Source organism: Gordonia sp. NPDC003950, assembly GCF_053605205.1.
Genome location: NZ_JBSGIT010000026.1, coordinates 1 through 82,048 on the forward strand (window position 1 = coordinate 1; position 82,048 = coordinate 82,048).

The window sequence follows — 82,048 nt, forward strand, 5'->3', positions numbered from 1 at the left end:
GCCCACGCGACTGTCTACGACGAGGAAACTGCCTGGCCCCCAACGACCCAAACCGCTGCCGCTTGACAGAGATACCGCATGGGATGTCTGAGTTCTACTTGTGTCGTTCGTCACCGAGGAGTGAGCGTGTTCCCTGGAGTCTTTGCTGCCCGTACCCCCGAAAAGCCCGCCGTGATCCGCGCGTCCACCGGCGAGCAACTCACCTACGCCGAGCTCGACGAGGACTCCACCCGACTGGCCAATCACCTCGAGACCCTCGGGCTGAGGCCCGGCGACTGCGTCGCCATGATCTCCGAGAACGATCTGCACATGTTTGTGGCCTATTGGGCCGCGCTCCGCAGCGGGCTCTACATCACCGCCATCAACCATCATCTGACCGCGGAGGAGACGAACTACATCCTCACCGACTCCAACGCCCAGGTGCTGTTCGCCGGCGCCTCGGTGGCCGCCGCCGTCGAGAAGAGCGGCGACATCTCCGCTCTCGCCGTGCCGGGCCACCGCATTGCGTGGGGCGGCGACATCGCGGGCTTCGAGTCCTACGACGCCGTCCTCGCGAGCGCCTCCGCGCAACCGCGCACCGATCAACCGCGCGGCACCGACATGCTCTACTCCTCGGGTACGACCGGACGCCCCAAGGGAATTCAGACTCCGCTGCCCCAGGGCCAGGTCAACGAGATCCCGGACGCCTACACCGCGATCTTCGCCCCGATGTACGGATTCGACGAGAACTCGGTGTACCTCTCCCCCGCTCCGCTGTATCACGCTGCGCCACTGCGGTACTGCGGTGTGACCAACTCGGTCGGCGGCACCGTGGTCTTCCTGGACCGGTTCGACCCCGAGGACGCCCTCGCGGCGATCGAGAAGTACGGCGCCACCCACAGCCAGTGGGTGCCGACGATGTTCATCCGAATGCTCAAGTTGCCGAGCGAGGTTCGCGATCGTTACGACGTCTCCAGCATGAAGCTCGCCGTCCACGCCGCCGCCCCGTGTCCGGTCGAGGTCAAGCAGGCGATGATCGCGTGGTGGGGCCCGGTCATCCACGAGTACTACGCCTCGACCGAGGCCGCCGGTGCGACGTTCATCGGCCCGCAGGAGGCCCTCGATCACCCCGGTTCGGTGGGTAAACCGCTCCTCGGGGTCGTCCACATCTGCGACGAGGACGGCAACGAACTCCCCGTCGGCGAAGTCGGGCTGGTGTACTTCGAGCGCGAGGAGGTGGCCTTCGAGTATCACAACGACCCGGCCAAGACCGCCGAGGCCCGCCACCCGGCACACGAATTGTGGTCCACCACCGGCGATGTGGGATACGTCGACGACGAGGGCTACCTCTATCTGACCGATCGCAAGGCGTTCATGATCATCTCCGGCGGCGTCAACATCTACCCGCAGGAGGCCGAGAACGTCTTGGTGAATCATCCCGCGGTGTTCGATGTGGGTGTCATCGGTGTCCCCGACGCCGATCTCGGTGAGGTCGCCAAGGCCTGCGTGCAGTTGGCCCCGGTGTACACGCCGTCCGACGAACTCGCCGCCGAACTGCTCGAGTTCACCGGGTCACGCATCGCCACCTACAAGGTTCCGCGGTCGGTCGACTTCGTCGACGAACTCCCCCGCACACCCACCGGAAAGCTGGTCAAGGGCATTCTGCGCAAGTCCTACTGGCCCTCGACGGTGTAGGCCGCCGGTGTAGCCCACGATCACGAGCCCATAACATTCCTGCGCGACGCTAACGATCTCCCCGGCCCGACGGATATTCCCCTTGTCGGGATCACACAGTCGGGACCACACAGTCGGGACCACACGATCCACTCCGGGTCGGGGAGATCGCGAGTCCGCGCCATGCGCACACTCACCGAATACCGTCGCACGCAGCCGCGTGGCGGACGTCCAACTCACCATCGAAACCGCTGCCACACAGGCCATCCCATCCGAATCGCGATGGCCCTGACCGCCACGATCGGCTGTTCGCTGATCGCCGGCGTCGGCCCGGCTGCCGCCGAGCCGGTCAATACCACCACCACGCCGGCCCCGGACTCATCCACACCGGCCGATCCGTCGACGCAGCCCAGCCCGTCCACGCACCCCAACCCCACCACATCGCCCGGCCCACCGGTCACGTCGTCGTCCGAATCGAGCCCGAGTCCGCTGCGCCGTGCTCTGATCACCGCCGTCCTCGACGGCGCCCATGACACCGTCGCCGGGGTGACCGTCCGCATCGCGGCACCGTCGCCGTACGTCTACGAGCTTCCTGCCACCATCGACTCGCCGACCGACTCGATCCCCGTTCGGGTACTCACCGTTCCCGCCGGACTCACCCTCGTCGGTCCATCGGACTTCACCATCGGCCTCACGCCCGGCGAAACCGTCACCTACACGGTGCATCTCACCACTGCATCGACATCGCCGGGATCCCCTGGCGGAACCGTACCCGGCCGTGATCCCGCGGGCCGCGTGCCGCTGACCTCCATCCCGTCGGGTCCGATCACGCGGTCGTGACGTCGGCCGCGTGAATGACATTGTCCGCCCATTTCCTATGCACGGCTAACGACCGGACCGGGTCGCGCGACACACCCCATGCCGGCACCGGCACTCCGCATTCCAATCCGCATTCGAACCAGGGTCGGGGAGACCTCGGGAATCATCATGAGCCGAAAGCACTTCCGCGTCATCCGCACCGCTGCACTCCCATCGGTGGCGCTCGTCGTGGCCACCATGACAGCGGGCATCGCCGCGGCCGACGACACCACGACCACCACCCCACCGCCGATCGCGTCCACCACCACACAGACCACACCGCCGTCACCGGCAACCACACCACCGGCAACCACACCACCATCCACCACCGGCAGCGATCCCGCTCCCCCGTCGACACCCGCGTCGACCAGCGTTTCGGTTCCGCCGTCGGCACCATCGACCAGCAGTCCTACTTCGACGCCGCCGGAGGGCCAGGGAACGCTGAACCTCACCACCCGCGACACCGCCGGCAACCCGGTCCCCGGGGTGGTGATCGACTTCGCCGGACCGGAAGGCAGCCAACCGATTCCGCTTCCGGCGTCGATCAACAATTACCCGGGGTCGTACGGCATCACCGTCACCGACGTTCCGGCCGGCTATCGGCTCCTGGGCTCTGGCGGGTTCTCGGTGGACATCGTCGCCGGGCAGACGGTGAGCCATGAGTTCACCTTCACCCGCACCGACGGCGGACAGAACTTCGGCTGGCTTCAGGTCACCAAACGCGATCGGATCGACGGCCACACGTTGCCCGGCGCGCAGTTCGCCGTGGCGACCTGCGACGGGCAGGGCCTCGGCGTGATCACCACCGACGCCGAGGGCATCGCGTCGAAACGGGTTCGCGGCGGTTGCTACACCGCACGCGAAATCGCAGCTCCGGTAGGGTATCTCAACGACGGATTGACCTACACCTTCGACGTGCTCGGCGGCCAGACCGCCGATCAGTCGATCTACAACACCCGCGCGGGGCATGTCAGCTCACGCAATCCCGCAGGCCGAGTGCCACTCTCGTCGATCCCGTCAGGACCGGTGAACCAGCCGTGACGACCATCGTGAGCACGGCGAACCCTACGCGCGGCCCGCTGCACCGGATGGCTCTCCTCCTGGTCTGCCTCGCCGCGGCGATCCTGACCGGCTGCGCGACCACCGGCACACCGTCATCCGAACCCGGCAGTTCCACGGTGGCACAGTCGGATCTGCGTCCGCCGGTCAGTGCGCGAACGGGCGATCCGGGCGCCCCGACCTCGGTGACCGCGGGTGGTCAGACCGCCCCCACCGAATCCGTGGCCACCGACACCTCCGGCGCATTGCTGCCGCCCCAGGATGTCGGCCACCTCGGCTGGTGGGTGGACTCGGCGCTACCCGGTTCGGGAACGGGCACGGTGGTGATCACCGGGCACGTCGACGACGTCAACCAGGGACGGGGATTCGCCGCCCGATTCGGTTCACTGACACCGGGATCCGAGGTCACCCTGCACACTGCCGGCGGCGAGACGGTCCGGTACCGGGTCCGGGATGTCCAGACCGCCGACAAGGAGAACGGTTTCCCCGCAGCACAACTCAACCGGCTCGACGGACCGGAGACCCTGGCACTGGTGACCTGCGGCGGACCGTTCGTCGGTCCACCACTCGGATATCGGGACAACATCATCGCCTGGGCGGTCCGCTCCTAGACCGCCGACCGCATGCGCAATCGCGTTGACAGCGCCCACCCACCCACTGACTGTGCTCGCCTACCCGTTGGTCGAGCCCGACGAGGCGCCAGCCGAGGAGGTGTCGAGACCTCCGCAGGTTGCGCTGGGAAGACACAGAGCGCCGTCAACGCGAAAGCGAGCGCTGCCAACGCGAAAGCAAGCGCTGTCAACGCAATTCAGAGCGCTGTCAACGCGAAAGTGAGCGCTGTCAACGGATTTCAGAGCGCTGTCAGCGTGGTTCAGGGCGCTGTCGACGCAGCGAAAGAGAGTGGTGCTCAGGCCAACTCGATGAGTTCCTGATACTCGTCACTCCAGTGGTCCTCGGTGCCGTCGGGCAGCAGGATCACCCGCTGCGGCTCCAGGGCCGCCGCCGCACCGGGATCGTGGGTCACCAGGACGACCGCGCCGGTGTAGCTGCGCAGTGCCTCGAGGACCTGCTCGCGCGAGATCGGATCCAGGTTGTTGGTCGGCTCGTCGAGGAGCAGCACGTTGGCCGCCGAGGACACCAGACCGGCCAGGGTCAGGCGCGTCTTCTCGCCGCCGGACAGCGTGCCCGCGGGCTGGTCGAGTTGGGCGCCGGAGAACATGAACGCGCCCAGCAACCCGCGGAGATCCTGCTCCCCCGCATCCGGCGCGGCGTGCCGGATGTTCTCCCACACCGATGCGGCGTCGTCGAGGGTGTCGTGCTCCTGGGCGAAGTAGCCGATCTTGAGTCCGTAGCCGGGTTCGATGGAGCCGATATCGGGGGCCTCGGCGCCGGCCAGCAGCTTGAGCAACGTCGTCTTTCCCGCACCGTTGAGACCCAGGACGACGACGCGGCTGCCCTTGTCGATGGCCAGGTCGACACCGGTGAAGATCTCCAGCGAGCCGTAGTTCTTCGTCAGGCCGGAGGCCATCAGCGGGGTCTTTCCGCACGCGGCCGGTTCGGGGAATCGGATGTGTGCGGTCCGGTCGGCCACCCGCTCCTCGTCGAGCGCGTCGAGCATCCGGTCGGCCCGCTTGAGCATGTTCTGCGCCGCGGTGGCCTTGGTGGCCTTGGCGCCCAGTTTGGCCGCCTGCGTGCGCAACGCCGAGGCCTTCTTCTCCGCGTTGGCGCGCTCACGCTTACGGCGCTGTTCGTCGGTGGCGCGGGCGTCGAGGTACCGCTTCCAGCCCATGTTGTAGATGTCGGCCTCGCCACGCACCGCGTCGAGGAACCACACGCGGTTCACCACATCGGCGAGCAGATCCACATCGTGACTGATCACGATGAGCCCACCCTCGTGGTTCTGCAGGAACCCACGCAGCCAGGTGATGGAATCCGCGTCGAGGTGGTTGGTGGGCTCGTCGAGCAGCAACGTGGTCTGCGACTTGCCGGCACCGTCGGAGGCGGCGAACAGGATGCGGGCCAACTCGATTCGACGACGCTGTCCACCCGACAGTGTCCTCAGCGGCTGACCGAGGACGCGATCGGGCAGGCCGAGGCTGTGACAGATGCGCGCCGCCTCGGATTCGGCGACGTAGCCGCCGAGCGCCGAGAACCGCTCCTCGAGTTGCCCGTACTTGGTCACCGCACGATCGCGGACCCGCTCGTCGGCGGTCTCGGCCATGAGTGCCTGCTGCTTCTCCATCTGCCGCAGGATGGCGTCGAGGCCGCGCGCCGACAGCACCCGGTCCTTGGCGAGCACCTCCAGGTCGCCCTCCTTCGGGTCCTGCGGAAGGTAGCCGATCTCGCCGCTGCGGACCACGGTGCCGGCGTACGGTTCGGTCTCTCCGGCCAGGATCCGCAGTGAGGTGGTCTTGCCTGCTCCGTTCCGACCGACCAGGCCGATGCGATCGCCCGGCTGGATACGTAGCGCGGAACCGGGCGCCGACAGCAGGGTCCGAGCGCCCGCACGGACTTCGAGGTCGGTCGCGGTGATCACGACGATCGAGTCTATCGACTTCACCGACGGCGACCGAATCGGCGAAAGGCGGCGACGGTCACCGCACTCGATTGGGTAGAGCCACTAAGGGTCCACTACAGTAGCTTAGGCTCACCTTATTGTGGGTCGTTATTGCCTGGCCCCCGACCCGATGCGCCCGACCGATGGAGATACGCGGTGACCACACCCCACCAGCTGGCACTCACCGATGCCGGTGCGATCAGTCTCGGGGTGATCATCTGTTGCTATACCACCGAACGCCGGGATCAGCTGGGCGCCGCGATCGACGCCGCGGCGGCTCAGCTCGGCGCGAATGACCGCCTCATCGTGGTCGCCGACCACAACGATGAGTTGCTCGGCTGGGTGAAGAGCCGGGTCCACGACGGGAACCGTCGCGTCGACGTCGTTCCCAACGCGCACGGCCGCGGACTGTCCGGCGCCCGGAACACCGGCCTCGACTGTTCGGACGAGGATGCTCTCGTCTTCCTGGACGACGATGCGGTGCTCGCCACCGATGGTCTGGCGGCGGTGCGTCGCGCATTCGGTGATCCGTCCGTCGTCGCCGTCGGCGGAGCGGTCACACCGCGGTGGCCCGCCGGCACCGCACCCCGCTGGTTCCCCGACGAGTTCGGTTGGGTCGTCGGCTGCGACTACCGCGGCATCGCCGAGGACGGCGCCGACATCCGCAATCCCATCGGCGCCGCCATGGCGGTGCGGCGGTCGGCCCTGCGCGAGATCGGTGGTTTCGCCACCGAGCTCGGCCGCGTCGGCGACCTCCCGGCGGGCTGTGAGGAAACACTCATGGGAATCGAGGTGCATCGCGCGTTCCCCCGGGGGCGTGTGGTCCGCGACGTCGGCTTCGGCGTCGCCCACAGCGTGTCGACCGATCGCGAATCCGCCCGCTACTTCCTGCGACGGTGCCTCAACGAGGGAAAGTCCAAGGCGGTCCTGTCGAGGATGGCCGGTTCCGGCGACGCCCTGTCCGCCGAGACCTCCTACGTGCTGCGGACCATCACCTCCGGCGCGCTGCGCTACCTCTCCCACCTTCTGCGCGGCGACGCGGCCGCGGCCGCCCGCCTGGCGATGATGATCATCGGGGTCGCGGTCACCGCCGCCGGCACCGCGTGGGGCACCGGTGCCGGTGCGCGACAGCGCGCCGGCACCGACTCCCGGCTCGTGCCGGCGCGGTCGCGGCGTCGCCGGGCGTCCTCGATCGGACCCGACGATCTGGTGACCGTGGTGATCCCCACCATCGGCCGCGACCTGTTGATCGATGCCGTGGATGCCGCTCTGGCACAAGACCATCCGAACATCGAGGTGATCGTGGTGGACAATCGCCCGGGCTATGGGCGGGTCCCGGTCATCCTCGCGGATCGGACGATCGGCGTCTGCGCATCGTCAATGAAACGTTTCCCCGCATCTCCGCGGCCCGCAACGCCGGAATCCACGCGGCCCGCGGTCGCGTCGTCGCATTCACCGACGACGACGCCAGACCCGCGGCGGACTGGGTGTCGACCATCGTCAGGGCGTTCACCGACGATACGACCGGATCGGTGGGGGCGGTCACCGGACGCGTGGTGGGGATCGATACTCCCACCGAACTCCAGGAACTGTTCGAGGATGCCAAGGTCTTCGACAAGGGCTCCGACGCGACGATCTGGGCCCTGACACCCGACCCGGAGCATGTGGCCGCCGGTGTCGCCGGGTCGCACAACTTCTTCTTCCCCTACACCGCCGGACAACTCGGCAGCGGCAACAATCTCGCCCTCGACGTCGAGATCCTGGACGAAACCGGCATTTTCGACGAACGATTGGGCACCGGCACCCCGTCCAACGGCGGCGAGGACCTTGACCTCATGCGCGAGATCATCTTGTCCGGATGGGCCATCGCGTACCGGCCGGATGCGGTGGTGACCCACTATCACCGCGACAACATGGACGATCTGCGGACCCAGGCGTACGGATACGGCACCGGCATGTCGGCGTCGGTGACCAAACTGCTGTTCTCCCGCCACGCCGTCGCCGTGGCCAAGCGGATCCCGGCCGGACTCTGGGCACTGCTCGTTCCCGGGTCGGAGAACACCTCGGCGTTCTCGCGCGCCCAATGGCCTGCCGAACTGCGCAACCTGGAACTGCGGGGCTATCTCGCCGGGCCACTGCTGTTCGGACGCGGGCACCTGCGCTGCCGTGGCCGTCGGCAGCAGGTCACCGGGCCACGGAGGGATCGCTCGTCGTGACACTCACACTCCACCGCTCCTCCTCTAGGCACACCACACCGGATGCACCCATCGCCTACGGATTTCCGCCCGGTGGGTCGCTTGTCGTCGGTGGGGTGCTGGCCGCAACGCTTCTCGTGCTCGACCTGCTGGACGGACTCGGTGCCGACCCACTTCCCACCGCCGTCCGCGCGCTGCTGGTGTTCGCCGGCATCCTCACCCTTCCGGGCATCCCGATCGTCGTGGCACTGCGGATCCCCGGGCGGGCGCTGTCGGGCATCCTGATCCCCGCCATCTCGCTGTCGGTGACCGTCCTGCTGACCCAGACCACGATCGTCGCCGACTGGTGGAGTCCCGTACGCACACAGGCGATCCTGGCCGCCGGTTCGCTCGCCGCGTGCATCTGGGCCCGTCGCACCCTGCCCACCCACACCCGCACGGGATCATTCGGTTTCGACCGATCCCACTGGACCCGGCGACGCGCGATCGCACTCGCCACGCTCGCCGCGTCGCTGGGATGTTTCGGGCTGGCCGTCGCCGATCTCGATGTCGCCGACACCGGCCGCTTCGGGGTCATCTCCGCCCTCGACCCCGTCTACTTCCTCGGACTCGGACTGCTGGCCGCGGTCATCGTGGCGGCATTGCTGTCCCGGCGACTCGACACACTCGTCCTCGGCGCCGTCACCGTCGTGACAGCGGCCTACAACTCGATGTTGGTGGGTGGCGCCACCGGCGAGACGTCGATTCCCACCTCGTTCGTCCATCGCGGCTTCATCGACGTCCTGGCCGCCAGTCACCATCTCCCCGACCAGATCGACGCCCGTTTCAGCTGGGCCGGATTCTTCGCGATGTCGGCGCACGTGAAGGTCGTCGGCGGGATCGATGACCTGACGCCGGTGTTGCTGTGGGCGCCGTTCGTCGCCGGGGTCGTCGTGTCGTTCGGCATCTACGCGATCGCGATCGCCATCACCGGACGTGCCCGGCTGGCCTGGGTGTCGGTACTGCTCTACCACGGGTTCAACTGGTACCAGCAGGATTACTACTCGCCGCAGTCCATGGCGATCATCGGATACACGGCCATCCTCGGAACTCTGCTGTGGCAGTTGCGCACCGCGCCGTTGCCGGGACTCGAGGGTGGGCGGATCGCGCGGATCATCAACGGATTCCGCCGAACTCCCGGTCGGGTGCCGGGCTTCGGTCCGGGCCGCACGGTGGGCATCGAAGTGGTCCTCGTCGTGATCATCGCCGGCAACACCGTGTCTCACCAGATGACGCCCATGCTCACAGTGCTGGCGCTGGCGGCCTTCGCCGCGACCGGGACCACCCGCTACCGCACCCTGTGGCTCGCGGCCGGACTGATCTTCGCCGCCTGGTTCTCCTACGGCGCCACCGACTTCTGGCTCGGGCATCTGCAGGGCCTGGTCGACGAGGTGGGCAAGGTGGGGCAGTCCGTCGAGGCCGGCGTCGGCGATCGTCTCAGCGGCGATCCGACGTACACCCGCATGCAGTACCTGCGCATGCTCGCCTCCGGTGGCTTCGCCGCCGTCGGATTGATCGGCTGGCTGATCTGGCGGTCGAAGAAGGCCTGGTCCGTCGGCGGGTCGCTCTGCGCCGCGCCCTTCGTGCTCGTCGCGTTGCAGAGTTATGGCGGCGAGATGATCATCCGCTGCTTCCTGCTCGCGTCCCCGGTGCTGGCACCGTTCGCTGCGCTGGCGCTGGCCGCGGGCGGCGCCGGACTGCGGCGACGGCTACGCGCTACCCACTTCCGATATCTCGGATACGCCCTGCTGTGGGCACTGGTGATGATCCTGGCGCTGCTGGAGACCACCAACCGCGGCCTGAACACGGCGTTCGAGGCGACCGCCCGCGACGAGGTCACCGTGACCGATGAGTTCATCGCCTCCGTCCCACCGGACGCCACGGTGATGAGTTTCAGCTACGCACCGCAGAGCACCGGCGTGCGGCGCATCCTCGACCCACACGGGCCGCGGTTCTCCTTCATCGACTCCTTCCCATGCCTCGACAACGTCGCGCAGTGCGCCCGCGAGCGATGGCCGGACTACATCTACGTGACCAATCAGGGATTGAAAATGCTCGAACTGCAATACGGCCAGTCACCCGACGCGCTCCGGGACGCCATCGACGGGCTGATACGGACCGGCGAGTATCGTCTCGTCGTCCGCACCGAGAATGTCGAGATCCTGCGCGCCGGAACACCTCTGGAGGGCCAGTGAGCATCACCGTCGTTCTGCTCGTGATCAGCGCGGTACTGCTGGTGCTGGGTGCGGCGCTGCGAGAGGTCGAGGTGGGCTCCGACGGCGCCTCCCGCCGGGGCGCGCCGGCCCACCGACTCACCCTGGTCACCGCCGGATGCGTCATCGTGGCGGCGTGTCTGACCTTGCAGCGGTTGGCGGAAATGGCACTGTGAGGCGCCATGGACACCGCCGAACACGTTGTCTGGCCATGGTCATCGGCATCATCACGTCGGCGATGATCAGCAATGGATGCACCGTCGGCGACGGCGACGGTCTCCACAATGCCGCCCAGACGACGTGTCTGAGCGACCGCGGCCCGGACGGATCGGGTACCACCCCCGAGACCGGCGATCGGGCCCTGTGGAAACGAACCTTCCTCGACACATTCGACCGGTGCGACCTCGGCGACCAGTGGGGCACCTACTCCGGCAGTCCCGGGGGCAATCCGGTGGGTCAGTGGGATGTCTCGATGGTGTCGGTCGACGACGGCGTGATGCGCCTGTCGGGCAAGAAGACCCCCTCCGGATGGGTCACCGGCGGCGTCTCGAACTACCCGGTCACCCAGACCTACGGACGCTGGGAGATCCGCATGCGCGCGACGCCGAGCGCGGATCTGTCCTACCACATGCTGTTGTGGCCCAAATCCGACGAGTGGCCACCGGAGATCGACTTCGCCGAAAGCATCGCCTCACGGCGAGACGCGATCTCGGCGTTCGTGCATTGGAAAGACGACGGGGAGAACCACAAGGCACAGGCGGATGCCACCGGCGACTTCGCCGACTGGCACGTCGTCGGTGTCGAATGGCTACCCGGCCTGATCCGATACCTCCTCGACGGCAAGGTATGGGCCGAGGTCCGCTCGGCCGAGATGGTACCGACGGTTCCCATGTGGTTGGGCATGCAGGTGGAGGCCGGCGCATGTGAACGGCGCGCCGACTGGGGAATGACACCGTGCGCCGCCGGTGACCCGCGTCCGGTCACCGCCGAGGTCGACATCGACTGGGTGGCGGTCTACGCACCGGTCGATGACGTGGCTGCGTTCACCCGCGCCGGATACCTCCAGCCGACCCCGGGAGCAATCCAACTCCACGACAAGTGATCTCGAGACCCCAACGTGCGGCGGCCTGCGATCGAACGAACCCAATCAGGCCGCGATGCGCTCCGGAGTCGACGACGCGACGACGGGACGCAGCGGGGCGCGTCCCCATACCGCACGCGCCACCGGAATGATCACCAGTGCCGCCGCAGTGCCCTCGGCCAGGATCATCGCCCAAGGCGATCCGGCTGTCGAGGATCGCCGACCCGACCACGCTGCGGTCCCAGATCGTGCCGATGGACCATTCGATCACCCTCGGTCCCCTCGGACCCGTCCAGCACACCGAACGCATGGTGCGCCTGCTGTCGGATTCCGGTTGCAACGCTGTGGTGTTGCACCGAGGCCGGGTGGGACAGGTTTCCCCGGCCGCCTTCGCCTCCATGGGTCTGATCGTGCACCTGTCCGCCAGCACCTCCTTGGGACCGGATCAGGACGCCAAAGTCCTTGTCGGCGGCGTCGATTCGGCACTGCGCAGCGGAGCCGACGCGGTCAGCGTGCATGTCAACATCGGCTCCGGGACCGAGAGTGGCCAACTCGAGGACTTCGCGGCGGTCTCCCGGGAATGCGAGACGCTCGGCGTTCCCCTGCTCGCGATGATGTACGCGCGCGGCCCGGCGATTCCCAACCGGCCCACGACGGCAACGTTGGCGCACCTCGCCGCCATCGCCACCGACCTCGGCGCGGACATGATCAAGCTGGACTACGCCGAGTCGGCCGAGGCCATGCGCGCGGTCGTCGACTCCACCCCGGTACCGATCTACGTCGCAGGCGGCGCGACGCGCGATGACGACGACGCCATCGCATTCGGCGCGCAGGTGCTCGAGAGCGGGGTCGCTGGCCTGAGCTTCGGCCGCAACATCTTCGGGGCGGAGAACCCCTACCGGGTGGCCAACACTCTCGCCGATCTGGTTCATCGGCGCAGCGTCGGTGTCTCGACCCTCGAATCCGCCTGATCACCAGGGCAATTCCACCCGGCCATTCGCCCCGACAGCCCACATCATCGGCAGAACAGGAACACCCATGTCTTCGACCACCTCCAACGAGATCGTCGTCACCGACCAGATCATCCCGGAATCCGGCGTCACGCACGAGCGCTCCACCTCCCACTTCGGGTGGGTGGACGTCCGCGGTCTCACGGACTCAGTCCGGGACGCGGTCATCGCCGCCGCCCTGAACTACGGGCTGGACGGCATCATCTCCGACGACCCGGCCGTACTCCGCGACCTGCCCCCCACCGTTCGTCGAATCCTGTTCTCCGACACCACCGGCGCAGTGGACTCCGATGAGACCGACTCGTCCGACGTCGATCTGGTGCTCGTCAATGACGCGAACTCGCCCGACCATGCCCCGACCGCGGTCCACGTGGTCGTCTCCGATGCCCCCACCTTGTCGCGGGCCTGCGACCTGGTTCGCTACACCCCCTGGACCGTCCTCACCTTGACCGACCCGACCAAGATCCCGCTCGAGATCGTGATCGCGGCGGCGGAGAACTCCGGTGGTAAGACGGTGACCGTCGTCAATGACATCACCGATGCCGAGATCGTGAAGCTGGTGCTCGAGCACGGCTCGGACGGACTGCTACTCGCCCCTCGGCACGCCGACGACGTCGTCGCGCTGGCCGCCATCCTGACCCCGCCGGCCGACCGCGTGCAGTTGTCCCATCTGACGGTCACCGGCGTCGAGCACATCGGCATGGGTGAGCGTGCCTGGATCGACACCTGCTCGCTTCTCGAGCTCGACGAGGGATGCCTGATCGGCTCCTTCGCCAGCGGAATGTTTCTGTCCTGCAGTGAAACCCATCCGCTGCCGTACATGCCGACGCGTCCGTTCCGGTGGAACGCCGGGGCCGTCCACTCCTACGTGCTCACCCCCGACAACCGCACCCGCTACGTCAGCGAACTACGTGCGGGCCAGCCGATCCTCGCGGTTCGATCGGACGGCACGGCGCGCGAGGTGCGCATCGGCCGGGTCAAGATCGAACGCAGGCCGCTGATCTCGATCACCGCGACGAGCCCCGACGGCAAGGTCATCAACGTCATCGCGCAGGACGACTGGCACGTCCGGTTGCTCGGCCCCGGTGGCAGCGTCAACAACGTCACCGAACTCCGGGCCGGGGACGTGCTTCTGGGTTACGTGCCGACCGAGGCCCGCCACGTCGGTTTGCCGATCACCGAATTCTGTGACGAGCGCTGACACAGTCGGGCAACGGTTCGCCGAAGTCTGCTCGGCGCAACCGGATTCGGTCGCGCTGCAGATCGACGACCGGCGCTGGAGCTACCGCGAGCTCGCGGACGAACTGAGCGCACGCATCGCCGAACTCGACCGCACCGAGCCCGACGTCGCACGTCCGGTGGCGGTGGTGGTCGACGGTTCGGCCACCACCGTGGCGGCGATGCTGGCGGTCCTGATGTCGCCGCGTCCGCTCATTCCGATCGACGCCGCCTCACCCGTATCGCGGACCGCCGGCATCGTGGCGGAGGTCGGCGCCCTACTGCATCCCGACTCCGCGGTTACCGATCAGGCCGTCCCCGATCACACCGAAGCCGGTGATCGGACCGCAACGACGCGGCGCCCATCACCACGGCGCGCACCACTGGACGGCTGTGCGATCCTGGCGTTCACCTCGGGCTCTACGGGAACGCCCAAGGCGGTTCGCCAGGGTCACGACCTGTGGCTGCATCAGGCACGTGATCTGTCCGGCCAACTCGGCATCACCTCCGGAACGGTGGTGGCGCAAGCCCTTCCACCGGGGTTCGGCGGCGGCCTGGACATCATCGTCACCAGCCTGCTCAACGGCGCGCAACTGGTGCTGGCCGACCCGCGACTGGACGGCACCACCGAGCTGGTGGCCACGCTGAGCGCCTGCGCCCCGGAGTCGTTGCAGCTGACCCCGGCGCTGCTGCGGGCCCTCATGGCGACCCCCGGCTGCGCAGCTGCGCTGGCGTCGGTGCAGGTGGTGGCCACCTGCGGCGAGGCCATCGACGCCGCCGACGTCGCCCGGTTGCGGTCGCTGGCCCCGTCGGCAACCTTCGTCAACCGCTCCGGCTCCTCGGAAACGGGCAACCTCGCGTTCAACGCCTTCCCACCGCACCGACCGCTTCCGACCGGTCTGGTACCGGCCGGAAAGGTCGCTTCCGGCAAGCACATTCGAGTCCTCGGAGACGACGGGTCCACGGTCCCGCCGGGAACCACCGGGATCATCGAGGTGACCTCGCCCTATCTGGCGCAGGGCTACCTCGTCGGTGGCGAGATCATCGACTTCCCGGTCATCGAGACGGTCGACGGCAGTGGCGCCCGACGGCATCTCGTCGGCGACGCCGGCCACCTCCTCGGCGATCAGCTGCACCTGACCGGCCGCGTCGACGACACCGTCAAGATCCGCGGATACCGCGTCGACGTCGGCGAGGTCGCTGCGGCGGCGCGCGCGCTGCCCGACGTCGGGGACGCGGCGGTCGTGGTGCGTGAGATCGCCGGCCGGCCCGCCCTGGTGGCCTACCTATCTCCCCCGCCCGGGGCCCGACCACCGGCGATTGCCGCAGTGCGGCAAGGGTTGTCGAAAGCCCTGCCGAGCTGGATGGTGCCCGCGCACACCGTCCTGCTCGCGGAACTACCGCGCACCGAACGCGGCAAGATCGACCGCATGGCGCTGCCCGACCCGGCCGTGCGCGCCGGTCACGCCCCGCCGGCCACCACCACCGAACGCCTGCTCGCACCGATCTGGTCCGACCTGCTCGCCGTCGCCGACATCGGTCGCGACGACGACTTCGTCGCGCTCGGCGGTGACTCGCTGACCGTGCTCACCCTCCTCGATCGGGTCGACGACGCCTTCGGCGTGCGCCTGCCCGTCTCGGTGCCGGTCGTCGCCTCGACCCTTCGCGGGTTGGCCCGCGAGATCGACTCCGCCTCACCGACCACCGCGGCCACTGAGGTGATCATGCTGCCGGGTTCACCCTCAACGCATGACACCGGCTCGGTGACAACGGTCTTCGCCTTTGCCGGGGCAGGTGAATCGGCGCTGGCCTTCGCACCGCTGGCGCGTCGGCTACCCGGTGTCCGGATGATCGGACTGCACGCCCACGGTCTCGAATCCCGCGGGCTACCCGACTGGACCATCCGCCGCGCCGCCCGGCGCTGCGTCGGCCACATCCGGGCGGCCGCTCCCCACGGCCCGTACCGGTTCGTCGGTCATTCCCTCGGCGGGGTCATCGCGATGGAAGCGGCGAACATCCTCGTCGCCGACGGCGAACGGGTCGAGCACATCGTCTGCCTCGACACCATCGTGACCGGTCCCCTGCAGCGACGCACCGCGCTGGAACTCGACTCGACCGTCGACGCCCCGGATGAGGGTGATCGGGACTGCCGGGACGGCGAAGGCCGTGATCGCGACACCGCTGATCGGCAGGGTCTGCCCGATACTCCCGACACCCCGACCGGCACGGCCGTGTGGCGCACCCGGTTGGCCCTGATGACGGCCGGATGGTGGCCCCGACCCACCGAGGAGCAGTGGTCGCTGTTCCACGAACTCGGTCGGCGTTCGGCGCTGCTGCACCGACTGCGGCCCTGGCACGGGCCGGTCACCGTGGTGCTCGCCGAGGACAACCCCGACCCCATCCACTGGTGGGATGCGCTTGCCCCCGAACACGTCGGCCTCCATCGGGTCACCGGCGACCACAACGGCATTCTCCGGGCCCCGCATGTCGACCGGGTGGCCGGTATCGTCGCCGACTCCGTCACCGGAGCCAGGGTATGACGGCGCGGTACGCGGTCCATGTGATGGCCCATCATCACCCGCATCTCTTCGCCGATCTGGTGGTCTCCCTGCGGCATCCCGACATCGCATCTATGCCCACATCGACCGGGCCGTGGACGAGCGTCCGTTCCGCGCAGCCCTCGACGCCGACGACGCCGTATGTTTCGTCCGGGGTCCGGACCGGGTGCGGGTGCGGTGGGGTGCCCCGAGTGTCGTCACCGCGACGCTCACCCTGCTCGACACCTCGGCCGCCACGGGGCGGCGATACCACCGCCACTCCCTGCTCTCGGGAACGGATCTCCTGCTGCGTCCACTCCCCGACCTGTTGGACACGTGGGCCGACGACACGGAGTACATCCGGGTGGACTGTGAGGTGGACGGCGGCTCCGCACCCGGGCGTCACAGTTCCACCATCACCCGATACCACTTCGCCGATCACCCAGCCCTGCACCGGGTCTCCGGACGCATTCGGCGGCGTCCGATCGATCGGCGTCTGTTCCGCGGATCCAATTGGTGGTCGCTGACCGACGCCGCGGTCGCCGCCATCCGCACGACGTTGGCGCGCGACCCGGGATGGCGCCGAGACCTGCGGTTCTCGCTGTGCTCGGATGAGATCCTCTTTCATTCGATCCTGATGGCCTCGCCGTTCGCCGATGCCATGAACCAGAACTACGCGGGGTGCATCCACCCCGACTATCGAATCCTGTCCGAGGAGTGCGTGCACTCCGATCAAACGATCCACGGTCAGCACTTCATCGACTGGAGTGATCCCGACGGGATCTCACCGCCGGAACTCGATGCCGACGCGCTCCGGCGGGCTCTGGCCGGCCCGGCGCTCTTCGCGCGCAAGGTCGGCCCCGAGTGGACCTGGCGTGGCGGAGCGCTCCCCACGCCGACCGCCGCGCCGGTGGACGAGATCGCCCCGACCACCACCCGGCCGTCGCAGGTTCGGCAATGATCGGGCGAGCGGCGAGTCGGGATCGACTGACCGTCAACGCCTCGGCGCTGATGGTCGGTTCACTCGGCACCGGGGTGCTCGGGCTGGTCTATTGGATTGTCGCCGAACACTTCTTTCCCACCGCAGAGGTCGGGCGCGCCTCGGCGGTGATCAGTTCGGCCACCGTCCTCTCGTCGCTGGCGTGTCTGTCCCTCGGCGGTGCGTATCAGCGATTCCTGCCCGTCGCCGGTAACCGGTCACTGCGCTACATCGTCGGCGGATATCTCCTCACCACCGCGATGTCGGTCGTCCTGGGAATCGGATTTCTGCTCATCGGACTCGGTGACAAGATCCTCCACACCGCTGGGGAGCGCATCGGCTTCGTCGGGATGGTGGTGGCCTTCGCGCTGTACGCACTGACCGACCCGATCCTGACCGGGCTGCGCCGGGCTCCCGAGGTGGCGATCAAGAACATCACCCTCTCGGTGCTCAAGATCGCCCCGGTCGTCGCATTGGCGGGCATTCCGTCGGCCTTCGCGATCGCCGGGTCCTGGGCGGTACTGGCCGCGGTCGTCACCGCCGTGTTCGTCTTCCATTGTGTCCGTGTGGCATTGCGCCGCACCGACAGCGGTGCCGGACTCCCGACCGGGCGTGAGTTGATGTCGTTTCAGGGGGCGTTCTTCGCGCTGATGCTGGTGTCGTCGGTCACCCCGCTGGCATTACCCCTGGTGGTGGTCTCCCGGGCCGGCACCACCGAGAACGCCTACTTCAATCTCGCGTGGACGATGTGCTCGGCGGCCGGGATGCTGCGCGCCTCGGTCGGGTCGGCGTTCGTCGTCGAGGCATCGCAACCCGGCGCGGACCGGGGCAGGCTCCTGCGGCATCTGGGCAAGATGCTCGGCCTGATCACCGGCGTGGTGGCCGTCGGGCTGGCGGTCGGCGGTCCGGTGATCCTCTGGATCGCCGGACCGGACTACCTGCGCGCCGCGGGCCCCCTGATGGTGGTGATGGCGGTCGAATCGGTCGTCGAAACCGTTGTGGTGACGTATTTCCTGATCGCTCAGCTCCAGCGCCGAATGGCCCTGATGGTGTTCAGCCAGATCATCATGGTGACCATCACCGTGGGCGGCGCATACCTGCTGATCGGTCCGATGGGTCTGGTCGGTGTCGCCGTCGCGTCCCTGGCCGCGGCCACGATCACGTTGCTGATCGTCGGACGGCCGATGTATGTCGGGGTCCGCCAGATGCTGGACGAGCGGCGCGACGTCGTCGCCGCCGACGTCGCGCCCACCGGTTCCTGACGCTCTACGACGCCGTCCCGGCGCGTCGCGCCGCCAGGGTGGCCTCCACGACGCGCCGCCCGCAGAATGTCACGGTCTCGCGACTCGGGCGCCGCGCCACACACCGGACCGCGGCACGCGTGCTCACCCCGAACGTTCGGAGTACCCCGGTGGATTCGGGCCAGAGCAGATCCCGGATGACGTGCTCGGGCACCGGTCGCGCGCCGGTGCGTTCGGCGTGGGCGAGAGCGATCCGCAGATGCGCCGCGCGCTGCTCGGCACCGTGACGAGTGCTCACCTGGGAGGGATGGATCCGATACAGGTATCCGATCATCGGCACATTCCCGATCGGTCCGTGGGACGACAGTCGTGCGTAGAACTCGTAGTCCTCGGCATGGGTGAAGTCGGCATCAAAGCGCATCCCTTCGCGTTCGACGACGTCGCGGCGCATCATCACCGAAGCGCCGCACAGACATCCGGCCAGCAGCAGCCGGTCGCGGCACGCACGATCGGTTCGCGGCATCCGCACCTGGACCGACATCGCGTCGAACAGTTCATAGTCGGTGCCGCACGCGATCCCGTCGGGATGGGCGGCAAACCACTGCAGCTGGGCGCGCAATCGGCCCGGCGGGCAGATGTCGTCGGCGTCCATCCGTGCGATGTAGTCGCCGGTGGCCTCGGACATCCCACGGTTGAGCGCGGCCACCAGGCCCGCATTGGGTTGCGAGATCACCCGGATCCGGGGGTCGGTGAGGGTGGCCAGCTCGGCCATCCCGGCATCGGTGGAGCCGTCGTCGATCACCAGCAGTTCCAGATCGTCGACGCCCTGCGACAGGATCGATTCCGCCGCCTCGACGATGTATCCGGCCGCGTTGAAGGCCGGCATCAGCACGGTTACCAGCGGCGCCCGGCCACCATCGGCGTTCACCATCGGGTCACCGCCACCTCAGCACCGCCGAATACAGTCCGGGGACAAGCTTCACCAGGACCGCAAAGATCATCTCGCGGAGGTATTTTCCGGCCCACAGGGTCGGCAGGTCACCCAGTGAGATGTCGTCGCGGACCCGGGTCAGCGCGGTCCGATACAGATCGGAGCGATGGCCCGACGCATGCGCGGAACGCATCGCGACATGGCTCACCGATGTGAGCACCTCGCGATACCGGAAGCCGACGAAGTCCCGCCACCACCCCGCATCGCGGGTGGTGGCGCAGATCAGTTGGCGGACATCGTCTTCGACGACAAAGAGATCGAGCGTCGAAGGACTCAAGGCGGTCGACAGGGAACCCTCGCGGTAGAGGTAGCGGTACAACGGCTCCGCCACGAGGGCCACACGTTCCACCGACAGGGACAATCGGACGCTGGTGGCGAAGTCCTCATACGCTTGATCCTGTGCCCACGGTCGCTCACCGAGAATCTCGCGGCGGAAGAGTTTGGTACAGGCGTACGCCTTCGCCCGCCCGCACAGGATCTCCCGGGCATACTGCTCGCCGGTGAGGACCGCCTCGGGCGGTGACGCCTCGTCGATCTGGAGTACCACACCGTTCTCGTCGACTCGACGCGTCCTCGTCACGCCGATCTGCGCGTCGTGTGTGGTCATCGCGGCCACGATCCGGGCGACGAAATCGGCGTCGGCCTCGTCGTCGCTGTCGAGAAACCAGACGAGATCGGTCTGGACCGCCGCCAGTCCGGTGTTGCGGGCCCGTCCCAACCCCCCGTTGCGTGATTGCCGGATCAGGCGGTACTCACGTCCGGCGTCGTCGAGTGTCTGCCGGGCGACGGGAACGGAATCGTCGTCGCCGCAGTCGTCGACGATGACGATCTGGTCGACGGGATAGGTCTGTGCCAGTACCGATTCGATGCAACCCTGGACATAGGGAGCACTCCGGTAGACCGGAATGATGACACCGACGCTCGGCTTCACGCGGCACACCCCTCCTTCCCGGTCCTGGCGATTAAGGATCGCCTAAGCACATTCACATGCCGCGGGCGGGATTGCGGGAAACACCTCGTGCACACGCCGCCGCGGCCGCACGTAGGGTGACACTGTGACCGACACCACTGCGACGACCGACACCACCGCGCGTGCGAACACCGCATTCCCCGCTCCTGACCTCACCGGTCGTTCGGCCCTCGTGACTGGTGCGAGCCGTGGCATCGGCCTGGCCATCGCCACCGAACTCGCCCGCCGCGGCGCCGTCGTTGTCATCACCGGCCGCAAACCCGACCCGCTCGCCGAGGCCGCCGCGGCGATCCACGCCGGGGTACCCGATGCCACGGTCACCGATGTACCCGGCAACACCGGCGACGCCGACCACCGCACTGCCGCGGTCGCGGCCGCCGTCGCCCAGGGCGGCATCCACATCCTGATCAACAACACCGGGATCGCCCCGACCGCGGGCCCCCTGATGGATGCCGACCTCGACGCGGTGCGCAAGACCTTCGACACCAATGTCGTCGCCGCACTCGGTTTCATCCAGGAGGCATACCGGGCCGGGATGGCCGAGACCGGTGGCACCGTCGTCAACGTCGTGTCGGTCGCGGGACTTCGGTCCACCGGCGTGATCGCCGCATATGGCGCGTCGAAGGCCGCGCTGATCCGCCTTACCGAAGAGCTGGCGTGGGAACTGGGCCCGGCCGGGATCAGGGTCAACGCGATCGCCCCGGCGATCGTGCGCACCAAGTTCGCCGATGTCCTGATCAGTGGCGACAACGGGGCCAAGGCGATCGCCGGTTACCCCACCGGTCGCCTCGGCGAGCCCGAGGACATCGCCCGCGCGGCGGCGTTCCTCGTCGGCGACGAATCATCGTGGATAACCGGGGAGACCCTCCGGGTGGACGGCGGCCTGATGTCCACCGGTTCGATGTGAGCGCGCCGGCCCCGTCGTCGACGTCATCGGCCCGATGAGCAGCACATCCGTAATCGTCGTGGGCGCGGGCCCGTCGGGCCGTGCCCTGAGCCACCGGCTCCTGCACCACGGGGTCGCGGTGACTCTGATCGATCCGGCGCCGCACCGGCGCTGGACGCCCACCTATGCCGCCTGGACCGACGAGCTGCCCACCTGGGTTGGCGGTGACATGGTCGCGGCCCGCGTCGACTCGGTGTCGGTTTATGCGTATCGGCGGCGAGACATCGCCCGCGGCTACACCGTCTTCGACACGCAGCGACTACAAAACGGACTCTCCATCGACGATGCACACGTGGTCGACGCGAAAGCCGTGGAGGTACAGACTCATTCGGTGATCACCGACGACGGCGAGTCGATCACCGCCGACCACGTGATCGACTGCCGCGGCACCTCGGCCCGTCACCTGCCGCGCCAGACCGCCTACGGTGTGATCGTCGGAGACGACGACGCGCGCCGCGTGCTCGACGGATCGCCGGCCATCCTGATGGATTGGCGCGCACCGGAACACACCGCGCCGTGGCAGCACGGTGGACCGTCGCCCTCGTTTCTCTACGCCGTGCCACTCGGTGCGGACACGGTCCTGCTCGAGGAGACCTGCCTGGTGGGCCGGCCCGCACTCAGGATTCGTGAGCTGCGCGACCGTCTTGCCCGTCGTCTCGCGGCCTATGGCCTCGCCGACGCCCGCCTCCGCGGCTCGGAGACGGTGGCGTTCCCCATGCTGCCCGACACCCGAACACCCTGGGAGACAACTCCGTTGACCTTCGGTGCGGCCGGCGGGCTGCTCAACCCGATCAGCGGGTACGGGGTGGCCACCGCGTTGCGCTGTGCCGATCTGCTGGCGCGCGGAATCCGCGACGGGGATGATCCCACCGAACTGCTGTGGCCCTTCTCGGCGCGCCAGGTGTGGCGACTGCGATTGCGCGGTCTCGGGGTGCTACTCGGCCTCGATCCCGCACAAACCGTCACCTTCTTCGCCGCGTTTCTCGCACTGCCGGTGAGCGCACAACGCAGCTACCTCAGTGAGCGCACCGATCTGGCCGGCGCGCTGGCAGCGATGCGATCGGTCTTCGCCGCACTCGACCACCGCACCCGACTCCGGTTGATGCGTGAGGTCACACGCCCCGGGCTCGGTTGATCACTCCCGTGAGAGCGCCGTCAATGTGTGGCCAAGCGCTGTCAACGTGAGGCGGGCGCTGCGCACGGGCCTGGCGGTCAGAGGCGGGTGTCCACCGGCTCGGATTCGAGGGCCAGCACACCGAAGACGCATTCATGCACCTGCCACAGCGGGGCACCCTCGACGTGACGCGCCAGTGCCTCCCTGCCCAACCGGTGCTCACGCGCGGCCATCGACCTCTTGTGCCGCAGGTCGCGGGATCGCAGGCGGCCAAGATCGTCGAGGTAGCCGGGGCCGTAGATGATGCGCAGGTAGCCCGGCACACGGTCGGATCGGCCACCGGATTGAACACCGTCGCCACGCCCTGGCTGGTCTCGAACCGCTGGACCCGGTCGGGATGCTTGTGCAGCAGGAAACCCAGATTGGTGGCGGGCGTCGTCGGGTCATCCGAGCGTGCCTCGATGGTCATGAACACACCGCAACGATAGCGATGCAGGCAAGCCATTTCGGGTTCCGAACCACGTGCCGACTATCGGTTTTGCGTGGTTTGCGCTGGTCACGCAAACCGAGGCCGAGTTGGGCGGACTTCGGGATAATGTTAGCCTTCCCTAACGTGCGGCCTCGATGTGTGTGAGGCCGAGTCACGTTGCACTCCCGGAAGGCATCACATGAAGGTCTGCGTCGTCGGCGCCGGTCCCTGCGGACTGACCACCATCAAGCAACTTCTCGACGAGGGCCACGAGGTGGTCTGCTTCGACAAGAATCCCTCCCCCGGCGGCATCTGGCTGCGCGAGGGTGACGACGGCTCCACGATGAAGGCCTATGACAGCCTGATGCTGACCATCTCCATGAAGCTGATGGCCTACTCCGATTTCCCCTTCCAGGGTGGTCGCGTCTTCTATTCGCGCCGTGAGTATTTCGAGTACTTGCAGGAATACGCGACGACCTTCGGCCTACACGACCACATCCGGTTCGGTCACGAGGTCACCGATATCGTGCGCAAACCGTCGTCGTGGACGGTGACCGTGCAGCACAACGGCGTCGAGACGATCGAGGACTTCGACGCCGTGGCGGTGTGCTCGGGGCCGTTCAAGACCCCGCATCGCGACATCCCCGGTCTGGAGAACTTCACCGGCGAGATCGTCCACTCCGCCGAATACCGCGACAACGAACGGTTCCGCGGCAAGAAGGTCCTGGTGGTGGGGATGGCCGAATCCGGTGCCGACATCGTGCGAGAGGTCGGCGACGTCGCCGACGAGTGCACTCTCGCGATCCGGTCCTACACCTATCTGCTGCCACGCATCTTCAACGGCACCCGGACCACCGACAACGGCACGGTCCGCTCGCACCATCACGAAATGCTGGACCGCTCTTCGCATTACCCGTTCGCCCTGGACACGATCTGGGGCCGCAGCCCGATCGCCAAGGCGGTGTTCGGGGTGGTGTCGGTGGTCCTCGGTGTCCTCACCACCGCACTCGGCGCGGCCCGGGTCTACCGCGACAGGCTGATCCCGTCGATGCGCGCCGCGCAGCCGGAACTGAACCCGATGCGCGAGGCCGTCGATCCGCCCAAACTCGACATCGGCACCGAGCACAACGACGCCAACTTCGAGATGATCCGCACCTGGAATCGCCGCTCACACCCGAACGACAGTTGGGCGCAACGTGGGATCTTCTGCAAGAACGTCAGTTTCACCCCGCATCTGGTCAGTGGTCGCATCACCCTGAACGACGCCGGCATCTCCTCCTCCGACGGCAACACCGTCACTTTCGGTGACTCCACCGTGGGCGAGTACGACACCATCGTGTTGTGCACCGGCTTCACCAAGGAGGAGTTGTCAATCGGCGACCTGCAGGTCAAGGACGCCAACGTGCGCAACCTGTACAAGCACTTCCTGCATCCCGAACATCAGGGAACCGCCGCATTCATCGGTTTCGTCCGTCCGTTCTCCGGCGGCATCCCGATCTGCGCGGAGATGCAGGCCCGGTACTTCGCCCGCGTGCTGAGCGGAAAGCTCACTCCCCCAGCCGATCTCGACGAACGCATCGGCCGTGAGAAGGAATGGGAGGAGCACTGGACCGAGTTGAGTCCCCGCCACACCGAGGCCATCCCGTCGCAGGTCCTCTACCTCGACGCGCTCGCACGCGAGATCGGCTGCCTGGTACCGATGAGCATGATGCTGCGCAACCCGAAACTGTTCATCCAGTTGTGGTTCGGCTCGTTCAACCAGGCCTGCTATCGCATCGTCGGACCGCATAACCGCGGCCGGGCGGCACTCGACGACCTGTACTCCGAGATCGTCGACAACCGACGCGAGATGGCCTTCCGCATGTCGACGTTGCGGTTCCTGCCGACCGATGTGCATCCCGAACACATGATGTAGCAACGGTTCTCGCGGGGCAGTTGTCACACCGGGCGGGCGGGACGTGCGCTCAGCGCAGTTCGCGCCACCGGGCCACCATGTCGTCGACGTCGATGGTCCGCGCGACGATGTGCGACGCCGGCCCCAGGCTCGGACGTAACCGATCCTGTTTCACCCGCTTGTTGTAGTCGTCGAGGATCGCCCGCACCGCCTGCTCGTCGGAGATGCCGCGCAACGACTCCGGGAATGTGTCGGCTTCTTTGCGCAGTTGCAGAGTCGGCGGTAGCAGGGCGGTGGAGTCGAGTTCCTCGTCGCGGATCTTCTGCTTGGCCCACCAGTCGGGATCGTCGAGTCCGGACAGGTTCAGCGGCTTGCCCATGCCGGGGAGATTGTCGAAGTCGCCGCGTTCGGTGGCCTCGCGGATCGTCTTCTCCACGCGATCCTCGTGCCGCTGCGGTTTCCACCGGCGGACACGACGGAAGTGCCCCTCCGGTGGATCGGTCCTTTCGGTCACGCCTCAGACGGTGAAACCGAGGGCACGCAGTTGCTCGCGGCCGTCGTCGGTGATCTTGTCCGGGCCCCACGGCGGCAACCAGACCCAGTTGATCTCCATGTCGGTGCACAACCCGCTGCTGACCAGGGCCGACCGCGACTGATCCTCGATCACGTCGGTCAATGGGCACGCCGCCGACGTCAACGTCATGTCGATCTTGGCGACCGCGTCGTCGGTGATCTCGATGTCATAGACCAGACCCAGATCGACGACGTTGATCCCCAACTCGGGATCGACGACATCGCGCATCGCTTCTTCGACGTCCTCCAGCAGCGGCAGCGACGTGCTCACCGGCGCTGGTACCGCAGTGGTCGGGACCTCGGTGCTCGGCGCCTCGGTGGTTGTGGTGCCGGTGTCTGTGGCATCGATTGCCGTCTGATCAGTCTCGTTGCTCATGCGAGTTCCGCTCGTTGTGTCTCAATGGATTCCACCGACTGGGCCAGTGCGTCCTTGAACGCCAGCCAGCCGAGCAGCGCGCATTTGACGCGCGCCGGATACTTGCTCACACCGGCGAAGGCGATGCCGTCACCGATCACGTCCTCGTCGCCCTCGTCCTTACCGCGTGAGGTCATCATGGCGTTGAAGGATGCGATGGCGGCCAGCGCGTCGTCGAGGCTGCGACCCACGATCTGGTCGTAGAGCACCGATGTCGACGCCTGCGAGATCGAACATCCCTGTCCGTCGTAGGAGACGTCGGCGATCGTCTCGCCGTCGTCGCTCAGCGCCACCCTCAGGGTCACCTCGTCACCGCACGTCGGGTTCACGTGATGGACCTCGGCGCGGAACGGTTCCCGCAGTCCGCGACCGTGCGGATGCTTGTAGTGATCGAGGATGACGTCCTGGTACATCTGCTCCATCCGCATCAGCCGGCCACCCCGAAGAACTTCTGCGCCGTGCGGATGGCGTCGGCGAGGACGTCCACCTCGTCGAGGGTGTTGTAGGCGGCAAACGATGCGCGTGCCGTCGCTGCGATTCCGAAGCGACGATGCAGGGGCCAGGCGCAGTGATGGCCGACCCGGATGGCCACACCTTCGTCATCGAGAATCTGCCCGAGATCGTGGGCGTGGATGCCGTTGACGACGAAGGACACGGCTCCGCCCCGGTTCTCGGTGGTGGTGGGACCGATGATGCGCAGTCCGTCGATCTCACCCAAACGTGTCAACACCCGGTCGACCAGCGAGTGCTCGTGGGCGGCAACGGCATTCATCCCCAACAGCGACAGGTAGTCGACGGCGGCACCGAGCCCGACGACCTGCGAGGTCATCGGCACACCGGCCTCGAACCGCTGCGGCGGTGCCGCATACGTCGAGACCTCCATGGTGACGGTCTCGATCATCGATCCGCCGGTGATGAAGGGCGGCAAGGCATTCAGCAGTGCGCTCTTGCCGTAGAGGACCCCCACCCCGGATGGCCCGAACATCTTATGCCCGGAGAATGCGGCGAAATCGACGTCGAGCGCCGCGAAGTCGACCGGCATGTGCGGCACCGACTGGCAGGCGTCGAGCACCACCAGCGCGCCGACCTTGCGAGCACGGCTCACCAGTTCGTCGACGTCGGCAACGGCACCGGTCACATTCGACTGGTGCGTGAACGACACCACCTTCACCGTCTCGTCGAGCACCAGGGAGTCGAGATCGATGCGGCCGTCATCGGTCACGCCGTACCAGCGCAGGGTCGCACCGGTGCGCCGGCACAACTCCTGCCACGGAACGAGATTCGCGTGATGCTCGAGTTCGGTGATCACCACGGTGTCACCGGCACCGAGCGCGCGTCCGCCGAAGACGGCGGCACTGCGGTCGTCACCGAGTGTGTAGGTGACCAGGTTCAGCGACTCGGTCGCGTTCTTGGTGAACACGATCTCGTCGACGCCCGCACCGACGAACGCGGCGATCTTCTCGCGCGCCTGTTCGTAGGCGTCGGTCGCCTCCTCGGCGAGCTGATGCGCGCCACGGTGCACGGCGGCATTGCGCGTGGTCAGGAACTCGCGTTCGGCGTCGAGAACCTGTACCGGGCGCTGCGAGGTGGCCCCGGAATCCAGGTACACCAAAGGTTTGTCGTCGCGGACGGTCCGTCCCAGAATCGGGAAATCGGCCCGCAGTGACGCCACGTCGAAGCCTGCCACCGGTGCGGCGGAGAGAGTCACGACGCCTCCTTCACGATGATCTCGGTTCGGTGATCGGCGACCCCGGTGAGCCCGACTCAGCGGGCCGCGGCCGCCGAGGTGAAACGCACGTAGCCGTTCTCCTCGAGTTCATCGGCCAGCTCCGGACCGGCGGACTCCACGATTCGACCGCCCACGAAGACGTGCACGAACTCGGGCTTGATGTAGCGCAGGATGCGAGTGTAGTGGGTGATCAGCAGGATGCCGCCGTTCTCGGCTTCCTTGTAGCGGTTCACACCCTCGCTGACCACGCGCAGCGCGTCGACGTCGAGACCGGAGTCGGTCTCGTCGAGAATCGCGATCTTCGGCTTGAGCAGGTCGAGCTGCAGGATCTCGTGGCGCTTCTTTTCGCCACCCGAGAAGCCCTCGTTGACACTGCGTTCGGCGAACGACGGATCGATCTCGAGCGCGGTCATCGCCTCCTTGGTCTCCTTGACCCAGTGACGCAGCTTCGGTGCCTCACCGCGGACGGCGGTGGCGGCGGTGCGCAGGAAGTTCGACATCGACACCCCGGGCACCTCGACGGGATACTGCATCGCGAGAAACAGACCGGCGCGGGCCCGTTCGTCGACGCTCATCTCGAGGACGTCCTCACCGTCGAGGGTGATCGATCCCGAGGTCACCTGATACTTGGGATGCCCGGCGATCGCATAGGACAGCGTCGACTTACCGGAACCGTTGGGGCCCATGATCGCGTGGGTCTCACCGGAACGAACCGTCAGGTTGACGCCCTTGAGGATGTGGATCGGCTCTGCCTCGGAGTCGCTCTGGGCGACGTCGACATGCAGGTCGCGGATTTCGAGTGTGCTCATTGGTCGTGGTCTTTCGTTGTGTGGGCTGGGTGATCTCGATACGGGCCCCGCTACGCTCGGGCCTACTCGATCAGCGGGTGGATACGACGAGGGGGCCGCAGACGCTCAGGTGCCGGCGTTCTCGAGTTCGGCTTCCACCGCCGCCTCGAGGCGTTCTCGCAGATCGGGGACCGAGATCTTGGCGATGATCTCGCCGAAGAATCCACGGATCACCAGACGTCGGGCCTGATCCTCGGGGATTCCGCGGGCCTGCAGGTAGAACAGCTGCTCGTCGTCGAAACGTCCGGTGGCACTGGCGTGTCCGGCGCCGACGATCTCGCCGGTCTCGATCTCGAGGTTGGGCACCGAGTCGGCGCGGGCCCCGTCGGTCAGGACGAGGTTGCGGTTGAGTTCGAAGGTGTCGGTGCCCTCGGCCTCGGGCCGGATCAGCACGTCGCCGATCCAGACGGTGTGCGCCTCCCTGCTCCGGTCGCTCGGATCGCCTTGCAGCGCACCCTTGTACACCACGTTCGAGCGGCAGTTGGGCTGGCTGTGGTCGACGAGCAGACGCTGTTCGAGATGCTGTCCGGCGTCGGCGAAGTACAGACCCCACAGTTCGACATCGCCGCCGGGTGCGTCGTAATGGACCACCGGTGACAGGCGGACGAGGTTGCCGCCGAGACTGACCGCGAAGTGGCGCACCACCGCGTCGCGCCCGACCTTGATGTGATGCGCGGCCACATGGACGGCGTCGTCATCCCAGTCGTGCACGTTGACCACGGTCAGTGACGCCTGGTCGCCGACCACGAACTCGACGTTTTCGGCATAGGTACCGCCCCCCTCCTGGTCGAGGACGATCACCGCCCGGGAGAAAGGCTCCAGCCGAATCTGGATGTGCCCGTAGGCGACATCACCCTCACCGGGCCCGGTCACCCGGATGGACACCGGGTCACTCAATTCCACTTCCTTGCCGACGGTCACCACGGTGGCCTCGTCGAATGTCGAATATGCTTGCGCCGCAACCCGATCGAACGGAACGCCACCATCGCCGAGGCGGGGATCGTCACGTTCGACGGTCTCGGCGGTGACGCCGTCGGTGACACCGTCGACGGTCACCTTCGCGATCGCGGTGGCGGTCGCCGTTCCGTCGTGCAGTCCGCGCAGGCGACGGAACGGGGTGAACCGCCACGCCTCCTCGCGGGGGCTGGGAACCTCGAACGCGTCCACGTCGAAGGACGTGAACTGTTCGCCTTTGTTGACCGGGGCGGCCGCATCGGGTGCGGTCACCGGGAGTGTGGGGTCCGCCATCAGCCGACGGCTCCTTCCATCTGCAGTTCGATGAGCCGGTTGAGTTCGAGGGCGTACTCCATCGGCAATTCCTTCGCGATCGGCTCGACGAAGCCGCGCACCACCATCGCCATCGCCTCGTCCTCGGTCAGGCCACGGCTCATCAGGTAGAAGAGCTGATCGTCGGACACCTTGGAGACGGTCGCCTCATGACCCATCGTGACGTCGTCCTCGCGGATGTCGACGTAGGGGTAGGTGTCGCTGCGGGAGATCGTGTCGACCAGCAGCGCATCGCATTTCACCGTCGAGCGGCTGCCGTGCGCACCGTTGTTGATCTTGATCAGGCCGCGGTAGGAGGCGCGGCCACCGCCACGTGCGACCGACTTGGACACGATGTTGCTCGACGTGTTGGGCGCCAGGTGCACCATCTTCGATCCGGTGTCCTGGTGCTGCCCCTCGCCGGCGAATGCCACCGAGAGCACCTCACCCTTGGCGTGTTCGCCGGTGAGCCACACGGCCGGGTACTTCATGGTGACCTTGGAGCCGATGTTGCCGTCGATCCACTCCATGGTGGCGCCGGCCTCGGCCTTGGCGCGCTTGGTGACCAGGTTGTAGACGTTGTTCGACCAGTTCTGGATGGTCGTGTAGCGGCACCGCCCACCCTTCTTGACGATGATCTCCACGACGGCCGAGTGCAACGAATCGGTCTTGTAGATCGGCGCGGTACATCCCTCGACGTAGTGCACGTAGGCACCCTCGTCGACGATGATCAGGGTCCGCTCGAACTGACCCATGTTCTCGGTGTTGATGCGGAAGTAGGCCTGAAGCGGGATGTCGACGTGCACACCCGGCGGGACGTAAATGAACGATCCGCCCGACCACACCGCGGTGTTGAGCGCGGAGAACTTGTTGTCGCCGGCCGGGATCACGGACCCGAAGTACTGACGGAACAGTTCCGGGTGCTCCTTGAGACCGGTGTCGGTGTCGAGGAAGATCACGCCCTGCGCCTCGAGATCCTCGCGGATCTGGTGATACACGACCTCCGACTCGTACTGCGCGGCGACGCCGGCGACGAGGCGCTGCTTCTCGGCCTCGGGGATGCCGAGCTTGTCGTAGGTGTTCTTGATGTCCTCGGGAAGCTCATCCCACGTGGTGGCCTGCTTCTCGGTGGACCGCACGAAGTATTTGATGTTGTCGAAGTCGATGCCGTCGAGTTCGGCACCCCAGTGCGGCATCGGCTTGCGATTGAAGATGCGCAATGCCTTGAGGCGCTGTTCAAGCATCCACTCCGGCTCACTCTTCTTGCCCGAGATGTCGGCGACGACCGCGTCGGACAGGCCGCGCTGCGCACTCGCACCCGCGACATCGGAATCGGCCCAGCCGTATCCGTAGTTGCCCAGCGAGGCGATTGTCTCTTCTTGCGTGAGCGGCGCCGCCTTGTCCGGGGCGGCGACCGAGGGATCGGTGACTGTCATCGCGAAGCCTTTCGACTCGTGGTGGGGCGAGCGGGTGCGGGCTGTGCATCGCTCGTTTGTGCATCTGCGGAGCCCGGTGGGCTCGAGGGGACCGGCGGCGGCGACGTTGCCGATGACCCGTCGGGAGGTGGATCCGGATGAGGCAGTGGTACATGGGTGGTGCAGGCGCAATCGCCGTTGGCGATGGTGGCCAAACGCTGCACGTGGGTGCCGAGGAGTTCGGTGAACACCGCGGTCTCGGCCTCGCACAGTTCGGGGAACTCGGTGGCGACGTGGGCAACCGGGCAATGATGCTGACAGATCTGCATCCCCGAACCGACCTGGCGGGTGTTGGCGGAATAGCCGGCGCCGGTCAGGGCGTCGGCGATGTCGGTGACGGTACCGGCGACGGCGTCGGCGTCAGCCGCCGGAGTCACCTCGGCGACGATGCGCTCGACGCGCTCCCGCGCGAATTCCGACACGGCCGCCGACCCGCCGAGATCGCGCAGCTTGCGCATGGCGGCACCGGCGAGATCGTCGTAGGCGTGCCGCAGTTTTCCGCGTCCGGCGGCGGTGATCTGGAAGAACTTCGCCGGACGACCACGTCCACCGCGATGGCCGAAGGCCGCCGAGGCCTCCTCGACGTCGCCCGCCGCGGCGAGCGCGTCGAGGTGTCGACGGACGCCCGCGGCGCTGATGCCGAGGCGCTCACCGATCTCGCCCGCGGTCAGCGGACCGTCCTCGACGAGGAGATTCACCACTGCCGCCCGGGTTTGACCGTCGGTGTGCACACCGGCATGCGCCGAGTCGGTCGACGACACGACCTCACCGCGCACTGATCCACCTGGCATGGTTTTCACAACACGAGTGTGACGTAAATGATTCCCGGGTTCCAGCAAGGGTGCCCTTAGCGGCGCTCATCACAGTACGACTGCGACCACGATGCGGCCGACGTGGCACACCGTCGTGCGGCGTCGATGACCTTGAGTGGCGATGACCTAGAGTCGTCGTGTGCCAGAAACCACGGTGCTGCGTCGGGCACTGGATTACGTCGGATTGAGCAAACCCGCTCGATCGACGCCACGCGACCCCGACACACGCGGTGGATACGGCGTGAGCATCGCCAAGATGCACGACCGTGAACGTGAGGTCGGGCCACTCGATGCGGCCGAGAACCGACGACTGACCCGCATCAAACTCTTCGGTGCGACGGGCACGATCCTCATGCTCGTCGGTTCCCTGGCCACCGGGCAGATCCCGGTGCTGCAGAATCCCGTGGCCGGTGTCCGCGTGTTGTCACTGCCGTCGCGGATGTGGAGCACCGCGCTGACCCTGTCGATCGGCGGCACCATCATGCTGGTGGTGGCCTGGCTGTTGATCGGCCGGTTCGCCGTCGGCCGGTTCAGTGTCGAGGTCCTGCACGGACGAAGCCCGGAACGCCGCATGACCCGCGCACAGGCCGACCGGACCCTGCTGCTGTGGATCGCCCCGATCGTCATCGCCCCGCCGCTGCTGAGCAAGGACATCTACTCCTACCTGGCGCAGAGTGCGATCGCCTACCGCGGGATGGACCCGTACACGGTCAGCCCGCTGCGCGGACTCGGTGTCGAGAACACCCTGACCCGCTCGGTGCCCAACCTGTGGCGCGACACCCCGGCGCCGTACGGGCCGTTCTTCATCTGGATCGGCAAGGGCATCACCGCGCTGACCGGGGACAACATCACCCTGGCGATCTTCGCGCACCGGATCGTCGCCCTGATCGGCATCGCCCTGATCGTCTGGGCATTGCCCCGACTGGCGCGGCGATGCGGTGTCTCCCCCGTCGCCGCGCTGTGGCTCGGCGCGATGAATCCGCTGGTCATCCTGCATCTCGTCGGCGGCATCCACAACGAGGCCCTGATGCTGGGCATGATGCTCGTCGGTATCGAACTCTCGTTCCAGGCGATCTACGGCGCCGATCCGCTGTGGCCGCCCGGTGCTCGACTGCCCAGCCGGGCGGGCTGGTTGCTCGTCGCGGGCGCGGCCATCATCTCGATGAGTGCGCTGGTGAAATTCACCTCGATCCTCGCGCTCGGCTTCGTCGGAATCGCCCTGGCGCTGCGCTGGGGCGCGACACTTCCGGCGCTGCGACGTGCACCGCCGGGCCAGTGGTGGCCGCGCTCGCGCCGGACCGTTAGGGCACTCGTCGCCTCCGCCGGACTGCTCGCCGTCATTCTCGCGGTGGTGATGGTGCTGGTCTGCCTCGGCACCGGCCTGGGCTTCGGCTGGACCAAGACCCTCTCGACGGGCGCCGTGGTGCGTTCCTGGATGTCCATGCCGACGCTGCTGTCGGTGTCGGCCGGTCGGGTCGGGGTGTTCCTCGGCCTCGGCGACCAGACACAGGCCATCCTCGATGTCGTACGGCCCCTCGGGCAGCTCATCGCCGCGATCTTCGTGGTGCGGTGGATGCTGGCGACGCTGGCCGGCCGGTTGCATCCGCTGGGCGCACTCGGGGTGTCGATGGCCACCGTGGTGGTGTTCTTCCCATTCGTCCAGGCCTGGTACCTGTTGTGGGCGGTCATCCCGCTCGCCGCCTGGGCCACCCGTCCCTGGTTCCGGATCGCGACCATCTCGGTCTCGGCGATCATCGCGATCGTCGTCATGCCGACCAGTTCCAACACCAGCGGCGTCGTCCTCGCCCAGGGCCTGCTCGCCGGTGTGATCATGGTCGCGGTCATGACCGCCCTGTTCTTCGAGGACTGGCCGTGGCTACGCAGGCGACGGCGCAGGTCCGGCGACCGCGCCACCGAGACGACGCCGACCTCGACGTGATCGGCACCGCGTCAACGAGCAAGCGCCGACGGCTGCCGTGGTTTTTTCCCTGCGCCCACGAGGGCATAGTCTGGCCGGTGTGCGCAGCGCGACCCACCCACCGTCGAGCGACGATCCGATGACGGGTCGTCCGCACGATGGTCGCCCGCAGGGCACTCGTCGGGACGGTCTTCGTCAGGACGGTGGTCCTGACGGTGCTGGTCCACACAGCGCGTCCGCGCCGAGGGCCACCGACAACCACGACGTCGAACCCGCCCTGCGGATCCGCGGACTGGTCAAACGCTTCGGTGGACACACCGCCGTCAACGGTCTCGACCTCGATCTCGCCGCGGGAACGGTCCTGGCACTGCTCGGACCCAACGGTGCCGGCAAGACCACGACGGTGGAGATCTGCGAAGGGTTCCAGACCGCCGACGAGGGAACGGTGCGGGTCCTCGGACTCGACCCGACCCGTGACAACAACGAACTCCGCCGGCACATCGGAGTGATGTTGCAGGGTGGCGGGGCCTACCCCGGTGCGCGCGCCGAGGAGATGCTCCGACTGTGCGCCGCCTACAGCGCCGATCCGATCGACCCGGATTGGCTGCTCGACGCACTGGGCCTACGCGACGCGGCCCGCACCCCATTCCGGCGCCTGTCCGGCGGCCAGCAGCAACGGCTCTCGTTGGCCTGCGCCATCATCGGCCGGCCGGAGTTGGTCTTCCTCGACGAGCCCACCGCGGGCCTCGACGCCCATGCCCGGCTGGTGGTCTGGGACATCATCGACCGGCTGCGCGGCGACGGTGCGGCCGTCCTGCTGACCACCCACCTGATGGACGAGGCCGAAAACCTCGCCGACCATGTGGTCATCATCGATCGGGGCCGGGTCGTCGCCGACGGCTCACCGGCCGACCTCACCAGCCGTGGGGCCGAGAACGAATTACGCTTCACCGCGCCCCGCGGCCTCGACCTGACGCTGCTCGAGTTGGCCTTGCCCGAGGGCTACCGCTGTTCGGAGACCGGACCGGGCAACTACCTGGTGCTGGGCACGGTCACGCCTCAGGTGCTGGCGACCGTCACCGGGTGGTGCGCGAAGATCAACGTCCTGGCGACCGATCTGCGGGTCGAGACCCGCAGCCTCGAGGATGTGTTCCTGGATCTCACCGGACGGGCACTGCGATGACCGGCCTGACCACGAATCGATTCCCGGCAGGCACCTTCACGCCCGGCGCCGGCGCGGCGTCCCTGCCCAAGATCCTGGCCGCCCAGACGCGCCTGGAACTGCGCCTGCTGCTGCGCAACGGCGAGCAACTGCTCCTCACGATGTTCATCCCGATCACGCTGCTCATCGGGCTGTGTCTGCTGCCCCTCGACACCGATCTGGGCTCGAGCACCGCCGAACGCGCGGCGACGTTCGTCCCCGCGATCATGACCGTCGCGGTGATGTCCACGGCCTTCACCGGTCAGGCGATCGCGGTCGGCTTCGATCGTCGCTACGGAGCGCTCAAACGGCTGGGGGCGACCCCGATCCCGCGGTGGGGGATCATCGCCGGGAAGTCGTTGGCCGTCGTCGCCGTCGTGGTGATGCAATCGATCATCATCGGCGCGATCGGCGCCTCCTTCGGCTGGCGACCCGGCCTCGCGGGGCTGGCGATCGGTGCGGTCGTCATCGCGATCGGCACCACCGCCTTCTCCGCACTGGGTCTGCTGCTCGGCGGCACCGGTAAGGCCGAGGTCGTTCTCGCGGTCGCCAACCTGCTGTGGTTTGCCATGGTCGGGATCGGCAGCGTCGTCATCATGGAGTCGCGGATCCCCACCGCCCTGTGGTGGATAGCGAGATGCATTCCCTCCGGTGCCCTGACCGAGGCGCTGGAACGCGCCACGCACAGCCAATTCGACGTCTTCGGCGTCGTGGTGCTGATCCTCTGGGCGGTCGTCGGCGGCACCGCCGCCGTGCGCTGGTTCCGATTCGAGTGATCTCATCAACCCCTGACCCGATAATTCTCACAGCCCCCACGACGACCGGACCGCGATGACCACCTTCGACAAATCCACTTCCGACAAATCCGGTGCCACAACGGCCGGCACATCCGACGCCGCGACGACGGCGCCCTCGGGATTCGCTCGGATCCCCGGATTCGGCCGTCCCACCGCGCGTTTCGTCCACCGGTGGGCCGTCGCGCTGCTCGTGGCCAACGTCGGGATCGTCGTCACCGGCGGGGCCGTGCGGTTGACCGGATCCGGCCTCGGCTGCCCCACCTGGCCGCAATGCACCGACGGATCGTTCGTGCCGCATCAGGCGCTCGGCTACCACGGGGTGATCGAGTTCGGCAATCGCATGCTCACGTGGGTGTTGATCGCCATCGCCATCGCCACCTGGGTGGCGGTGTGGCGGCAGGCGTCATCGCAACGCCGCAATCGGGTGTTGGTCACCCTGCTCGCGCTGGGTATTCCGTTCCAGGGGGTCGTCGGCGGCATCACGGTGCTCACCGATCTCAACCCGTGGGTGGTGTCGCTGCACTTCCTGCTGTCGATGCTGCTGGTGTCCGGGGCCACCGTCCTGGTGTTCCGCACCACCCCGTATCCGCGGGAACAGTCACCGGCGGGCCTCGCCTCCCGGACCGGGTTGCTGCTGTCGTGGGCGGTGTATGTGGTGACGTGGGTGGCCATCTACCTGGGCACGGTGGTCACCGGATCGGGCCCGCACGCGGGCGACGCCGAGGCCCCCCGCAACGGCCTGACGCCGTCGCAGACCACCCAGCTGCACGCCGACTCGGTGTTCGTGCTCATCGGGCTGGCCGTGGCCGCGGTGGTGGTCACCCGGGTGATGCGACTCCCCCAGTCCCGCGCCGCACTGATCTACGTCGGGCTGCTGGCACTGCAGGGCGTCATCGGAGTGGTGCAGTACAGCACCGACCTGCCGATCGTGCTGGTGTTGCTGCACATGCTCGGAAGCGCGCTTCTCCTGATCGGAGCCACCTGGCTGGTGCTGTGGTTCGGGCAATCCGAGCGGTCGACCGCCGAAAACGTCACACCCGTCCCGGTTCCCTGACACCCGTGCGGCCCAGAGGACGATCCTCGGCGCCGCACGGGTTCGGAGTACGGACGTGTGGTTCTCAGTACGTCAGAGTATCGCCTGGTTACGCGGCTTCGGGAAACGCTTCTGGTGGGCAACCCAACCGGCCATCTGCCGGTAGTGACCGGGCTTGACGTTCGTCGACGAGGTCAGGTCCCGATCCCATTCACCGATCTCGAGTCCGTCGACGGCCTCGACGACGGCGGCGGCGGTGTCGATGTCGTCGACGACGCGGTCACCGAGAATGCCGCCATCCCGACCGACCAGGGTGATGCGGACACCGGCCGCGCCGATCGGCTGCAGGACGGCCGTCGCCGACCCGCCCTCGCGGGCCACGAACTTCCGGATCGAGGAGACGACCTCGCCGGGCAGTGACGCCTTCGGGGCCGGTGCGGCAGGGGCGGATTCGGGCTGGTCGCTCATGGTTGACGAGCATACCGGCGAGCGGGTCACCGGCGACCATCCCCTCGCCGCGAGTGTGAGCGGAGTCGCTGCCCACCCCGAATCCCGCTCTCACCGTGTACTCCGCCGTGTTCATTGGCACAGTTGAGCAATGTCGAGCATCGAGAACACCGACCGCGAGATCCTCACCTGGGAGTTGAACGGGGTGGCCTGCCGGGAACTGGCCCAACAGGTCGCCGACGACGGATTCGTCCCCGACATCATCCTGGGCATCGCCCGGGGCGGGCTCATCCCGGCCGGGGCGATGGCCTACGCCCTCGACTGCAAACTGATGATCTCGCTCAACGTCGCCTTCTACACCGGTGTCGGCGAGACACTCGCCGAACCCGTGATGCTGCCGTCGTTGCTGGAGAGCAGTGGCCTGCACGATCAAAAGGTCCTCGTCGTTGACGACGTCGCCGACTCGGGCAAGACGCTGGCCCTGGTCGATGACTACTGCGAACATCAGGGGCGCGTCGCCGAGGTCCGCAACGCGGTGATCTATCAGAAGCCGCACACGATCACCACACCCGACTACTTCTGGCGAATCACCGACAAGTGGATCAACTTCCCGTGGTCGGTTCAGCCGCCGGTCACCGGAACGGGGCTCGCCGACTCCTGACGGCATCAACCCGGCCCGAACCGGTGGATCCACCCGCGGTGTAGAAACGAGACATGCGAGCAATCGAGGTCACCCGACATGGCGGTCCGGACGTTCTGAGCTATGGCACCGTCGACGATCCGATCCCCGCTCCGGACGAGGTGCTCGTGCGGGTCGCTGCATCGGGAGTGAACTTCATCGACACCTACCTCCGGCGTGGCCTCTACCCGTCCGCGCCGCCGTACATCCCGGGCAGCGAGGGCGCCGGTGACGTCGTCGCCGTCGGAGCCGACGTCACCGACCTCGCCGTCGGTGACCGCGTCTGCTGGTGTGACACCCCGGCGAGCTACGCCGAACTCGTCGCCGTGCGCGCCGCCCGAGCTGTGCGCATCCCCGACGGCGTCTCCGACCAGGTGGCGGGTAGCTCTCTGCTGCGCGGACTGACCGCGCACTACCTGCTCGACGGGAGCGCCCATCCGTCGGCCGGTGACGCGATCCTCGTCCACGCCGGCGCCGGCGGGGTGGGTCTGATCCTCACCCAACTCGCCAAGCGCAAGGGTCTGCACGTCATCACCACGGTGTCCGGCGACGAGAAGGCCGAGCTCTCCGCGGCCGCGGGCGCCGACCACGTATTGCGCTACGGCGACGACCTCGTCGAACGGGTACGCGGACTCACCGACGGTGCGGGTGTTCGCGTCACCTACGACGGGGTGGGCGCCGACACCTTCGATCAGTCGGTCGCGATTACCGGCATCCGCGGCATCGTCGTCCTGTTCGGCGCAGCCAGCGGACCCGTGCCGCCGTTCGATCTGCAGCGTCTCAACGCGGCCGGATCACTGTCGGTGACCCGCCCCACGCTGGCCCATTTCATCGCCGACACCGAAGAACTGCGGTGGCGGGCATCGGAGTACCTCGGGGCCATCGCCGACGGTCTGGAGGTGCGGGTGGGCCAGCATTATCGGCTGGCCGACGCGGCGCAGGCACATACCGATCTGGAGGGGCGGGTAACCACCGGAACCTCGGTCCTGCTGCCGCGCTGAGCAGCTGCCCCGCTGAGCGGTTGTGCGGGCCCGGCCTCAGAACAGGTCGGCGATGATCGGCAGGTTGACGACGGCGTCGATCGCGAGGCCGCAGAAGAGCACCGCGAGGTACTCGTTGGATTGCAGGAAGATCTTCAGCGGCGTGACCTCGGCACCGTTGCGGGTGTCGCGGTACAGCTTGTGCACCCGGCTGAGGAACCAGGCACCGGCGAGGACCGCCACCGCGGCGTAGATCCAGCTCGCGGCCGGGATCAGCACCAGCGAGGCGATGACCGTGGCCCAGGTGTAGAACATCATCTGCCGGGTCACATACTCGTCGGAGGCGATGACCGGCAGCATCGGCACGCCGGCGGCCTTGTAGTCCTCGCGGTAACGCATGGCCAGCGCCCACGTGTGTGGGGGCGTCCAGAAGAAGATCACCAGGAAGAGCACGATCGGCTGCCAACTGAGCGACCCGGTGACCGCGGCCCAGCCGACCAGGGTCGGCATGCACCCGGCGGCGCCTCCCCACACCACGTTCTGCCAGGTGCGACGCTTGAGGATCAGGGTGTAGATGCCGACGTAGAAACCGATGGTGGCGGTCACCAGCAGCGCGCTGAGCAGGTTCGCGGCGAAGTACAGCACCAGGAACGACGCCACCCACAGCAGCAGGCCGAACACCAGCGCACTTCGGGTCGCGACCGCACGGCGCGCCAACGGACGGCGGGCGGTGCGGCGCATCTTCTTGTCGATGTCGGCATCGGCCACCATGTTCAGGGTGTTCGCGCTCCCCGCGCCGAGCCACCCACCGATCAGGGTGAAGGCGATGACCGCGATGTCAACGTGGCCGCGGGAGGCCTGCAGCATCACCGGGATGGTGGCCACCAACAGCAACTCGATGACCCGCGGTTTGGTGAGGGCGATGTAGGCCATCACGGTCGCGCGGGCGCGGCCGATCAACGAGGCGCTGTCCGCGCCGACCGGCGCAGTGTCGGCGGAGCCCGTGGTGCCGTGGGAGTTCGTGGTGCCGTGGGAGTCCGTGGTGTCCTCGGCGGTCACCCGAACCTCGTCGGGCGCGCCGTCCCGGGAAGCAGGCCGGCGAGGCGCGGGGCCGTGGGATGCGCTGCCGTGGGAGGAGGTGTACCGGGAGGCGGCGGCGCCTTCTCCGCTCGCACGTTCCCCAATCCTCACGTCCACTCCTCGCCTGCCCTGGCCGTCTGTTGTCCGGGTGATCGCGTCACGCTCCCTGCCCGCAGGTACACGGTGGTCCGGTGGAGAACCGACCTGACGTCTCACGCCTCGTGGCACATCCAGGGCAGTTGTCCGACTCCAGAAACACTGCGCCACGGCTACTACACAGCATGGTAGACCGTGTGGTTCTCGATCGAAGAATTGAGTGTCGTCACCGTCGAGTCCCTCGGGTGCCGGGCACCGGTCCGGTCGGGCCGATTACTCTGGGTCAGGTGAGGCCCTGCCGATGTCCACGCACGCCGGTTCCGATCCCGGTGTGTCGGCGCGTCGGCCCCCGGTCACAGCATCACCGCACCCCCTCGCATGCACCCCGATAGCAACAGGAGACGGCACCACCGTGGCTGACACAGACGAGATCCGCGAACTCACCACCGCGGTTCACCCGCAGGACTGGACCGAAGTCGATTCTCGCGCCGTGGACACCGCGCGTGTCCTCGCCGCGGACGCCGTGCAAAAGTGCGGGAGCGGCCACCCGGGCACCGCGATGAGCCTGGCGCCGCTGGCCTACACGCTGTATCAGCGGGTCATGCGCCACGACCCCGCCGATGTCGAGTGGGTCGGCCGCGACCGGTTCGTCCTGTCCTGTGGACACTCGAGCCTGACCCAGTACATCCAGCTCTATCTCGGTGGTTTCGGGCTGGAGTTGCCCGACCTCGAGGCGTTGCGCACCTGGGAGTCGCTGACCCCCGGCCACCCGGAGTACCGCCACACCCGCGGCGTGGAGATCACCACCGGCCCGCTCGGTCAGGGCCTGGCGTCGGCGGTGGGTATGGCGTATGCCGCCCGATACGAGCGCGGCCTGTTCGATCCCGATGCCGCACCCGGCACCAGCCCGTTCGACCACTTCATCTACGTCATCGCCTCCGACGGTGACATCGAGGAGGGCGTCACCTCCGAGGCCTCCTCGCTGGCGGGCACCCAGGAGCTGGGCAACCTGATCGTCTTCTACGACAGCAACCACATCTCCATCGAGGACGACACGCAGATCGCGCTGACCGAGGACACCGCGAAGCGTTACGACGCCTACGGCTGGCATGTACAGCACGTCGAGGGCGGTGAGAACGTGACCGCCATCGAGGCGGCCATCACCTCGGCCCAGCAGGTGACCGACCGTCCGTCGCTGATCGTGGTCCGCACCATCATCGGCTTCCCCGCCCCGGACAAGATGAACACCGGCGGTATCCACGGCTCGGCGCTGGGCGCCGACGAGGTGGCCGCCACCAAGAAGGTGCTGGGCTTCGACCCGGAGAAGGATTTCGAGGTCGCCGACGAGGTGATCGCGCACACCCGCACGCTCGGCGAGCGTGGCGCCGCCGCCCACGCGGACTGGCAGAAGAGCTTCGACGCCTGGGCCACCGCCAACGCGAACCGCAAGGCACTGTTCGATCGCCTGTACGCGCACGAGTTGCCGGACGGCTGGACCGACGCGCTGCCGACCTGGGAGCCGGGCAGCAAGGCGCTGGCCACCCGCGCTGCGTCGGGCAAGGTCCTCTCGGCGTTGGCGCCGGTGCTGCCCGAACTGTGGGGTGGTTCGGCCGATCTCGCCGGTTCCAACAACACCACGATGGACGGCGCCGACTCCTTCGGCCCGACCTCGATCAGCACCAAGTCCTGGTCGGCCAACCCGTACGGCCGTACCCTGCACTTCGGCATCCGCGAGCACGCGATGGGCTCGATCCTGTCGGGTATCGCGCTGCACGGCCCGACCCGCGCCTATGGCGGGACCTTCCTGCAGTTCGCCGACTACATGCGGCCGGCCGTGCGTCTGGCCGCGCTGATGGAGATCGACCCGATCTACGTGTGGACCCACGACTCGATCGGCCTCGGCGAGGACGGCCCGACCCATCAGCCCGTCGAGCATCTCGCCGCGCTCCGCACCATCCCTCATCTCGACGTGGTGCGGCCCGCCGACGCCAACGAGACCGCGCACGCCTGGCGGCACCTGCTGACCCGCCGGGATCATCCGGTCGGGCTGTGCCTGACCCGTCAGGGTGTCCCGGTCCTCGAGGGCACCTCCTTCGACGGGGTGGCCGCGGGTGCCTACGTCCTCAGCGATCCCGAGAGCGACCCGCAGGTCGTGTTGATCGGCACCGGTTCCGAGGTCCAGCTTGCCGTCGAGGCCGAGAAGATCCTGGCGGACAAGGGAATTGCGGCTCGCGTCGTGTCCATGCCCTGCTTCGAGTGGTTCTTTGAGCAGGACCAGGCATACCGCGATTCGGTGCTGCCGCCGTCGGTGCCCCGCGTCTCGGTCGAAGCGGGAATCGCCATGCCCTGGTACCAGATCGTCGGGGATTCCGGGGCGATCGTGTCGCTGGAGCACTTCGGTGCCTCGGCCGACTACAAGGTGCTCTTCGAGAAGTTCGGAATCACCGCCGACGCTGTCGCCACCGCGGCACAGGGCGTTGTCGCCGGCTGACCTGGCCGGGCGAGAAGTCCACACCCACGAGAACCCAGGAGAGAATCGTGACCCAGAACGCCAAGCTCGCCGAACTGTCCGCCGCCGGGGTATCCGTGTGGCTGGACGACCTGTCCCGTGACCTGATCTCCTCCGGCGGCCTGCAGGAGGTCATCGACACCAAGTCGGTGGTCGGCGTGACCACCAACCCGTCGATCTTCCAGGCCTCCATCTCCTCCACACGCACCTACGACGCCCAGATCGCCGAACTCGCGGCGCGTGACGCCGATGTGGACGCCACCATCCGCACCATCACCACCGATGACGTGCGTGCGGCGTGCGACGTGCTCGCACCGGTGTACACCGCGTCGGGCGGCATCGACGGCCGGGTGTCGATCGAGGTCGATCCGCGTCTGGCACACCAGACCGACACCACCGTCGCCCAGGCCGTCGAGCTGTGGAAGATCGTGGATCGGCCGAACCTGCTGATCAAGATCCCGGCCACCAAGGCGGGCCTGCCCGCGATCACCCGCGTCCTCGCCGAGGGCATCAGCGTCAACGTGACGCTGATCTTCTCCGTCGAGCGCTACCAGGGTGTGATGGAGGCCTACCTCGCCGGCATCGAGGCCGCGGCCGAGGCGGGCCACGACCTGTCCGCGATCCACTCGGTGGCGTCGTTCTTCGTGTCCCGGGTGGACACCGAGATCGACAAGCGCCTCGACGCGATCGGCACCCCGGAGGCCGTCGACCTCAAGGGCAAGGCCGCCCTCGCCAACGCCCGGCTGGCCTACTCGGCGTATCAGCAGGTGTTCGAGGTCGAGTCCCGGTTCCCCGAACTGCTCGCCAAGGGCGCCAACCCGCAGCGTGCGCTGTGGGCATCGACGGGTACCAAGAACGCCGACTACCCCGACACCCTGTACGTGAGTGAGCTCGTCGCGCCGAACACCGTGAACACGATGCCGGGCAAGACGATGGACGCCTTCGCCGATCACGGCTGGGTCAACACCGACTCCATCATCGGGACTGCCGCTGCCTCCCAGGAGACGTTCGACGCCATCGCGGCGCTGGGCATCGATCTCGTCGACGTCTTCGCCGTCCTCGAGGACGAGGGCGTGAGCAAGTTCGAGGATGCGTGGAACGAACTGCTCGACGCCACCTCCGAGCAGCTCTCCGCGGCGAAGAAGGCCTGAACGCGTGGCGTCGTCCTCGCAGAGCCCGACGTGGAAGAACCCGTTACGCGATCCCCGTGACAAACGGCTGCCGCGGATCGCCGGACCGTCGAGTCTGGTGATCTTCGGTGTGACCGGGGACCTGGCCCGCAAGAAACTGATGCCGGCCGTTTACGACCTGGCCAACCGGGGTTTGCTGCCGCCGTCGTTCGCCTTGGTCGGCTTCGCCCGACGCGACTGGGACGACGAGCATTTCTCCACGGTTGTCCATGACGCGGTGCGACAGCACGCCCGGACCGGTTTCCGGGAAGAGGTGTGGGAACGCCTCGCCGAGGGGTTCCGCTTCGTGCACGGTTCCTTCGACGACGACGACGCCTTCCTGCGGTTGAAGCAGACCCTCGCCAAGCTCGATGAGGAGCGCGGCACGGACGGCAATCACGCCTTCTACCTGTCGATCCCGCCGAAGGCCTTCCCGACGGTGTGTGAGCAGTTGCAGCGCAGCGGTCTGGCCACCGAACGGGACGACCACTGGCGCCGGGTGGTGATCGAGAAGCCGTTCGGTCACGACCTGGAGTCGGCGAAGGAACTCAACGCAATCGTCAACGCGGTCTTCCCCGAGTCGTCGGTGTTCCGCATCGACCACTACCTCGGCAAGGAGACGGTGCAGAACATCCTCGCGTTGCGGTTCGCCAACCAGCTCTTCGATCCGCTGTGGAGTTCGCACTACGTCGACCACGTGCAGATCACCATGGCCGAGGACATCGGCCTCGGTGGTCGCGCCGGGTACTACGACGGGATCGGCGCCGCCCGCGACGTCATCCAGAACCATCTGCTGCAGCTGATGGCCCTCGTCGCGATGGAGGAGCCGATCTCCTTCGAGCCCAAACAGTTACAGACCGAGAAGATCAAGGTCCTCTCCGCGACGCGCCACATCCTGCCGCTTGAGGAGAACTCGGCGCGCGGCCAGTACGGGCCCGGATGGCAGGGCAGCGAACAGGTCCCGGGTCTGCAGGACGAGGAGGGGTTCGCCGCCGACTCGACCACCGAGACATACGCCGCCATCGCCCTGGAGGTGGACTCACGGCGGTGGGCCGGGGTCCCGTTCTATCTGCGCACCGGCAAGAGGCTCGGACGTCGGGTCACCGAGATCGCGCTGGTGTTCAAACGCGCACCGCACCTCCCGTTCGACAAGACGATGACCGAGGAACTCAGCCAGAACGCCCTGGTCATCCGGGTGCAACCGGATGAGGGGATCACGCTCCGGTTCGGTTCCAAGGTGCCCGCGTCGAGCATGGAGGTCCGTGACGTGAACATGGACTTCAGTTACGGCACCGCCTTCACCGAGGCGTCGCCGGAGGCCTACGAGCGGCTGATTCTCGACGTGCTCCTCGGCGAACCCTCGCTCTTCCCGGTCAACGACGAGGTCGAACTGTCCTGGAAGATCCTTGATCCCATCCTGGCGAACTGGGCTGAATCGGGTAAGCCGGACTCCTACGAGTCGGGGACATGGGGACCGGCCTCCGCCGAGGAGATGATGGCCCGGGCCGGGCGGGCGTGGCGGCGCCCGTGAACACCACGGATTCGACGCAACCGGGAGGACACCGATGATCATCGACATGCAGGAGACCTCGACCAACGAGGTTGCCAAGAAGATGGTGCAGGTGCGTGAATCCGGCGGCGCGATCAGCCTGGGCCGCGTGCTGACGCTGGTGGTGGTCGCCGAACACGGCGAACCGACCGAGGCCGCGATCGAGGCGGCCGTCGACGCGAGCAGTGAGCACCCGAGCCGGGTGATCGTGTTGGCGTGCGGTAGCCGCAAGGGCGAGTCGCGACTCGACGCGCAGATCCGGGTTGGCGGCGACGCCGGCGCCTCGGAGGTGGTGGTGCTGGCGATGCAGGGCCCGCTCGCCGATCAACCGCACAGCGTGGTCACCCCGTTCCTGTTGCCGGACTGTCCGGTGGTGGTGTGGTGGCCGGGTGCGGCACCGGAGAATCCCGCCCGTGACCCGATGGGCCGGATCGGCAAGCGGCGCATCCTCGATGCCAGCAAATCCGCTCATCCGGACACGGTGCTCGAGCGTCGCCTGGCGACCTACTCCCCCGGCGACACCGACCTGGCGTGGACACAGATCACCCATTGGCGCGCACTTCTCGCCTCGGCCATCGACCGTCCGCCGCACACCCCGGTGCAGTCGGTGGAGGTCACCGGTCCGGGCCACTCCCCCGGGATCGACCTGCTCGCGGGGTGGTTGCACTGGGCGTTGGGCGTGCCGACCACCCGCTCGATCGGCAGCTTCGAGGTGCGGTTGTTCCGCGACGAGGGGGCCACAGTGCTCTCCATCGATCAGAACGGCAACGCCGTCATCTCCGTTCCCGGTAAGCCCGACGGCCGGGTGGCCATGTTGTCACGTGATCTCCCGGTCTACCTGGCCGAGGAGTTGCGTCGACTCGACACCGATGAGGTCTACGAGCTGTCGCTGCGTGGTGCCGTCGAGGTCGCCCGTCAGGGGGCTGCGTGATGACCACGGAGACACTGGTTTTCGAGGACAAGGCCACCCTTGTGAGTACGGCCGCGAGGCGGTTCGTCGATCTCGTCACCACCGCGCAGGCGCAACGAGGTGTCGCGTCGGTGGTCCTGACCGGGGGCAGCAACGGGATCGCGATCCTCGCCGCGCTGGCCGCCGACAGCGGTTCAATCGACTGGTCGATGGTCGACATCTATTGGGGGGACGATCGTTTCGTCCCCGCCGACGATCCGGAACGCAATTACGGCCAGGCCGTCGAGGCGCTGCTCGGCTCGGTTCCGGTCGATCCGTCCCGAGTCCATCCGATGGCCCCGTCGGACGGACCCCTCGGCGACGACATCGAGGCGGCCACGGCAGAGTATGCGGCCACCCTCCTGGCGGCCGCCGGCGGGGGCGTCTCCCCGGCCTTCGACGTGCACCTGCTCGGGATGGGCGGCGAGGGACACATCAATTCCTTGTTCCCGCACACGCCGGCCACTGCGGAAACCGAGAGAACGGTTGTGGCCGTGGCGAATTCGCCGAAGCCACCGCCTCGTCGCATCACCCTGACGCTACCGGTGGTCAACCGTAGCCGGGCGGTGTGGTTCCTGGTCGCCGGCGCCGACAAGGCGCAGGCCGTCGCCGCGGCTCATGCCGGTGCCGATCCCGCCGACTGGCCGTGCGCCGGAGCCCACGGGACCGAGGAGACCGTGTGGTTCCTCGATCGCGCGGCCGCCGCGGATCTGCCCGACTGAGGCGGCTGACGGCTCGGTTCACTCCCACCGGAAGAACCGGACGGACAGGGCGCCGAGGACCACCGACCAGGCGAGCAGTGTCAGAAGATAGGTCCACGAAGGCCATCCGCCCTGCGCCGAATCGGTGAGCGCCGCGACCGAGGCGCCGCTGGGTGTCGCGTCGGAGATGGCGCGAAGCCACTCCGGCATGCTCTGTCGCGGCCACCACGGGCCGGCGAAGAACTGCAGCACGAAGAAAAGCACGGTGCCGGCGGCCGCGGCGACCTTGTTGTTGGCGAACACCGCCGCGATCATCATGCCCAACGAGATCATGGCGGCTGCCGAGAACACGACCGCGATTGCGAATCCGAGGAGGTTTCGCGGTACCGCCGCGCCGACGATGCCAGGCATGACGACGATGAGGACCACGACCGCGATCTCCACCGCGAACGTCAGGATGACCTGCGCGATCAGCAGTGCCGCAGGGGTTGCCGGAGTGGTGCGCAGACGCTTGAGGATGCCGCGCTCCCGATAGCGCGTCAATGTGTCGGGCAGGATCTGCACGCTGAGCATCACGGACGAGAACATCACCAGGATCGGCTGGTAGACGGCGAACCAGCTGTTCCCGTCCAGGTACGCCTGGGGCTCTCGGGTCGCCGGGATCGCACCGAGCACCACCGCCGCGACCACCGGCAACACACCCACCCAGACCACCAGCATTGGGTTGCGGCGCATCAAGCGCGCTTCGCTGATCAGCAGTGGACGCAGGCCACGCAAACCGGCACGAGAATGCGCATGTCCCAGAAGGGGGGTGGCGGCCATGCCTCAGCCCTCCCCTCGGTCGGCCTCGACCTGTCGGCCGTCTTCTCGATCGACCACCGCCACGAACGCATCCTCGAGCCCCGCCTGATCGACCCGTAGCCGCATGGCCCGCGCACCCTGGTCGTTCAACGCCAGCACCACATCGGTGACGACCTCGGCGTCACCGACCACTTCGACATGATCGCCGTTGTCAACGGTGACGCTGTGCACCGACGGCAGGGCACGCAGGACCGATACATCGATCGGCGCACTGGGTGTGAATCGCAGTTTCTGCGTCGCCGACACCCGGAGGCCAATCCGTCGGGGGTGTCGAGTGCGACCACCCGGCCGTGATCGATCACCGCCACCCGATCGCAGAGATGCTGGGCCTCGTCCATGAAGTGTGACACCAGCAGGATCGTGGTGCCCCGATCGCGCAGTTCGCGCAGCACCTCCCAGACCGCGCGTCGTGCCCGCGGATCCAGGCCGGTGGTGAGTTCGTCGAGAATGGCCAGCCTCGGCTGACCGATCAAGGCGAGTGCCACCGACAATCGCTGTTTCTGTCCGCCGGAGAGCCGGTGGAAGTAGGAGTCGCGAACTTCGTCAAGTCCCAGCCTGGTCAGGAGCATCCCGGCGTCGGCGGGGTCGCGGTAGAACTGCGCGAACAGATCCAACGCCTCGACGACCCTGATCTTGTCGGGCAGGAGACTTTCCTGCGGTTGGATACCGACGACCTCACGCATTGCCGTCTGATCATCTGCCGGGTCATATCCCAGCACGTCGACGTCGCCACCGTCGCGGACTCGTAATCCGCCGATGCACTCGACGGCGGTCGTCTTTCCCGATCCGTTGGGCCCGAGCAGGCCGAAGATCTCACCCTCGGCCACCCTGAACGAGATATCCAGCGCACCCACATCTCCCGGATACACCTTGCGCAGGTGACGAACGTTGATCGCTACCTCGGCTGCGGCCGGCACCCCGCCAGTCTATGGCAGCTCAGGTCGCCGCCGCCTTCGCCTTCGCCTCCACCGCGACGAGCGGATCGCCATGTTTGACCGAGACTGCACCCTGGGCGATCTTGGTGACCGAGGCGAACTTCTTGGTGTTCATCACCACGACGGGAGTGATCAGCGGATAGCCCGCGGCCTCGATCACCGCACGGTCGAAGGTGACCAACGGTGTTCCGGCGGTAACCTTCTGGCCCGCCTTCACCTTGACATCGAAGCCCTCACCCTTCAGTTGCACCGTGTCGATACCGACGTGGATGAGCAACTCGATGCCGCCGCCGAGGACCAACCCGAAGGCATGGCCGGTCGGTTGCGCCGCCACCACCATGCAGTCGGCCGGCGCGTAGACGGTGTCGCCGGACGGGATGATCGCGGCGCCGCCGCCCATCGTGCCGCCGGCGAAGGCGGGATCGGGGACCTCGGTCAGGGAGACCACCGTGCCGTCCAGCGGCGAACCGATGTCGGTGACGTCGCCACCACCGGTCGGCTCCTTGAGACTCATTGCGGCAGGGTCGGAAACGGACGTGGCACCGGCCGTGGCCGGGGCGGCGGTCGCCGCCTCCCCGGCCGCCTGCACGCCCAGGGCGGAGTCGTCGAGCGGAACGGCGCCGGGCGTCTCGAGGCCTTTCGCGCGGGCGGCCTCGAATTCAGCCTGCTGTTCGGGGGTGCGATATCCGGCCAGGATCACCAGCACCATGGCCGTGATGAAGGCGGCGGCCACCGCGATCCCGTACAGTCCGATCGGGTCGAAGGCAGGGATCGTCAGCAACGAGGTGAATACGAAGGCGTTCGTCTTCACACCGCCGCCCACGCCGATGATCACACCGCCGACCAGACAGCCCACGAGCATTCGTGGATATATTCGTTTGAACCGCAGGTGGATTCCGTAGAGCGACGGTTCGGAGATGCCGCCGAGCAGGCCCGCCGCGAGGGCACCGGTGGCGGTCTGGCGCATCTGTGAATCACGCTCCCGCCACGACAGGTACAGGACGCCGGCGGTGGCCCCGAAGCAGGCGAAGTTCCACGCGCCCATCGGCCCCTGGATGAAGTCGTATCCCAGCGTCTGGATGTTGATGAGCATGATGGCGTTGATCGGCCAATGCAGTCCCAACGGCACCATGAACGGATAGGCCAGCGGGATGACGATCGCGAAGATCAACGGGGAGAAGTCGTTGATGGACTTGAGCAGATCACCCAGGCCCGCTCCGACGTACACCCCGATCGGGCCGATGATGAACGCGGTCAACGGGATCATGATCAGCATCGCGAAGAACGGCACGAAGATCAGTTGCACGTTGGACGGGATGAGCTTGTTGAGCAGCTTGTACAGCGCACCGAGCACCGCGGCCATCAGCAACGGCGGGAAGACCTGGGAACTGTAGTCGTTGACGGTCAACGGCAGCCCGAAGACATCGATCGTCTTGACCGTGAAACCGAAGATCGTGTGCGTGGTGGCGATGTCGGCGAACCCGGTGTACGCGGGCAGCATCAACACGGCCATGATCGCGAAGCCCACCCAGGGATCGGCGTTGACCTTCTTCGACGCGTTGTAGGCGATCATCAACGGCAGGAACACGAATACGCACTGCCAGCACAGGTTGATGAACGTCCACGACGGACTCAGCGTGACGCCCGGTGCGTTCCAGGACGGGATGACGTCCAACGTCGCCATCAGCGACATGAAGGTGATGAACAGCGACGCGCCGAGCAGTGCACCGAGAATCGGCCGGAACGAGTCGGACAGGTACTCGAACAGGGTGTCCAGCCAGGCGGTCTTGCCGCGTGGCCCCTGGGCGCGCGCCGCCGCCTTGATGTCGGCGTCCGATGGGGCACCGACGGTCGCCATCGCCGGCAGGTCCATGATCTCGTTGTAGATCGTCTGCACGCCACCGCCGATGATCACCTGATAGCCGGTGGTCGCCTGCGGCACCGCTCCCAGCACGCCGTCGATGGCCTCGACCCGGTCCTTGTCGACTCCGGAGTTGTCGTGGAGCTGGAAACGCAATCGCGTCGCACAGTGGGTGAGGCTGGTGATGTTCTCCGGACCGCCGACCGCCGCGACGATCTCCGATGCCGATGTTGGGGACATGTCTGCACCTCGCAGTCCGAGAAACGCTGTTCATACCCGGACGCGGGCGGTCCCCCAGACGTCTGCAACCGGCCCTGTGACAGTAGAGCGCCGCGAGACAGCCCGTGACCTACTTCACCAAAATCGCGGTTGAATCGGCACCGTCGGTGCGCACCACCCGGTGGAAGTGCACCGAGCATGCACGAAGAGCGGAGACACCCGTTGCCGGGCGTCTCCGCTCTTCGTCACCTCTGTGTGGTTCTTCGTCACCTCTGTGTGGTTCTTCGTCACCTCTGTGTGGTGCGTGTCCTGGCCGGCCCCTAGCCGCTGTTGCGCAGCGCGGTGGCCAATCCGTTCATCGTCAGCTGGATGCCGCGACGGATGCGCGGCTCGTCGTCGCCGGCACGGAACCTGCGCAGCAACTCCACCTGCAGCAGATTCAGCGGCTCCAGATACGGGAAGCGGTTGTACACCGACCGTTTCAGCGCGGCATTGTCGGCCAGCAGATCGTTGGTCTCGGTGATCTTCGCGTACATCGCGATGGTGCGTTCGTGTTCGTCGACGATCATCCCGAACACCTTGTTGCGCAGTTCCTCGTCGGGAACCAGCTGCGCGTAACGATGCGCCAGGCCCATGTCCGATTTCGCCAGGACCTGCGCCATGTTCGACATGACGGTGCGGAAGAACGGCCACTGCTCGTAGTAGCGGCGCAGGGTCGCCAGCCGCGTCTCGTCGTCGCCGATCCACTGCTCGAAGGCCGAACCCGTGCCGTACCAGCCAGGCAGCATCACCCGCGACTGCGTCCACGACAGCACCCACGGTATCGCCCGTAGATCGGAGATCTTCTCGGTCTGCTTCCGCGAGGCAGGACGCGAACCGATGTTGAGCGCACCGATCTCCGACAGCGGGGTCGAGGTCGTGAAGTACTCGACGAAGCCGGGTGTCTCGTGCACGAGTTTGCTGTAGGCCGAGCGCGCCAGTGCGGCGATCTCGTCCATCGCGGTGTAGGCCTCCTCGGACTCGTCGCCGAGGCCCTCCACATCGAGCAGGGACGACTCGATCGTCGCCGCGAGCAGGGTCTCCAGGTTCCGCTCCGCCGTCACCGGCTCGGCGAACTTGGCGGCGATGATCTCGCCCTGTTCGGTCAGTCGCAACGATCCCTGCACCGCACCCGGGGGCTGGGCCAGGATCGCGTCGTAGCTCGGACCGCCGCCACGGCCGACGGTGCCGCCGCGACCGTGGAACAGGCGCAACCGGATCCCGGCCTTCCTCGCCGCCTCGACCAGGTCGAGTTCGCCGCGATACAGCGCCCAGTTGGCAGCCATGTAGCCGCCGTCCTTGTTCGAGTCCGAATAGCCGAGCATCACTTCCTGCATGTCGGCCTGTGAAGCGACCAGATCCCGGTAGAACGGCAGATCCAGTACCGCCAGCAGGGTTTCGGCACCCTGCTGCAGGTCCTCGATGGTCTCGAACAGCGGCACGATCCGCACCGTGGACACCAGCGAACCGGTCTCGTCGATCTCGATCAACCCGGCTTCCTTGAGCAGGATCATCGGTTCGAGCATGTCGCTGACCGAGGTACACATGCTGATGATGTAGTTCGGCACCGCATGCGGACCGAACTTCGCCACCGCTCGCGCGGCGGCACGCACGATCCCGAGCTCCTTGATGGCCAGCTCGCTCAGATCGGCGTCGGGGCTGGTCAGCGGCCGACGTGCGGTCAGTTCGGCGGTGAGGATCTCCACGCGCTCGGCCTCGTCGAGCGACTTGTAGTCCGGATGTACGCCCGCCCAGGCAAGGAGTTCGGCGATGACATCCTCGTGCATGTCCGAGTTCTGTCGCATGTCGAGCCCGGAGAGATGGAAACCGAAGGTGCGCACCGCCTCCCGCAAGGTCAACAGGCGGTCGTCGGCGATGATGTCATCGCCGGTGGACCGCAGGCCCTCATCGATCACGTCGAGATCGGCGAGCAATTCACCGGCGGTGACGTAGGGCTCGGCGCCGTCGAGCAGGAACAGGTCCGACTGCCGCATCACCTCTTCGCCGAACAGTTCGGTGGCCGTGGCGACGAGGCGAGAGCGGATGTGGCGCAGGGCGCGACGGAACGGCTCGTCGGCGGCGGGGTCCTCCCGCCCGACCCCGGCGAGTTCGTAGATCGGGTCATCGGCCGAGATCAGCCGCGTCGACATGCTCAATTCCTGTGCAAGACTGTGTAATTCATTGAGATGATGACCGACTGCGGTACGCGCGGCCAACGTCGTGGCCATCTCCACGATCTCGGCGGTGACGAACGGGTTGCCATCGCGGTCGCCGCCGATCCAGGATCCCATCCGCAGCATCGGCTCGTCGGCGAGACCGGCGTCGGGGTACGCCGCGCGCAGCGACTCCCGCACCCCGGTGTTGATCGTGGGGATCACGTCGAAGAACGCGGCGTCGTAATACCGCAGCCCGGAACGGATCTCGTCCTGGATGGTGAGTCGCTCAAGCCGGATCAGCGCGGTCTGCCACAGCGTGAGGATCTGCCGGCGCAGCCCCTGAATGACCTCGTCGGCCTCCGACGGTGTCAATTCGGTGCGGTCGCGGTAACGCATCAGTTCGGTGATTCGGTTCTGCGCCTCGAACACCGAACGACGACGTGTCTCGGTGGGGTGCGCGGTGATCACCGGGACGACCGTCGCGTCCGCGAGGGACGCCCCCACCTCGGCGTCGGACAGATCGGCGGCGGCGAGTTTCGCGTAGGTCGCTGCCAGGCTGCTGTCCTGCGGTGGGTCGCCGGCGCGCACGTGGATCGCGCGGCGACGCTCCCGGTGGATGTCCTCGGCCAGGTTGGCCAGCAGGGCGAAGTTGCTGAAGGCGCGGATGACCGGCATCGCCTTGTCGAGGTCGAGATCGGTGAACAGGTCGGCCAGTTCGGCCCGATCGATCTCGGCGCGGCGGATCTTGAACGCGGCCACCCGGGCGTTCTCGACCAGATCGAACACATCGGTTCCCGAGTGCTCCCGCACCATGTCGCCCAGGATCCCACCGAGGAGCCTGATGTCCTCCCGGAGAGGCTCGGTGAGCGCACGGCCCTCCTCGTCCACGGTGATGTGGTCGACGATGGGAATCGAGGGACGCCAACCCGGAGCGCCTGCGGACGGGTTCGATTGAGTCATGGGTGCAAGTATTCCGCGTCGACATCACCGTGGCATCTCGGGACAAGCCTCGTCACACAAACGCAAAGTGGCCCGGTTCCCCCAAGTCGGGAGACCGAGCCACGATGACCAGGCCGATCGCGGCCGGTCGAGCAGATCAGACGGGGCAGATCAGGCGGACAGCTTGATGTCGACGCCGATGCCGATGATGAAGATGAACCAGATGAGGCCGACGAAGATGGTCAGTCGGTCGAGGTTGCGCTCGACCACGCTGGATCCGGACAGACTGGACTGCACGCCGCCGCCGAACAGCGACGACAGGCCGCCACCCTTGCCCCGGTGCAGAAGAACCAGGATCACCAGCAGCACGCTGGTGATGATGAGGCCGATATCCAGCACAGTTTCGAGCACGGCGTAGGAATTCCTCTTCGATCGTCGGTGCGCACATCCCCCGCGGATGCACATCTGGGCAGGCCAGATCACCGTCAACGATGACCCGGCCCGCCCAGTGTACGCGTCGGAACTCCCCGTCAGGGCAGCGGGCCGCCCGCGGCGATCGCCGAGAGCGTCGCGAACTCATCGGCCTTGAGCGACGCCCCACCGACCAGAGCCCCGTCGACGTCGGTCTGACCGACGATCTCGCCGACGTTCTTCGAGTTCACCGACCCCCCGTAGAGCACGCGGACCGACGCGGCGGTCGACTCGTCGGCGATCTCCGCCAGCGCTGCTCGCACCGCGGCACACACCTCCTGTGCGTCGGCGGCACTGGCCACCCGCCCTGTGCCGATCGCCCAGACCGGCTCGTAGGCGATGACGACCTTGCCGATGTCCTCGGCCGACAGCCCCGCCAGCGATCCCTTGAGCTGGGTGACGTTGTAGGCCACATGCTCGCCGGACTCGCGGATGTCGAGTCCCTCACCGATGCACACGATCGGGGTCAGACCGTGCTTGAGTGCCGCTTTGGTCTTGGCCAGCACGACCTCGTCGGTCTCGGCGTGCATGGTGCGGCGCTCGGAGTGCCCGACCACCACGAAGGTGCATCCCAGCTTGGCCAGGAACGCCCCACTGATCTCACCGGTGTAGGCACCCGAATCGTGTTCGGACAGATCCTGCGCACCGTAGGTGAGCAGCAACTTGTCGCCGTCGACGACAGTCTGTACCGATCGGATGTCGGTGAACGGCGGGATCACCGTCACGTCGACCTTCTCGAAGTACTTGGCCGGCAACGCAAATGCGATCTTCTGAACCAGCGCGATGCCCTCGAGGTGGTTGAGGTTCATCTTCCAGTTGCCGGCGATCAGGGGTTTGCGGGCGCCGGGAGCCAAGCGAGCGGGCCCTGTTGATTCGCTCATGATTCCAGCACCTTCAGACCGGGGAGTTCCTTGCCCTCCAGGTATTCCAGCGACGCTCCGCCGCCGGTCGAGATGTGTGAGAAGTCGTCGTCGGGGAGCCCGAGGGTCCGCACCGCCGCGGCCGAGTCACCGCCGCCGACCACCGAGAACGCGCCGCCGGCGGTCGCCGCGGCGATCGCCTCGGCCACGCCCTTGGTGCCCGCGGAGAACTTCTCGAACTCGAATACGCCCGACGGGCCGTTCCAGAAGATGGTCTTGGCGCCGGAGAGCAGCGCGGCGAAGCGCTTGACCGACTCGGGACCGATGTCCAGGCCCATCCAGCCGTCGGGGATGGCGTCGACGGCCACCGTGTCGGATTCGGCGTCGGCGGCGAACTTGTCGGCCACCACCACGTCGACCGGCAGGTGGATCACGTCGCCGAACCGCTCCAGCAGGTCCTTGCAGACGTCGATCTGATCCTCCTGCAGCAGCGACGATCCGACCGAATGCCCTTGCGCGGCAAGGAAGGTGAAGGCCATCCCGCCGCCGATCACCAGGGTGTCGACCTTGGGTGCCAGCGCCTCGATGACGCCGAGTTTGTCCGACACCTTGGAGCCGCCGAGAACGACCGCGTACGGACGGTCCGGATCCTCGGTGAGCGTCGAGAGCACCTTCACCTCGGCTGCCACCAGTTCACCCGCGTAGTGCGGGAGCAGCTTGGCGACGTCGTAGACCGAGGCCTGCTTGCGGTGCACCACTCCGAAACCGTCGGACACGAAGGCACCGTCGTCACCCACGAGTTCGACGAGCGCCTTGGCGAGGGATTCCCGTTCGGCCTCGTCCTTTGAGGTCTCCCGCGGATCGAACCGGATGTTCTCCAGCAGCAGCACGTCGCCGTCGGTCAGCCCCTCGGCGCGGGCGAGCGCGTCGGACCCGACCACGTCCGCGGCGAGTTGGACGTTGCGGCCCAGTTCCTCACCGAGGCGCGCGGCCACCGGCGCCAATGAGTACTTCGGATCCGGTTCGCCCTTCGGCCGGCCGAGGTGAGCGGTGATGATCACCTTCGCCCCGGCTTCGATGAGCGCCGTCAGCGTCGGCAGAGAGGCGAGGATGCGGCCCGGATCGGTGATCGTCGATCCGTCCAGCGGGACGTTGAAGTCCGACCGAACCAGCACCCCGCGACCCGAAACGCCTTCGGCCAGAAGGTCTTTCAGAGTGGGTACACCCATTGCAGCGTTACTCCGTTGAGGTTGTGGACGTGTCGATCAGAGCGACTTGCCGACCAGGCCGGACAGGTCCACGAGGCGGTTGGAGTAGCCCCATTCGTTGTCGTACCAGGAGACGGCCTTGACCTGATTGCCGATGACCTTGGTCAGGCCCGCGTCAAACAGCGACGAGTGCGGATCGGTGACGATGTCGCTGGAGACGATCGGTGCGTCGTAGTACTTGAGAATGTTCTTGAGCGGCCCGTCGGCGGCGGCCTTCATGGCGGCATTGATCTCGTCGGCGGTCGCGGACTTCTCCAGGATCGCCGTGAGGTCGGTCACCGAGCCGGTCGGGATCGGCACGCGCAGTGCGTAACCGTCGAGCTTGCCCTTGAGTTCCGGCAGCACCAGGCCGATGGCCTTGGCCGCACCGGTCGAGGTGGGCACCACGTTGATCGCGGCGGCGCGCGCACGGCGCAGATCCTTGTGCGGACCGTCCTGCAGGTTCTGATCCTGGGTGTAGGCGTGCACGGTGGTCATCAGACCGGAGACGATGCCGAACTCGTCGTTGAGAACCTTGGCGAACGGCCCGAGGCAGTTCGTGGTGCACGACGCATTGGAGATGATGTTCTGGCTGCCGTCGTACTTGTCGTCGTTGACGCCCATGACGATGGTGATGTCCTCGCCGCTGGCGGGGGCGGAGATGATGACCTTCTTGGCACCGGCATCGATGTGGCCCTTGGCCTTCTCCGCCGCGGTGAAGATACCGGTCGACTCGACGACGACGTCGACACCGAGGTCTCCCCACGGGAGGGCGGCCGGGCCTTCCTTGACCTCGAGCGCCTTGATGCGCTGGTCGCCGACAACGATGAAATCGCCGTCGAGCGAGACGTCCTGCGGCAGGCGTCCCAGGATGGAATCGAACTTCAGCAGGTGAGCGAGAGTCGCATTGTCAGTGAGGTCGTTGACTGCGACGATCTCGATATCGGTGGTGCCCAAAGCCTTTTGCGCCTCTACGGCACGGAAGAAGTTGCGGCCGATGCGGCCGAATCCGTTGACGCCTACCCGAACAGTCACTTGATCGCTCCTTAGCGTTGGTCTCGGCGAGGACGAGGCGCCCGCGCCGCTCCGGTGGGCCGGTCCGCTCCTGGCAGACCGACGTCACCATCAGCCTAGTGGGACGCCCAATCGATGGCAGCCCGACGGGTCGATTAACGCTGCCCGGCCCGGTGGGGTGATCGCCTGGGTCCGGCGTCGCCTCACTCGTCCTCGAGCAGTTCCGAGGTGACCGCGGACTCGGTGTCCGGGAGGCCCTCGGCGTGTGCCTTCTTGTCCGCCGTCGACAACAACCGCCGAATCCGGCCAGCGACCGCATCCTTGGTCATCGGCGGGTCGGCGAGCTGGCCCAGTTCCTCCAGCGACGCCTGTCGGTGTGTGATCCGCAGATGTCCGGCCGCGGCGAGATGGTCGGGCACCTCGTCGCCGAGGATCTCCAGGGCCCGTTCCACCCGGGCGGCCGCGGCCACCGCGGCCCGCGCCGAACGACGCAGGTTCGCGTCGTCGAAGTTGGCGAGCCGGTTGGCCGTCGCGCGCACCTCACGGCGCATCCGTCGCTCTTCCCAGATCAGCCGGGTGTCGTGGGCACCCATCCGGGTGAGCAGCGCCCCGATGGCCTCGCCGTCGCGGATCACCACGCGGTCGGCCCCGCGGACCTCCCGGGCCTTGGCCGACACCCCGAGACGTCGGGCGGCACCGACGAGCGCCAGCGCCGACTCCGGGCCGGGGCAACTCACCTCCAGCGCCGAGGAACGTCCCGGCTCGGTCAGTGAGCCGTGCGCCAAAAACGCTCCGCGCCAGGCGGCCTCGGCATCGGCGACGCTGCCGCCGACCACCTGGGCGGGTAGCCCGCGAACCGGCCGGCCGCGCAGGTCGAGCAGTCCCGTCTGTCGGGCCAGACCTTCGCCGTCGTTGGTGACCCGCACGATGTAGCGGGCGGTCTTGCGCAGACCGCCGCCTCGCAGGACGTGCACCTCGGAGGTGTGTCCGTACAGATCGTGGATCTCGCGACGGAGGCGCCGGGCGACGTTGCCCATGTCGACCTCGGCTTCGACGACCACGCGACCACCGACGATGTGCAGTCCTCCCGCGAATCGCAGTAATGCCGACACCTCGGCCTTACGCGGGTTCACCTGCGTCACGGTGAGCCGACTCAACTCGTCCTTCACCGCAGCAGTCATCGCCACCGGTCCCTGGCCTCCTGTCATCGACTCACACCCACACCGGCCGCACTCACGACCGCCCCCCGTATTGCCGCCCGCCCCCGCATTCTCGTCCGCACAGCCTATCGGCTGAGTTCACGTAAGCACAGTTGCTTCACCAGGGCAGCGACTTTGACCGGGTCATGGACGTGGCGTCCCGGCACGGCGAGATCACCCACGTCCACGGTCGCGCCGAACTGTGCCGCCGCACGTTCGAGGTGTTCCCGCTCCCGGCCGGCCGGCACCGAGGCCTCGTCCACGACGACGTGATCGATCCGCAGCGTATCGGCATGTGCATGCAACACGTGCAGGTGCCGCTCCACCGAGAAACCGGGCGTCTCGCCCGGCTCGGGCGCCAGGTTGACGAACAGGATCTTGCGGGAGTTGCTGCGCCGCAACGCATCCAATTGATCAGGAACCAGCACATGCGGGATCACGCTGGAAAACCAGGACCCCGGGCCGAGTACCACCAGATCTGCCTCGTCGATCGCGGCCAGTGCCGGTTCACACGCAGGCGGATCGTTGGGTATCAGCCGCACCCGACGTACCTTGCCCGGTGTGGTGGCAACCGCGACCTGCCCACGGATCACTCGCGAGATCCGCGGATCCGATTCCAATCCCGAGACATCCGCCTCGATCTCGAGTGGCACCGCCGACATCGGCAGGACGCGGCCGCCCACGTCGAACACCCGCATCATCTCATCGAGCGCGGTCACCGGGTCGCCGAGAACTTCGGTCAGCCCGGCCAGCAACAGGTTGCCCACCGGGTGACCTGCCAGCGCCCCGTAGCCACCGAACCGGTGCTGCAGTGCCTCCGCCCACAATTCGTGCCGGCGCCGACCCTCGGCCCGATCACCGTCCGACGACATCTCCTCGAGTGCTGCGGGGGCGCACATCAGGGCCGCGATCGCCATCCGCAGATCGCCCGGCGGGATCACGCCCAACTCGCCACGCAGCCGCCCCGATGAGCCGCCGTCATCGGCGACGGTGACCACCGCGGTGATATCGGGACTCAGGTAGCGCATCGCCGTCAACGTCGCATACAGGCCGTGCCCGCCGCCGAGCGCGGCGATCTTCATCGACGTCATTCGCGTCCCAGATCCCGATGCATCACCCGGACGTCGTAGCGGGCCGCGCCGCCGTCGTCGGCCAACGCCCGAAGATGGCGGGCCAACTCCTCGGCAATGGCCACGCTGCGGTGCTTGCCACCCGTGCATCCGATACCGATCGTCATGTAACGCTTACCTTCTCGCAGATAGCCCTTGCCCACCACACCGATCAACTCGGTGTAGAGATCGACAAATCGTCCGGCTTCCTCCTGACCGAGGACATAGTCGCGGACCGGCGCGTCGCGGCCGTTGAGTTCTAGGAGTTCGGCGACCCAGTACGGGTTGGGCAGGAACCTGACGTCGGCGACCAGGTCGGAGTCGATCGGGAGACCGTACTTGAATCCGAAGGACTGCACCGCCACGCTCAACCTGGAGTTGGCGTCGTGCGGATACGAGTCCTCCACCACCTCACGCAGTTTCGCCACGGTCAGCGAGGAGGTCTCGACGACGAGGTCGGCGGTGTCCTTGATCGGCGCCAGGATCACCCGCTCCCGCGCGATGCCCTCGATCAGGGTTTCACTGCCCTGCAGGGGATGTCGGCGACGAACCTGTTCGAATCGGCGGACCAACACCTGATCGGAGGCGTCGAGAAACAGCACCCGCGTCTGCGTTCCCGATTCCTCGAGTACCGAACGCAGGGAACGAACCTCATCGCCGAGCGATGAATCGGTGGCGCGCAGCACCATCGCCAGACGCAGGATGGGCGGGTCGCTGTCACGCACGACGTCGACCATCGTCGAGATCAGCGCCGGCGGCACGTTGTCGGCGACGTACCAGCCGTCGTCCTCGAGCACATTGGCCACCGTCGAACGCCCCGCGCCCGACATGCCGGCCACGAACAACACCATCAGAGAGTCGCCGTCGTCGTTGCTCATGGATACTCCACTCACTCGCTGGTGGTCTGCGGGCGCTGGGCCCGCCTGATCATTGCCGGTCGTCATCGGGTGCTGCTCGCTTCCGGGGTGCTGTGTTCGACATTGTGGTTCGGACCGGGCTGTTCGGGAGCTCCGGAGGTGACACCGACCGTGGCCGGATCAGCAGTGTCTGGACGGGCCGTGACGTCGGTGGACGCGGGCTCCGACTCGGTGGTGTCGGCGGCCAGCGCGTCGTGCACCACGGTCGCGGTGGTGACACCGATCCCGGGGACCTGGGCGATGTCATCGACCGAGGCCTCCCGCAGACGCGCCACCGAACCGAAGTGGGTGACCAAGGCGTTGCGCCGGGTGCGGCCGAGACCGGGCACGCCGTCGAGGACCGACTCGGTCATCCGTCTGCTGCGCTTGCTGCGATGGAAGGTGATCGCGAACCGGTGCGCCTCGTCACGGACCCGTTGTAACAGGAAGAGCGCTTCGCTCGACCGTGGCAGGATGACCGGTTCGTCGTCGCCGGGAACCCAGATCTCCTCTAGTCTCTTGGCCAGGCCGATGACCGCGACGTCGGTGACGCCGAGTTCGTCGAGGACCGCCGCGGCGGCGTGTACCTGGGGCGCGCCACCGTCGACGACGAAGAGGTTGGGCGGATAGGCGAAACGCCTGGGCTTGTGGGTATCCGGGTCGATTACCTGCGAAGCGACACCCTGCTCCTGATCGGCTCGATGCCGCAGGAAACGACGCCGGGTGACCTCGGCGATGGAGGCCACGTCGTCGGAGCGGCCTTCCCCGGCCGCCTCGCGGATCGAGTAGTGGCGGTAGTCCGACTTGCGGGGCAGTCCGTCCTCGAACACCACCAGCGACGCGACCACGTCGGTCCCCTGGACGTGGCTGATGTCCACGCATTCGATGCGCAGCGGCGCCTGATCCAGGCCGAGGCCCTCTTGGAGTTCGGTCAACGCCGCCGATCGCGTGGTCAGATCACCCGCGCGACGTAACTTGTGCTGCGCCAGGGCCTCTGACGCGTTGCGTTCGACCGTCTCGAACAGGGCCTTCTTGTCACCACGCTGCGGCACTCGCAGGCTGACCCTGCTGCCCCGCAGGTCGGAGAGGAACTCGGTGAGCTCATCGACCTCGGCAGGCACGGCGGGGACCAGCACTTCACGCGGAACCGACTCCCCGCGGGCACGGTCGGAACCGACGGATACGGTTGCGTCGAGATCGACCTGCGCACCATAGAACTGGGTGAGGAACTGCCCGACCTGCTCGCCGAGCGAATCGTCGTCGGACTTCTCGACCACCCATCCCCGTTCACCGCGGACACGTCCGTCTCGGACGTGGAAGATCTGCACCGACACCTCGAGGTCGTCGCCGACCATGGCGATGATGTCGGCATCGGTGCCGTCACCGAGGACCACCGCCTGCTTCTCCATCGCCCGCCGCATGGCGCCGAGGTCATCCCGCAGTCGGGCCGCGCGTTCGAAATCGAGTTCCGTTGCCGCCGCGGTCATCTCGCGTTCCAGACGTTTCATCATCTGGTCAGTGCGGCCGGCGAGGAAGTCACAGAAATCGTCGACGATCTCGCGGTGTTCGGTGGCGGAGACCCGCCCGATGCAGGGCGCGGCGCACTTGTCGATGTAGCCGAGCAGGCACGGGCGATCGATTTGTCGGTGACGTTTGAACACCCCGTTCGAGCATGTCCGCGCGGGAAAGACCCGCGTCAGCAGGTCGACGGTCTCACGGATGGCCCACGCATGTGAGTACGGCCCGAAATAGCGCACGCCGCGTCGCCGGGGACCGCGGTAGACGAACAGCCGCGGATACTCCTCGTTGAGGGTGACCGCGAGCATCGGATAGCTCTTGTCGTCGCGGTAACGGACGTTGAAGCGCGGATCGAATTCCTTGATCCAGTTGTACTCGAGTTGGAGTGCCTCGACCTCGGTGCCGACGACGGTCCACTCCACCGATGCGGCCGTCGTCACCATCTGCCGGGTACGCGGATGCAGCGACACGATGTCGGCGAAGTAGGAGGTCAGCCGCGACCGCAGATTCTTGGCCTTACCGACGTAGATGACCCGCCCATGGGTATCGCGGAACTTGTAGACGCCGGGATCGGTGGGAATCGTCCCGGGCGCGGGACGGTAGGTACTCGGGTCGGCCACCACTCCAGGCTAGTCGTCCGTCCCGACAGGCGGGTCGCTCACTCGTCGCGCGGCCCCGACATGTCGGTCCAGACCCTCAATCCATCGGTCGAGCCGTGCGGAGCGCTAGCGTTGGCCGCCGCACTGAGCTCCGCCGACACAAAACCCCTGTCCGCCGGGCCGAGCTTGCCGTGGTCGAGGTCGAGACCCGGTGAGACAAGACTGAAACCCTGTCCACCCCAACCTCATCGGGCCATACACACCCTGCGGATAGAAAACACTTGCGAGTGGCGATGGGAGTCCATACGAGAACATATACGCCGCAACGGCTTTCTCGGGGGGAGGTGACATCAGCATGACAGACACCACCGACACTCCCCCTATGTCACGACCACTGCAGTTGATGCATCAACTCTCCGAGATCTTTGATGAGTTGGCCGAGACTCCGATGACCGCCTGCTCGGACCTCGAGGTGGTAGGGGCGGCGACACGCGGCGGCTATCGCTCCGGACCGGCTCGAACCAGCAGATCAGGGTACGCTCGCCGACCCACGTCGACTCGGCCAACCAGGTTGGGCTCTGGCTTCTTATCGAGTAGACCTGCGGTAGCGCTGTTCGATCTGGCGATAGCGCTCCATCGCGGCGACGGCGCGCTCACCATCCCCCGCCTGGATCGCGAGGACGGGCACGTGCTCATCCGCAGGAAGCTCGAGTTGGCCGCCGAACCCCTTGTCGGGGTAGGTCAATCCACGCACCTGATCCCAGGTGAAGAGTCGCTCGGTGGCGAGATTGCGAACCGACACCCCCCTGCTGCCCACTCGTAGCCGAGGTCTGGTGAGCAACATGCACGCACCAGCGATCACGATGCCGATGGTGATCACGGCGGCCTGATCCGACCAGCCGATGTTGTCGGGGCCGGTGTTGGAGATGGTCAGCAACAGCCCGAAGGTGATGTGGATGATCAGGACCACGACGGCGGCCGCGACCGCGATGACAGCGAGCCGACGCGAACGGTAGTCCATGTCCCACTCCGCGCTGCCGGTATCGGATTGGCCGGTCATCTTGGTATATCCGAGGTTTCGCGCCGCATCACTCACGAGGAGACGCCGGTACGCAGCGACCGCAAGGTCAACGCCGACGCCAACGCCGCGGTGGTGGCCTGAGCTCCCTTGTCCTCCTTGGAATCCGGGAGTCCGGCCCTGTCGAGGGCCTGTTGTTCGGTGTTGGTGGTGAGCACGCCATTGCCGACCGGTGTCGACTCGTCCAACGAGACGCGGGTCAGACCGGCGGTGACCGCGTCGCAGACGTAGTCGAAATGTGGTGTCTCACCCTTGATCACGACACCGAGGGCGACCACCGCGTCGTGGGTTCGGGCCAGTGCCTGCACGATCACGGGCAGTTCGATCGCCCCGGCGACGTGCACGATCGTGGGGTCGGTCACGCCATGCTGCTCGGCGGCACGAACGGCTCCGTCGAGCAGTGCGCGGCAGATCGTCTCATGCCATTGCGAGGAGACGATCGCCAGTCGCAGTGCGCCCGCATCGCCGAGGTCGAGGGTGGGTTCGCCGTGACCGCTCACGCGAGATCCCCGTCCCCGGCCGCCGCCGGCGCCTCCCAGGTGTCCAGCCCGGTCAGATCGTGACCCATCCGGTCGCGTTTGGTCTGCAGGTAACGCAGGTTCTCCTTGTTGGCACGTACCGGCATCGGGACCCGTTCGACGATATGCAGTCCGTAGCCGTCCAGGCCGACGCGCTTGGCCGGATTGTTGGTGAGCAGACGCATCGACGACACACCGAGATCGACAAGGATCTGAGCGCCGAGACCGTAGTCGCGGGAGTCGGCGGGCAGGCCGAGTTGCAGATTGGCGTCGACGGTGTCGGAGCCGGCGTCCTGCAGCTGATAGGCCTGCAGCTTGTGCAGCAGACCGATGCCACGACCCTCATGCCCGCGCATGTAGAGGACGATGCCGCGTCCCTCGTCGGCGACCATCTCCATTGCGGCGTCGAGTTGCGGACCGCAATCGCAGCGCAGTGAGCCGAACACGTCACCGGTGAGACACTCCGAGTGCACCCGCACCAGCACATCGCTGCCGGTGCCGTCCTCGCCGGCGATGTCGCCCTTGACGAGCGCGATGTGCTCGACGTCGTCGTGGATGCTGGTGTAGCCCACGGCCCGGAAGTCCCCGTGGCGGGTGGGGATTCGCGCATCGGCCACACGAACGACGTGCTTCTCGTGGCGGCGACGCCAGGCGATGAGGTCGGCAATCGAGATCAGTGCGAGGTCATGTTCGTCGGCGAAGATCCGAAGCTCGTCGGTCTGGGCCATCGCGCCTTCGTCCTTTTGCGACACGATCTCGCAGATGACACCGGCGGGGGTGAGTCCGGCCAGCCGGGCCAGGTCGACCGCGGCCTCGGTGTGGCCGGGACGGCGCAACACACCGCCTTCCTTCGCACGTAACGGCACGACGTGACCCGGCCGGGTGAAGTCCGCGGGCCCGGTCGTCGGGTCGGCGAGCAGGCGCATCGTGACCGAACGGTCGGCGGCGCTGATACCGGTACCTATGCCCTCCTTCGCGTCGACGGTGACGGTGTAGGCGGTGCCGTGCTTGTCCTGATTGATCGAGTACATCGGCGGCAGACCGAGCCGATCGCAGTCCTCACCGTCGAGCGGGACACACAGATACCCGGAGGTGTAGCGCACCATGAACGCCACCAACTCGGGGGTGGCCTTCTCCGCGGCGAAGATCAGGTCGCCCTCGTTCTCGCGGTCCTCGTCGTCGACCACGACGACCGCCTTGCCCGCGGCGATATCGGCGATCGCACGTTCGACCGTGTCGAGTTGGACTCTCTCGGTTGTGGTGTCACTCATCACTTCGCCTCTGTCTTGCTCTGTGTTCGGTCTTCGTGTTCTGGGCGCTCTGCAGTCGCTCAACGTATTTCGCGATGACATCGACTTCGAGGTTGACCACAGCGCCCACCGATGCGGTACCCAGGTTCGTTTCCTGCAACGTTGTCGGGATCAGCGAAATTTCGAACCAGTCACCGGTGTCGTCGACACCGACGGCGGACACGGTCAGGGACACCCCGTCGACGGTGATCGAACCCTTCTCGACGAGGTAGCGACTCAGATGCGAATCCATGCCGATCCGTACGACCGTCCAGTTCTCTGACGGGCTGGTGGCCCGGATGGTGCCGGTGCCGTCCACATGTCCCTGGACGATGTGCCCACCGAATCGGCCGCCCGCGGGCATGGCGCGTTCCAGGTTGACGGGACTGCCGGGCTCGAGTCGGTCCAGCGAACTGCGGTGCAGGGTTTCGGCCATCACGTCGACGGTGAACTTCTCGTCGTCGTATTCGACCACCGTCAGACAGACACCATTGACGGCGATGGAGTCGCCGAATCCTGCGTCGGAGGTGACCAGCGGGCCACGGATGGTGAGTCGGGCGGCGTCGGTGAGGTCGTCACGACCGACGAGTGAACCCAATTCTTCGACGATGCCGGTGAACACCTGCTCCTCCTGTCGACCTTCACTCGGGAGCGGACAGGACGGCGCCGGTCGCCGTCATGTTCTCTCGCATCCGGACTGTGACCGTCGGCTCCGGAATCACACCGGAATCTGCTGACCCCGTCGGTGAGACGGGCGCTCGCGGGCTCGGTGCCGCAACTGCGACGCCATCACCGCCGGTGGGGAGTTTCACCCCGCCCCGAGAACGTACGACATCGACGCTAGCACGTGGGAAAACGCCGAACCAGTACGCCGGTCCACTTACGGTTCTCGCCGGGGTCGGGCGGGTAACATCACGCCGTGGATTGTCCCGGGCCGCTGCAGTCGGCCCGGCACTCGAGAAGGGCAACGCGAACATGGCCGATCCCAGAACGACGACGTCTCCCGGTGCGTCGCGACGCTCCCCCGGAAACGTGGTTGCCGGACTGCTGAAACGCTTTTGGCTCCCGCTGATCCTGATTGTTGCCGCGGTGATCTTCATCGCCCAGAACACCCAGCATGTCAGCGTCGACTTCCTGTTTCTGCAGATCAGTTCCTGGCTGTGGTTGATCCTCACGATCGTCGCCGTCGGCGGGGTGCTCGCCGGGTGGATTCTGGGCCGCAACGGAGCGCGAAAGAAGTCGGACTGACACCCGGCGGGCTTCGTCGTGAGGCGGCCCGGACCGGATCGGTGCGACGACTCAGTTCGACAACCGCGGACAGCGGCAGGTCAGCAGGATGTCGTCACCCAGTCGTTCGATTCCGTCGAGTCGCAGTCGGGTCGCATCCGACAGGGTGGTGACCGCGTCGCTGTGCACCGCTGACGCCCCGGCACCGAGGACGGTCGGGGCGAGGTAGGCCTCCACCTCGTCGACGAGGCCGGCGTCGAGGAACGCCCCGATGATGCGGGGACCGCCCTCCACGAGCACCCAGGTGGTGTCATCGAGTGCGGCGAGAACCTGCTCCGGGTCGTGGGTGTGGACGTGGCGGAACTCACCGAACGGACGGCTGATCGCCGCACCGTCCGGAATCTCTCTGTGCCCCACGGCAACCCGGATCGGCTGCCGGTCGGAGAGGGAGCCGTCGGGCAGGCGTGCCGTCAACGCGGGATCGTCGGCGAGCACGGTGCCGGTGCCGACGATGATGGCGTCGATCTCGGCGCGCTGCCGGTGCGCTCGGGCCCGGGCGACGCCACCGGTGATCCACCGACTCGTTCCGTCCGGGGCGGCGATGCGGCCGTCGAGGGTGGCAGCGATCTTCGCGGTCACCAGGGGCCTGCCGTACTGCTGCCGAAACAGCCATCCGCGCAACGGGCCCGACCGTGCGGCCGCTTCGCCGACGGCGTCGATCACCTCGACGCCCGCGGCGCGTAAGCGGTCGGCGCCACCGGATGCGGTGGGATTCGGATCGGCGACCGCGTAGACGACCCGACGCACGCCTGCCTCGATGAGCGCCACGGCGCACGGCCCGGTGCGGCCGGTGTGGTTGCACGGTTCGAGTGTGACCACCGCGGTCGCGCCGCGGGCGGCCTCACCCGCCGCCCGCAATGCCATCACCTCGGCGTGCCCCTCGCCGGCGCGTTGGGTGTGGCCGCGCGAGATCTCGGTGCCGTCGTCGGCGATGATGAGCGCCCCGACCGCCGGATTGGGTCGGGAAAGACTCAGCGCCAGAGACGAATAGGCGATCGCGTCGGCCATCGCCGCGTCGAGGACGGTCATCGGGGGCGCCATGGCGTTGCTCGCGGCTAGTCGACGCGCGCTGCGGCGGCCTTCTCGCGGAGCGCCGCCACCGCAGCTCCGGCATCCTCGGCTCCGTAGACCGCCGACCCGGCGACGAAGCAGTCGACGCCGGCCTCGGCCGCCTCGGCGATCGTGGCGTCGGCGATGCCCCCGTCGATCTCGACGAGCAGGCGCAGATCGCCGGAGTCGATGACCTTGCGGATCTCGCGGACCTTGCCGAGCACCTCGGGCATGAACTTCTGACCACCGAACCCGGGTTCCACACTCATCACGAGCAGGGTGTCGAACCCGCGCAGAATCTCCAGGTAGGGATCGAGCGGCGTGCCGGGCTTGATGGCCAGCCCGGCCTTTCCACCGACAGCGCGGATGTCCTTCGCGACCGAGACCGGGTCGTCGGTGGCCTCCGCGTGGAAGGTGACGTTGTAGGCGCCGGCCTCGGCATATGGCGGGGCCCAGCGGCCCGGGTCCTCGATCATCAGATGACAGTCGAGCGGGATGTCGGTGGCCTTGAGCAGGCTTTCGACGATGGGCAGCCCCAAGGTCAGGTTGGGGACGAAGTGGGCGTCCATCACGTCGACGTGCAACCAGTCGGCGCGCGAGGGACCGGGACCGGACACGGCGGCGGCCTCGGCGGCCAGATTGGCGAAGTCGGCCGACAGGATCGACGGCGCGATCATCGGGGCAATCGGGGAACTCATGGCAGACAATTTACGCGGCCGGTGGTCGTACGGTGGGCACCGGTCACTCGGGCAGCGTCAGGATGCGCGGTCCGTCGTCGGTGATGGCGATGGTGTGTTCGGAGTGCGCGCCGTACGAGCCGTCGGCCAATCGCAGCGTCCAGCCGTCCGGGTCGGTGACCAGCTCGTCGGTGCCCAACCCCCACCACGGTTCGAGCGCCAGGGTCATTCCGGTCGCCAGTTTCAGCCCCCGATGCGGCCTGCCCCGGTTGGGGATGTGTGGGTCCTCGTGCATCGTCTTTCCCAGGCCGTGCCCACCGAAGTCGGTGTTGACCCGGTAACCGCCTCGCCGCGCGACCGCTCCGATCGCGGCGGACACGTCGCCGAGCCGATTGCCCGGCAGCGCGGCGGCGATACCGGCGTCGAGGGCGGAGCGGGTGGACGCGACGAGCGCGTCGATCTCGGTGGTCGCCGATCCGACGGGAACAGTGATCGCCGAATCGGCGACCCAGCCGTCGATCGACACGGCGAGGTCGAGGCTGAGCAGATCACCGTCGGCGAGAACGTAATCGTGCGGAAGGCCGTGCAGCACAGCAGCATTGACGGACAGGCAGATGACATTGCGGAACGGCCCACGCCCGAAGGACGGCGAGTAGTCCCAGTAGCACGACACCGCTCCCCGCTCGTCGAGCATCGTGCGTGCGTGGTGTTCGAGATCCAGCAGGTTCACGCCGGGTTCGGCGCGTGCCGCGAGTGTGTGGAGCACCTCGGCCACAAATCGGCCCGTCACCGCCATCGCGTCGATCTCTCGGGGTGACTTGAGTTCGATCATGCCGGGCAATCCTTCGGTCGTCGGTATTTCAATACCAACGTACCAGGAGCGGTAAACAAATACCGTAGGCTGGGGACATGGTCCGCATCCCCCTGACACCGGAACAGATCGAGGCAGGCTGCCGACTCGGCGCCCTCTTGCGTTCCCAGCGCGCCGGCCGCGACCCGGAAGCCGTTGCGCGACAAGCCGGTATCTCGCCGGAAACCCTCCGCAAGATCGAGGTGGGGAGGATACCGAGTCCGAGCTTCGGGACCGTCGTGGCCATCTGCGACGCCATCGACCTGCCGATTCAGGTCGCGGTCGAGGTCTGGCGAAACGGTCCGGCAACGTCGGTCGCAATGTAGTCAGGTCGCAGCCACTCCGCTGACAGCGCTCTGCCCGTTACCTGACAGGTCCTCGAGCGCTGTCAGTATGTGGGCGAGCGCTGTCAGTGTGTGGGCGAGCGCTGTCAGTGGGTGAGCGAGCGCTGTCAGTCCTTGGTGATCGCCGCGAGGAACATGGCGTCGGTGCCGTGGATGTGCGGCCACAGCTGCATGTGCGGACCGTCGCCGACGTTGTCGGCACCGACCAGCGGACGCGCGTCGAGTTGCCGGGCACCGTCGACGGACGCGACGACCTCGTCGACCACACCGGTGGTCTCGGCGGGATGCGGTGAGCAGGTCGAGTAGACGACGATGCCTCCGGGCCGGACCAGCCGCAGCGCCTCGTTGAGCAAGTCCTTCTGCAGCGCAACGAGTTCCGGCACATCACTCGGCTGCCGACGCCAGCGCGCCTCGGGGCGACGACGCAACGAGCCCAAGCCGGTGCACGGGGCGTCGAGCAGGATGCGGTCGAAGCCGACAGCCAACCCGGTGTGTTCGACGATGCCGCGGGCGTCGGCCACATGCACGTCGACGGGCAGGTCGCGCACCACCCCACGGATCAGGTCGGCGCGGTGGGCGCTGACCTCGATGGCGTCGAGGTGGGCGTTGTCGATGTCGGCGATCGCGCCGATCAACGCGGCCTTGCCACCCGGTCCGGCGCACATGTCCAGCCAGCGTCCGCCGTCCTCGCCGATGTCGGCGACGGTGACCGCGCGGGCGACGAGCTGGCTGCCCTCGTCCTGTACACCGGCGTATCCCTGCCGGATGGCCTCGACGTCGCCCGGGTCGCCACCGGGGAGGTAGACGCAGTACGGCGAATAGCGACCGACCTCTCCCCCGCTGGTCAACGCCAACTCCTCGGCGGTGATGAAGCCCGGCCGGGCGACCAGATGCACCGGCGGGCGCTCGTCGTCAGCGGCCAACGCCGCCTGCAACTGCCCGTACGACCCGCCGAGCGCGTCGAAGAACACCTCCGCGATCCACCGCGGATGTGCGTAGCGAAACGCGAGATTGCCGAGCAGATCCTCGCTCATCGGCGGGGCGAGTTCGTCGGTCCACAGATCTTCGTCGCGTTGGGACACCTTGCGCAACACCGCATTGACGAATCCGGCCGGACCCTGCCCGTCCTCCGCACGCACCAGGTCGACCGATGTCGACACCGCCGCGTGTGCACCGATGCGGGTGCGCAACAGCTGATAGGTTCCCAGCCGCAGCACGTCGAGGAGCTTGCCGTCGATCTCGGCGACCGAACGTCCGGCAGCCGCGGCGATCACCGCGTCGAGAAGCCCCTGGGCGCGCGCGGTCCCGTAGGTCAGTTCGGTGGCCAGGGCGGCATCCCGCCCACTGATATGACGCTCACGCAACAACTTCGGTAACAGGAGGTTCGCGTAGGCGTCGCGTTCGCGCACCGCGCGTAATACGTCGCGGGCGGTGACGCGGACCGGGTCGACGGCCTTGTCACGGATCTTGGGATCGCCGCGGCCATCGCGGCCCGGCCCGGTGCGTCGCTGCTGTGCCCGAGGCTGCCCGCCGCGTCCGCGGCCCTGATCGCCGTACCGGTCTCCGCGCGGTCTGCTCACCCGAACACACTCCCCTCATCCAGTCGCGCGCCGCGCGCCCAATCGGTGGCCGGCATCGGCTTCTTGCCGGGTGCCTGGACCAGCCCGAGCCGCACCGGCGCGGTGGCGGTGCCCACGTAGACGGCCTTCTTGGTCAGGTGCACGGCCCCGGGAGCCAGCGCCTCGGGGGCCTGCGGATCGCCGGCAGTCAGGGCCACCGGACCGAGTTTCAGCCGCACGTCGCCGAGCGTCGTCCAGGGTCCCGGCGCCGGTGTGTGCGCACGTATCCGACGGTCCACGATGTGCGCGGGCAGATCCCATCGCACCGCCGCATCATCGACCTCGACCTTGGGGGCGTGGCTGATCCCGTCGGCGGGCTGCGGTTGCGGCACCAGCCGGCCCGCCTCGATCCCGCTGAGTGTGTCGGCGAGCAGGCCGGCGCCCGCCTCCGCCAGCCGGTCCAGGAGGTCGCCGCTGGTGTCGGTGGCGCGGATGGTCTCGGTGAGCACGCCGTACACCGGTCCGGTGTCGAGGCCCTTCTCCAGTCGGAACGTGCTGGCGCCGGTGGTCTCGTCGCCGGCGGCGATGGCGGCCTGCACCGGGGCCGCGCCACGCCACGCCGGCAGCACCGAGAAGTGCAGATTGATCCACCCGTGGGTGGGCAGTTCCAGCAACGCCGGCGGGACCAGTCCCCCGTAGGCGACGACGGCGCCCACCTCGGGGGCCCACTGCGCGAGGGTGTCGGCGACCTCCGGCTCGGACAGGCGGCGCGGGGTGAGGACGGGAATCCCGTGCGTGTCGGCGAGTTCGGCGACCGGCGCGCGACGCACCTTGCGTCCGCGACCGGATACCGCGTCGGGACGGGCGATGACGCCGACGATCTCGTGAGCGGGATCATCGATCAGCCGCTGCAGTGACGGCACCGCCACCTGCGGCGTTCCCGCGAACACGATTCTCACGTGTCATTCCTCCTCATCGCCGGCACATCTGCTCACATCACAACTCATCCGATGGTAGGCGGGTCGACCTGAACGCGGATCGGTCCGGTCTGTCGCGCCGCGTTGCGATGGACCTGTGCGGCCGCCAGCGCACGTGCGAGGTCGCGGCCGTGACGCCGATCGGTGCGAACGAGGAGTCGCTCGATCTCCCCGAGGTCCTCCTCATCGCTACCGGGAGGTGGACGGACACCGTCGGGCAGCGGCACCGGTCCGAGCACGTCGGCCCCGGACGGAAGGTCCAGCAGGTCCATGAAGGTGTTCACCGACTCGGCGGGGCCGTCCACCGAGGCCATCGTGACGGCCGGCGGGAATCCCAGTTCGGTGCGGTGATCGAGTTCGGTGACCGCGAATCCGACCGGGTCCCAACGGATGACGGCCTGAACCGCGGGCAGCGACGAGTCGGCCACGATGACCAGCGCCCCACCGTCGCGTCGGGACCGCACCTGCGCACCGATGGCCAGCCACCTGCGCACGGCGTCCTCCCCGGCACGCAGATCGGCGCGGTCGAGTTGTGCCCAGGTGTCGAGGATCACCGCGGCTCCGTATCCACCCGGCGCCATCGGCTCGGCACCCGGCGTGGCCACGACGACCCGCTTGCCCGCGGGCACCTCGTCGATGACGGTGCTCCCGCCACTGGTCACGACGGGCACCCCGGCGAACGCGCGGCCCAACTCCTCTGCGGTGCGACGCGCCCCGAGGGTCAGGGCCCGCACCGCGGTGCCCCCACACTCCGGACAGCGAAACGACATCTCGGCACGCCCACACCATCGGCAGCTCAGGGCGCCGTGCGCGTCCATCTGAAGCGGACCGTGACACGCCCGGCACCGGGCGTGGGTGCGGCACTTGGCGCAGGCCACCGACGGGATGTATCCGCGTCGGGGAACGCTGAACAGTACCGGGGCACCCCCGGCGAGGGCCTTGCGCGCGGCCTCGAAGGCGACCGCCGGGATGCGGGCGGTCCGGGCCAGCGGGTCGCGGGCGATGCGGACGTCCTCGTCGGTGATGGCCTCCACGGCCGGACTGCGGTCGCGCACCACGGCGCGGTCGGCGACGAGGTCGTGGGCCCACCCGGACGAGACCAGTGCCTGGGCCTCCGCGGTCCGCGCGAAGCCACCGATGACCAGCCCGGCCTGCTCCTGATGGGCACGTAGCACCGCGACCTCCCGGGGATGCGGGTACGGGGCGCGGGGTTCGTTCAGGCTGTCGTCACCGTCGTCCCAGACCACGATCAGACCCAGGTCGTGGACGGGGGCGAAGATCGCCGATCGAGTGCCCAGCACGACGTCGGCGACGCCACGCCGCGCCGCCAGCCACCGGCGATATCGCGCGGTCGGCCCCAGGCCGGCCGACAACGTGACACAGCGGTCGCCGAGCAGGGGTTCGCACGCCGCCGCGACCCGATCGAGGTCACGTTGATCAGGCACCACCATCACCACTCCGCGGCCGGCGTCTGCGGTGATCGCGGCCAGGTCGGCGAGTCGTTGTGGCCACAGTTCCGCCGGAGCCGCCTGCCACACCGCACGCGGCACACCCGCGGCCAACGATTCGAGAAAAGACGCACCGGTGCGGTAGGTCGTCCAGTGACTCCGGTCGGGGACGACGATGGCGGTGGTCGGCGGTGGGCTCGGCTGCGCCTCGGTGCGCGCATGGCGTGGCGGCACGGCCAGCCGCAGCACGTCCGACATCGTTCCGGCGTACCGATCGGCCACCGCGCGTGCGAGGTGGCCGATCGGCTCGGTGAGTACCGGCTCCGGGGACACCACCCGATCGAGGAATCCGAGCTTGCCCTCATGCTCGGACACCTCGACCCGCTCGAGCAGGAATCCGTCGACGAGGCGTCCGGCGAAACGTACCCGGACCCGCACGCCGGGTACGGCGTCGGCGTCCTGGTCGGTGTCGATCAGATAGTCGAACGGGCGATCGAGGTGCGCCAGGCCGAGCATCGGCAGCACTTTGGCGATCGGTGCCGTCGCGGCACGTTCACGAGCCCCGGCACGCGTGGTACCGGCCACGAATGTGCGTCAGAGACCGGCGGCGGCGCGCAGCTTCTCGGCGCGGTCGGTGCGCTCCCACGGCAGATCGACATCGGTGCGACCGAAATGTCCATATGCGGCGGTGGGACCGTAGATCGGACGCAGCAGATCCAGGTCGCGGATGATGGCCAGGGGACGCAGATCGAACACCTCGGAGATTGCTCGCTGGATCGTGGCCGGGTCGGTCTTCTCGGTGCCGAAGGTCTCCACGAACAACCCGACCGGCGCGGCCTTGCCGATGGCGTAGGCCACCTGGACCTCGATTCGGTCGGCCAGTCCGGCGGCGACGGCGTTCTTGGCGACCCAGCGCATCGCGTAGGCGGCGCTGCGGTCCACCTTCGACGGATCCTTGCCGGAGAAGGCGCCACCGCCGTGGCGGGCCATGCCACCGTAGGTGTCGACGATGATCTTGCGGCCGGTCAGTCCGGCGTCACCCATCGGTCCACCGAGGACGAACTTGCCGGTCGGATTGACCAGCAGTCGCACTTCGGAGGTGTCGAGGTCGGGCAGTTCGAGGTCGGCAAGGACGCTCTGGAGGACCTGTTCCCGCAGATCGGGGGTGAGCATCTTTTCGAGATCGATGTCGGCGGCGTGCTGGGTGGAGATGACCACGGTGTCCAGGCGGACCGGCTTGTCGCCCTTGTATTCGATGGTGACCTGGGTCTTGCCGTCGGGTCGCAGGTAGGGCAGCACACCGGACTTGCGGACCTCGGTCAGGCGCCGCGACAGCCGATGCGCGAGGGCGATCGGAACCGGCATGAGCTCGGGGGTCTCGTTGGTGGCGTACCCGAACATCAGACCCTGATCGCCGGCGCCCTGGGCGTCGATCTCGTCCTCGGAGATTCCGCTGCGGTTCTCGTGGGAATTGAACACCCCACCGGCGATGTCGGGTGACTGCGCGCCGATCGCGATGTTCACCCCGCAGGAGGCGCCGTCGAAGCCCTTGGTCGACGAGTCGTACCCGATCTCGAGAATCTTCGCGCGGACGATGCCGGGGATGTCGACGTAAGCGTCGGTGGTGACCTCACCGGCGACGTGCACCTGACCGGTGGTGACAAGCGTCTCCACCGCGACGCGGGCCTTGGGGTCGTCGGTGAGGATGGCGTCAAGGATCGAGTCGCTGATCGCGTCACAGATCTTGTCCGGGTGCCCCTCGGTGACGGACTCGCTGGTGAAAAGGCGTGACGCGCTGCTGGTCATCGGATCCTCTCGGGTCATGTCGGCGGTTCACCCCGACTGGCGGGGGCCCTCTCCGGTGGTGGTGTCAAAACTACTAGAGCGGTGTGACACGGGTGGTTCGGGTGTCAGGCGCCCGATCCATCAGGCACCAGCGAACGGACCGCGTCAAGAATCCGGCTCGCCATGAGTGTTTTCGATCCCGGCGGCAACGCCGTTTCCTCCCCCGTCGCCGCGAGCAGCCACCCGGTGTTGTCCTCGGTGCCGAAGGCCCTGCCATCGCCGACCGCGTTCACTACGAGCAGGTCGCAGCCCTTGCGCTTGAGTTTCGCACGTCCGTGGTCGAGGACGCCACCGGTCTCGTCGCCGGTCTCCGCGGCAAATCCGACGATGACCGTGTCGCCGGCGATGTCGCCGGCATCACGCGCCTGCACCAGACCGCGCAGGATGTCGGGATTGGTGGTCAGTTCGATGGGCGCGGGACCCTCGTCACCCTTCTTGATCTTCGACTCGTTCATCGTGACCGGGCGGAAGTCGGCGACGGCCGCGGCCATGATCACCACATCGGCGTCCGCGGCGCGCGTCGTCATCTCGTCGGCGAGCTCGCGGGCGGTGGAGATCGGCACGATCCGCACCGCGGGCGGCTCGCCCGCCCCCTTGGTGGAACCGGCGACGACGGTGACCGATGCGCCGCGTTGGGCTGCGGCACGCGCCAACGCGAAACCCTGCTTTCCGGAGCTGTGATTGCCCAAAAACCGCACCGGGTCGAGGGCCTCGCGGGTACCGCCGGCGCTGATGAGCACCCGCAGGCCGGTCAGATCGTAGGGCAACGCCTCGGCGCGATCGAGGAGCAGTTCACCGATGAGGGCGATCTCCTGCGGCTCGGGTAACCGGCCGGGACCGGAGTCGGTCCCGGTGAGGCGGCCCGACGCCGGGGTCATCACGACGTTGCCCCGGTCCCGCAGGGTCGCGACATTGGTCTGGGTGGCCGCGTGACGCCACATCTCGGTGTGCATCGCCGGTACGTAGAGCACCGGGCACGTGGCGACCAGCAGGGATGCGGTCAGCAGGTCGTCGGCGCGTCCGGCCACGGCACGCGCCATCAGGTCGGCTGTGGCCGGGGCGATGATCACCAGGTCGGCGTGCTGCCCGAGGCGGACGTGCTCGACCTCGTCGACCCGCTCGAACACCTCGGTGCTGACCGGGTTCCCGGACAGCGCCTCGAAGGTGGCGGCACCGACGAATTCCAGCGCGGCGCGCGTCGGGATCACCCGGACATCGTGCCCCGCCTCGGTGAAGTGGCGGATCAGCGAGCACACCTTGTAGGCGGCGATCCCGCCTCCGACGCCGATCAGGATGCGTTTGCGGCCCCGCGCAGTGAAACTGGTCGGGGCCGCGTCGGCCGTCGCTCCGGTCATCACCGGCGGCGAGCTCTACTCGCCCTCGGTGTGCTCGAGCAGGTCGGAGTGGATCTCACGCATCGCGATCGACAGCGGCTTCTCCTGCAGACCCGGCTCGACCAGCGGGCCGACGTACTCGAGGATGCCGTCACCGAGCTGGTTGTAGTAGTCGTTGATCTGCCGCGCCCGCTTGGCCGCGTAGATCACCAGCGCGTACTTCGACGACGCCCGCTCGAGCAGATCGTCGATGGGTGGATTGGTGATACCCAGCGGAGTGTCGTAGGCCGGTGCGTCGGCGATCTCGGTCATGTCGAAATTGGTCTGTGCGCTCACGCGAACTCCTGCCGTGGTGTGCGGATGTCGATCAGGCGGCCTGGTGCCGGGCGGTCCCGCTTCGGGGCGGCCCTACCGCGCTGGGTCTCTGGGTCCCGGACGGACGTGCCGCTCGGGGGTTGTCGGCGATCAGTGACTCGGTTCGGCACTCCGGTGCGACCCGGGATGCGTCTCCGGTCGATGCTGATCAGGCCCGACCAGCAAGGATACCAATTCATCGGCCGCGGAGTCGACTCGGGAGTTGACGATCACCTCGTCGAACTCGCCCTGCGCGGCCATCTCCGTCCGTGCGGTCGCCAGTCGGCGGTCGATCTGCTCGGGACTCTCGGTCCCGCGTCGGCGCAATCGGGCCTCGAGCTCGTCCCAGCTCGGCGGTGCCAGAAACACCAGCGTGGCCTCGGGCAGTCGTCGCCGGACGTTGCGGGCGCCGACAAGGTCGACCTCCAGCAGGACCGGCACACCGGAGGCCAGGGCCTGTTCCACGGGACGCAGCGGCGTCCCCGAACGCTGCAACCCGCCGTGGATGTCGGCCCACTCGAGCAGTTCGTCATCGGCGATCATCCGGTCGAACTCGGCGCGGCTGACGAATCGGTAGTCACGTCCGTCGACCTCGCCCGGTCGCGGGTCGCGGGTGGTGGCCGACACACTGAACCAGAGGTTCGGGACCGCGTCGCGGACCCGCGCGACCACCGTCGATTTCCCCACGGCAGAGGGGCCGACCAGAACAACCAGCCGACCCCTCGTACGTGTGGGTAGCGAACCCGTCACGCTGCCGTTCTCGGCGTCGTGACTCAGGAGCTGAACTTCTCGAGCAGCGCCTTGCGCTGACGATCACCGAGGCCACGCAGGCGGCGCGTCGGGGCGATCTCCAGCTCGGTCATGATCTCCTGTGCCTTGACCTTGCCCACCTTGGGCAGGGCCTCGAGCAGGGCAGAGACCTTCATCTTGCCCAGGATCTCGTCTTCTTCGGCGTCCTTGAGCACCTGCTTGAGGTCGGTGCCGCCACGCTTGAGGCGCTCTTTGAGCTCGGCGCGTACTCGGCGTGCGGCAGCAGCCTTCTCCAACGCAGCGGCGCGCTGCTCGTCTGTCAACTGGGGAAGCGCCACGGTTTCCTCCGTCTTTCGTTCTCGATCTGGACTGCACCGGCACCGTGTGGTGCCCGGTGGCGTGTGGCCGCTCGGCTCGGGTGCTCATCGGTCTCGATGACCAAGCACTCGCCGTAAGGGCGCGGCGAAAGCGACCGTACCCATCTGAGCAGGCATTTGCGAGGGCCACCCCGGGTTTGCGTCGCGGGGGCGATGCTGTAGGCGGCTCACGAATCGGCCGCGTGGCCGCGGCACGATCGTCGACAACGCTACCCCATCGCCGACGTACATCGTGCACATCACCGCAGGTGACGGGCCTGTCGTTCGGCGCGCGCGGCTGCCCGTCGCTTCTCCGGTTCTGTCGCGGCGACCATTGCGGTTGAGCCCCGTGTGACGTGTGGGACATCGACGGACGGGTCGAACTTTCTTCGGCCCGCCCAGCGTGTCGTGCGGCGATGCGACCTCGCATCGCGTGTCGGCGCCGTCGGTTACTGTCGGCACATGCGACGGTGCACCGGGCGAGAAACCAGTCGATCCCGCGCCCACACCCGGCCCGGGATCGGGTCACCGGGGTGAGCACCTGGGCCCTGCGGGTCGAGCGCTACCGTGACGACCTCGTCGACGCCGTCACCCAGGTCTACGGCGCGTCGTCGCGGCCCACCCTGATCCCCCGACTTCTCGGTACGGCCGAACGCGCCTTCGCGGCCCGATCCGCCGACCTTCGCGAACTCGACGAACGCCGACTTCTGCGACCCGACTGGCTCCAGCAACCCGACATGGTCGGCTACGCCGCGTACACCGAACGGTTCGCCGGCACCCTGGCCGATGTCGCCGACCGCGTCGGCCACCTCCGCGAACTCGGCGTCACCTATCTGCATCTGATGCCGCTGCTGGCGCCGCGTCCCGGTGACAACGACGGCGGATACGCAGTCGCCGATTACCGTCGCGTGCGTCCCGATCTCGGCACCACCGACGATCTCGCCGCTCTCGCCGCCATCCTGCGGGCGTCGGGGATCAGCCTCGTCGTCGACCTCGTGCTCAATCACGTGGCCCGCGAACACGAGTGGGCACGTGCGGCCGTCGCCGGCGACCCGCACTATCGTGACTACTTCCTCACCTTTCCCGACCGCGACGAGCCCGACCGCTACTCCGCGACGTTGCCGGAGGTCTTCCCCGATTTCGCCCCGGGGAACTTCACCTTCGACACCGAGATGAACCGGTGGGTGTGGACGACATTCCACTCCTGGCAGTGGGATCTCAACTGGGCCAACCCCGACGTGCTCGTCGAGTTCGCCGAGATCATTTTCTTCCTCGCCAACCTCGGCGTGGAGGTGGTGCGCCTGGACGCGATCGCCTTCCTCTGGAAGCGGATGGGCACCGACTGCCAGAATCAGCCCGAGGTCCACGCCATCACCCAGATCCTGCGCACACTGACCCATATGGTGGCTCCCGCTGTCGCGTTCAAGGCCGAGGCGATCGTCGGGCCCGCGCAGCTCGTCGCCTACCTGGGCGTGGGGCGACACGACGGACGGATCAGCGATCTCGCCTACCACAACTCGCTGATGGTGCAGATCTGGTCGATGATCGCCTGCGCCGACACCCGGCTGGCCGCGCACGCGCTCGGCAGTCTGCCGCCGGCGCCGGCGACCGGCACCTGGATCTGCTACGTCCGCTGTCACGACGACATCGGCTGGGCGATCGACGATGCCGATGCCGCGGCGGTCGGACTCGACGGCGCGGCACACCGGCGATTCCTCTCCGACTGGTACAGCGGGGAATTTCCGGAATCCCCCGCGGCGGGACTGGTATTCCAGGCCAACCCGCGCACCGGCGACCGCCGGATCAGCGGTACCGCGGCCGCTCTGACCGGCCTGCAGACCGCCATCGATGACGCCTCCGTCAACGCCGCTCTGGGCCGAATGTTCTTGATACACGCCATCATCTACGGGTGGGGCGGAATCCCGGTGATCTGGAGCGGCGACGAACTGGGCACGCCGAACGACGCGCACTGGGCCGCCGAACCCGGCCACGCCGACGACAACCGCTGGGCACATCGTCCGCGCCTCGATCCGGCGCGGCCGGCCCTGCGCGACGATACGACGACGGTCCCGGGGCGCTTGTTCGCCGGCCTCCGCCATCTGGGACGTATCCGTTCCTCGCTGCCGCACCTGCACGCACGAGTCCCCAGCGAGATCGCGTGGGCCGACGGACCGGTGCTGGTGACGCTGCGGCGCGCGCCGCTGGGGCCGATGATCTGCGTCTACAACGTGAGCGCTTGCACGGTGTCGTTCCCGGTCGAGGTGATCACCGGCCACGGATTCGCCCGGCCGTGGGATGTGATCTCCGACCGGGCGGTCACCGCCGACGCCGACGGGCTGCTCTGGTTGACGCCGTATGCGGCGTGGTGGGTCATCGAGACCGCACCAGAACCCGGCGTAGCGTGAGGCCCGTGGCGGCATACGAGCAGAGCGAATCCGAGCAGCGGGTGGTGAGCGCTTCCCGCGGCGTCGATGCCGACGCCGCGGCGATCTTCGAGCTCATCGCCGACCCGGCCCGGCAACCCGAATGGGATGGCAACGACAACCTCGCGCAGGCACCGACGGGTCAACGTGTCCGCGCCGTCGGGGATGTCTTCACCATGGAGCTCACCACGGGCGCGATCCGGGAGAACCGGGTCACCGAATTCGTGGAGGGCCGTCGCATCGCGTGGATGCCCAACGAACCCGGACAGGCCTGTCCCGGACACCTGTGGCGGTGGGAGCTCGATCCCCTGGCCGACGGGACGACGCGGGTCACCCACACCTATGACTGGACCCGACTGGATGACGAGAAGCGCCTGGTGCGGGCGCGGGCCACGACACCGGATAGGTTGGCTCAGTCCATCCGACGATTGGCCGCCATCGCCGAACAGGGTTCCGATCGTCGATAACCGGGGCATCGACCTATCACGCGGGCATCGTCATCGGTACCGCTGTCGAGCCGCGTAGGCGCTGACCTCGCGGCCGTCACCGAAATACCTCAGCTTCGTGACGCCGGGACGCATGTTCACACCCGTGTACACGTGCACCGCACCCGAGTCGCGAATTTCGCGGAGGAGATCTGGGTGGCGTGTCCCCCGTGAACCGGTCCGGGCTGTTCTAGAGTCCTGATTGCCCTGATGAGGGCGGAGAAGGGACGATAGGGATCATGTCAGGACGG

Annotated in this window: 72 protein-coding genes, 3 pseudogenes and 1 riboswitch; of the genes and pseudogenes, 32 read left to right on the forward strand and 43 right to left on the reverse strand. The window is 67.5% G+C overall.

Annotated elements, in window-relative coordinates:
* Positions 1-126 precede the first annotated feature (126 nt).
* From ACWETB_RS19875 to ACWETB_RS19890, 4 genes are all read left to right on the forward strand, one after another.
* Positions 127-1,674, forward strand: a complete 1,548-nt coding sequence (locus tag ACWETB_RS19875; protein ID WP_452213129.1) for an AMP-binding protein — start codon at positions 127-129, stop codon at positions 1,672-1,674.
* A gap of 261 nt (positions 1,675-1,935) precedes the next feature.
* Entirely contained in the window at positions 1,936-2,493 is a 558-nt protein-coding gene (locus tag ACWETB_RS19880; protein ID WP_348808652.1) for a hypothetical protein, read from the forward strand.
* 147 nt (positions 2,494-2,640) lie between these two features.
* Complete coding sequence (locus ACWETB_RS19885; RefSeq protein ID WP_452213131.1) at positions 2,641-3,552, forward strand: MSCRAMM family protein; 912 nt, start codon at positions 2,641-2,643, stop codon at positions 3,550-3,552.
* Between the two features lie 47 nt (positions 3,553-3,599).
* The gene (locus ACWETB_RS19890) at positions 3,600-4,181 is read left to right on the forward strand and encodes a class F sortase (RefSeq protein WP_452213133.1); all 582 of its coding nucleotides are present in this window, start codon (positions 3,600-3,602) and stop codon (positions 4,179-4,181) included.
* 296 nt (positions 4,182-4,477) lie between these two features.
* Here the strand turns inward: ACWETB_RS19890 and ACWETB_RS19895 are convergent, their stop codons facing one another.
* Positions 4,478-6,106 carry an ABC-F family ATP-binding cassette domain-containing protein gene (locus ACWETB_RS19895; RefSeq protein ID WP_452213135.1) on the reverse strand — a complete coding sequence of 543 codons (1,629 nt, stop codon included), beginning with the start codon at positions 6,104-6,106 and terminating at the stop codon, positions 4,478-4,480.
* Positions 6,107-6,337: 231 nt separating this feature from the next.
* On the opposite strand from ACWETB_RS19895, the pseudogene ACWETB_RS19900 reads away from it, so the two are divergent.
* From ACWETB_RS19900 to ACWETB_RS19920, 5 genes and pseudogenes are all read left to right on the forward strand, one after another.
* Positions 6,338-6,802: pseudogene (locus ACWETB_RS19900) on the forward strand (glycosyltransferase); the annotation flags it as partial.
* A 428-nt stretch (positions 6,803-7,230) separates the two neighbouring features.
* Positions 7,231-8,343 (forward strand): glycosyltransferase, encoded by a 1,113-nt coding sequence (locus tag ACWETB_RS19905; protein ID WP_452213208.1) that lies wholly within the window; start codon positions 7,231-7,233, stop codon positions 8,341-8,343.
* On the forward strand, positions 8,340-10,556 hold the full coding sequence (locus ACWETB_RS19910; RefSeq protein ID WP_452213137.1) for a hypothetical protein: 2,217 nt from the start codon (positions 8,340-8,342) through the stop codon (positions 10,554-10,556). Before ACWETB_RS19905 ends, ACWETB_RS19910 begins: the two co-directional genes overlap by 4 nt.
* Positions 10,553-10,750: a hypothetical protein gene (locus tag ACWETB_RS19915; protein ID WP_449742892.1), complete on the forward strand. Its 198-nt coding sequence runs from the start codon at positions 10,553-10,555 to the stop codon at positions 10,748-10,750. The genes ACWETB_RS19910 and ACWETB_RS19915 overlap by 4 nt, the downstream gene beginning before the upstream one ends.
* 35 nt (positions 10,751-10,785) lie before the next feature.
* On the forward strand, positions 10,786-11,676 hold the full coding sequence (locus ACWETB_RS19920) for a glycoside hydrolase family 16 protein (RefSeq protein WP_452213139.1): 891 nt from the start codon (positions 10,786-10,788) through the stop codon (positions 11,674-11,676).
* A 45-nt stretch (positions 11,677-11,721) separates the two neighbouring features.
* On the opposite strand, the gene ACWETB_RS19925 is transcribed toward ACWETB_RS19920, so the two are convergent.
* On the reverse strand, positions 11,722-11,844 hold the full coding sequence (locus ACWETB_RS19925) for a hypothetical protein (RefSeq protein ID WP_452213216.1): 123 nt from the start codon (positions 11,842-11,844) through the stop codon (positions 11,722-11,724).
* Between ACWETB_RS19925 and ACWETB_RS19930 the strand changes: the two genes are divergently transcribed.
* The 5 genes from ACWETB_RS19930 (at position 11,814) to ACWETB_RS19950 (ending at position 18,661) form a co-directional block, all read left to right on the forward strand.
* Positions 11,814-12,626, forward strand: a complete 813-nt coding sequence (locus ACWETB_RS19930; protein WP_452213141.1) for a 2-amino-3,7-dideoxy-D-threo-hept-6-ulosonate synthase — start codon at positions 11,814-11,816, stop codon at positions 12,624-12,626. The two genes, ACWETB_RS19925 and ACWETB_RS19930, sit on opposite strands and share 31 nt — an antisense overlap.
* 67 nt (positions 12,627-12,693) lie before the next feature.
* Positions 12,694-13,866: a 3-dehydroquinate synthase II family protein gene (locus ACWETB_RS19935; RefSeq protein ID WP_452213143.1), complete on the forward strand. Its 1,173-nt coding sequence runs from the start codon at positions 12,694-12,696 to the stop codon at positions 13,864-13,866.
* Positions 13,853-16,423 carry an AMP-binding protein gene (locus tag ACWETB_RS19940; protein WP_452213145.1) on the forward strand — a complete coding sequence of 857 codons (2,571 nt, stop codon included), beginning with the start codon at positions 13,853-13,855 and terminating at the stop codon, positions 16,421-16,423. The genes ACWETB_RS19935 and ACWETB_RS19940 overlap by 14 nt, the downstream gene beginning before the upstream one ends.
* 112 nt (positions 16,424-16,535) lie before the next feature.
* On the forward strand, positions 16,536-17,381 hold the full coding sequence (locus ACWETB_RS19945; RefSeq protein WP_452213147.1) for a beta-1,6-N-acetylglucosaminyltransferase: 846 nt from the start codon (positions 16,536-16,538) through the stop codon (positions 17,379-17,381).
* Positions 17,378-18,661: a lipopolysaccharide biosynthesis protein gene (locus ACWETB_RS19950; RefSeq protein ID WP_452213149.1), complete on the forward strand. Its 1,284-nt coding sequence runs from the start codon at positions 17,378-17,380 to the stop codon at positions 18,659-18,661. Before ACWETB_RS19945 ends, ACWETB_RS19950 begins: the two co-directional genes overlap by 4 nt.
* A gap of 4 nt (positions 18,662-18,665) precedes the next feature.
* Here the strand turns inward: ACWETB_RS19950 and ACWETB_RS19955 are convergent, their stop codons facing one another.
* Both ACWETB_RS19955 and ACWETB_RS19960 read right to left on the reverse strand, forming a co-directional pair.
* Positions 18,666-19,571, reverse strand: coding sequence for a glycosyltransferase family 2 protein (locus tag ACWETB_RS19955; RefSeq protein ID WP_452213151.1), 906 nt, complete (start codon positions 19,569-19,571; stop codon positions 18,666-18,668).
* Between the two features lie 4 nt (positions 19,572-19,575).
* Positions 19,576-20,562 (reverse strand): glycosyltransferase family 2 protein, encoded by a 987-nt coding sequence (locus tag ACWETB_RS19960; protein WP_452213153.1) that lies wholly within the window; start codon positions 20,560-20,562, stop codon positions 19,576-19,578.
* Between the two features lie 124 nt (positions 20,563-20,686).
* Between ACWETB_RS19960 and ACWETB_RS19965 the strand changes: the two genes are divergently transcribed.
* Entirely contained in the window at positions 20,687-21,508 is an 822-nt protein-coding gene (locus ACWETB_RS19965; RefSeq protein WP_452213155.1) for an SDR family oxidoreductase, read from the forward strand.
* Between the two features lie 34 nt (positions 21,509-21,542).
* The gene (locus ACWETB_RS19970) at positions 21,543-22,682 is read left to right on the forward strand and encodes a lycopene cyclase family protein (protein WP_449742899.1); all 1,140 of its coding nucleotides are present in this window, start codon (positions 21,543-21,545) and stop codon (positions 22,680-22,682) included.
* Positions 22,683-22,759: 77 nt separating this feature from the next.
* Here the strand turns inward: ACWETB_RS19970 and ACWETB_RS19975 are convergent.
* Positions 22,760-23,044, reverse strand: a pseudogene (locus tag ACWETB_RS19975) (polynucleotide kinase-phosphatase); the annotation flags it as partial.
* Positions 22,978-23,130, reverse strand: a pseudogene (locus ACWETB_RS19980) (3' terminal RNA ribose 2'-O-methyltransferase Hen1); the annotation flags it as partial. The pseudogenes ACWETB_RS19980 and ACWETB_RS19975, both read right to left, overlap by 67 nt.
* Before the next feature lie 199 nt (positions 23,131-23,329).
* Here ACWETB_RS19980 and ACWETB_RS19985 point away from each other — a divergent pair.
* Entirely contained in the window at positions 23,330-25,045 is a 1,716-nt protein-coding gene (locus ACWETB_RS19985; RefSeq protein ID WP_452213157.1) for a flavin-containing monooxygenase, read from the forward strand.
* Between the two features lie 49 nt (positions 25,046-25,094).
* Here the strand turns inward: ACWETB_RS19985 and ACWETB_RS19990 are convergent, their stop codons facing one another.
* The 8 genes from ACWETB_RS19990 to ACWETB_RS20025 form a co-directional block, all read right to left on the reverse strand.
* Positions 25,095-25,538: a DnaJ family domain-containing protein gene (locus tag ACWETB_RS19990; RefSeq protein ID WP_452213159.1), complete on the reverse strand. Its 444-nt coding sequence runs from the start codon at positions 25,536-25,538 to the stop codon at positions 25,095-25,097.
* Positions 25,539-25,541: 3 nt separating this feature from the next.
* Positions 25,542-25,973 (reverse strand): metal-sulfur cluster assembly factor, encoded by a 432-nt coding sequence (locus ACWETB_RS19995; RefSeq protein WP_449742900.1) that lies wholly within the window; start codon positions 25,971-25,973, stop codon positions 25,542-25,544.
* On the reverse strand, positions 25,970-26,440 hold the full coding sequence (gene sufU, locus ACWETB_RS20000; protein WP_449742901.1) for a Fe-S cluster assembly sulfur transfer protein SufU: 471 nt from the start codon (positions 26,438-26,440) through the stop codon (positions 25,970-25,972). Before sufU ends, ACWETB_RS19995 begins: the two co-directional genes overlap by 4 nt.
* Complete coding sequence (locus tag ACWETB_RS20005) at positions 26,440-27,720, reverse strand: cysteine desulfurase (protein ID WP_452213162.1); 1,281 nt, start codon at positions 27,718-27,720, stop codon at positions 26,440-26,442. Before ACWETB_RS20005 ends, sufU begins: the two co-directional genes overlap by 1 nt.
* A gap of 56 nt (positions 27,721-27,776) precedes the next feature.
* Complete coding sequence (sufC, locus tag ACWETB_RS20010) at positions 27,777-28,550, reverse strand: Fe-S cluster assembly ATPase SufC (protein ID WP_449742903.1); 774 nt, start codon at positions 28,548-28,550, stop codon at positions 27,777-27,779.
* 105 nt (positions 28,551-28,655) lie between these two features.
* Positions 28,656-29,837 (reverse strand): Fe-S cluster assembly protein SufD, encoded by a 1,182-nt coding sequence (sufD, locus tag ACWETB_RS20015; RefSeq protein WP_449742904.1) that lies wholly within the window; start codon positions 29,835-29,837, stop codon positions 28,656-28,658.
* Positions 29,837-31,291 carry a Fe-S cluster assembly protein SufB gene (gene sufB / locus ACWETB_RS20020; protein ID WP_449742905.1) on the reverse strand — a complete coding sequence of 485 codons (1,455 nt, stop codon included), beginning with the start codon at positions 31,289-31,291 and terminating at the stop codon, positions 29,837-29,839. The genes sufD and sufB overlap by 1 nt, the downstream gene beginning before the upstream one ends.
* Positions 31,288-32,121, reverse strand: coding sequence for a helix-turn-helix transcriptional regulator (locus ACWETB_RS20025; protein ID WP_452213165.1), 834 nt, complete (start codon positions 32,119-32,121; stop codon positions 31,288-31,290). The genes sufB and ACWETB_RS20025 overlap by 4 nt, the downstream gene beginning before the upstream one ends.
* A 160-nt stretch (positions 32,122-32,281) precedes the next feature.
* Here ACWETB_RS20025 and mptB point away from each other — a divergent pair, with 160 nt between their 5' ends.
* The 4 genes from mptB to ACWETB_RS20045 all read left to right on the forward strand — a co-directional run bounded on the left by mptB (position 32,282) and on the right by ACWETB_RS20045 (position 37,112).
* Entirely contained in the window at positions 32,282-34,081 is a 1,800-nt protein-coding gene (mptB, locus tag ACWETB_RS20030) for a polyprenol phosphomannose-dependent alpha 1,6 mannosyltransferase MptB (protein WP_449742906.1), read from the forward strand.
* A gap of 79 nt (positions 34,082-34,160) precedes the next feature.
* Positions 34,161-35,243 carry an ABC transporter ATP-binding protein gene (locus ACWETB_RS20035; protein WP_449742907.1) on the forward strand — a complete coding sequence of 361 codons (1,083 nt, stop codon included), beginning with the start codon at positions 34,161-34,163 and terminating at the stop codon, positions 35,241-35,243.
* Complete coding sequence (locus ACWETB_RS20040) at positions 35,240-36,037, forward strand: ABC transporter permease (protein ID WP_452213167.1); 798 nt, start codon at positions 35,240-35,242, stop codon at positions 36,035-36,037. Before ACWETB_RS20035 ends, ACWETB_RS20040 begins: the two co-directional genes overlap by 4 nt.
* 55 nt (positions 36,038-36,092) lie before the next feature.
* Positions 36,093-37,112 (forward strand): COX15/CtaA family protein, encoded by a 1,020-nt coding sequence (locus ACWETB_RS20045; RefSeq protein WP_449742909.1) that lies wholly within the window; start codon positions 36,093-36,095, stop codon positions 37,110-37,112.
* A gap of 72 nt (positions 37,113-37,184) precedes the next feature.
* Here the strand turns inward: ACWETB_RS20045 and ACWETB_RS20050 are convergent, their stop codons facing one another.
* The gene (locus ACWETB_RS20050; protein WP_449742910.1) at positions 37,185-37,559 is read right to left on the reverse strand and encodes a hypothetical protein; all 375 of its coding nucleotides are present in this window, start codon (positions 37,557-37,559) and stop codon (positions 37,185-37,187) included.
* A 130-nt stretch (positions 37,560-37,689) separates the two neighbouring features.
* On the opposite strand from ACWETB_RS20050, the gene ACWETB_RS20055 reads away from it, so the two are divergent.
* Complete coding sequence (locus ACWETB_RS20055) at positions 37,690-38,199, forward strand: phosphoribosyltransferase (RefSeq protein ID WP_348803735.1); 510 nt, start codon at positions 37,690-37,692, stop codon at positions 38,197-38,199.
* A gap of 53 nt (positions 38,200-38,252) precedes the next feature.
* Positions 38,253-39,218: a quinone oxidoreductase family protein gene (locus ACWETB_RS20060; protein ID WP_449742911.1), complete on the forward strand. Its 966-nt coding sequence runs from the start codon at positions 38,253-38,255 to the stop codon at positions 39,216-39,218.
* A 36-nt stretch (positions 39,219-39,254) separates the two neighbouring features.
* On the opposite strand, the gene ACWETB_RS20065 is transcribed toward ACWETB_RS20060, so the two are convergent.
* Positions 39,255-40,157: a heme o synthase gene (locus tag ACWETB_RS20065; protein WP_452213210.1), complete on the reverse strand. Its 903-nt coding sequence runs from the start codon at positions 40,155-40,157 to the stop codon at positions 39,255-39,257.
* A gap of 628 nt (positions 40,158-40,785) precedes the next feature.
* Here ACWETB_RS20065 and tkt point away from each other — a divergent pair.
* Genes tkt through pgl form a run of 5 tightly spaced genes read left to right on the forward strand, consistent with a single transcriptional unit; the run spans position 40,786 to position 47,271 of the window.
* Positions 40,786-42,864: a transketolase gene (gene tkt, locus ACWETB_RS20070; RefSeq protein ID WP_449742912.1), complete on the forward strand. Its 2,079-nt coding sequence runs from the start codon at positions 40,786-40,788 to the stop codon at positions 42,862-42,864.
* Between the two features lie 47 nt (positions 42,865-42,911).
* Positions 42,912-44,033 carry a transaldolase gene (tal, locus tag ACWETB_RS20075; RefSeq protein ID WP_449742913.1) on the forward strand — a complete coding sequence of 374 codons (1,122 nt, stop codon included), beginning with the start codon at positions 42,912-42,914 and terminating at the stop codon, positions 44,031-44,033.
* Positions 43,972-45,582: a glucose-6-phosphate dehydrogenase gene (gene zwf / locus ACWETB_RS20080; protein WP_449742914.1), complete on the forward strand. Its 1,611-nt coding sequence runs from the start codon at positions 43,972-43,974 to the stop codon at positions 45,580-45,582. Before tal ends, zwf begins: the two co-directional genes overlap by 62 nt.
* Positions 45,583-45,616: 34 nt before the next feature.
* Positions 45,617-46,531 carry a glucose-6-phosphate dehydrogenase assembly protein OpcA gene (locus ACWETB_RS20085; RefSeq protein ID WP_449742915.1) on the forward strand — a complete coding sequence of 305 codons (915 nt, stop codon included), beginning with the start codon at positions 45,617-45,619 and terminating at the stop codon, positions 46,529-46,531.
* Positions 46,531-47,271, forward strand: coding sequence for a 6-phosphogluconolactonase (gene pgl / locus ACWETB_RS20090; RefSeq protein ID WP_452213172.1), 741 nt, complete (start codon positions 46,531-46,533; stop codon positions 47,269-47,271). The genes ACWETB_RS20085 and pgl overlap by 1 nt, the downstream gene beginning before the upstream one ends.
* An 18-nt stretch (positions 47,272-47,289) precedes the next feature.
* Here the strand turns inward: pgl and ACWETB_RS20095 are convergent, their stop codons facing one another.
* From ACWETB_RS20095 to ACWETB_RS20170, 16 genes are all read right to left on the reverse strand, one after another.
* Entirely contained in the window at positions 47,290-48,072 is a 783-nt protein-coding gene (locus ACWETB_RS20095; RefSeq protein WP_452213174.1) for an ABC transporter permease, read from the reverse strand.
* A 125-nt stretch (positions 48,073-48,197) separates the two neighbouring features.
* A complete protein-coding gene (locus ACWETB_RS20100; RefSeq protein WP_452213176.1) occupies positions 48,198-49,028 on the reverse strand; it encodes an ABC transporter ATP-binding protein in 831 nt (276 codons plus the stop codon).
* A gap of 19 nt (positions 49,029-49,047) precedes the next feature.
* On the reverse strand, positions 49,048-51,147 hold the full coding sequence (locus tag ACWETB_RS20105) for a glucose PTS transporter subunit IIA (protein ID WP_449742919.1): 2,100 nt from the start codon (positions 51,145-51,147) through the stop codon (positions 49,048-49,050).
* Between the two features lie 299 nt (positions 51,148-51,446).
* Positions 51,447-54,281, reverse strand: coding sequence for a phosphoenolpyruvate carboxylase (gene ppc, locus ACWETB_RS20110; RefSeq protein WP_452213179.1), 2,835 nt, complete (start codon positions 54,279-54,281; stop codon positions 51,447-51,449).
* Positions 54,282-54,431: 150 nt separating this feature from the next.
* Positions 54,432-54,671, reverse strand: coding sequence for a preprotein translocase subunit SecG (gene secG, locus ACWETB_RS20115; RefSeq protein WP_348803724.1), 240 nt, complete (start codon positions 54,669-54,671; stop codon positions 54,432-54,434).
* Between the two features lie 119 nt (positions 54,672-54,790).
* Positions 54,791-55,612, reverse strand: a complete 822-nt coding sequence (tpiA, locus tag ACWETB_RS20120) for a triose-phosphate isomerase (protein ID WP_449742921.1) — start codon at positions 55,610-55,612, stop codon at positions 54,791-54,793.
* On the reverse strand, positions 55,609-56,820 hold the full coding sequence (locus ACWETB_RS20125) for a phosphoglycerate kinase (protein ID WP_449742922.1): 1,212 nt from the start codon (positions 56,818-56,820) through the stop codon (positions 55,609-55,611). The genes tpiA and ACWETB_RS20125 overlap by 4 nt, the downstream gene beginning before the upstream one ends.
* Before the next feature lie 36 nt (positions 56,821-56,856).
* Positions 56,857-57,873, reverse strand: a complete 1,017-nt coding sequence (gap, locus tag ACWETB_RS20130) for a type I glyceraldehyde-3-phosphate dehydrogenase (RefSeq protein WP_452213182.1) — start codon at positions 57,871-57,873, stop codon at positions 56,857-56,859.
* Between the two features lie 182 nt (positions 57,874-58,055).
* Positions 58,056-59,033, reverse strand: coding sequence for a DNA-binding protein WhiA (whiA, locus tag ACWETB_RS20135; RefSeq protein ID WP_449743001.1), 978 nt, complete (start codon positions 59,031-59,033; stop codon positions 58,056-58,058).
* A gap of 104 nt (positions 59,034-59,137) precedes the next feature.
* The gene (locus ACWETB_RS20140; RefSeq protein ID WP_449742923.1) at positions 59,138-60,142 is read right to left on the reverse strand and encodes a gluconeogenesis factor YvcK family protein; all 1,005 of its coding nucleotides are present in this window, start codon (positions 60,140-60,142) and stop codon (positions 59,138-59,140) included.
* Positions 60,139-61,038 carry an RNase adapter RapZ gene (gene rapZ, locus ACWETB_RS20145; protein WP_452213184.1) on the reverse strand — a complete coding sequence of 300 codons (900 nt, stop codon included), beginning with the start codon at positions 61,036-61,038 and terminating at the stop codon, positions 60,139-60,141. The genes ACWETB_RS20140 and rapZ overlap by 4 nt, the downstream gene beginning before the upstream one ends.
* A 62-nt stretch (positions 61,039-61,100) precedes the next feature.
* Positions 61,101-63,194, reverse strand: coding sequence for an excinuclease ABC subunit UvrC (gene uvrC / locus ACWETB_RS20150; protein ID WP_452213186.1), 2,094 nt, complete (start codon positions 63,192-63,194; stop codon positions 61,101-61,103).
* A gap of 565 nt (positions 63,195-63,759) precedes the next feature.
* Complete coding sequence (locus ACWETB_RS20155; RefSeq protein WP_449742926.1) at positions 63,760-64,233, reverse strand: PH domain-containing protein; 474 nt, start codon at positions 64,231-64,233, stop codon at positions 63,760-63,762.
* Positions 64,234-64,265: 32 nt separating this feature from the next.
* Positions 64,266-64,751, reverse strand: coding sequence for a 6,7-dimethyl-8-ribityllumazine synthase (ribH, locus tag ACWETB_RS20160; protein ID WP_449742927.1), 486 nt, complete (start codon positions 64,749-64,751; stop codon positions 64,266-64,268).
* Complete coding sequence (locus ACWETB_RS20165) at positions 64,748-66,040, reverse strand: bifunctional 3,4-dihydroxy-2-butanone-4-phosphate synthase/GTP cyclohydrolase II (protein ID WP_449742928.1); 1,293 nt, start codon at positions 66,038-66,040, stop codon at positions 64,748-64,750. Before ACWETB_RS20165 ends, ribH begins: the two co-directional genes overlap by 4 nt.
* Positions 66,033-66,680: a riboflavin synthase gene (locus ACWETB_RS20170; protein WP_452213189.1), complete on the reverse strand. Its 648-nt coding sequence runs from the start codon at positions 66,678-66,680 to the stop codon at positions 66,033-66,035. The genes ACWETB_RS20165 and ACWETB_RS20170 overlap by 8 nt, the downstream gene beginning before the upstream one ends.
* A 54-nt stretch (positions 66,681-66,734) precedes the next feature.
* A riboswitch (FMN riboswitch) is annotated at positions 66,735-66,888 on the reverse strand.
* Between the two features lie 145 nt (positions 66,889-67,033).
* On the opposite strand from ACWETB_RS20170, the gene ACWETB_RS20175 reads away from it, so the two are divergent.
* A complete protein-coding gene (locus ACWETB_RS20175) occupies positions 67,034-67,306 on the forward strand; it encodes a lipopolysaccharide assembly protein LapA domain-containing protein (protein ID WP_449742930.1) in 273 nt (90 codons plus the stop codon).
* A 51-nt stretch (positions 67,307-67,357) separates the two neighbouring features.
* Here ACWETB_RS20175 and ribD read toward each other — a convergent pair whose 3' ends face one another.
* From ribD to map, 3 genes are read right to left on the reverse strand one after another with little or no spacing between them, the layout of a single operon-like run.
* The gene (gene ribD / locus ACWETB_RS20180) at positions 67,358-68,386 is read right to left on the reverse strand and encodes a bifunctional diaminohydroxyphosphoribosylaminopyrimidine deaminase/5-amino-6-(5-phosphoribosylamino)uracil reductase RibD (RefSeq protein WP_452213191.1); all 1,029 of its coding nucleotides are present in this window, start codon (positions 68,384-68,386) and stop codon (positions 67,358-67,360) included.
* Between the two features lie 14 nt (positions 68,387-68,400).
* The gene (gene rpe / locus ACWETB_RS20185) at positions 68,401-69,093 is read right to left on the reverse strand and encodes a ribulose-phosphate 3-epimerase (RefSeq protein WP_452213193.1); all 693 of its coding nucleotides are present in this window, start codon (positions 69,091-69,093) and stop codon (positions 68,401-68,403) included.
* Positions 69,094-69,136: 43 nt separating this feature from the next.
* Positions 69,137-69,904, reverse strand: coding sequence for a type I methionyl aminopeptidase (gene map / locus ACWETB_RS20190; RefSeq protein WP_452213195.1), 768 nt, complete (start codon positions 69,902-69,904; stop codon positions 69,137-69,139).
* 77 nt (positions 69,905-69,981) lie between these two features.
* On the opposite strand from map, the gene ACWETB_RS20195 reads away from it, so the two are divergent.
* Entirely contained in the window at positions 69,982-70,248 is a 267-nt protein-coding gene (locus tag ACWETB_RS20195) for a helix-turn-helix domain-containing protein (RefSeq protein WP_449742934.1), read from the forward strand.
* 125 nt (positions 70,249-70,373) lie between these two features.
* On the opposite strand, the gene ACWETB_RS20200 is transcribed toward ACWETB_RS20195, so the two are convergent.
* The 8 genes from ACWETB_RS20200 to mihF all read right to left on the reverse strand — a co-directional run bounded on the left by ACWETB_RS20200 (position 70,374) and on the right by mihF (position 78,871).
* Entirely contained in the window at positions 70,374-71,846 is a 1,473-nt protein-coding gene (locus ACWETB_RS20200; RefSeq protein WP_452213197.1) for an RsmB/NOP family class I SAM-dependent RNA methyltransferase, read from the reverse strand.
* A complete protein-coding gene (fmt, locus tag ACWETB_RS20205) occupies positions 71,843-72,784 on the reverse strand; it encodes a methionyl-tRNA formyltransferase (RefSeq protein ID WP_452213199.1) in 942 nt (313 codons plus the stop codon). The genes ACWETB_RS20200 and fmt overlap by 4 nt, the downstream gene beginning before the upstream one ends.
* Positions 72,785-72,828: 44 nt before the next feature.
* Positions 72,829-74,766 (reverse strand): primosomal protein N', encoded by a 1,938-nt coding sequence (locus ACWETB_RS20210; protein ID WP_452213212.1) that lies wholly within the window; start codon positions 74,764-74,766, stop codon positions 72,829-72,831.
* A gap of 78 nt (positions 74,767-74,844) precedes the next feature.
* A complete protein-coding gene (gene metK, locus ACWETB_RS20215; RefSeq protein WP_452213201.1) occupies positions 74,845-76,056 on the reverse strand; it encodes a methionine adenosyltransferase in 1,212 nt (403 codons plus the stop codon).
* Positions 76,057-76,160: 104 nt separating this feature from the next.
* Entirely contained in the window at positions 76,161-77,450 is a 1,290-nt protein-coding gene (gene coaBC, locus ACWETB_RS20220; RefSeq protein ID WP_452213203.1) for a bifunctional phosphopantothenoylcysteine decarboxylase/phosphopantothenate--cysteine ligase CoaBC, read from the reverse strand.
* Between the two features lie 15 nt (positions 77,451-77,465).
* Positions 77,466-77,765, reverse strand: a complete 300-nt coding sequence (rpoZ, locus tag ACWETB_RS20225; protein WP_348803699.1) for a DNA-directed RNA polymerase subunit omega — start codon at positions 77,763-77,765, stop codon at positions 77,466-77,468.
* Between the two features lie 129 nt (positions 77,766-77,894).
* Positions 77,895-78,533 carry a guanylate kinase gene (gene gmk / locus ACWETB_RS20230; RefSeq protein ID WP_449742939.1) on the reverse strand — a complete coding sequence of 213 codons (639 nt, stop codon included), beginning with the start codon at positions 78,531-78,533 and terminating at the stop codon, positions 77,895-77,897.
* A gap of 23 nt (positions 78,534-78,556) precedes the next feature.
* Positions 78,557-78,871, reverse strand: coding sequence for an integration host factor, actinobacterial type (gene mihF, locus ACWETB_RS20235; RefSeq protein WP_020791706.1), 315 nt, complete (start codon positions 78,869-78,871; stop codon positions 78,557-78,559).
* 551 nt (positions 78,872-79,422) lie between these two features.
* Here mihF and ACWETB_RS20240 point away from each other — a divergent pair.
* Positions 79,423-81,294, forward strand: a complete 1,872-nt coding sequence (locus tag ACWETB_RS20240; protein ID WP_452213206.1) for an alpha-amylase family protein — start codon at positions 79,423-79,425, stop codon at positions 81,292-81,294.
* A gap of 41 nt (positions 81,295-81,335) precedes the next feature.
* The gene (locus tag ACWETB_RS20245; RefSeq protein WP_452213214.1) at positions 81,336-81,779 is read left to right on the forward strand and encodes an SRPBCC family protein; all 444 of its coding nucleotides are present in this window, start codon (positions 81,336-81,338) and stop codon (positions 81,777-81,779) included.
* Positions 81,780-82,048 lie beyond the last annotated feature (269 nt).

Coding starts and splice junctions, on each gene's coding strand:
- ACWETB_RS19880 (WP_348808652.1), top strand. CDS start 1,936: ATGGCCCTGACCGCCACGATCGGCTGTTCGCTGATCGCCGGCGTCGGC.
- ACWETB_RS19885 (WP_452213131.1), top strand. CDS start 2,641: ATGAGCCGAAAGCACTTCCGCGTCATCCGCACCGCTGCACTCCCATCG.
- ACWETB_RS19890 (WP_452213133.1), top strand. CDS start 3,600: ATGGCTCTCCTCCTGGTCTGCCTCGCCGCGGCGATCCTGACCGGCTGC.
- ACWETB_RS19920 (WP_452213139.1), top strand. CDS start 10,786: ATGGTCATCGGCATCATCACGTCGGCGATGATCAGCAATGGATGCACC.
- ACWETB_RS19925 (WP_452213216.1), bottom strand. CDS start 11,844: ATGATCCTGGCCGAGGGCACTGCGGCGGCACTGGTGATCATTCCGGTG.
- ACWETB_RS19935 (WP_452213143.1), top strand. CDS start 12,694: ATGTCTTCGACCACCTCCAACGAGATCGTCGTCACCGACCAGATCATC.
- ACWETB_RS19950 (WP_452213149.1), top strand. CDS start 17,378: ATGATCGGGCGAGCGGCGAGTCGGGATCGACTGACCGTCAACGCCTCG.
- ACWETB_RS19955 (WP_452213151.1), bottom strand. CDS start 19,571: ATGGTGAACGCCGATGGTGGCCGGGCGCCGCTGGTAACCGTGCTGATG.
- ACWETB_RS19970 (WP_449742899.1), top strand. CDS start 21,543: ATGAGCAGCACATCCGTAATCGTCGTGGGCGCGGGCCCGTCGGGCCGT.
- ACWETB_RS19985 (WP_452213157.1), top strand. CDS start 23,330: ATGAAGGTCTGCGTCGTCGGCGCCGGTCCCTGCGGACTGACCACCATC.
- ACWETB_RS19995 (WP_449742900.1), bottom strand. CDS start 25,973: ATGAGCAACGAGACTGATCAGACGGCAATCGATGCCACAGACACCGGC.
- sufU (WP_449742901.1), bottom strand. CDS start 26,440: ATGCGGATGGAGCAGATGTACCAGGACGTCATCCTCGATCACTACAAG.
- sufC (WP_449742903.1), bottom strand. CDS start 28,550: ATGAGCACACTCGAAATCCGCGACCTGCATGTCGACGTCGCCCAGAGC.
- sufD (WP_449742904.1), bottom strand. CDS start 29,837: ATGGCGGACCCCACACTCCCGGTGACCGCACCCGATGCGGCCGCCCCG.
- sufB (WP_449742905.1), bottom strand. CDS start 31,291: ATGACAGTCACCGATCCCTCGGTCGCCGCCCCGGACAAGGCGGCGCCG.
- ACWETB_RS20025 (WP_452213165.1), bottom strand. CDS start 32,121: ATGCCAGGTGGATCAGTGCGCGGTGAGGTCGTGTCGTCGACCGACTCG.
- ACWETB_RS20040 (WP_452213167.1), top strand. CDS start 35,240: ATGACCGGCCTGACCACGAATCGATTCCCGGCAGGCACCTTCACGCCC.
- ACWETB_RS20045 (WP_449742909.1), top strand. CDS start 36,093: ATGACCACCTTCGACAAATCCACTTCCGACAAATCCGGTGCCACAACG.
- ACWETB_RS20050 (WP_449742910.1), bottom strand. CDS start 37,559: ATGAGCGACCAGCCCGAATCCGCCCCTGCCGCACCGGCCCCGAAGGCG.
- ACWETB_RS20055 (WP_348803735.1), top strand. CDS start 37,690: ATGTCGAGCATCGAGAACACCGACCGCGAGATCCTCACCTGGGAGTTG.
- ACWETB_RS20060 (WP_449742911.1), top strand. CDS start 38,253: ATGCGAGCAATCGAGGTCACCCGACATGGCGGTCCGGACGTTCTGAGC.
- zwf (WP_449742914.1), top strand. CDS start 43,972: ATGCGTGGAACGAACTGCTCGACGCCACCTCCGAGCAGCTCTCCGCGG.
- ACWETB_RS20085 (WP_449742915.1), top strand. CDS start 45,617: ATGATCATCGACATGCAGGAGACCTCGACCAACGAGGTTGCCAAGAAG.
- pgl (WP_452213172.1), top strand. CDS start 46,531: ATGACCACGGAGACACTGGTTTTCGAGGACAAGGCCACCCTTGTGAGT.
- ACWETB_RS20095 (WP_452213174.1), bottom strand. CDS start 48,072: ATGGCCGCCACCCCCCTTCTGGGACATGCGCATTCTCGTGCCGGTTTG.
- ACWETB_RS20105 (WP_449742919.1), bottom strand. CDS start 51,147: ATGTCCCCAACATCGGCATCGGAGATCGTCGCGGCGGTCGGCGGTCCG.
- ppc (WP_452213179.1), bottom strand. CDS start 54,281: ATGACTCAATCGAACCCGTCCGCAGGCGCTCCGGGTTGGCGTCCCTCG.
- tpiA (WP_449742921.1), bottom strand. CDS start 55,612: ATGAGCGAATCAACAGGGCCCGCTCGCTTGGCTCCCGGCGCCCGCAAA.
- ACWETB_RS20125 (WP_449742922.1), bottom strand. CDS start 56,820: ATGGGTGTACCCACTCTGAAAGACCTTCTGGCCGAAGGCGTTTCGGGT.
- whiA (WP_449743001.1), bottom strand. CDS start 59,033: ATGACTGCTGCGGTGAAGGACGAGTTGAGTCGGCTCACCGTGACGCAG.
- ACWETB_RS20140 (WP_449742923.1), bottom strand. CDS start 60,142: ATGACGTCGATGAAGATCGCCGCGCTCGGCGGCGGGCACGGCCTGTAT.
- rapZ (WP_452213184.1), bottom strand. CDS start 61,038: ATGAGCAACGACGACGGCGACTCTCTGATGGTGTTGTTCGTGGCCGGC.
- ACWETB_RS20155 (WP_449742926.1), bottom strand. CDS start 64,233: ATGACCGGCCAATCCGATACCGGCAGCGCGGAGTGGGACATGGACTAC.
- ACWETB_RS20165 (WP_449742928.1), bottom strand. CDS start 66,040: ATGAGTGACACCACAACCGAGAGAGTCCAACTCGACACGGTCGAACGT.
- ACWETB_RS20175 (WP_449742930.1), top strand. CDS start 67,034: ATGGCCGATCCCAGAACGACGACGTCTCCCGGTGCGTCGCGACGCTCC.
- ribD (WP_452213191.1), bottom strand. CDS start 68,386: ATGGCGCCCCCGATGACCGTCCTCGACGCGGCGATGGCCGACGCGATC.
- rpe (WP_452213193.1), bottom strand. CDS start 69,093: ATGAGTTCCCCGATTGCCCCGATGATCGCGCCGTCGATCCTGTCGGCC.
- map (WP_452213195.1), bottom strand. CDS start 69,904: ATGATCGAACTCAAGTCACCCCGAGAGATCGACGCGATGGCGGTGACG.
- ACWETB_RS20195 (WP_449742934.1), top strand. CDS start 69,982: ATGGTCCGCATCCCCCTGACACCGGAACAGATCGAGGCAGGCTGCCGA.
- ACWETB_RS20210 (WP_452213212.1), bottom strand. CDS start 74,766: ATGCTCGGCCTGGCGCACCTCGATCGCCCGTTCGACTATCTGATCGAC.
- metK (WP_452213201.1), bottom strand. CDS start 76,056: ATGACCAGCAGCGCGTCACGCCTTTTCACCAGCGAGTCCGTCACCGAG.
- coaBC (WP_452213203.1), bottom strand. CDS start 77,450: ATGACCGGAGCGACGGCCGACGCGGCCCCGACCAGTTTCACTGCGCGG.